The sequence below is a fragment of the Sphingomonas sp. NFR15 genome (genome assembly GCF_900103265.1).
Lineage (GTDB): Bacteria > Pseudomonadota > Alphaproteobacteria > Sphingomonadales > Sphingomonadaceae > Sphingomonas > Sphingomonas pollutisoli.
Genome location: NZ_FMWX01000004.1, coordinates 171,333 through 282,444, shown reverse-complemented (window position 1 = coordinate 282,444; position 111,112 = coordinate 171,333). Strand labels below are relative to the sequence as shown.

109 protein-coding genes, 1 tRNA gene and 1 riboswitch (2 of these 111 only partly in view) are annotated in these 111,112 nt (G+C 68.3%); of the genes, 68 read left to right on the top strand and 42 right to left on the bottom strand.

Features of this window, described 5'->3' with window-relative positions; translation table 11 throughout:
- Positions 1–811: the 5' portion of a tRNA (N(6)-L-threonylcarbamoyladenosine(37)-C(2))-methylthiotransferase MtaB gene (gene mtaB / locus BLS81_RS12075; protein WP_176787147.1), read on the bottom strand. The gene continues 584 nt to the left of window position 1, outside the view; 811 of the gene's 1,395 nt are visible here — the first part of the coding sequence; the start codon lies at positions 809–811; its stop codon lies off the left edge, out of view.
- A gap of 285 nt (positions 812–1,096) precedes the next feature.
- Here mtaB and ffh point away from each other — a divergent pair, with 285 nt between their 5' ends.
- The 16 genes from ffh to BLS81_RS11995 all read left to right on the top strand — a co-directional run bounded on the left by ffh (position 1,097) and on the right by BLS81_RS11995 (position 14,858).
- Positions 1,097–2,611: a signal recognition particle protein gene (gene ffh / locus BLS81_RS12070; RefSeq protein ID WP_093224162.1), complete on the top strand. Its 1,515-nt coding sequence runs from the start codon at positions 1,097–1,099 to the stop codon at positions 2,609–2,611.
- 114 nt (positions 2,612–2,725) lie between these two features.
- Complete coding sequence (rpsP, locus tag BLS81_RS12065; RefSeq protein WP_093224160.1) at positions 2,726–3,142, top strand: 30S ribosomal protein S16; 417 nt, start codon at positions 2,726–2,728, stop codon at positions 3,140–3,142.
- Positions 3,142–3,618 carry a ribosome maturation factor RimM gene (rimM, locus tag BLS81_RS12060; RefSeq protein ID WP_093224159.1) on the top strand — a complete coding sequence of 159 codons (477 nt, stop codon included), beginning with the start codon at positions 3,142–3,144 and terminating at the stop codon, positions 3,616–3,618. Before rpsP ends, rimM begins: the two co-directional genes overlap by 1 nt.
- A 32-nt stretch (positions 3,619–3,650) precedes the next feature.
- Positions 3,651–3,914: an AbrB/MazE/SpoVT family DNA-binding domain-containing protein gene (locus tag BLS81_RS12055; protein WP_093224157.1), complete on the top strand. Its 264-nt coding sequence runs from the start codon at positions 3,651–3,653 to the stop codon at positions 3,912–3,914.
- Positions 3,914–4,291: a type II toxin-antitoxin system VapC family toxin gene (locus tag BLS81_RS12050; RefSeq protein ID WP_338061598.1), complete on the top strand. Its 378-nt coding sequence runs from the start codon at positions 3,914–3,916 to the stop codon at positions 4,289–4,291. The genes BLS81_RS12055 and BLS81_RS12050 overlap by 1 nt, the downstream gene beginning before the upstream one ends.
- Positions 4,288–5,019: a tRNA (guanosine(37)-N1)-methyltransferase TrmD gene (gene trmD / locus BLS81_RS12045; protein WP_093224154.1), complete on the top strand. Its 732-nt coding sequence runs from the start codon at positions 4,288–4,290 to the stop codon at positions 5,017–5,019. The genes BLS81_RS12050 and trmD overlap by 4 nt, the downstream gene beginning before the upstream one ends.
- 1 nt (position 5,020) lies before the next feature.
- On the top strand, positions 5,021–5,413 hold the full coding sequence (gene rplS / locus BLS81_RS12040; RefSeq protein ID WP_093224153.1) for a 50S ribosomal protein L19: 393 nt from the start codon (positions 5,021–5,023) through the stop codon (positions 5,411–5,413).
- Between the two features lie 213 nt (positions 5,414–5,626).
- Entirely contained in the window at positions 5,627–6,973 is a 1,347-nt protein-coding gene (locus BLS81_RS12035; RefSeq protein ID WP_256326211.1) for a DUF418 domain-containing protein, read from the top strand.
- A 45-nt stretch (positions 6,974–7,018) separates the two neighbouring features.
- Complete coding sequence (locus BLS81_RS12030; protein WP_093224150.1) at positions 7,019–9,256, top strand: S9 family peptidase; 2,238 nt, start codon at positions 7,019–7,021, stop codon at positions 9,254–9,256.
- Positions 9,257–9,260: 4 nt separating this feature from the next.
- Positions 9,261–9,977, top strand: coding sequence for an MgtC/SapB family protein (locus BLS81_RS12025; RefSeq protein WP_093224148.1), 717 nt, complete (start codon positions 9,261–9,263; stop codon positions 9,975–9,977).
- Positions 9,978–10,038: 61 nt separating this feature from the next.
- Positions 10,039–11,067, top strand: coding sequence for an aspartate-semialdehyde dehydrogenase (locus tag BLS81_RS12020; RefSeq protein ID WP_093224147.1), 1,029 nt, complete (start codon positions 10,039–10,041; stop codon positions 11,065–11,067).
- Positions 11,068–11,105: 38 nt separating this feature from the next.
- Positions 11,106–11,369, top strand: a complete 264-nt coding sequence (locus BLS81_RS12015) for a FitA-like ribbon-helix-helix domain-containing protein (RefSeq protein WP_093224145.1) — start codon at positions 11,106–11,108, stop codon at positions 11,367–11,369.
- Entirely contained in the window at positions 11,366–11,782 is a 417-nt protein-coding gene (locus BLS81_RS12010) for a type II toxin-antitoxin system VapC family toxin (RefSeq protein ID WP_093224144.1), read from the top strand. Before BLS81_RS12015 ends, BLS81_RS12010 begins: the two co-directional genes overlap by 4 nt.
- Positions 11,779–12,228, top strand: coding sequence for a GFA family protein (locus BLS81_RS12005; protein ID WP_093224142.1), 450 nt, complete (start codon positions 11,779–11,781; stop codon positions 12,226–12,228). The genes BLS81_RS12010 and BLS81_RS12005 overlap by 4 nt, the downstream gene beginning before the upstream one ends.
- On the top strand, positions 12,209–12,970 hold the full coding sequence (locus BLS81_RS12000) for an alpha/beta fold hydrolase (RefSeq protein WP_093224141.1): 762 nt from the start codon (positions 12,209–12,211) through the stop codon (positions 12,968–12,970). The genes BLS81_RS12005 and BLS81_RS12000 overlap by 20 nt, the downstream gene beginning before the upstream one ends.
- 58 nt (positions 12,971–13,028) lie before the next feature.
- Positions 13,029–14,858, top strand: coding sequence for a M2 family metallopeptidase (locus tag BLS81_RS11995; protein WP_093224140.1), 1,830 nt, complete (start codon positions 13,029–13,031; stop codon positions 14,856–14,858).
- Positions 14,859–14,888: 30 nt separating this feature from the next.
- Here the strand turns inward: BLS81_RS11995 and BLS81_RS11990 are convergent, their stop codons facing one another.
- The 7 genes from BLS81_RS11990 to BLS81_RS11960 form a co-directional block, all read right to left on the bottom strand.
- Positions 14,889–15,299: a GFA family protein gene (locus BLS81_RS11990; RefSeq protein WP_093224287.1), complete on the bottom strand. Its 411-nt coding sequence runs from the start codon at positions 15,297–15,299 to the stop codon at positions 14,889–14,891.
- Between the two features lie 58 nt (positions 15,300–15,357).
- The gene (locus tag BLS81_RS11985; protein WP_093224285.1) at positions 15,358–15,996 is read right to left on the bottom strand and encodes a DUF6975 family protein; all 639 of its coding nucleotides are present in this window, start codon (positions 15,994–15,996) and stop codon (positions 15,358–15,360) included.
- Between the two features lie 125 nt (positions 15,997–16,121).
- Positions 16,122–16,991, bottom strand: a complete 870-nt coding sequence (locus tag BLS81_RS11980; RefSeq protein WP_093224139.1) for a PAS domain-containing protein — start codon at positions 16,989–16,991, stop codon at positions 16,122–16,124.
- A gap of 94 nt (positions 16,992–17,085) precedes the next feature.
- The gene (rpoD, locus tag BLS81_RS11975) at positions 17,086–19,116 is read right to left on the bottom strand and encodes an RNA polymerase sigma factor RpoD (protein ID WP_093224137.1); all 2,031 of its coding nucleotides are present in this window, start codon (positions 19,114–19,116) and stop codon (positions 17,086–17,088) included.
- Entirely contained in the window at positions 19,116–20,993 is a 1,878-nt protein-coding gene (dnaG, locus tag BLS81_RS11970) for a DNA primase (protein WP_093224136.1), read from the bottom strand. The genes rpoD and dnaG overlap by 1 nt, the downstream gene beginning before the upstream one ends.
- A 139-nt stretch (positions 20,994–21,132) precedes the next feature.
- Complete coding sequence (locus tag BLS81_RS11965) at positions 21,133–21,477, bottom strand: GIY-YIG nuclease family protein (RefSeq protein ID WP_093224134.1); 345 nt, start codon at positions 21,475–21,477, stop codon at positions 21,133–21,135.
- A gap of 113 nt (positions 21,478–21,590) precedes the next feature.
- Positions 21,591–22,043: a GatB/YqeY domain-containing protein gene (locus BLS81_RS11960; RefSeq protein ID WP_093224133.1), complete on the bottom strand. Its 453-nt coding sequence runs from the start codon at positions 22,041–22,043 to the stop codon at positions 21,591–21,593.
- A gap of 134 nt (positions 22,044–22,177) precedes the next feature.
- Here BLS81_RS11960 and carA point away from each other — a divergent pair, with 134 nt between their 5' ends.
- The 4 genes from carA (at position 22,178) to greA (ending at position 27,588) form a co-directional block, all read left to right on the top strand.
- Complete coding sequence (gene carA / locus BLS81_RS11955) at positions 22,178–23,341, top strand: glutamine-hydrolyzing carbamoyl-phosphate synthase small subunit (RefSeq protein WP_093224283.1); 1,164 nt, start codon at positions 22,178–22,180, stop codon at positions 23,339–23,341.
- Positions 23,338–23,697, top strand: a complete 360-nt coding sequence (locus BLS81_RS11950) for a ribonuclease E inhibitor RraB (RefSeq protein WP_093224131.1) — start codon at positions 23,338–23,340, stop codon at positions 23,695–23,697. The genes carA and BLS81_RS11950 overlap by 4 nt, the downstream gene beginning before the upstream one ends.
- Complete coding sequence (carB, locus tag BLS81_RS11945; protein ID WP_093224130.1) at positions 23,697–27,017, top strand: carbamoyl-phosphate synthase large subunit; 3,321 nt, start codon at positions 23,697–23,699, stop codon at positions 27,015–27,017. The genes BLS81_RS11950 and carB overlap by 1 nt, the downstream gene beginning before the upstream one ends.
- A 94-nt stretch (positions 27,018–27,111) precedes the next feature.
- The gene (greA, locus tag BLS81_RS11940; RefSeq protein ID WP_093224128.1) at positions 27,112–27,588 is read left to right on the top strand and encodes a transcription elongation factor GreA; all 477 of its coding nucleotides are present in this window, start codon (positions 27,112–27,114) and stop codon (positions 27,586–27,588) included.
- A gap of 240 nt (positions 27,589–27,828) precedes the next feature.
- Here greA and BLS81_RS11935 read toward each other — a convergent pair whose 3' ends face one another.
- The 5 genes from BLS81_RS11935 to BLS81_RS11915 all read right to left on the bottom strand — a co-directional run bounded on the left by BLS81_RS11935 (position 27,829) and on the right by BLS81_RS11915 (position 32,886).
- Positions 27,829–28,059 (bottom strand): DUF4170 domain-containing protein, encoded by a 231-nt coding sequence (locus BLS81_RS11935; RefSeq protein WP_093224127.1) that lies wholly within the window; start codon positions 28,057–28,059, stop codon positions 27,829–27,831.
- 110 nt (positions 28,060–28,169) lie between these two features.
- Positions 28,170–29,489: a dicarboxylate/amino acid:cation symporter gene (locus BLS81_RS11930; protein ID WP_093224125.1), complete on the bottom strand. Its 1,320-nt coding sequence runs from the start codon at positions 29,487–29,489 to the stop codon at positions 28,170–28,172.
- Complete coding sequence (locus BLS81_RS11925) at positions 29,486–30,259, bottom strand: gamma-glutamyl-gamma-aminobutyrate hydrolase family protein (protein ID WP_256326210.1); 774 nt, start codon at positions 30,257–30,259, stop codon at positions 29,486–29,488. Before BLS81_RS11925 ends, BLS81_RS11930 begins: the two co-directional genes overlap by 4 nt.
- Entirely contained in the window at positions 30,256–31,218 is a 963-nt protein-coding gene (gene epsC / locus BLS81_RS11920; protein ID WP_093224279.1) for a serine O-acetyltransferase EpsC, read from the bottom strand. Before epsC ends, BLS81_RS11925 begins: the two co-directional genes overlap by 4 nt.
- Before the next feature lie 318 nt (positions 31,219–31,536).
- Positions 31,537–32,886 carry an FAD/NAD(P)-binding protein gene (locus tag BLS81_RS11915; RefSeq protein WP_093224124.1) on the bottom strand — a complete coding sequence of 450 codons (1,350 nt, stop codon included), beginning with the start codon at positions 32,884–32,886 and terminating at the stop codon, positions 31,537–31,539.
- A 182-nt stretch (positions 32,887–33,068) separates the two neighbouring features.
- Between BLS81_RS11915 and BLS81_RS11910 the strand changes: the two genes are divergently transcribed.
- Genes BLS81_RS11910 through BLS81_RS11900 form a run of 3 tightly spaced genes read left to right on the top strand, consistent with a single transcriptional unit; the run spans position 33,069 to position 36,260 of the window.
- Positions 33,069–34,139 (top strand): ABC transporter substrate-binding protein, encoded by a 1,071-nt coding sequence (locus BLS81_RS11910; RefSeq protein WP_256326209.1) that lies wholly within the window; start codon positions 33,069–33,071, stop codon positions 34,137–34,139.
- Position 34,140: 1 nt separating this feature from the next.
- A complete protein-coding gene (locus BLS81_RS11905; RefSeq protein ID WP_093224122.1) occupies positions 34,141–35,310 on the top strand; it encodes an acyl-CoA dehydrogenase family protein in 1,170 nt (389 codons plus the stop codon).
- Positions 35,307–36,260, top strand: a complete 954-nt coding sequence (locus BLS81_RS11900; RefSeq protein ID WP_093224121.1) for an NAD(P)-dependent oxidoreductase — start codon at positions 35,307–35,309, stop codon at positions 36,258–36,260. The genes BLS81_RS11905 and BLS81_RS11900 overlap by 4 nt, the downstream gene beginning before the upstream one ends.
- Positions 36,261–36,320: 60 nt before the next feature.
- Here BLS81_RS11900 and BLS81_RS11895 read toward each other — a convergent pair whose 3' ends face one another.
- Together BLS81_RS11895 and BLS81_RS11890 are read right to left on the bottom strand one after the other, a co-directional pair.
- A complete protein-coding gene (locus BLS81_RS11895) occupies positions 36,321–36,983 on the bottom strand; it encodes a peroxiredoxin-like family protein (RefSeq protein WP_093224119.1) in 663 nt (220 codons plus the stop codon).
- 107 nt (positions 36,984–37,090) lie between these two features.
- A complete protein-coding gene (locus BLS81_RS11890) occupies positions 37,091–37,930 on the bottom strand; it encodes a LysR substrate-binding domain-containing protein (RefSeq protein WP_093224118.1) in 840 nt (279 codons plus the stop codon).
- 259 nt (positions 37,931–38,189) lie between these two features.
- Here BLS81_RS11890 and BLS81_RS11885 point away from each other — a divergent pair, with 259 nt between their 5' ends.
- From BLS81_RS11885 to BLS81_RS11855, 7 genes are all read left to right on the top strand, one after another.
- Positions 38,190–39,005 (top strand): ABC transporter permease, encoded by an 816-nt coding sequence (locus BLS81_RS11885; RefSeq protein ID WP_093224116.1) that lies wholly within the window; start codon positions 38,190–38,192, stop codon positions 39,003–39,005.
- Positions 39,005–39,787 carry an ABC transporter ATP-binding protein gene (locus BLS81_RS11880; RefSeq protein WP_093224115.1) on the top strand — a complete coding sequence of 261 codons (783 nt, stop codon included), beginning with the start codon at positions 39,005–39,007 and terminating at the stop codon, positions 39,785–39,787. Before BLS81_RS11885 ends, BLS81_RS11880 begins: the two co-directional genes overlap by 1 nt.
- Positions 39,784–40,392, top strand: a complete 609-nt coding sequence (locus tag BLS81_RS11875) for a cysteine dioxygenase family protein (RefSeq protein WP_093224113.1) — start codon at positions 39,784–39,786, stop codon at positions 40,390–40,392. The genes BLS81_RS11880 and BLS81_RS11875 overlap by 4 nt, the downstream gene beginning before the upstream one ends.
- Positions 40,389–41,624 carry a rhodanese-like domain-containing protein gene (locus BLS81_RS11870; RefSeq protein WP_093224111.1) on the top strand — a complete coding sequence of 412 codons (1,236 nt, stop codon included), beginning with the start codon at positions 40,389–40,391 and terminating at the stop codon, positions 41,622–41,624. Before BLS81_RS11875 ends, BLS81_RS11870 begins: the two co-directional genes overlap by 4 nt.
- A gap of 23 nt (positions 41,625–41,647) precedes the next feature.
- Entirely contained in the window at positions 41,648–42,736 is a 1,089-nt protein-coding gene (locus tag BLS81_RS11865; RefSeq protein ID WP_093224109.1) for an LLM class flavin-dependent oxidoreductase, read from the top strand.
- 130 nt (positions 42,737–42,866) lie between these two features.
- Positions 42,867–43,805: an ABC transporter substrate-binding protein gene (locus BLS81_RS11860; protein WP_093224276.1), complete on the top strand. Its 939-nt coding sequence runs from the start codon at positions 42,867–42,869 to the stop codon at positions 43,803–43,805.
- A gap of 18 nt (positions 43,806–43,823) precedes the next feature.
- Positions 43,824–44,606: a class II aldolase/adducin family protein gene (locus tag BLS81_RS11855; protein ID WP_093224107.1), complete on the top strand. Its 783-nt coding sequence runs from the start codon at positions 43,824–43,826 to the stop codon at positions 44,604–44,606.
- Positions 44,607–44,755: 149 nt separating this feature from the next.
- Here BLS81_RS11855 and BLS81_RS11850 read toward each other — a convergent pair whose 3' ends face one another.
- From BLS81_RS11850 to BLS81_RS21105, 4 genes are read right to left on the bottom strand one after another with little or no spacing between them, the layout of a single operon-like run.
- Positions 44,756–45,982, bottom strand: a complete 1,227-nt coding sequence (locus tag BLS81_RS11850; protein ID WP_093224105.1) for a dihydroorotase — start codon at positions 45,980–45,982, stop codon at positions 44,756–44,758.
- The gene (locus tag BLS81_RS11845) at positions 45,979–46,965 is read right to left on the bottom strand and encodes an aspartate carbamoyltransferase catalytic subunit (RefSeq protein ID WP_093224103.1); all 987 of its coding nucleotides are present in this window, start codon (positions 46,963–46,965) and stop codon (positions 45,979–45,981) included. Before BLS81_RS11845 ends, BLS81_RS11850 begins: the two co-directional genes overlap by 4 nt.
- 48 nt (positions 46,966–47,013) lie before the next feature.
- The gene (locus BLS81_RS11840) at positions 47,014–47,829 is read right to left on the bottom strand and encodes a sigma-70 family RNA polymerase sigma factor (protein WP_371128281.1); all 816 of its coding nucleotides are present in this window, start codon (positions 47,827–47,829) and stop codon (positions 47,014–47,016) included.
- Positions 47,830–47,864: 35 nt separating this feature from the next.
- The gene (locus BLS81_RS21105) at positions 47,865–48,320 is read right to left on the bottom strand and encodes a carboxymuconolactone decarboxylase family protein (RefSeq protein WP_093224099.1); all 456 of its coding nucleotides are present in this window, start codon (positions 48,318–48,320) and stop codon (positions 47,865–47,867) included.
- Positions 48,321–48,569: 249 nt separating this feature from the next.
- On the opposite strand from BLS81_RS21105, the gene ahcY reads away from it, so the two are divergent.
- The 11 genes from ahcY to uvrC all read left to right on the top strand — a co-directional run bounded on the left by ahcY (position 48,570) and on the right by uvrC (position 67,302).
- On the top strand, positions 48,570–49,988 hold the full coding sequence (gene ahcY / locus BLS81_RS11830; RefSeq protein ID WP_093224097.1) for an adenosylhomocysteinase: 1,419 nt from the start codon (positions 48,570–48,572) through the stop codon (positions 49,986–49,988).
- Between the two features lie 307 nt (positions 49,989–50,295).
- Positions 50,296–53,238, top strand: coding sequence for a TonB-dependent receptor domain-containing protein (locus BLS81_RS11825; protein WP_256326207.1), 2,943 nt, complete (start codon positions 50,296–50,298; stop codon positions 53,236–53,238).
- 181 nt (positions 53,239–53,419) lie between these two features.
- Complete coding sequence (locus BLS81_RS11820) at positions 53,420–55,768, top strand: sensor histidine kinase (RefSeq protein WP_093224093.1); 2,349 nt, start codon at positions 53,420–53,422, stop codon at positions 55,766–55,768.
- On the top strand, positions 55,765–56,211 hold the full coding sequence (gene tsaE, locus BLS81_RS11815; RefSeq protein ID WP_093224091.1) for a tRNA (adenosine(37)-N6)-threonylcarbamoyltransferase complex ATPase subunit type 1 TsaE: 447 nt from the start codon (positions 55,765–55,767) through the stop codon (positions 56,209–56,211). Before BLS81_RS11820 ends, tsaE begins: the two co-directional genes overlap by 4 nt.
- Positions 56,208–57,176, top strand: coding sequence for an aminoglycoside phosphotransferase family protein (locus tag BLS81_RS11810; protein ID WP_176787154.1), 969 nt, complete (start codon positions 56,208–56,210; stop codon positions 57,174–57,176). The genes tsaE and BLS81_RS11810 overlap by 4 nt, the downstream gene beginning before the upstream one ends.
- Complete coding sequence (locus BLS81_RS11805) at positions 57,173–57,934, top strand: nucleotidyltransferase family protein (RefSeq protein WP_093224087.1); 762 nt, start codon at positions 57,173–57,175, stop codon at positions 57,932–57,934. Before BLS81_RS11810 ends, BLS81_RS11805 begins: the two co-directional genes overlap by 4 nt.
- 90 nt (positions 57,935–58,024) lie before the next feature.
- Entirely contained in the window at positions 58,025–61,003 is a 2,979-nt protein-coding gene (gene addB, locus BLS81_RS11800) for a double-strand break repair protein AddB (RefSeq protein ID WP_093224085.1), read from the top strand.
- Positions 60,987–64,439, top strand: a complete 3,453-nt coding sequence (addA, locus tag BLS81_RS11795; protein WP_093224083.1) for a double-strand break repair helicase AddA — start codon at positions 60,987–60,989, stop codon at positions 64,437–64,439. The genes addB and addA overlap by 17 nt, the downstream gene beginning before the upstream one ends.
- Positions 64,440–64,503: 64 nt before the next feature.
- Positions 64,504–64,827 (top strand): thioredoxin TrxA, encoded by a 324-nt coding sequence (gene trxA, locus BLS81_RS11790; RefSeq protein WP_093224081.1) that lies wholly within the window; start codon positions 64,504–64,506, stop codon positions 64,825–64,827.
- Positions 64,828–64,945: 118 nt separating this feature from the next.
- Positions 64,946–65,242, top strand: coding sequence for a hypothetical protein (locus BLS81_RS11785; RefSeq protein ID WP_093224079.1), 297 nt, complete (start codon positions 64,946–64,948; stop codon positions 65,240–65,242).
- A gap of 143 nt (positions 65,243–65,385) precedes the next feature.
- The gene (gene uvrC / locus BLS81_RS11780) at positions 65,386–67,302 is read left to right on the top strand and encodes an excinuclease ABC subunit UvrC (protein WP_093224077.1); all 1,917 of its coding nucleotides are present in this window, start codon (positions 65,386–65,388) and stop codon (positions 67,300–67,302) included.
- A 91-nt stretch (positions 67,303–67,393) separates the two neighbouring features.
- On the opposite strand, the gene BLS81_RS11775 is transcribed toward uvrC, so the two are convergent.
- On the bottom strand, positions 67,394–68,503 hold the full coding sequence (locus tag BLS81_RS11775) for an NADH:flavin oxidoreductase/NADH oxidase (protein WP_093224075.1): 1,110 nt from the start codon (positions 68,501–68,503) through the stop codon (positions 67,394–67,396).
- A gap of 60 nt (positions 68,504–68,563) precedes the next feature.
- On the bottom strand, positions 68,564–68,866 hold the full coding sequence (locus BLS81_RS11770) for a UBP-type zinc finger domain-containing protein (RefSeq protein WP_093224073.1): 303 nt from the start codon (positions 68,864–68,866) through the stop codon (positions 68,564–68,566).
- Between the two features lie 86 nt (positions 68,867–68,952).
- Between BLS81_RS11770 and BLS81_RS11765 the strand changes: the two genes are divergently transcribed.
- The 8 genes from BLS81_RS11765 (at position 68,953) to BLS81_RS11730 (ending at position 75,823) form a co-directional block, all read left to right on the top strand.
- Positions 68,953–69,609 carry an FABP family protein gene (locus tag BLS81_RS11765; protein ID WP_093224275.1) on the top strand — a complete coding sequence of 219 codons (657 nt, stop codon included), beginning with the start codon at positions 68,953–68,955 and terminating at the stop codon, positions 69,607–69,609.
- The gene (locus BLS81_RS11760) at positions 69,606–70,196 is read left to right on the top strand and encodes an NADPH-dependent FMN reductase (protein WP_093224071.1); all 591 of its coding nucleotides are present in this window, start codon (positions 69,606–69,608) and stop codon (positions 70,194–70,196) included. The genes BLS81_RS11765 and BLS81_RS11760 overlap by 4 nt, the downstream gene beginning before the upstream one ends.
- 49 nt (positions 70,197–70,245) lie before the next feature.
- Entirely contained in the window at positions 70,246–70,731 is a 486-nt protein-coding gene (locus tag BLS81_RS11755; protein ID WP_093224069.1) for a GAF domain-containing protein, read from the top strand.
- Positions 70,732–70,853: 122 nt separating this feature from the next.
- Positions 70,854–71,825, top strand: a complete 972-nt coding sequence (locus BLS81_RS20960) for an RcnB family protein (protein ID WP_256326206.1) — start codon at positions 70,854–70,856, stop codon at positions 71,823–71,825.
- A 58-nt stretch (positions 71,826–71,883) separates the two neighbouring features.
- The gene (gene recO / locus BLS81_RS11745) at positions 71,884–72,615 is read left to right on the top strand and encodes a DNA repair protein RecO (RefSeq protein ID WP_093224067.1); all 732 of its coding nucleotides are present in this window, start codon (positions 71,884–71,886) and stop codon (positions 72,613–72,615) included.
- Between the two features lie 77 nt (positions 72,616–72,692).
- The gene (leuB, locus tag BLS81_RS11740) at positions 72,693–73,745 is read left to right on the top strand and encodes a 3-isopropylmalate dehydrogenase (RefSeq protein ID WP_093224065.1); all 1,053 of its coding nucleotides are present in this window, start codon (positions 72,693–72,695) and stop codon (positions 73,743–73,745) included.
- Positions 73,742–74,845, top strand: a complete 1,104-nt coding sequence (locus BLS81_RS11735) for a glycosyltransferase family 2 protein (protein ID WP_093224063.1) — start codon at positions 73,742–73,744, stop codon at positions 74,843–74,845. Before leuB ends, BLS81_RS11735 begins: the two co-directional genes overlap by 4 nt.
- Positions 74,846–74,860: 15 nt before the next feature.
- On the top strand, positions 74,861–75,823 hold the full coding sequence (locus BLS81_RS11730) for a 2-hydroxyacid dehydrogenase (RefSeq protein ID WP_093224061.1): 963 nt from the start codon (positions 74,861–74,863) through the stop codon (positions 75,821–75,823).
- 101 nt (positions 75,824–75,924) lie between these two features.
- Here the strand turns inward: BLS81_RS11730 and BLS81_RS11725 are convergent, their stop codons facing one another.
- Positions 75,925–77,166: a phospholipid carrier-dependent glycosyltransferase gene (locus BLS81_RS11725; RefSeq protein ID WP_256326205.1), complete on the bottom strand. Its 1,242-nt coding sequence runs from the start codon at positions 77,164–77,166 to the stop codon at positions 75,925–75,927.
- Between the two features lie 222 nt (positions 77,167–77,388).
- On the opposite strand from BLS81_RS11725, the gene BLS81_RS11720 reads away from it, so the two are divergent.
- From BLS81_RS11720 to BLS81_RS11700, 5 genes are all read left to right on the top strand, one after another.
- A complete protein-coding gene (locus BLS81_RS11720) occupies positions 77,389–78,597 on the top strand; it encodes a trans-sulfuration enzyme family protein (RefSeq protein WP_093224057.1) in 1,209 nt (402 codons plus the stop codon).
- Between the two features lie 11 nt (positions 78,598–78,608).
- Positions 78,609–79,007 (top strand): Co2+/Mg2+ efflux protein ApaG, encoded by a 399-nt coding sequence (apaG, locus tag BLS81_RS11715; protein WP_093224272.1) that lies wholly within the window; start codon positions 78,609–78,611, stop codon positions 79,005–79,007.
- A gap of 118 nt (positions 79,008–79,125) precedes the next feature.
- Positions 79,126–79,917: a LysR family transcriptional regulator gene (locus tag BLS81_RS11710; RefSeq protein ID WP_093224055.1), complete on the top strand. Its 792-nt coding sequence runs from the start codon at positions 79,126–79,128 to the stop codon at positions 79,915–79,917.
- Complete coding sequence (locus BLS81_RS11705; protein WP_093224053.1) at positions 79,914–80,441, top strand: GNAT family N-acetyltransferase; 528 nt, start codon at positions 79,914–79,916, stop codon at positions 80,439–80,441. The genes BLS81_RS11710 and BLS81_RS11705 overlap by 4 nt, the downstream gene beginning before the upstream one ends.
- On the top strand, positions 80,438–80,698 hold the full coding sequence (locus BLS81_RS11700; RefSeq protein ID WP_093224051.1) for a hypothetical protein: 261 nt from the start codon (positions 80,438–80,440) through the stop codon (positions 80,696–80,698). The genes BLS81_RS11705 and BLS81_RS11700 overlap by 4 nt, the downstream gene beginning before the upstream one ends.
- 3 nt (positions 80,699–80,701) lie before the next feature.
- Here the strand turns inward: BLS81_RS11700 and tyrS are convergent, their stop codons facing one another.
- Genes tyrS through BLS81_RS11685 form a run of 3 tightly spaced genes read right to left on the bottom strand, consistent with a single transcriptional unit; the run spans position 80,702 to position 84,297 of the window.
- Positions 80,702–81,931, bottom strand: coding sequence for a tyrosine--tRNA ligase (gene tyrS / locus BLS81_RS11695; protein WP_093224050.1), 1,230 nt, complete (start codon positions 81,929–81,931; stop codon positions 80,702–80,704).
- Positions 81,932–81,944: 13 nt separating this feature from the next.
- A complete protein-coding gene (locus tag BLS81_RS11690; RefSeq protein WP_371128277.1) occupies positions 81,945–83,453 on the bottom strand; it encodes a class I adenylate-forming enzyme family protein in 1,509 nt (502 codons plus the stop codon).
- Between the two features lie 4 nt (positions 83,454–83,457).
- Complete coding sequence (locus BLS81_RS11685; protein ID WP_093224048.1) at positions 83,458–84,297, bottom strand: HpcH/HpaI aldolase/citrate lyase family protein; 840 nt, start codon at positions 84,295–84,297, stop codon at positions 83,458–83,460.
- Between BLS81_RS11685 and BLS81_RS11680 the strand changes: the two genes are divergently transcribed.
- The 6 genes from BLS81_RS11680 (at position 84,296) to BLS81_RS11655 (ending at position 89,951) form a co-directional block, all read left to right on the top strand.
- Positions 84,296–84,778, top strand: a complete 483-nt coding sequence (locus BLS81_RS11680) for a ribonuclease HI (RefSeq protein ID WP_338061599.1) — start codon at positions 84,296–84,298, stop codon at positions 84,776–84,778. The genes BLS81_RS11685 and BLS81_RS11680 overlap by 2 nt on opposite strands.
- A 95-nt stretch (positions 84,779–84,873) precedes the next feature.
- Entirely contained in the window at positions 84,874–85,326 is a 453-nt protein-coding gene (locus tag BLS81_RS11675) for a MarR family winged helix-turn-helix transcriptional regulator (protein ID WP_176787145.1), read from the top strand.
- Positions 85,323–87,368 carry an FUSC family protein gene (locus BLS81_RS11670; protein WP_093224044.1) on the top strand — a complete coding sequence of 682 codons (2,046 nt, stop codon included), beginning with the start codon at positions 85,323–85,325 and terminating at the stop codon, positions 87,366–87,368. Before BLS81_RS11675 ends, BLS81_RS11670 begins: the two co-directional genes overlap by 4 nt.
- Complete coding sequence (locus tag BLS81_RS11665; protein WP_093224043.1) at positions 87,365–87,580, top strand: DUF1656 domain-containing protein; 216 nt, start codon at positions 87,365–87,367, stop codon at positions 87,578–87,580. The genes BLS81_RS11670 and BLS81_RS11665 overlap by 4 nt, the downstream gene beginning before the upstream one ends.
- 68 nt (positions 87,581–87,648) lie before the next feature.
- Positions 87,649–88,521 carry an efflux RND transporter periplasmic adaptor subunit gene (locus BLS81_RS11660; RefSeq protein ID WP_093224267.1) on the top strand — a complete coding sequence of 291 codons (873 nt, stop codon included), beginning with the start codon at positions 87,649–87,651 and terminating at the stop codon, positions 88,519–88,521.
- Positions 88,518–89,951: an efflux transporter outer membrane subunit gene (locus BLS81_RS11655; RefSeq protein ID WP_176787144.1), complete on the top strand. Its 1,434-nt coding sequence runs from the start codon at positions 88,518–88,520 to the stop codon at positions 89,949–89,951. The genes BLS81_RS11660 and BLS81_RS11655 overlap by 4 nt, the downstream gene beginning before the upstream one ends.
- Positions 89,952–90,019: 68 nt before the next feature.
- Here the strand turns inward: BLS81_RS11655 and metA are convergent, their stop codons facing one another.
- Positions 90,020–90,937, bottom strand: coding sequence for a homoserine O-succinyltransferase (gene metA / locus BLS81_RS11650; RefSeq protein WP_093224041.1), 918 nt, complete (start codon positions 90,935–90,937; stop codon positions 90,020–90,022).
- 40 nt (positions 90,938–90,977) lie between these two features.
- Positions 90,978–91,084: riboswitch (SAM-I-IV-variant riboswitch) on the bottom strand.
- 59 nt (positions 91,085–91,143) lie between these two features.
- Between metA and trxC the strand changes: the two genes are divergently transcribed.
- Positions 91,144–91,578 (top strand): thioredoxin TrxC, encoded by a 435-nt coding sequence (trxC, locus tag BLS81_RS11645; protein ID WP_093224039.1) that lies wholly within the window; start codon positions 91,144–91,146, stop codon positions 91,576–91,578.
- Positions 91,579–91,715: 137 nt separating this feature from the next.
- Here trxC and BLS81_RS11640 read toward each other — a convergent pair whose 3' ends face one another.
- Positions 91,716–92,318, bottom strand: coding sequence for a DUF938 domain-containing protein (locus BLS81_RS11640; RefSeq protein ID WP_093224037.1), 603 nt, complete (start codon positions 92,316–92,318; stop codon positions 91,716–91,718).
- 4 nt (positions 92,319–92,322) lie between these two features.
- Positions 92,323–93,498: a glycosyltransferase family 4 protein gene (locus tag BLS81_RS11635; protein WP_093224035.1), complete on the bottom strand. Its 1,176-nt coding sequence runs from the start codon at positions 93,496–93,498 to the stop codon at positions 92,323–92,325.
- Positions 93,499–93,607: 109 nt separating this feature from the next.
- Here BLS81_RS11635 and BLS81_RS11630 point away from each other — a divergent pair, with 109 nt between their 5' ends.
- Positions 93,608–94,321, top strand: a complete 714-nt coding sequence (locus BLS81_RS11630; protein ID WP_093224033.1) for a glutathione S-transferase N-terminal domain-containing protein — start codon at positions 93,608–93,610, stop codon at positions 94,319–94,321.
- Between the two features lie 8 nt (positions 94,322–94,329).
- On the opposite strand, the gene BLS81_RS11625 is transcribed toward BLS81_RS11630, so the two are convergent.
- From BLS81_RS11625 to BLS81_RS11605, 5 genes are all read right to left on the bottom strand, one after another.
- Positions 94,330–94,836 (bottom strand): GNAT family N-acetyltransferase, encoded by a 507-nt coding sequence (locus BLS81_RS11625; protein WP_093224264.1) that lies wholly within the window; start codon positions 94,834–94,836, stop codon positions 94,330–94,332.
- A gap of 47 nt (positions 94,837–94,883) precedes the next feature.
- On the bottom strand, positions 94,884–95,558 hold the full coding sequence (gene pyrF, locus BLS81_RS11620; protein WP_093224031.1) for an orotidine-5'-phosphate decarboxylase: 675 nt from the start codon (positions 95,556–95,558) through the stop codon (positions 94,884–94,886).
- Positions 95,555–95,884 (bottom strand): lipopolysaccharide assembly protein LapA domain-containing protein, encoded by a 330-nt coding sequence (locus BLS81_RS11615; protein ID WP_093224029.1) that lies wholly within the window; start codon positions 95,882–95,884, stop codon positions 95,555–95,557. The genes pyrF and BLS81_RS11615 overlap by 4 nt, the downstream gene beginning before the upstream one ends.
- Positions 95,885–95,933: 49 nt before the next feature.
- Positions 95,934–96,629 carry an endonuclease/exonuclease/phosphatase family protein gene (locus BLS81_RS11610; protein ID WP_093224027.1) on the bottom strand — a complete coding sequence of 232 codons (696 nt, stop codon included), beginning with the start codon at positions 96,627–96,629 and terminating at the stop codon, positions 95,934–95,936.
- A 116-nt stretch (positions 96,630–96,745) separates the two neighbouring features.
- On the bottom strand, positions 96,746–97,612 hold the full coding sequence (locus BLS81_RS11605) for a LysR substrate-binding domain-containing protein (protein WP_093224025.1): 867 nt from the start codon (positions 97,610–97,612) through the stop codon (positions 96,746–96,748).
- 177 nt (positions 97,613–97,789) lie between these two features.
- Between BLS81_RS11605 and BLS81_RS11600 the strand changes: the two genes are divergently transcribed.
- Positions 97,790–98,794 carry a bile acid:sodium symporter family protein gene (locus BLS81_RS11600; protein ID WP_093224024.1) on the top strand — a complete coding sequence of 335 codons (1,005 nt, stop codon included), beginning with the start codon at positions 97,790–97,792 and terminating at the stop codon, positions 98,792–98,794.
- Positions 98,795–98,803: 9 nt separating this feature from the next.
- On the opposite strand, the gene BLS81_RS11595 is transcribed toward BLS81_RS11600, so the two are convergent.
- From BLS81_RS11595 to BLS81_RS11565, 7 genes are all read right to left on the bottom strand, one after another.
- The gene (locus tag BLS81_RS11595) at positions 98,804–99,025 is read right to left on the bottom strand and encodes a hypothetical protein (protein WP_093224023.1); all 222 of its coding nucleotides are present in this window, start codon (positions 99,023–99,025) and stop codon (positions 98,804–98,806) included.
- Between the two features lie 65 nt (positions 99,026–99,090).
- Positions 99,091–100,344: an N-succinylarginine dihydrolase gene (locus BLS81_RS11590; RefSeq protein WP_093224022.1), complete on the bottom strand. Its 1,254-nt coding sequence runs from the start codon at positions 100,342–100,344 to the stop codon at positions 99,091–99,093.
- Positions 100,344–101,360 carry an arginine N-succinyltransferase gene (locus BLS81_RS11585; protein WP_093224021.1) on the bottom strand — a complete coding sequence of 339 codons (1,017 nt, stop codon included), beginning with the start codon at positions 101,358–101,360 and terminating at the stop codon, positions 100,344–100,346. Before BLS81_RS11585 ends, BLS81_RS11590 begins: the two co-directional genes overlap by 1 nt.
- Positions 101,357–102,565: a hydrolase gene (locus tag BLS81_RS11580; RefSeq protein WP_093224019.1), complete on the bottom strand. Its 1,209-nt coding sequence runs from the start codon at positions 102,563–102,565 to the stop codon at positions 101,357–101,359. The genes BLS81_RS11585 and BLS81_RS11580 overlap by 4 nt, the downstream gene beginning before the upstream one ends.
- Before the next feature lie 163 nt (positions 102,566–102,728).
- Entirely contained in the window at positions 102,729–103,649 is a 921-nt protein-coding gene (locus BLS81_RS11575) for a DUF481 domain-containing protein (protein ID WP_093224018.1), read from the bottom strand.
- Between the two features lie 70 nt (positions 103,650–103,719).
- Positions 103,720–104,199, bottom strand: coding sequence for an RNA pyrophosphohydrolase (locus BLS81_RS11570; RefSeq protein WP_093224016.1), 480 nt, complete (start codon positions 104,197–104,199; stop codon positions 103,720–103,722).
- A 3-nt stretch (positions 104,200–104,202) separates the two neighbouring features.
- Positions 104,203–105,180: an alpha/beta hydrolase gene (locus BLS81_RS11565; protein ID WP_093224014.1), complete on the bottom strand. Its 978-nt coding sequence runs from the start codon at positions 105,178–105,180 to the stop codon at positions 104,203–104,205.
- 65 nt (positions 105,181–105,245) lie between these two features.
- On the opposite strand from BLS81_RS11565, the gene BLS81_RS11560 reads away from it, so the two are divergent.
- The 4 genes from BLS81_RS11560 (at position 105,246) to BLS81_RS11545 (ending at position 108,859) form a co-directional block, all read left to right on the top strand.
- A complete protein-coding gene (locus BLS81_RS11560; protein WP_093224012.1) occupies positions 105,246–106,154 on the top strand; it encodes a histone deacetylase family protein in 909 nt (302 codons plus the stop codon).
- Between the two features lie 149 nt (positions 106,155–106,303).
- Positions 106,304–108,232, top strand: coding sequence for a potassium transporter Kup (locus tag BLS81_RS11555; protein WP_256326217.1), 1,929 nt, complete (start codon positions 106,304–106,306; stop codon positions 108,230–108,232).
- Positions 108,229–108,738, top strand: coding sequence for a 2'-5' RNA ligase family protein (locus tag BLS81_RS11550; protein ID WP_093224008.1), 510 nt, complete (start codon positions 108,229–108,231; stop codon positions 108,736–108,738). The genes BLS81_RS11555 and BLS81_RS11550 overlap by 4 nt, the downstream gene beginning before the upstream one ends.
- Before the next feature lie 44 nt (positions 108,739–108,782).
- Positions 108,783–108,859: transfer RNA gene (locus tag BLS81_RS11545), tRNA-Met, on the top strand.
- Between the two features lie 7 nt (positions 108,860–108,866).
- On the opposite strand, the gene fdhD is transcribed toward BLS81_RS11545, so the two are convergent.
- Both fdhD and BLS81_RS11535 read right to left on the bottom strand, forming a co-directional pair.
- Positions 108,867–109,661, bottom strand: coding sequence for a formate dehydrogenase accessory sulfurtransferase FdhD (fdhD, locus tag BLS81_RS11540; protein ID WP_093224007.1), 795 nt, complete (start codon positions 109,659–109,661; stop codon positions 108,867–108,869).
- Entirely contained in the window at positions 109,658–110,209 is a 552-nt protein-coding gene (locus tag BLS81_RS11535) for a molybdenum cofactor guanylyltransferase (protein WP_093224263.1), read from the bottom strand. Before BLS81_RS11535 ends, fdhD begins: the two co-directional genes overlap by 4 nt.
- 259 nt (positions 110,210–110,468) lie before the next feature.
- Here BLS81_RS11535 and trxB point away from each other — a divergent pair, with 259 nt between their 5' ends.
- Positions 110,469–111,112 carry the 5' portion of a thioredoxin-disulfide reductase gene (gene trxB, locus BLS81_RS11530; protein ID WP_093224005.1) on the top strand. 322 nt of this gene lie beyond the right edge of the window, so the window shows 644 of its 966 coding nt (coding positions 1–644); its start codon is at positions 110,469–110,471; its stop codon lies off the right edge, out of view.

Sequence of the window (111,112 nt, the reverse complement as noted above, 5' to 3'; positions counted from 1 at the left end):
GGCGCTCGACCAGCGCCACCGCCTGCGCGCGGCTGTGGCGGCGCTTCATCCGCTTGAGGATCATGTCGTCGCCGGCCTGGAACGACAGGTGGACGTGCGGCATGACGCGCGGGTGCCCGGCGATCAGATCGAACAGTCGGTCGTCGATCTCGACCGAATCGAGCGAGGACAGCCGCAGCCGTTCGAGCCGGGGCACATACGCGAGGATGCGCTCGACGAGCAGGCCGAGGCTCGGCGCGCCGGGCAGATCGGGGCCGTAGCTGGTGAGATCGACCCCGGTCAGCACCACCTCGCGATAGCCCGCATCGACCAGCGCCGCGATCCGGTCGATCACGCCGCCCGCCGGCACCGAGCGGCTGTTGCCGCGTCCGAAGGGAATCGCGCAGAAGGTGCAGCGGTGGTCGCAGCCGTTCTGCACCTCGACAAAGGCGCGGGCGTGCGCGGCGAAGGCGCTCGCCAGATGCGGGGCGGTATCACGCACCCGCATGATGTCGCCGACCAGCACGGGCGCGGTCGCTTGCCACGCCGAGGCGTGTAGCTTCTCGGCATTGCCGATCACGCGATCGACCTCGGGCATCGCCGCGAAGCCCGCCGGATCAATCTGCGCGGCGCAGCCGGTGACGACGATCTCCGCTGTCGGGCGGTCGCGCCGCGCGCGGCGGATCGCGGCGCGGGTCTCGGTCACCGCGCTGTTGGTGACCGCGCAACTGTTGACGACGACGGTGTCGCGTCCGGCGAGCAGCGCACGGATCGTCTCGCTCTCGGCGATGTTGAGCCGGCAGCCCAGGCTGACGATGTGGGGGTCAGCCACGACAGGGCCGGCGCGGTCGATCATGCGCGGTGATCTAGGGACGGGCGCGACCATTGTCCATTCTGCGCTGGCCGGCGTTCGACCGCAGCACCCTGCGCCGCGCAGGGCATGAGCGCGGCGCTTGCGATGGCGGTGCAAAACCGCTATTGCCGCCCTTGATCGCGTCCCCAAAGGGATTCGTGAAAGGCTCGCCCTGCGGGGCTACGCCGGCCGACGAGGTTTCGTCCGCCGGCGTCTTTTGCGTTTTCCCATAGGGCGGCGGCGTTCGAAGTGGAAGGTTTGACGATGTTCGAGAGCCTCAGCGACCGTCTTGGCGGTGTGTTCGATCGGTTGCGCGGCCGCGGGTCGCTGACCGAGGCGGACGTGCGCGCGGCGATGCGCGAGGTGCGCGTCGCGCTGCTCGAAGCCGACGTCGCGCTGCCGGTGGCGCGCGAATTCGTCGACAAGGCGACCGAGCAGGCGATCGGCCAGCAGGTGTTGCGCTCGGTCACGCCGGGTCAGCAGGTCGTCAAGATCGTCAACGACGCGCTGGTCGCGATGTTGGGTGGCGATGGCGATGGTAGCGCCGCCGAACTCGATCTCGGCGTGGCGCCGCCCGCCGTCATCATGATGGTCGGCCTGCAAGGCTCTGGCAAGACGACGACCACCGCCAAGATCGCGCGGCGGCTGTCCGGCGGGCAGGGCGGGCGCGAGCGCAAGAAGGTGTTGATGGCGTCGCTCGACGTCAATCGCCCGAATGCGCAGGAACAGCTTGCGACGCTGGGCACGCAGACCGAGGTGGCGACGCTGCCGATCGTGCCCGGCCAGCAGCCGGTCGATATCGCGCGACGCGCGCTCCAGGCGGCGAAGCTGCAGGGCTATGACGTGCTGATGCTCGACACGGCGGGCCGCCTCCACGTCGACCAGGCGCTGATGGACGAGATGCGCGCGGTCGCCGACGTCGCGAAGCCGGCGGAAATCCTGCTCGTCGTCGATGCGCTGACCGGGCAGGACGCGGTCAACGTCGCGACCAGCTTCTCGGCCCAGGTGCCGCTGACCGGCGTGGTGCTGACCCGCATGGACGGCGATGCGCGCGGTGGCGCGGCGCTGTCGATGCGCGCGGTCACCGGCAAACCGATCAAGTTCGCCGGTACCGGCGAGAAGATGGATGCGCTCGAAGCCTTCCATCCGAGCCGGGTCGCGGGGCGTATCCTCGGCATGGGCGACGTGGTCAGCCTGGTCGAACGCGCCGCCGAGACGATCCAGCAGGAAGATGCCGAGAAGATCGCGGCGCGGCTCGCCAAGGGTCAGTTCGATCTCAACGATCTGCGCGCGCAGCTCCAGCAGATGCGCAAGATGGGTGGGCTCGGCGCGCTCGCAGGGATGCTGCCGGGGCTCAAGAAGGCGCAGAACGCGGTCCAGCAGGTCGGCGGCGAAAAGGTGCTGATCCACATGGACGCGATGATCGGCTCGATGACTCCCAAGGAGCGCGCCAAGCCCGAGCTGCTCAACGCCAAGCGCAAGATCCGCATCGCCAAGGGCAGCGGCACGACCGTGCAGGACGTCAACAAGCTGCTCAAGATGCACCAGGAAATGGCCGGCGCCATGAAGAAGATCCGCAAGATGGGCGGGTTGAAGGGCATGGCGGCGATGTTCGGCAAGGGGGGCATGGGCGGTGGCGGCATGGGTGGCCTCGGCGGGGCCGGCATGCCCGACATTGGCAGCCTGATCGGCGGCAATTCGGGCGGTCTGCCCGGGCTTGGCGGCGGGCAGGCCAAGCTGCCGCCGGGGTTCGAGAATTTGATGAACAAGAAGAAGTAGGGTTCGTCGCCCCGGCGGAGGCCGGGGCCGCTGCGTGGAGACACGTAGCGCCCACCACCATAGCGGCCCCGGCCTCCGCCGGGGCGACGGAAATCAAGAAGGAAGTAGTTCAAGATGGCACTCAGCATTCGTCTGTCGCGTGGCGGTTCCAAGAAGCGTCCCTATTACCGCATCGTCGTGGCGGACGCGCGCTCGCCGCGCGACGGCCGGTTCATCGAGAAGATCGGCACGTACAATCCGCTGCTCGCCAAGGATGACGAGAAGCGCATCATCCTCGACGCCGAGCGCGCGAAGCACTGGCTCGGCAACGGCGCGCAGCCGACCGACCGTGTCGCCCGCTTCCTTGATGCGGCCGGCGTGAAGGAGCGCGCTGCGCGCAACAACCCGAACAAGGGCAAGCCCGGCGAGAAGGCGACCGAGCGCGCCGAGGAACGCGCCACCAAGCTCGCCGAAGCCGAGGAGGCCGCCAAGGCCGCCGCGGCTGCGCCCGCCGAAGAGGCTGCCGCTGAAGAGGCTTCGGCCGAAGCATAATGTCGGCGGATCGCCCCGTTACGCTTGCCGTCATCATCGGCGCGCATGGCGTGACGGGGGAGGTGCGGCTCAAGGTCTTCACCGAGGATCTGGCGCGCTACACGGTGCTGAATGGCGGCGCGCTGACGTTGAAGTCGGCGCGCCCCGGCAGCAACGGCACGATCGCGCGCTTCGCCGAAGTGACCGATCGCAACGCCGCCGAAGCGCTGCGCGGTACCGAACTGACGGTGCCGCGTTCGGCGCTGCCACCGCTCGAACCCGGCGAATATTATCATTCCGACCTGATCGGGCTCACCGCGGTATCGACCGAGGGTGAGCCGCTTGGGCGTGTCGTGCTGATCGAGGATTTCGGGGCGGGCGACGTGATCGAGATCGAACGCGAGAGCGGCCAGCGCTTCATGGTGCCGATGACCACCGACGCGGTGCCCGAATGGGACGGCGAGCGGGTGGTCGTTGACGGGGCATTCGTGGTTTAGTATATACTATTCGTATATACGGAGTGACGGCCATGAGCGAGGAATATAAAGCCAAGGTGTTCAAGTCGGGCAATTCGCTGGCCCTGCGGCTGCCCAAGGCGCTTGGCCTTGAGGAAGGCGCCGAAATGCGCGTCCGCGAGGAACATGGCCGGTTCAGCTTCGAGCCGGTCGATGCGCCCAAGCGAAAGATCGACCTGACCGGAATTGCCGGGTCGATGCCGTGGCTCAAGCCGCTGCCGCGTGAGGATTTCGACGATTCGCCGCGCGATTGGCACCTGCTTGGTCGCGATAGCTGATGTATCTCGTCGATACGAATACGATCATCTATCTCGTCGGTGGCAACTATCCAGCGCTGACCCGGCGGGTCGAAGCGACGGCGATCGGCGACATACGAATGTCGGCGATCGTCTTCGCCGAGCTAGCGCTAGGCAGCGAAAATGGTCTGGCGCCATCGATCGATATGCTTGAACGGCTGATCGAGCAGATACCACTCATGCCGTTCGACGAGGCCGCGGCGCGAGCTTACGCTAAGATGCCTTTCCGGCGTGGTCGCTTCGATCGCCTGTTGGCTGGACATGCCCTCAGCCTTGGCGCGACCGTCATCACGCGGAACCTGTCTGACTTCGCCGACATTCCGGGCTTGCGCGTCGAGGACTGGACGCGCGCGGCATGACCTTCGCCGCCACCATCCTCACGCTCTACCCGGATATGTTCCCCGGCCCGCTCGGCCTGTCGCTGGCCGGGCGAGCGCTCGCGGAGGGGCGGTGGAGCCTCGATGCGCGCAACATCCGCGATTTCGCGACCGACAAGCATCGCACCGTCGATGATACGCCAGCCGGGGGCGGGGCGGGTATGGTGCTGCGCGCCGATGTGCTCGCCGCCGCGATCGACAGCGTCGCCACCGGCGCGCCGCTGGTTGCGATGACGCCGCGCGGGGCGCCGCTAACGCAGGCCCGCGTGCGCGCGCTCGCGAGTGGCCCTGGCGTCACGATCCTGTGCGGGCGGTTCGAGGGGTTCGACGAGCGGATCTTCGAAGGGCGCGGCATCGAGGAGGTGTCGATCGGCGACTATATCCTCTCGGGCGGCGAGATGGGGGCGCTCGTCCTTCTCGACGCTTGCATTCGGCTGCTTCCCGGCGTAATGGGCGCGCCTTCCAGCGGGGATGACGAGAGCTTCGAAAGCGGCCTTCTCGAATATCCGCACTATACCCGACCTGTTGACTGGGAAGGGCGCACGATCCCCGAAGTGCTGCGATCGGGGGATCATGCGAGGATCGCGGCATGGCGAAAGCACATGGCCGAGACCGAGACACGGCTAAGGAGGCCGGACCTTTGGGAGCGCCACGAGGGCGCTCGGGTCAAGCCTCCCTCTGGCGCGCGGCGACAGACGAAGGACGCATGAGATGAATCTCATCCAGACGATCGAAGCCGAGAACATCGCCAAGTTCCTGGCGAACAAGACCATCCCCGATTTCCGCCCCGGCGACACGCTGAAGGTCGGCGTGAAGGTCGTCGAAGGCGACCGCACCCGCGTGCAGAACTATGAGGGCGTGTGCATCGCGCGCTCGAACAAGGGCATGGGTTCCAACTTCACCGTGCGCAAGATCAGCTTCGGCGAGGGCGTCGAGCGCGTCTTCCCGCTGTATTCGCCCAACATCGACAGCATCGAAGTCGTCCGCAAGGGCGCGGTGCGTCGTGCCAAGCTGTATTACCTGCGTGGCCGCACCGGCAAGTCGGCGCGTATCGCCGAGCGCCGCGACAACCGTCCGGCCAAGGGCACCGTCGCCGCCGAATAAGCCGCGACGACCAGCGTTTGGAAAGGGCGCGGGGGAGACGGCTCCCGCGCCCTTTTTGCTGCGTGTCTTCGAAACCCTTCGCGTCGAGCGGAACCGAGACACAATTTCGGATGCGCGCGGCCTGTCCCTCGACTTCGCTCGGGACGAACGGTAGGGGTGTGTTGCCTTCGCAAGGCACGGGCTGGTTGGAACCTTGCCGAGGAGAACGCCAGGGTGAACGACGTACCGATGACCACGGCGACCGAGCCGGATGGTGCGCCGCGCATCGCCGTGCTCGACATCCTGCGCGGCGTGGCGATCCTCGGCATCCTGTTCATGAACATCAACGACATGGGACAGTCGCTGTTCGCGTCGTTCGACGACGTGCGGCATCTCGGCTGGAGCGCGAGCGATCAGGTGGCGTGGTGGCTGCGCGAGGTGTTCGCCAACGGCACCGCGCGCTGCATGCTGGAGATGCTGTTCGGGGCCGGCATGGTGATCCTCACCGGCCGCGCGGCCGAAGCGGCGGGGCATCTTCAGGTGCTGGGGCGCTATTATGTGCGCAACCTGATCCTGCTCGGCTTCGGGCTCGTCCACATCTTCATCCTGCTGTGGCCGGGCGACATCCTCCACACGTACGGCATCGCCGCGCTGATCGCGTTCCTGTTCGCGCGGCTGCCGGGCAGGTGGCTGGTCGTGATCGGCCTCAACCTCGCCGCGTTCACGCTCGTCAGCGGCGCGAGCGACTATCAGCGGATCGCGCAGCGGCAGGCCACGCTCGCGCAGGTGGCGGTGAAGCAGCGTGAGCGGCTTCCGCTCGACGCGGCGGACCGGGCGGCGATCGCCGCGCAGAAGACGCACGAGGCCACCAAGGCCAAGCGCGATCGCGAGCTCGCCGCGCGCGTCGCCGCGGAGGACGTGGCACGCAGCGGCACCGCGCTCACCTGGGCGCGGGCGCAGTGGAATACGATCGGCGTGATCGAGGGCTATGGGCTGGAAGCGCTGTTCGTGTGGGAAGCCGCCTCGACGATGCTGGTCGGCGCGGGGCTGTTCAAGCTCGGGCTGCTCCAGGGCGGGCGCTCGCGGCGCTTTTATGTCGGGATGGCGGTGATCGGCTATGCGATCGGCGTCACGCTGCGCTGCGTGACGGTGTGGCAGGCGATGCGCTTCGATGACGCGCCCAAGCTCGACTGGGCAACCTCCGAACTGGCGCGGCTCGCGGTCACGCTCGGGCATATCGCGCTCATCAACCTGCTGGCGACGAGCGCGCGCGGCGCGCGGCTGCTGCGGCCGTTCGTCGCGGCGGGGCGGACGGCGCTGACGCTGTATATCGCGCAGACGCTGATTTGCCTGTGGCTGCTGTTCCCGCCGTTCGCGCTCGCGCTGTATGGAAAGCTCACCTGGGGGCCGCTGATGGTGACGGCGTTCGCGATCGACGCGGCGCTGCTCTGGGCGGCGAACCGATATGTTCGCCACTTCGATATCGCGCCGGTCGAATGGGCGTGGCGCTCGCTGATCGAGGGGCGGCGGCTGCCCTGGCGCAAACCCGCCCCTTTACGTGCCGGGCGCGCGCCGCGATAAGGCCGCACCCGCCTGCCGTCCGTGCCGGCGACGACGATCTGTGAGATGCGGAGATGGTGTTTGCGAAAAGGCGCGTTGCTCGCTGCGGTGGTGTTGTGTTCGGCACCGGTTCCCCTCATGGCGGCTGAGCCGGCGCAGCAGGCGCTGACGCTCGACCGCGTCTTCGCCAGCCCCGATCTCGCCGGGCCGCAGCCGCGCGCGCTGCGGCTCTCGCCCGACGGTACGTTGCTGACCTCGCTGCGTCCGCGCGCTGACGAGAAGGACCGGCTCGACCTGTGGGCGCGCGACACGCGCACCGGCGAGGAGCGGATGCTGGTCGATTCGCGCAAGATCGGCACTGGCGCCGAACTGTCCGAGGCCGAGAAGATGCAGCGTGAGCGCGCGCGGATCGGCGGATCGAAAGGGATCGTCGCCTATGATTGGGCACCCGACGGCAAGGCGATCCTCGTGCCGATCGACGGGGATCTGTTCCTCGCCGGATTGGACGGGACGGTGCGGCAACTGACCAGCCAGCCCGGCGGGCAGCTCAACCCGACCGTATCCCCGCGCAGCGGCTATATCGGCTTCGTGCGCGACCAGAACCTGTTCGTCCAGCCGCTCGGCGGCGGGGTGGCGCGTGCGGTGACTCAAGGTGGCGGCGGCACGGTCCACTGGGGCGAGGCCGAGTTCGTCGCGCAGGAGGAAATGCACCGCTTCACCGGCTATTGGTGGTCGCCCGACGAGACGCGGATCGCGGTCGAGCGGTTCGACGAGGCGCCCGTCGGCGTGGTCACCCGCGCCGCGATCGGCGCGGACGGCACCAAGGTCTATGACCAGCGCTATCCGGCGGCGGGCACGCCCAACGCGCTCGTCGATCTCTACGTGGTCGGGTTGGACGGCAAGCAGGTCAAGGTCGATCTCGGCACCAATCGCGACATCTACCTCGCGCGCGCCGATTGGACGCCCGACGGCAAGGCCTTGCTCGTCCAGCGCCAGAGCCGTGACCAGAAGACACTCGACATGCTTAGCGTCGATCCGGCGACCGGCAAGGCGCAGGTGCTGTTCACCGAAAAGTCCGGCACGCGGAGCTGGCTCAACCTCAGCGACGCGTATCGCGTGCTCGGCGATGGCAGCCTAGTCTGGGCGTCCGAACGCAGCGGCTACCGCCATCTCTATCGCTACGCACACGGCAAATGGACGCAGCTTACCAAGGGCGATTGGGTCGTGCAGGCGTTGATCGGGGTGGACGAGAAAGCGGGGCGGATCACCTTCGTCGCCAACAAGGACGGGCCGCTCGAACAGCATGTCTATGCACTCGATTTCAAGCACGGCAATGCCATCACCCGGCTGACCGAAGCCGGCTGGTGGAACACAGCGACGATGGACGGCGATGCGAGCCGGCTGATCGTCACCCGCTCGAACCCCGATCAGCCGCCGCAAACCTATCTCGCGGATAGCGGGGGCAAGCGGCTGGCGTGGATCAACGAGAATGCCGTGGTGCCGGGGCATCCTTATTACCCGTATCGCGCCGCGCATCGCAGCACCCAGTTCGGCACGATCAAGGCCGATGACGGCACGCCGCTCTATTACGAGATGATCGCGCCGGCGCTCGAACCCGGAAAGAAATACCCGGTGTTCTTCCAGCATTATGGCGGCCCCGGCACCGGCCAGCAGGTGACGCGCGCGTGGGGCGGGGCGCTGCCGCAATATCTCGTGCAGCACGGCTATGTGTTCTTCCAGATCGACAATCGCGGATCGTACAATCGCGGCAAGGCGTTCGAGGATGCGATCTACCGCGCGATGGGCACGGTCGAGGTGGCGGATCAGTTGGCGGGCGCGAAGTTCGTCAAGAGCCAGCCGTTCGTCGATCCCGCCAAGGTCGCGATCTACGGCTGGTCCTATGGCGGCTATATGACGCTCAAGATGCTGGAGGCGAACCAGGGCGTCTATGCCGCCGGCGTCTCGGGCGCACCGGTGACCAAGTGGGAACTCTACGACACCCATTATACCGAGCGTTACATGGGCGATCCGGGCAAGGATGCCGCCGCGTACACGGCGTCCGACGCGATCGGCGATGCCGCCAGGATCGCCGATCCGCTGCTGCTGATCCACGGCATGGCCGACGACAATGTCGTGTTCGAGAATTCGACCGCGTTCGCCGCCGAGATGCAGAAGCAGAACCGCGCGTTCGAGATGATGTTCTACCCCGGCCAGACCCACCGTGTGGGTGGGCCGGGGATCAGTGCGCATCTGTGGGGGACGATCCTCAATTTCCTCGATCGCACCGTGAAGTCCAAGCCGTAACGCGATGCGCTTCCTGACGACCTTCCACCTGCTGCCGTTCCTCGACACGGTCGTCAGTTACGTCGTCGCCTTCGTGCTCGGCACGCTGATCGGCGCCGAGCGGCAGTATCGGCAACGCACGGCGGGGTTGCGCACCAACGCGCTCGTCGCGCTGGGGTCGGCGGCGTTCGTCGATCTGGGCGAGCGGCTCGGCGGCGACGTCGAGTCGATCCGGGTGATCGCTTATGTCGTGTCGGGGATCGGCTTCCTCGGCGCGGGCGTCATCATGAAGGAGGGGATGAACGTCCGCGGGCTCAACACCGCGGCGACTTTGTGGTGTTCGGCGGCGGTCGGTGCGATCGCCGGCAGCGACCTGATTGCGGAGGCGGCGCTGCTGGCCTTCATGGTAATCCTCGTCAACACCGTGCTGCGGCCGCTGGTCGATGCGATCAACCGCGTGCCGATCGAGGGGCGCAGCGTGGAGGCGACCTATTCGGTCACCATCACCACGGAGGCCGAGGCGGCCGGGCCGATGGGCGACTTGTTGACTGAGCATCTTGAAAGCGCGCAACTGCCGGTCGCCGAACTCGACGTGGTGCCGCGCGGCGAGGACCGGGTGGAGATCGTCGCCAAGCTGGTCAGCACCAATGTCGACGCCAAGGAACTCGATGCGCTGACCGATCATCTCGCTGCGGTCCACGGGATCACGCATGCGACCTGGCAGGCGCGCACGCACGATTAGCAAAGTCGATGGACGCACCCGCGCAATGACGCTACGGGCACGGCCCGAATTGGAGAATATCATGGGTTATCGGATCGTCGTCGCGGGTGCCACGGGCAATGTCGGGCGCGAAATGCTGAACATTCTGGCTGAGCGCGAATTTCCGGCGGACGAGATCGCCGTGCTCGCCTCCTCGCGCAGCCAGGGCGACGAGGTCGATTTCGGCGAGAGCGGCAAGAAGCTCAAGATCCAGAACATCGACCATTTCGATCCGACCGGCTGGGACATGGCGCTGTTCGCGATCGGTTCCGACGCGACCAAGATCCACGCGCCGCGCTTTGCGGCGGCGGGCTGTACGGTGATCGACAATTCGTCGCTCTACCGGATGGACCCGGACGTGCCGCTGATCGTGCCCGAGGTGAACCCGGATGCGATCAACGGCTATCGCGCCAAGAACATCATCGCCAACCCGAATTGCTCGACCGCGCAGATGGTGGTGGCGCTCAAGCCGTTGCATGACGCCGCCGGCATCAAGCGGGTCGTCGTCGCGACCTATCAGTCGGTGTCGGGCGCGGGCAAGGCGGGTATGGACGAGCTGTTCGAGCAGAGCCGCAACATCTTCGTCGGCGACCCGGCCGAGCCCAAGAAGTTCACCAAGCAGATCGCCTTCAACGTGATCCCGCATATCGACAGCTTCCTCGATGACGGATCGACCAAGGAAGAGTGGAAGATGGTGGTCGAGACCAAGAAGATCCTCGACACCCGGATCAAGGTGCATGCGACGTGCGTGCGCGTGCCGGTGTTCGTCGGCCATTCGGAAGCGATCAACATCGAGTTCGAACGCGAGATTTCGGCCGAAGAGGCGCAGAACATCCTGCGGGAAGCGCCGGGCATCATGCTCGTCGACAAGCGCGAGGACGGCGGATACGTCACCCCGGTCGAATGCGTGGGCGAATATGCGACCTTCATCAGCCGCGTGCGCGAAGACCCGACCGTCGAGAACGGGCTGTCCTTGTGGTGCGTCAGCGACAATCTCCGCAAGGGCGCGGCGCTGAACGCGGTGCAGATCGCCGAGTTGCTCGGGCGGCGGCATCTGCAGAAGGCGGATTGAGTGTTGTGACGATGATAGCAACATGCTATCATCGTCACATGGGACAGGTTCTGATCCGCAATCTCGACGACGGCTTGCTGGAGGATTTCCGGCGCGCAGCGAAGGACGGTGGGCGGTCGCTCGAAGCCGAGCTCCGCGACGCGCTTCAGCGTAGTCGGCCGGCGCGGAAGCGGCTGTCCAAGGAGGAACTGGTGGCGCTGTCGCACCGTATGCGCGCCTCCACTCCGCCCGGCGTAGGCTCCATCGACAGCACCGATATTATCCGCGAGGCGCGGGATAGCGGTTACGGCCGATCAGGATGACCGCGATCGTGCTCGATGCAAGCGTCGCCGTGAAGCTGGTCAGTGAAGAGCCGGAGAGCGACGCGGCGTTGGATCGGGTGGGTGCGGCAACACGGATTATCGCGCCGGACTGGATGCTGCTCGAGGTCACGCACGCGCTTTGGAAGAAAGCACATCAGTCACGCGCGGACGAGGCGGTGGCGAACGCTGGCGTCCAGGCGCTCAAGCAGATCGTCGATACGTTCTTTCCGGCAGAAGACCTGCTGCCGACAGCATTGTCTTTGTCCTTCGCGTTACAGCATCCCGTGTATGACTGCCTGTATCTCGCACTAGCGCAAGCCGAAGGCGCGATGGTCGTGACGGCTGATGAGAAGTTCGCGCGTGCGGCCATCCAGCATGGGCAAGGCAGCCACACTGAACTGCTGGTGTCATGACCGAAACCCTCACCGGCGGCTGCCAGTGTGGCCGCATCCGCTACGCCGTCACGGTCCAAGACGACGACGCCTATCTGTGCCACTGCCGGATGTGCCAGCGCGCGACCGGGGGCGTTTCGATCGCGTTCAAGGGCGTGCGGATTGCCGATCTCGAATGGACGACGCGGCCGCCCGAGCGGTTCCGCTCCTCGCCGATCGCCGAGCGCGGGTTTTGCCGGGAGTGCGGCACGCCGCTGACATTCGAGTTCCTCAAGCCCGGCGAGACGACGGACCTGACCGTGGGCAGCTTCGACGACCCCGGACGGTTCGTGCCGCGCCACCATTTCGGCGTCGAGAGCCTGCACGAAGCGTGGATCGACACGCACGCCCTGCCGCGGATAAGGAGCGAGGATAATCCCTCGACCTCAGACCGCTGGATGGACGCCATTGGCAAGCTCCCCGATTGAACCGCAGTTTTTCGACAGTTTCGACGGCACCCGGATCGCCTGGCGCGAGACCGGCGACGGGCGGCCGCTCGTCCTGATCCATGGCTATTTCTCCGACGCCTTCACCAACTGGATTCGTTACGGCCATGCCGCGCTGATCGCGGCGCGCGGCTTTCGGGTCATCATGCCCGATCTGCGCGCGCACGGCAGCAGCGCCAAGCCGCACGATGCCGCCAGCTATCCGCCCGACGTGCTGATGCGCGACGGCTTCGCGCTGATCGAGCATCTTGGGCTCACCGATTATGATCTGGGCGGTTATTCGCTCGGCGCGCGCACCACGGTGCGGATGCTGGCGGGCGGCGCGACGCCGCGCCGCGCGGTGCTGTCGGGGATGGGCTATCAGGGCATCGTCCATACCGCCGGGCGCGGGCGGCACTTCCGCCATGTGCTCACCAACCTCGGCACGTTCGAGCGCGGCAGCAACGAATGGCTGACCGAGGCTTTCCTCAAGACCACCAAGGGCGATCCGCAGGCGCTGCTCCGCATCCTCGACACGTTCGTCGATACGCCGGCGGACGCCGTGGCCGCGATCACCACGCCGACGCTGGTGCTGAGCGGCGTCGACGACCATGACAATGGCTCGGGCGCCGAGCTGGCCGGCGCGCTGGCCAACGGCACCTTCCGCGACATGCCGGGCAACCATATGAGCGCGGTGACGAAGCCCGAATTGGGTCAGGAAATCGCCGACTTTCTCGCCGCTTGACCTGGTCGCCGCGGCGGCACACCTTGCCGCCACAAGAAAAGATACAAGGGGACATTCCATGATCCGCACCGGCATTTCCACCGTCGCGCTGGCACTCGCGCTCGCGGCGGCCCCGGCGCTCGCGCAGACCGCCGCGCCAACCGGCGCCAAACCGACGCCTGCCCAGGCCGATGCCTTCGTCGCCGACGCGGAGAAGGTTCTCGGCGATTTCTCGGTGCCCGCGCAGCAGGCGACCTGGATCAACGAGACCTATATCACCGACGATACCGACGCGATCGCCGCGCGTTTTGGCGCCGAGAGCACCGAATTGCAGGTGAAATACGCGCTCGGCGCGGCGCGGTTCGCGAAGCTGCCCGGCCTGTCCTATGACACCAAGCGCAAGCTCGACCTGTTGCGCGGCGGGCTGACGCTGCCCGCACCGACCACGCCGGGCGCGGCGAACGAACTCGCGACGATCGTCACGCGCATGTCCTCCGAATATGGCAAGGGCAAGGGCACGCTCGATGGCAAGCCGATCAACGGCAGCGATATCGAGGCGGCGATGGGCACCACGCGCGACCCGGCCAAGCTCAAGGAGATGTGGGTAAGCTGGCACAATCAGGTCGGCGCGCCGATGCGCAAGGATTATGCGCGGCAGGTGGTGATCGCCAACCAGGGCGCCAAGCAGCTCGGCTTCGCCGATACCGGCGCGCTATGGCGTGCCGGCTACGACATGCCGCCCGATCAGTTCGCGGCGCTCACCGATACGCTGTGGAAGCAGGTCGAGCCGCTGTATCTGGCGCTGCACACCTATGTCCGCTGGAAGCTCAACGAGAAGTATGGCGACGCCGTGCAGCCCAAGACCGGGCCGATCCGCGCCGATCTGCTCGGCAATATGTGGGCGCAGGAATGGGGCAACATCTACGACGTGGTCGCGCCCAAGGGCGCGGGCGATCTCGGCTATGACGTCGGCGATCTGCTCAAGGCCAGGAATTACGACCCGATCAAGATGTTCAAGACGGGTGAGGGGTTCTACACCTCGCTCGGGTTCCGGCCGCTGCCCGAGAGCTTCTGGAAACGCTCGCAGATCGTCAAACCCGCCGACCGGGAGGTGATCTGCCACGCCTCGGCGTGGGACATCGACAACAAGGACGACCTGCGCATCAAGATGTGCACCAAGGTCAATTCGGACGATTTCGTCACCATCCATCATGAGATGGGGCATAATTTCTACCAGCGCGCCTATAACACCAAGCCGTTCCTCTATGAAAATGGCGCGAACGACGGATTCCACGAGGCGATCGGCGATTTCATCGCGCTGTCGATCACGCCCGACTATCTGGTCAAGATCGGCCTGCTCGACCCCGCCAAGGTGCCGAGCGCGGACAAGGACATCGGGCTGTTGCTGCGGCAGGCGATGGACAAGGTCGCGTTCCTGCCGTTCGGGCTGTTGATCGACAAATGGCGCTGGGGCGTTTTCTCGGGCGCGATCCCTGAGAGCCAGTATGAGAAGGGCTGGAACGACCTGCGGCTCAAATATCAGGGCGTCGTGCCGCCGGTCGCGCGCGACGAGACGAAGTTCGATCCGGGCGCGAAATTCCACGTGCCGGCGAGCGTGCCCTACACGCGCTATTTCCTCGCGCGGCTGCTCCAGTTCCAGTTCTACGAAGCGGCGTGCAAGCAGGCCGGGTGGACCGGGCCGCTGCACCGCTGCTCGTTCTACGGCAACAAGGCGGTCGGCGCGAAGCTCGACACGATGCTGGCGATGGGCCAGTCCAAGCCGTGGCCCGATGCGTTGCAGGCGTTCACCGGCAGCCGTGAGATGTCGGGGCAGGCGATGGTCGATTATTTCGCGCCGCTCAAAGTCTGGCTCGATGCGCAGAACACGGGCAAGCCGAGCGGCTGGTGACGGGCGGCCCGGCGCGGGCGGGGCGCGGCCTCACCCGACGGGCGGCGGCTGCCCTTCCACTTGCGGCAGCGCCGGATCGAAATGTGCCCATGCCGGCGCTTCGCGCGTCCAGATCGTCGCGCCGGGTGCGATCAGGCCGGGATCGTCGAGCGAGCCGGCGCGCACGAAGATCAGGTGCGGGCGGGCCTCGGCGGTGCTGAATAGTGGTGTGCCGCACTCCGCGCAGAAGCCGCGATGGAGGACGTTGCCGCTGTCGGCGGTGTCGGTGCGCCAGCGCGGCGCGCCGGTGATCGTCACGCCTTCGCTGGGGAAGGCGACGTTGACGGTGCCGCTCCCCGCGCCGAGATACTGGCACAGCCGGCACCAGCAGGTGCGCGCCGCGATCGGTTCGCCCGGAATATCATAGCGTATCGCGCCGCACAGGCATCCGCCGCTGGTCATCGCATCCCCCATAGGTCGGCCCGAGGATAAGGGCGTCGCGCGCGTTCGCGCAAGCCGCTCAACCGTGATGGTCGCGGGCGCTGGCGCGGGCTTCGAGCAGGCTCCAGAGCCCGCGATGCTGCGCGAAGACCTGTTGCGCGCCGAACGCGATGGCGCGCCGGATCGCGGGCGAATCGCCGACCGTCGCGACGAACGCGGCGAGATCGGTGCGGTCGGGCAGTTCCGACGGGGGCACCGCGACGCCGAAGCGCGCGGCGGCGGCGTCGAGCACGGTGCGGATCGCCTCCCAGTCGAGCACCAACGCGACCGCCGCACCGAGCGCGCAACCCTTCCGGTCGGAGCGGGCGAGCATGTCGAAGGCGTGGCGCTGGCTGGCGAAAGCGGCATCGGCCTGCGCCTGGCCGGGCGTGGAGGGCAGGGGGCCGACGGCGGCGGTGAGATGTGCGAGATAGGCGCGTTCGTTGGTGAAGGCGGTGGTGACCCGCGCGAACCAGTCGGCTGTGGCTTCGTCGCGAGCGAGCGCGGTGTCCTCGAACAGATAACGCCCGTGGATCGTGCAGACCGCGTGGACGGCGTCCGCCACATCTCGCCGGGCGGCGGCGGGTGCGGCGAGCGCGGCGACGCGCGGATGCGCCGCGCTGCCATCGGTCGCCGCGAGGGCGGCGAGCATGTGCCAGGCGTCATCGGCTGGATTCATCGATGGTGCCTCGATCGCCATGAAGTCGGCGTGTCTCTTTTCGAAAATGTCACTGGTGTGTCCGGTATGAGGCCACGATTTATACGAAGCGCGTAAAGACGTGGTGTAGATCGGCTTAACGGTGTTCACCCGGGCGGCACGACGAGCAGCGCGGTGATGCCGTTGATCGCCGCGCCAGCGCGGCGCGGGGCGAGACCGATCCGCGCGCGGCGCGCGGCGCCCTGGCCGGACGGCAGCATCGCGGTGATCTGAAGGCGCGCCGCCGAGGTGAAGACCCGGTCGAGTGTGTCGCGCACCGCCTGCTGCGACGCGGGCGCGAACAAGGCGGCGAAGGCGGTGCCGGCGAGTGCCTCGGCGGGTTGGCCGCACAGGCTGGCGAGCGCGGGAGACGCCGATTCGAGGTGGCCGCGCGTGTCGATCCGCGCGGCGGCGACGTTGCCGGTCGCGGTGATCGCGGCGGCGAGCGCATCGGCATCAGCACGCGGATCGCTGGGATCGCGCGCGATCAGCATCAGCCCGCCGGGCCAGGCGTCGATCAGCAGGTTGAGCCGGTGGCCGGAATTGAGCCGCATCGGCAGATCGAGCGCGACCGGCGCCGCCGTGCGCAGCGCGCGTTCGGCGGATATGGCGAGGCGTGATCGGGCGCTTTCCGTGACGAGCCCGGCGAGCGTGGCGCCCGGTTCGGCCAGCGCGCCGAAGGCGTTCCGTGCGGCGATGCTCGCGCCGACGATCCGTTGCCCGGTATCGGCGAGGAGCACGCGATCGTCGATCCGGTCGAGCACGGCGGCGAGATCGGGGCTCAATCCGCTCTGCCCGGCCGGATGCGTCGCGCACAGCGCGTCCATGATCTCGACCGAGGTGAGCACCAGCCGCGCGCGGCCGCGATGCAGGATGTACACCGGGGCGTGCGCGGCGCGACCCTGCCAATAGCCGAACCGGCGGACGAGATCCGATGCGGTCGCGACTTGATGCGGGGGCATGGCCGGTTTGGACATGGCCTCCGCTTAACCGATCACGCGCGCCTGACGACGCCTCCGCACCGGAACGGAGCAAGTTGGCCGCGCCGGTTAACCGACGCGGCCCACGACATCACTGATCGAGGAAGGACCGCATCTTGCGCGAGCGGCTCGGGTGCTTGAGCTTGCGCAGCGCCTTCGCCTCGATCTGGCGGATGCGCTCGCGCGTCACCGAGAATTGCTGGCCGACTTCTTCCAGCGTGTGATCGGTGTTCATGCCGATGCCGAAGCGCATGCGCAGCACGCGTTCCTCGCGCGGGGTGAGGCTCGCCAGCACGCGCGTGACGGTCTCCTTGAGGTTGGCCTGGATCGCGGCATCGACGGGGATGATCGCGTTCTTGTCCTCGATGAAGTCGCCGAGATGCGAATCCTCCTCGTCGCCGATCGGCGTTTCGAGGCTGATCGGCTCCTTGGCGATCTTCATCACCTTGCGAACCTTTTCGAGCGGCATCGAGAGCCGCTCGGCCATTTCCTCGGGCGTGGGCTCGCGACCCTGCTCGTGGAGGAACTGGCGGCTGGTGCGCACCAGCTTGTTGATCGTTTCGATCATATGCACCGGGATGCGGATCGTGCGCGCCTGATCGGCGATCGAGCGCGTGATCGCCTGACGAATCCACCAGGTCGCATAGGTGCTGAACTTGTAGCCGCGGCGATATTCGAACTTATCGACCGCCTTCATCAGCCCGATATTGCCCTCCTGGATGAGATCCAGGAACTGAAGCCCGCGATTGGTGTATTTCTTGGCGATCGAGATGACGAGCCGCAGGTTCGCCTCGACCATCTCCTTCTTGGCGATGCGCGCCTCGCGTTCGCCCTTCTGCACCATGTTGACGATGCGGCGGAACTCGCCGAGCGCCATGCCGGTCTGCTGGCTGATCTCGGCGATTTCCAGACGAATCCGGTCGGCCGAGTCGCTCTCGTTGGCGACGAAATTGGCCCACTTCTTGTCCACTTTGGCCGCGCTCGACGGGAACGCTTCGTCGAGTTCGTGGCCGATGTAGCGATCGAGGAAGTCCTTGCGGCTGACCTTGTGACGCTCGGCGAGGCGCAGCATCTGCCCGCCCAGCGCGGTCAGGCGCCGGTTGAACGAATAGAGCTGATCGACGAGATATTCGATCTTGGCGTTGTGGAACTGGACGCTCTCGACCTCGGCGGTGAGTTCCTCGCGCAGCTTCTGATACTTGCGCTCGTCCGCCGCCGACAGCTCGCCGCCCGCGCCCATCTGGTCGAGGCGCTGCTGCTGCATCTTCGAGAATTTCTTGTAGATCGCCGTGATGTTGGCGAACCGCTCGAGCGCGATCGGCTTGAGCTGCTCCTCCATCTGGGCGAGGCTGAGGGTATTGTCCTCCTCCTCATCGTCCGACGCGCGCGGCGTGCGCCGCTCGGTCATCGAATCCTCGTCCTCGTCGGCGGACGCCTCCTCGGGCTCGTCCTCTTCCTTGAACGACGGGCCTGCAGTCTTTTCCGAAATCTCAGCATCCTCGCCCGTATCGTCGTCGGAGAGACTTTCGGGGGCGGGATCCTTGGAGAGCATCGCGTCGAGATCGAGGATCTCGCGGAGCTGCATCGTGCCTTCGTTGAGCGCGGTCGACCAGTCGATGATCGCGTTGAAGGTGATCGGGCTTTCGCACAGGCCGAGGATCATCGTGTCGCGACCGGCCTCGATCCGCTTGGCGATGGCGATCTCGCCCTCGCGGCTGAGCAGCTCGACCGCGCCCATCTCGCGCAGATACATCCGCACCGGATCATCGGTGCGATCGACGACTTCCTTTTTCTTGACGTCGAGATTGGGCGCGCTCTCCTCCGCGACGTCGGCCGGCTCGGCCTCGTCCTCGGGCTGCTCCTCGGCATCGCCCTCTTCGCCCTGCTCGTCATTCTCGACGATGTTGATGCCCATCTCGCTCAGCGCCGAGGAGATGTCCTCGATCTGATCGGACGACATCTCGCCCTGGGGCAGCGCCTCGTTGAGCTGATCGTAGGTGATGTAGCCGCGCTTCTTCGCGCGTGCGATCACCTTCTTGATGTTCGCATCGTTGAGGTCAATCAGCGGCGCGTCGCCACCCTCGTTGGTGTCCGAAACGTCCGCCATATCGGTCTTCGCCATTAACTGCCCTCGGATTTAAAAGCTCTGGCGTCTTCGTTCGCTTGCACGAGATTTGCAAGCCGCGTATCCAGAGCATGTCTTTCTTTTACCAGCGACACCTGCCGTTCGAACGCCTCGTCCGAATAGCGTGACTGCATCGCCGCTGTCGCCTCGCTCAAAGCCGCATCGATCTCGGGGCGCGCGACCAGGATTGCGATCGCCTCGTCGAGATCGGCGCGCGCCCGGATCGGGTCGGCATGCTTTTCGGTGAACGAGCATTGCAACTGGTCGGCCCTGAGCAACTCGCTGGCGATTTGATCGAAACCGGAAGACGCCAATATGGTGAGCAGGCGGTCACTATCAAGCGCCTGATCCTCGACCGCGAGATCGACCACCGCCTCGAACAGCCGCCCGAGCGCGCCATCGGCGAGCCGCAGCGAGCCGAGCACCTCCATATGCCGCGCGATCTCGGCCGGATGACGGATCAGCCCGGCGAGCACCGCCTTGGCGAGAATCCGGTCGATGCCGGTCGCGCGCACCGCCTTGGTCTGCTCGACCACGGGCGCGATCGGCGGTTTCCACGGCTGCCCGGCGCGCCGGCCCCCGCCGCCGGGCGCGCGCGGCACGAACGGGGCGCGTTGCGGGCGGAACAGTTCGTCGAAACGGCGGCGGAAGTCGGCGAGATATTCGTGCTTCACGTCGCTGTCGGCGATGCTGTTGGCAAGCTCGGTGAAGCGCGCCTTGAGACCGGCGCGCTGCTCGGGCGTGGTGGTCGGTTCGGCGGCGAGTTCATGCGACCACAGCCGATCGACAAGCGGCTGCGTGTCGCGGAGCAGCGCCTCGAACGCGGCCGGCCCCTTGGCGCGGACCAGATCGTCGGGGTCTTGCCCCTGCGGCAGCGTGACGAAGGCGAGGCTGCGCCCCGGCGTGAGCAGCGGCAGCGCGCGGTGCGCGGCGCGGATCGCGGCCTTCTGCCCGGCGCCGTCGCCATCGAAGCACAGGATCGGCACGTCGCTCATCCGCCACAGCCGTTCGAGCTGCGCCTCGGTGAGCGCGGTGCCGAGCGGCGCGACCGCCTCGCCGAAGCCGGCCTGAGCGAGCGCGATCACGTCCATATAGCCTTCGACCACCAGCACGCGCCCGGCTTTCCGCGCGGCGGGGGCGGCCTTGTCGAGGTTGTAGAGCGTGCGGCCCTTGTCGAAGAGCGGGGTTTCGGGCGAGTTGAGATACTTGGGCTCGCCGTCGCCGATGATGCGCCCGCCGAACGCGATCGCGCGCCCGCGCTGATCGCGGATCGGGATCATCAGCCGGCCGCGGAAACGGTCGTAGGGTTCCTTGCCGTCGACCGAGATCAGCAGCCCGGCCTCGACCAGCATCGGATCGCCATAGTCTTTCAGCGCGGCCTTGAGTTTTCCGCGCGAATCGGGCGCGAAGCCGAGGCCGAAGTCACGCGCGGTCTCGGGGCGGATGCCGCGCTTCTCCAGCACGCCGCGCGCCTCGGCGCCGGCGAGGCCGTGGAGTTGCTCGGTGAACCAGGCGGCGGCTTCGTCACAGGCTTCGTGCAGGCCCTTGGCGGCCTCGGCGCGTTGGGCGGCGCGCGCGTCCATCGCGGGCAGTTCCATGCCGGCGGCCTGGGCGAGTTCCTTGACCGCATCCATGAAGGGCAGGCCGCGCTGATCGGTCAGCCAGCGGATCGCGTCGCCATGTGCCGAACAGCCGAAGCAATGGTAGAAGCCCTTGTCGTCGTTGACGTAGAAGCTCGGCGTCTTCTCGTTATGGAACGGGCAGCACGCGCGAAATTCGCGCCCGGCCTTCTGGAGCTTGGTCGTACGGCCGATCAGCGCCGACAGAAGCGTGCGCGAGCGCAGCTCGTCGAGAAAGGCGGGGGAAAGACTCACCGCGCGATTCTATATCGCAGATCCGGGCGGGGGTTTGCAAGGATTAACTCCCCTCCCGCTCGCGGGAGGGGCGTGAGGTTTGGGGCAGCGGATGTGCTTCGGGCACGTCCTTCGACAAGCTCAGGACGAGCGGCGGAGTTCAATCCGGTTTGTCAGACCTCTCACGATCAAACTCCGTTCGTGCTGAGCTTGTCGAAGCACGTGTTCCACGCGACGCCGCCAGTTGCGAGACACGCGTCCAGTCGCCAGCGATCAGCGCCTCTTTCTTGGCGCGGGACCAGCCTTTGATCTGGCGCTCGGCCTCCAGCGCCTCGATACGGCTCGGGAAATCCTGGCTCCAGACGAGCGTTACCGGCCGGCGGCGGGCGGTGTAATCGCCGCCGCGGCCGGCCTCGTGTACGCCGATCCTCGCCTCCAGCGCATCGGTGTGGCCGGCGTAGAAGCTGCCGTCGGCGCAGCGCAGGAGGTAGGCCCAGAACGCCATTTGTCGATGCTGGCAGACGCGTGTCCGCCCGTCGAGAGGGGCGCGTTTGGGGCACGTGCTTCGACAGGCTCAGCACGAACGGAAGCAAGGGTGCGCTCGGCAGCGGGCGGCGCTTAACTCAGCGCCGCCTTCACCAGGCCGCTCGCCTTGCTCATGTCGAGCGTCTGGGCGTGCCGGGCCTTCAGTTCGGCCATCACGCGGCCCATGTCCTTCATGCCGCTCGCGCCGAGCTCGGCCTTGATCGCCTCGATCGCCGCCACAGTCTCGGCTTCGCTCATCTGCTGGGGGAGGAAGCGTTCGATCACCGCGATTTCGGCGCTTTCCGCGTCGGCGAGTTCGGGGCGGCCGCCCTTCGCGAACATCTCGATCGATTCGCGGCGCTGCTTGACCATCTTCTGCAGCACCTCGACGACGAGCGCGTCGTCGCTGTCCGGGGCCTTGCCGGTGCGCGCCTCGATATCGCGGTTCTTGATCGCCGACTGGATGAGGCGGAGGGTGGCGGTGTCGGCTTTCTCGCCCGCTTTCATGGCGGTGACGAGCGCGGCCTTGATGTCGTCGCGTATCATTCTCATGTCCTTAATCGCAAACCCGCCGCTTAGCCCAAGCGGCGCGGCGATAACAGATTGACGCTGCCGCCTGCGGGTTCTAGCTGCCGCGCCTTAGCGACATCGCCAACCCAATGAAGGAGTGCCCGCCGATCATGGCCGACGCCAAACCTATTTCCGCGCCCGAAGGCGCCACTGGCGTGCTGGTTCTCGCATCGGGCGACGTTGTGTGGGGGCGTGGTTTCGGGGTCGAGGGCGCGGCGGTGGGCGAGGTGTGTTTCCACACCGCGATGACCGGCTATCAGGAGATCATGACCGACCCGTCGTTCGCCGGGCAGATCATCACCTTCACCTTCCCGCACATCGGCAATGTCGGCGCCAATCCCGACGATATCGAGGCGGACGAACCGCATGCGCTCGGCATGATCGTGCGCGAGGACGTGACCGAGCCGTCCAACTTCCGCAGTGTCGAGCGGCTCGACGCGTGGATGCGGCGGCACAACCGCATCGGCCTCGCCGGCATCGACACGCGCGCGCTGACCAAGCGCATCCGTGCGGGTGGCGCGCCCAACGGCGTGATCGCGCATGATGCCGAGGGCAAGTTCGACATTCCCGCGCTGCTCGCGCAGGCGCAAGGCTGGCCGGGGCTGGAGGGCATGGACCTCGCCATCGACGTGACGCGTGAGACTCATGGCGTGTGGGAGGGCGGCATCTGGCGGCTCGGCTTCGGCTATGACGAGCGCGCGGGCGCGGGCGAGCGCCCGCATGTCGTGGCGATCGATTACGGGTCGAAGCGCAACATCTTCCGCAACCTCGTCGCCGCCGGCGCCAAAGTGTCGGTGGTGCCCGCGACCGCGACCTACGAGGAGGTGATGGCGCTTCGCCCCGACGGCATCTTCCTGTCGAACGGCCCCGGCGACCCCGCTGCGACCGGCGAATACGCCGTGCCGGTGATCCGGCAATTGCTGGAGACCGGCAAGCCGCTGTTCGGCATCTGCTTGGGCCACCAGTTGCTCGCGCTCGCGGTGGGGGCCGAGACCAGCAAGATGTTCCAGGGGCATCGCGGCGCCAACCATCCGGTCCAGCGGCTGAGCGACGGTGTCGTCGAGATCACCAGCATGAACCACGGTTTCGCGGTGCTGAGCGAGAGCCTGCCCGAGAATGCGCGCGCGACCCATGTGTCGCTGTTCGATGGATCGAACGCGGGGCTGGAACTGGTCGATCGCCCGGCCTTCTCGGTGCAATATCACCCCGAGGCGTCGCCGGGTCCGCAGGACAGCCTGTACCTGTTCGCCAAGTTCGTGGACCTGCTCAAGTGACGCTGCCCGAGGTTGATCCCGCACGGCTCGATGCGGAGTGGGCGGCGGACAAGGATGTGCTCGCCAGCCTCGCCGCCAATGGCGACCGCGCCGAGATCGTGCGGCTGGTCGATGTGAGCTTTCGCGGCGATGAGGACGCGCTGGAGCGGCTGGAGGACGATGCCGAGACGCTCGGCTTCCGCTTCATCGAGCGTGAGGAGGATGAGGACGGCGAGCTGAGCAGCTTCCTCGGCATCGAGCAGACCGTCGAGCCCGAGGCCATTCGCGCGCTGACGCTCAAATGCCTCCAGATCGAACTGATCTACGACGTGGAATATGACGGCTGGGGTTGCACCGCCGAGACCGGAAAAAACTAATGCCAAAACGCACCGACATCTCCTCCATCCTCGTCATCGGCGCGGGGCCGATCGTGATCGGCCAGGCCTGCGAGTTCGATTATTCGGGCGTGCAGGCGATCAAGGCGCTGCGCGAGGAAGGCTATCGCATCGTCCTGGTCAATTCGAACCCGGCGACGATCATGACCGATCCCGATCTCGCCGACGCGACCTATGTCGAGCCGATCACGCCGGCGATCGTCGCCAAGATCATCGAGAAGGAGCGGCCCGACGCCGTCCTGCCGACGATGGGCGGGCAGACCGCGCTCAACACCGCGCTGGCGCTCTATAACGACGGCACGCTCGAGAAGTTCGGCGTGCAGATGATCGGCGCCGACGCCGCCGCGATCGACAAGGCCGAGGACCGGCTCAAGTTCCGCGACGCGATGGACAAGATCGGGCTCGAATCCGCGCGCTCGGCGATCGCGCATACCGTCGAGGAGGCGCTGGCCGGACTGGAAAAGACCGGGCTGCCCGCGATCATCCGCCCGAGCTTCACGCTCGGCGGCACCGGCGGCGGTGTTGCGTACAACCGCGAGGAGTTCCTGACCATCGTCCGCTCGGGGCTCGACGCCTCGCCGACCACCGAGGTGCTGATCGAGGAATCGCTGCTCGGTTGGAAGGAATATGAGATGGAGGTCGTGCGCGACCGCCACGACAATTGCATCATCATCTGCTCGATCGAGAATGTCGATCCGATGGGGGTGCATACCGGCGATTCGATCACCGTCGCGCCCGCGCTGACGCTGACCGACAAGGAATATCAGATCATGCGCAACGCGAGCATCGCGGTGCTGCGCGAGATCGGCGTGGAGACGGGCGGCTCGAACGTGCAGTTCGCGGTCAACCCCAAGGACGGCCGGCTCGTCGTGATCGAGATGAACCCGCGCGTGTCGCGCTCGTCGGCGCTCGCGTCGAAGGCGACCGGCTTCCCGATCGCCAAGGTCGCCGCCAAGCTGGCGGTCGGCTATACGCTCGACGAGATCACCAACGACATCACCGGCGCGACTCCGGCGAGCTTCGAGCCGACGATCGATTATGTCGTCACCAAGATCCCGCGCTTCGCGTTCGAGAAGTTCAAAGGCTCCGAGGCGGTGCTGTCGACCGCGATGAAGTCGGTTGGCGAGGTGATGGCGATCGGCCGCAACATCCATGAATCGCTCCAGAAGGCGCTGCGCGGGCTGGAGACGGGGCTCAGCGGCTTCAACATGGTCGAGCGGCTGTCGGGCGCGCCGCGCGCCGAGATCGAGGCGGCGCTCGCCACCGCGACGCCCGACCGGCTGCTGGTCGCCGCGCAGGCGCTGCGCGAAGGCTTCAGCGTCGCCGAGGTGCATGCGATCGCGAAGTACGACCCGTGGTTCCTGGAGCGGATCGCCGAGATCGTCCATGCCGAGGAAGCGGTGTGCCATGACGGGCTGCCGCGCGACGCGGCGGGCATGCGCAAGCTCAAGGCGATGGGCTTCTCCGACAAGCGGCTCGCCTATCTCGCGCTCAAGTCGGCCAATCTGCGTGGCAACGAGCGCGGCATCGCGCGCGGCACCGGGCTGATCCACGAGGCGGTGAAGGCGATGACCGGCGGCGTCACCGAGGCGGAGGTGCGCGCCGCGCGCCACAAGCTCGGCGTGCGTCCCGTGTTCAAGCGGATCGACACCTGCGCGGCCGAGTTCGACGCCAAGACGCCCTATATGTACTCGACCTACGAGGCGCCGAGCTTCGGCGAGCCCGAGTGCGAGAGCAATCCGACCGACCGCAAGAAGGTCGTCATCCTCGGCGGCGGCCCCAACCGGATCGGGCAGGGGATCGAGTTCGATTATTGCTGCTGCCATGCCTGCTTCGCGCTGGCGGACGCGGGCTATGAGACGATCATGGTCAACTGCAACCCGGAGACGGTTTCGACCGACTATGACACGTCCGACCGGCTCTATTTCGAGCCGCTGACCGCCGAGGACGTGCTCGAAATCCTCCACGTCGAACAGCAGAACGGCACGCTCGCGGGTGTTATCGTCCAGTTCGGTGGGCAGACCCCGCTCAATCTCGCGCAGGCGCTGCAGGATGCGGGCATTCCGATCCTCGGAACCTCGCCCGACGCAATCGATCTCGCCGAGGACCGCGAGCGGTTCGCCGCGATGATAAACAGGCTCGGCCTGCGCCAGCCCGCCAACGGCATCGCGCGCAGCCGTGACGAGGCGGTCGCGGTGGCGGAGCGGATCGGCTATCCGGTGCTGATGCGCCCGAGCTACGTGCTCGGCGGCCGCGCGATGGAGATCGTCGATTCGCTGGTGCAGCTCGACGACTATATCCAGACCGCCGTGCAGGTGTCGGGATCATCGCCGGTGCTGATCGACCAATATTTGCGCGATGCGATCGAGGTCGATGTCGATGCGATCTCCGACGGCACCGATGTCGTGGTGGCGGGCGTGCTCCAGCATATCGAGGAAGCGGGCGTCCATTCGGGCGACAGCGCCTGCTCGATCCCGCCGTATAGCCTCGGCGCCGATGTGATCGCCGAGATCGAGCGGCAGACGCGCGAGCTTGCCAAGGCGCTGTCGGTGGTCGGGCTGATGAACATCCAGTTCGCGGTGAAGGACGGCCTCGTCTATCTGATCGAGGTCAATCCGCGCGCCAGCCGCACGGTGCCGTTCGTCGCCAAGGCGATCGGCGCGCCGATCGCCAAGATCGCCGCACGCGTGATGGCAGGCGAGAAGCTGACCGACCTGCCCAAGATCGACCGCGCGATCCGCTATTATGCGGTCAAGGAAGCGGTGTTCCCGTTCGCGCGCTTCCCCGGTGTCGATCCGGTGCTGTCGCCCGAGATGAAATCGACCGGCGAGGTGATGGGGATCGACCCCGATTTCGCGATCGCCTTCGCCAAGGCGCAGCTCGGCGCGGGGACGGTGCTGCCCAAATCGGGCACGTTGTTCGTCAGCGTGAAGGATAGCGACAAGCCGGTCATCCTGCCGGCGACGCGGCAACTCGCCGATCACGGCTTCGTGATCGTCGCCACCGGCGGCACCGCCGATTTCCTCGAGCGCAACGGCGTTCCGGTCGAACGCGTCAACAAAGTGGCGCAGGGCCGGCCGCATATCGTCGACCGGATCAAGGACGGCGGGATCGACATAATCTTCAACACCACCGAGGGCTGGCAGAGCCTGAAGGACTCGCAGCCGATCCGCGCGGCGGCGCTCAGCCAGAAGATTCCGTACTTCACCACGGCCTCGGCCGGGGTGGAGGCGGCACGGGCGATCGCGGCGCTGGCGACGCAAAACCTTGAAGTACGGCCCCTGCAATCCTATTATTCCTGATCGCACGACTACTCCCCGACAGTTGAACACGGTGCGGGTCGGCCCGGAAGGGCCGGCTTGGGGACAGATTTTCGGGACGAAGGATTTTCAAGGGATGGCCACCGTCGACAAGATGCCGATGCTGCAGGAGGGCCATGATGCGCTCACCGCGCACCTGAAACAGCTCAAGGCCGAGCGCCCCCTGATCGTCGATGCCATCGAGGAAGCGCGCGCGCACGGCGACCTTTCGGAGAATGCCGAATATCACGCCGCCAAGGAGCGGCAGGGCCAGATCGAGGCATCGATCTCCGACATCGAAGACAAGCTGAGCCGCGCGCAGGTGATCGACCCGCGCGATCTCTCCGGCGACAAGGTGGTGTTCGGCGCCACGGTTACGCTGCTCGACGAGGACGACAAGCCGGTGACGTATCAGATCGTCGGCCAGACCGAGGCGGATGCCAAGGGCGGGCGGATCTCGTACAATTCGCCGCTCGGCCGCGCACTGATCGGCCGCAAGGTCGATGATGAGGTCGAGGTGACGGTACCCTCGGGCGACCGGTATTACGTGGTCTCGAAGATCGAGTTTATCTAAGCGGCGGCGACGGGATCAGCGAAGCTGATCCCAAGCTTAAGCCGCGCCCGGCCGGCGGCGCTCCAGCGCCGACCGACGACGCGGGATTTATTCCCGCGTCGCGCTGTTTCGCGCGCGCGTTCATCAAAACACGACATGGTCGCCCCGGCGCAGGCCGGGCCGTTGTGTTTGGGGCACCCGGCCAGCCAAGTTACACAGCGGCCCCGGCCTGCGCCGGGGCGACGAACGCCCGTCTGCGCCTCAGACGGCGGGCGGCGCCGTCAAATCCGGCTCGAGAAGCCGGTGCATGTGGACGATGACATACTTCATCTCGGCATCGTCGACGGTGCGCTGCGCGGCGGCGCGCCACGCTTTTTCGGCGCTGGCATAATTGGGGAAGATGCCGACGATATCGAGCGATGCCGTATCGTTGAAGTCGAGCGTCTGCGGATCGCTGACGCGGCCGCCGAAGACGAGGTGGAGTTTGCTCATGACCGGTCTTTCCGTGGGGGTGGGAACGGCATCCTCTTAGGAGGACGGCGCGTGGAATCCAACCTGCCGCACCGCACCCAAGCCATAATCGTGGCCAGCGGCCGAGCGTGTCAGGCGGTGGCGAACCGCCCGTCGGATGCGTCGGCGGACGTGTCGGGCAGGTCCGCCGCGACCAGCCCGGCACGCTTGGCGACGATCAGCGGGATCAGTACCTGGCCCGCGACATTGACAGCGGTGCGGCCCATGTCGAGGATCGGGTCGATCGCGAGCAGCAGCCCCGCGCCTTCGAGCGGCAGGCCGAGCGTTGACAGCGTCAGCGTGAGCATCACCAGCGCGCCGGTCAGCCCCGCCGTCGCCGCTGAGCCGAGCACCGAGACGAGCGCGATCAGCACGTAATCGACCGGCCCGAGCGTCAGCCCGAAATATTGCGCGACGAAGATCGCGGCGATCGCGGGATAGATCGCCGCGCAGCCATCCATCTTGGTGGTCGCCGCGAACGGCACCGCGAAGGCGGCGTAGCTGCGCGGCACGCCGAGCCGCTCGGCGGCCTGTTCGGTGACCGGCAGCGTGGCGATCGACGAGCGCGAGACGAAGCCGAGCTGGATCGCCGGCCACGCGCCCGCGAAGAAACGCGCCGGCGAGATGCCATTGACGAGCATCAGCAGCGGATAGACGACGAGCAGCACCAGCGCGAGGCCGAGATAGACCGAACCGGCGAACGCGCCGAGCGCCGAAAGCGACGTCCAGCCGTAGTGGACGATCGCATTGCTGAGCAGCGCGGCGGTGCCGATCGGGGTCAGCCGCACCACCCAGCGCAGCAGGCGGCCGAAGATCGTCAAGGCCGATGCGTTGAACGCGAGGAACGGCGCGCCGGCTTCGCCCACGCGCACCGCCGCCGCGCCGACCGCGACCGCGACGACGATCAGTTGCAGCACGTTGAACGATAGCGCCGTCTTGACCGCTTCACCTTTGATCGTGGTCGCGGCGCTCAAACCCAGCACGTTGGCGGGGATCAGCCCGCGCAGGAAATCAAGCCAGCTTCCGGTCGTGTCGGGCCGCACCGCCGCGGCGCGTTCGACCCCGGCGTGAAGCCCCGGCTGGATCGTCACCCCGAGCGTGATGCCGATCGTGACCGCGATCGCGGCGGTGATAGCGAACCAGACCAGTGTCGATGTCACCAGCCGCGCGGCATTGTCGAGCGAGCGCAGCGCGGCGATCGATGCGACGATCGCGGTGAACACCAGCGGCGCGACCAGCGCCTTGAGCAATTGCACGAAGCTTTCGCCGATGATGCGCAGCGCCTCCGCCAGCGGCCCGGGCGCGTCGGGCGTCGCATAGCCGCGCGCGACCACGCCGAGTGCGATGCCTACGGCCATGCCGAGCGCGACCTGTGCGCCGAAGGGGAAGGAGAGGCGGCGGGCCTCGGTCATGATATCGTCCTTACATTGATGGCGAGCGCCGTGCCGATCCGGTCGAAGAACGCGCGGCTCGCGCGGCTGGTGCCGATGTCCCATTCGGGGTGCCATTGCACCGCGAGCACGTCGGCGCCGCAGGGGCGGGCGGAAAAGGCTTCGATCAGCCCGTCCTCGGCGGCGGTGGCCTCGACGGTGAGGCCGTGGCCGAGCCGGTCGATGCCCTGGTGATGCACCGAATTGACCGTTTCGGCGGCGAGCCCCGCCTGATCGCGCAACATCCCGCCGGGGGCGAGCGTGAGATCGTGGCGATGGTCGAAATGGCGTTCGTACTGCGTGCCGTCGGCGAGGCCGCAATGATGCACGTCGTCGAGCGCATCAGTGAGGGTGCCCCCGAACAGCACGTTCAGTTCCTGCAAACCCCGGCAGATGCCGAACACCGGGCGTGCGCCCTCGATCATGTGCGCGGCGAGGCGGAGCGCGACCTCGTCGCGCTGCTCGTCGACCGGCCCATTATCCTCGCGGACGGCGCCGTAGCGCGTGGCGGCGACGTTCGAACGCGACCCGGTCAGCAAGAGCCGGTCGACCAGCGCGAGCGCGTCGCACGCGTCCGACACCGCCGGAATCAGCACCACCGCCGCGCCCGCGTAATCGGCGAGCGGCTGGACGAAGCGCGTCGCCACCGCCTGCACCGGGCGCTGCGAGAATTCGTTGCAGCAGAGCACGCCGATCACCGGGCGCCGCGCGCAACCCGATTGGCGCGGCCAGGGATTGGACCAAGCGCTCAAGGATTGCGCCCGGAGAGTGCCGCGCGGAGCGCATCGGCGGTGTCGCGATCGGCCACGCGCGCGGCGGGCTGGGTCACCACGCTGCCGGGCGGCACGTCCTCGAGCAGCCAGACGTTGCCGCCGATCGTCGCGCCGCGCCCGATCGTCACGCGGCCGAGGATCGTGGTGCCGGCGTAGATCGTCACGTCATCCTCGAGCACGGGGTGGCGCGCATAGCGTTCGCGCGGCGTGACATGCGTCAGCCCGAGCGGGCTGCGCGCGCCGAGCGTGACATGCTGGTAGAGCTTGGCGCGCGCGCCGATGATCGCGGTTTCGCCGATCACGACGCCGGTGCCGTGATCGATGAAGAAGCTCGGCCCGATCGTCGCGCCGGGATGGATGTCGATGCCGGTGCGGCTGTTGGCGATCTCCGAGATGATCCGCGCGACGATCGGTGCGCCGAGCGCGTGGAGTTCGTGGGCGATGCGGTGGTAGCGCACCGCGATCGCGCCGGGATAGCAAATCAGGATCTCATCGACGCTGCGCGCGGCGGGATCGCCGAGGAACGCCGCCTCGACATCGGCATCGACCAGCCGGCGGATGTCCCCCAGGGTGGCGGCGAACAGGCGGGTGATGAGCTCGGGCTGTTCGGGATCGAACGGCGTCGCGGTCTCGTCCTGCCAATAGGCGAGTTCCTTGGCGATCTCGCCGCGCAACATATCGAGGGCGAGCGCGAGCCGATCGGCGACGAACGCGTCCTCCTGCGAGTCCGGCCCGGCGAAATCGCCGATCCGGCGCGGGTAGAGCGCGCCCGAGAGATGCTCGATCGCGCCGGCGAGCCGCGCCGACGACGGGAACAGCGGCACCGGCGTGCGCCCGCCGCGCAGATCGGTACGATAGTCGATCCGCGCCGCGCGCAGCGCCGCGACCGCATCGTCGAGCGCCGCCGGCTCCGGCCATGATGTCGCTTCGATACCCACTGACGTCCGCGCCTCTTCGATCTTCGTCGCGGCGAATGTCCACGTGCGTGCTGGGATTTTCAACACGGCGGTTGGTTGGGCGGGCGAAAGTTTTGCTTCTGCCCAGGTTTGTCCCGGGCTCACCGCCGTTCGTCCCGAGCGAAGTCGAGGGACGGTGGCTCGCAGTGCCTCGACTGCGCTCGGCACGAACGGTTGGTGTGGGCTCTTGCTGTTACCCAGCCGCACTTCGCCCCCGTTCGTCCCGAGCGCAGTCTAGGGGCGGACCGAGGCGCCGGCGCCTCGACTTCGCTCGGCACGAACGGGAGGCGGTGCGCCGGACTACAGCCCTTCGCCGCCGACCCACTGTGCGTTGGCGAGGCGGCGGGCGACCGACCAGCTTTGGACGCGGATGTCGGGGACGGCGACGATCTCCCAGAAGGCGCCGCGTGTCATCGGGCCGAGCGCGTACAGCCAGGCGTTGCTGGTGCCGTCGGCGGCGATGGTGCGGCTTTGCGCGTCGACGTCGATGCCGATGCGTAGTGCGTCGGGGCGCAGCGTGCCGCGCGCGACGAGATTGCGGAGCAGCGGCTCCTCGGCGCGCAGCAGGTCGCCCTGCGGGCCGGTGCAGTTTATCATCCGCGCCACGCGCACCGTCTCGGGCGCGGCGCTCGCGCGCGGGCGCCAGGTGACGGTGAGGCCATCATCGTCGGCGGCGGTCGCGACGATCTTGCCCGCGACGACGCTGAGCGTGCCGCTTTCGCGCAGATCGGCCAGCGCCTCGGCGACCGCGGGGGCGAGCCGGTGGCGGTGAACGTCCCACCACGGCCGCAGGTGGCGGAGGAAGCGCGCGCGTTCGTGGTCGCTCGCCGCGCGCCACATATCCTGGGTGAAGCGGCGCAACTCGTCGATCGCGGCGCGCCAGCCGATCGCGCGGGCGCGTGCCCGCACGCGGCGCAGCAGCGCGGACCCGGTCTCGCGCGGGCGCTCGTCGAGCGGATCGGGCGGGGGCGCGGCGGCGGCGTGCGGATGCGGCAGCAACCCGCGCCGCGACATGGCGACGATGCGCCCGCCGAACCCCCGCGCGCGCAGCGCGAGCACGACATCGACCATCGTCAGCCCGGTGCCGAGCGCGAGCACGGTGTCATCCTCGCCCAGCCCGTCGAGCGCGCCCGGCGCCCAGGGATCGGGCGCATACACACGTTCGGGCAGGCCGGCGGTGCCCGGCTGGGTATGTGGCGGGAGATTGCCGATCGCGAGCATCGCGGTATCCACGTCGATCCGGCGGCCATCGTCGAGGACGACGTGCGTGGTGCCGCCGTCGCGGATCACATCGACCGCGTCGCCGCGGATGATCTCCAGCCGGCCTTCGGCGGCGTGGCGCGCGGCATCGAGCAGTTCGCGCAGATAGTCGCCGTAGCGGAGCCGGGGGACGAACGGGTTGGGATCGCCGCCCGGCGCCTGCGCCGCGACCCAGCGGTGGAATTGGCCCGGGTCGTCGGGAAAGGCGCTCATGTTGGCGGCGCGCACGTTGAGCAGATGCGCCGGGTGTGCCGCGCCATAGGCGAGCCCCTCGCCGGCGAGCGGCTGTCGCTCGATCAGCACCAGCCGCGACTCGCAATGGCGGAGCAGGTTGATGGCGGCGAGCGTGCCCGAGAAACCGCCGCCGATGATCGCGATGCTCTTCGCCATGCCCACCTTATGCCAAACCGAATCGTCGTTCCGACCTCTATCGCAGATCGGCGACGGGCGGGCGATCCGTGTTATCTCCACGGATTTGATGGGATTTATGGGCGTGCGGGGCGGCCGACCCGAATTCGGGTTGAGCGAGGCTCATAAGGGCCAAGGATTACTTGTTTGATGGCGCCGCCGGGGTGCCGATAGCGTCGCCCGCATCCCCTGTCACGAGAGGTGCCGTCATTTCCTTCCAGCCAGATTCCGCCGCGCCGCGCGGCATCGCGATCGATCGCCGCACGCTGCTGCGCGGGGCGATTCTGACGGCGGGCGCGCTGGTCGTCACCGGCTGCCATGCCGGCACCGCGAACGCCGAGCCGACGCTGCGGCTGGCGGTGATCGGGCGCGGCGAAGGCGATGCGCGGCTGCTGTTCAAATCCGCCGGGATCCGCCCCGAGGGCTTCCGGCTCGAGTATAGCGAGTTTCAGTCGGGCCAGCAGGTGGTGGAGGCGTTCAACGGCGGCTCGCTCGATTTCGGCGGGATGAGCGAGATTCCGCCGGTCTTCGCCGCCGCGTCCAACATCCACAGCTTCCGCCAGATCGCGGTCCAGCATGGCGACGTCAACAATCAGGTGGTGCTGGTGCCCAAGGGGGCTCGCATCCGCTCGCTCGCCGATCTCAAGGGCAAGCGCGTCGCCTATGTGCGGGCGACGACGAGCCAATATTTCCTCATCAAGATGCTCGAGTCGGTAGGCCTGAGCTGGGCCGACATCACCCCGGTCGCGGTCGGCGTGTCGGACGGGGCGGCGGCGTTCTCGCGCGGATCGGTCGATGCTTGGGCGATCTACGGCTTCCCGATCCAGCGCGCGATCGCGACCGAGGGCGCGCGCATCCTCAAGACCGCGCTCGGCTTCCTCTCGGGCAATTACATCGTCTCGGCGCATGTCGATGCGCTCGCCGATCCGGCCAGGGTCAAGATCATCGGCGAATATCTGACGCTGCTGCGCCGCGCGTACGCATGGGCCGCCACGCATCAGGACCAATGGGCCGGCATCATCGCCGAGGATATCGGCGTGCCAGTGGCCTATGTGCGCGACCAGTTCGCGCGCCGGAGCGCGGTTTACGAATTGCGCCCGGTCACCGAGGCGGCGATCGCCTCGCAGGAGGAGGTCGCGCGCGTCTTCGCCAAGGCGGGGCAGGTGCAGGGCAAGGTCGATGTCCGCGCGCTGTGGGACGACCGCTTCAATCCCATCATCGAAAAGGCATTGTAGAATGGCCAGCGTCCTCGCCGCCGAGCCCGCGACGATCCCGTCGCCAGAGCGGCTCGACCACATCACCGCCACGCTCGCCGAGACCGCCGGCGCGGTCGACCGCGCGGCGGTGTTCCCGCGCGAGAATTTTGATTTTCTCGCGCGTGAAGGGCTGATCGGGCTGACCGTGCCGCGCGCGCTCGGCGGCGGCGGGGCGGGGCTGGCGGAGGCGCTGACGGTGCTCGGCGCGGTCGCGAAGGGCGAGCCTTCGACCGCGCTGATCCTGTTCATGACCTATGGCTATCACGCCGCCCCCGCGAAGACGCGCGCGTGGCCGGCGGGTCTCTACGAACGGCTGGCGCGCGAGGCGGTCGCCGGGCGCGGGCTGATCGGCGGCTTGCGCGTCGAACCCGAACTGGGCACGCCGGTGCGGGGCGGGCTGCCCAAGACGATCGCGCGCCGCACCGCTGATGGCTGGACGATCACCGGCGAGAAGATCTATTCGACCGGCTCGACCGGGCTGGACTGGTTCGCGGTCTGGGCGAGGACCGACGAGGAGAGCCCGCGCGTCGGCAACTTTCTCGTTCGCTCGGATTCGCCCAATATCACGATCGTGCCGGTGTGGGATCATCTCGGCATGCGCGCGACGGTGAGCCATGAGGTGCGCTTCGCCGATACGCCCGTGCCGCTCGCGCATGCGGTCGATCCGCGGCGGCCGGAGGACTGGGCGCCGATCCCCGGCGACATCACGCAGGCGGCGTGGAACGCGCTGTCGATCTCGACGATCTACGACGGCGTCGCGCGCGCGGCGCGGGACTGGCTGGTGCGCTATCTGAACGACCGCGTGCCGAGCAACCTCGGCGCGAGCCTCGCGACGCTGCCGCGTTTCCAGGAGAAGGTCGGCGAGATCGAAGGGCTGTTGCAGATCAACCGCACGCTGATCGAGACCGCCGCCGCCAGCGTCGACGCGGGCGCGGCGATCACCGCTAACGCGCTCAACATCGTCAAATGGGCGGCGACCGGCAACGCGATCCGCGCGGTCGAGATCGGGCTCGAGCTGACCGGCAATCCGGGGCTGACCCGCAACAATCCGCTCGAACGCCATTATCGCGACGTGCTGTGCAGCCGCATCCACTCGCCGCAGAACGACACGATCCTGACCGCGGCGGGCCGCGCGGCGCTGGCGCTATGACCGCGCCGCTCGTCATCGCCAGCCAGATGGAGGCCGATTTCAACGCCGGCCTCGCCGCGCATCCGCTCGCCCCGCGCGTCATCGCCGTGCCCGAGGATGAGCCGTGGGAGGCGGCGCGCGAGGCCGATATCCTGCTGGTGCGGCCCTCGCCGGCGTGGCGCGGCCACCAGCACCGCGCGCGCCCGGCGGCGTGGCCGGGGCGGCTGCGCTGGGTGTATAGCGCGTCGGCGGGGATCGATTTCTATCCGCCCTGGTTGCTCGACGCGCCGCTCGTCACCTGCGGGCGCGGTGTCGCCTCGGACGAGATCGCCGATTATGTGATCGCCGCGATCTATGCGCACGCCAAGAACCTCGACGCGGTGACGGTTCATGCGCGCGCCGACTGGCGGCCGGCGATGCTCGGGCGGGTCGGCGGCAGCACGATCGGGATCGTCGGGCTCGGCGCGATCGGCGGCGCGGTGGCGCGGCGTGCGATCGCGCTCGGCGCGCGCGTGGTGGCGGTGCGGCGCGGTAGCGGGCCGGCTGAGGTTGCTGGCGTGGCCTTGCTCGACAGCGTGGAAAGCGTCGTCGCCGAGTCCGATCATATCGTCATCGCGGTGCCGGCGACGCTAGCGACGCGCGGGCTGTTCGACGCGCGGATGTTCGCGCGCGCGAAGCCGGGCGCGCACCTCATCAACGTCGCGCGCGGATCGGTGATCGATCAGGAGGCGCTGGTCGCCGCGCTCGATTCGGGGCGGCTCGATTTCGCGACGCTGGACGTGACCGAACCCGAGCCGCTGCCCGATGGCCATGCGCTCTACACGCATCCGCGCGTGCGGCTGACGCCGCATGTGTCGTCCAACTATCTGCTGGTCCGCCACCGGCTGAGCGAGAAGGTCGCCGACGATCTCGACCGCTTCGCGCGCGGGGAGGCGCCAAGCGATATCGTCGATCCGGTACGGGGATATTGAGGCCGACCGGCGTGTTGAAATCGCCGTTCGTGCTGCGCCAAGCTCAGCACGAACGGTGGATTAGGCAGCCGCCGCTATGCCCGCCTCCGGTAACGCCGCCAGGATCGCCTCGGGTTCGGGCCGATCCATCCAGTCCGGGCTGACCGCGATGAAGCGCACCTGCGCGGCGCGATCGAGGATCAGGACGGTCGGTTGCGGGAGCACCCAGGTGCCGGTGCCGGTGATCGCGCCGATCCAGCTCTGGCCGGGGGCGATCGCCGGTGTGTCTTCGGGCGCGAAGGTGATGCCGAGCCAGTCGCCGAGCGTGTTGTTCGGATCGGAGGCGAGCGTGAGGCTCAACCCGTGCCGCGCGCGCAGCGCCGGATCGACCGGCGCCTGCGGGCTGACCGCGACCAGCGGGATACCGGCGCGCGACAGCACGGGCGAGAGGCTGCGGTCGTAGCGGGGCAGCGCGACGTTGCAGGCCGGGCAGCCGCCGAACCGATAGAAGATCAGCACCGCCGGCCCGTGCGCGATCAGATCGTCGCGGCGGATCGCGGTGCCGTCCTCGGCGGTCAGCGTGAAATCGTCGACCAGTTCGCCGACCTGCGCGTGATGGCGCGGATCATAGTCCCGGACCAGCGCCGCCCGCGTCGCGGCGTTCGCACGGAGTTGCTCGGGTGCCCAGTCGCGCTCACGCTCGGCCTGCAATGCGGCATAGGCCGCCTTCAAGGTTTCGCTCATCGGTCGTGCCTCCTCATTGCCCGAAGCCTAGCGAGCCCAGCGCGCGCGCGGCCAACGAGAAGCCGCGCGCGACCGATGAGGATTCCCAATATTTTCCGTTCCTGCGGTTATCCCAGCGCCAGCACGGTCTCGCGCGCGAGATCGGCGAGGCGCTGGGTGGCGCCGTCGAGCGTTTCGGCGGTCTGGAGGATACAGGCGACGCGCGGCAGATCGGGGAGGGGGAGCGGCGCGACCGGCGCGACGTCGCGCAGGAACAGATGCGTGCGGCAGGTGAGGCCAAGCCCCGCCGACACCGCCGAGCGCAGCGTGGTGAGGTTGGGGGTCTCGACGGTGATCCGATACGGGCGGCCAGCCTCTTCCAGCGCGCGGATCGCGGCTTCGCGGAAGCGGCACGGCGGCTCCAGCACCGCGAGCGGGATGACGTTGCGCCGCGCCAGATCGGCGTCGCCGTACCAGCTCATCGGCGCGGTGGTGATCGCGGTCGGATCGCCGCCCGCCGCGAAGCCGAGCACGATATCGAGCTGGCGGCGTTCGAGCAGCCCCTGCAGTTCGGCGGTGCCGGCCACGCGCGCGTAGATCTGCGCGTCGGGGTGCAGTTCGGAGAAGCGCGCGAGCAGCCCGGTGAGCAGACTTTCGGCGAAATCCTGCACCATCCCGACCCGCGCCGGACCGGCGAACCGACCGGTGTTGATCGCCGCGATCGCCTCGTCGTGCAGATCGAGCACGCGCCGCGCATAATCGAGCATCATGTCGCCCGCCGGGGTGAGCGTCAGCCGCCGCCCCTCGCGCACGAACAGCGCCTGTTGCAGCAACTCCTCGAGCCGCTTGATCTGGAGGCTGAGCGCCGATTGCGTGACGAACACCTGTTCCGAGGCGTTGAGCATCGAGCCCGAATCCACGATCGCCACGAAGCTGCGCAGCAAGGTCGTCGGCAGGTTGACGGGCATGGGTGTCCTTCATCGGTGATCGGCGGCTCGCCGCGCCGAGTATCCATCAGGAACGAACCCCTACCAATGTACTATGCATTGAGCGGTGCAAACTTATTCTTTGCCCGGCGCCAGAGTGCTGTGAAGCGATATAAGTGATTGTAAAAACCAGGTTCGTAGGATGTATGAGCGATGCTTATACGTACCCTCGGTAAACTCGATTGAACCACTAGGCATTCTGCTGTTGCCTCGGGCCTCCAGACCTTTGGGACGGCCAGACATGACCGCTTATGCCCTGAGTGCCCCGCGCCGGCACGCTTTATCGTTCAGATTTCCGGCCCGGCTGCTCGGGCGCTGGCTCTCGCCGCTCGTGCTGCTGCTGCTGTGGGAACTCGGCTCGCGCACTGGGCTGATCCCCGAACGCACGCTCGCCGCGCCGTCCGCCGTGCTCGGTGCGCTGTTCGCGATGATCGCCTCGGGCGAGTTGCCGAGCAACCTGCTGGTGTCGTTCGGGCGCGCGGCGATCGGGCTGTCGATCGGGATCGGCGTCGGGGTCGTGCTCGCGCTGGTCGCCGGGCTGTCGCGATCGGGGGAGATCACGGTCGATCCGCTCATGCAGATCAAGCGCACCATCCCGGTGGTAGCGCTGTCGCCGCTGTTCATCGTGTGGTTCGGCATTGGCGAGACCACCAAGATCGCGCTGATCGCCTTCGCCACGGTGTTCCCGGTCTATCTCAACCTGTACAGCGGCATCCGCGCGGTCGATCCGCGGCTGATCGACGCGGCGCGCAGCTTCGGCCTCAGCCGGATCGAATTGATCCAGCACGTCATCTTGCCCGCGGCTTTGCCTTCGCTGCTGGTGGGGCTGCGCTTCTCGCTGTCGGTGGCGATCATCGTGCTGGTCATCGCCGAGCAGATCAACGCCTCGGCCGGGCTTGGCTATCTCATCAACAACGCGCGCGATTTCATGCGCACCGACATCATCGTCGTCTGCCTGATGGTCTACGCGCTGCTCGGCCTGGGCGCCGACTGGATCGTGCGCGCCGTCGAAACCCGCGCCCTGGCATGGCGCCCCAGCATCGTGGAGCAAAACTGATGGACGTCGCCCGAGGCTTCCTGCTCGCCAAGACGGCGGATGCGCCGGCCCCCGCCGTGCGGCTGCGCAACTTCACCCGGCGCTTCGGCGCCAACACGATCATCGATTGTCTCGACCTGGAGATCGCACCGGGCGAGTTCATCGCGCTCCTCGGCCGGTCGGGGTCGGGCAAGACCACGCTGTTGCGCACGCTCGCCGGCATGGACGAGGTGCGCGGACAGGACGTGTCGGTGCCCTCGGCGCGGGCGGTGGTGTTCCAGGACGCGCGGCTGCTGCCGTGGAAGACCGTGTGGCGCAACGTCGCGCTGGGGCTGAAGGGCGGCACGATCCGCGAACGCGCCGAACGCGCGCTGCACGAGGTCGGGCTCGGCCACCGGCTCGACGCCTGGCCGCTGACGCTGTCGGGTGGCGAGGCGCAGCGCGTCGCGCTGGCGCGCGCGCTGGTCCGCGAGCCGCAGTTGCTGTTGCTCGACGAGCCGTTCGCCGCGCTCGATGCGCTCACCCGCATCCGCATGCACGATCTGGTGCTGTCGCTGTGGCGCGCGCACCGCCCGGCGGTGCTGCTGGTGACGCATGACGTCGATGAGGCGATCGCGCTCGCCGATCGCGTGCTGGTGCTCGACGGCGGCCGCATCGTCGCCGAGGAACGGATCACCGCCGAGCGCGGCGACCGGACCGGACTCGCGCGGAGCCTGCGGGACACGTTGCTCGGGCATCTCGGCGTCGAGCGCGGGCCGGTGGCGGAGGAGGGCGTCGTCCATCTCGCCCGCGTGCGCGCGTGAACGCGATCAGCCCGATCACGGCGGCGTCCGATACCGCGCCGCTACGCGATTTCGTGACCCGGCTCGCCGAGCTGATCGACATCAGCCGCCACCAGCATGAGGTGCTCGCGACCGGATCGGCGCTGCTCGCGCGGCTGATCGCGCGCGACGACTGGCTGCCCGCTGCGTTCGCGGTGCCGAGCCCCGAGCGCTACCAGCAATATCTGCTCCACTGCGACAGCCGCGAACGCTTCAGCGTGGTCAGCTTCGTCTGGGGGCCGGGGCAGGCAACGCCGGTCCACGACCACCGCGTCTGGGGGCTGGTCGGCGTGCTGCGCGGCGCCGAGCGGGTGCAACGCTATGTTCGCCTTGAGGACGGCGCGGTCGTGCCGGCGGGTGACGCGGTTCTGCTCGAGGCCGGCAAGGTCGAGGCGGTCGGCCCCGACATCGGCGATATCCACCGCGTCGCCAACGGCCGCGACGACGGCCCCTCGGTCAGCATCCACGTCTATGGCGGCAACATCGGCGTGGTCGAACGCGCCACCTATGCCACCGACGGCACCCCCAAACGCTTCATCTCGGGATACGCCAACACCGTACTCCCCAACATCTGGGATCGTTCATGACCAATATCACCCCGCAGGACATCCGCCGCGCGCTGCTCGCCGGCGACGAGATCGCGCTGATCGACGTGCGCGAGGAAGCGGCATTCGCGCTCGGCCATCCACTGTTCGCGGCGCAGATCCCGCTACGGCGGATCGCGGTGGAGGCGCGCTGGCGCATCCCCCGTCTCGATACCTTGGTGGTCGTGTATGATGATGGCGAGGGGCTGGCCGCCGACGCCGTCACCGCGTTCCAGGCGCTCGGCTTCACCGACGTGCGGCGGCTCGAAGGCGGGCTCGCCGGGTGGCGCGAGGCCGGCTACGAACTGTTCGAGGACGTCAACAGCTATTCCAAGGCGTTCGGCGAGCTCGTCGAGCACAACCGCCATACCCCCTCGCTTCCCGCCGAGGAGGTGCAGGCGCTCATCACCGAGAAGGCCGACATCGCGATCCTCGATGCGCGCCGTTACGACGAATATCACACGATGAGCATCCCCGGCGGCCAGAGTTCGCCCGGCGCCGAGCTGGTGCTGCGCGCGCGCGCCGCCGCGCCCGACCCCGACACGACGATCATCGTCAATTGCGCGGGGCGGACGCGTAGCATCATCGGCGCGCAATCTCTCATCAACGCGAAACTGCCCAACAAGGTGTTCGCGCTGCGCAACGGCACGATCGGCTGGACGCTCGCCGGCCAGTCGCTCGAGACCGGCCAGGCGCGGACCGCCCCCGAGCCCGCTGGCGAAAGCGCCGAGGAGGCCCGTGCCACCGCGCGCAGCGTCGCGTACCGCGCCGGCGTCAAGCGGCTGACCTGGGCCGATCTGGAAGTGCTCAAGGCCGACACCACGCGCACGCTCTACCTGTACGACGTGCGCCAGCCCGATGTCTTCGCCAACGGGCATCTGCCGGGTTTCCGCAACGCGCAGGGCGGGCAGCTCGTGCAGGAGACCGACCATTACGCGCCGGTGCGCGGCGCGCGCATCGTGCTCTCCGACGATCTCGGCCCGCGCGCCGACATGACCGCGTCGTGGCTGGCGCAGCTCGGCTGGGACGTGTTCGTGCTCGACGCCGACTTCACCGGTACGCTCGAAACCGGCACCGACGGGGCGCCGGAGCCGCGCGGGCCGGAGGGCCGCTACAAGCGCCCCTATGAGGGCACCGACAACAAGCAGGCGGCGATGCAGGCCTATCTCGACTGGGAATATGGCCTCGTCGCGCAGCTCCAGAACGACGGCACGCACGGCTTCTACGTCATCTGACATTTCTCCAGAGGAGACATTCCATGAGCGTAAAGTTCATCGGTTACATCGGGTTCAACAACGGCTCCGAAACGCAGGAAGCGGTGCGCAGCCGCGTGCTCGACAAGGACTATGTCGAGGCGGCGGCGAAAGCGCAGGAGGCGGGCGGGTTCGATCGCGTGCTGATCCCGTTCGGCTCGAACAGCCCGGAAAGCCAGATCGTCGCCGCGCATGCCGCCGCGATCACCACCACGCTCGGCTTCCTGGTCGCGCACCGGCCGGGTTTCACGCAGCCGACCGTGGCCGCGCGCCAGCTCGCCACGCTCGACCAGCTTTCGGGCGGGCGGGTCGCGGTCCACATCATCACTGGCGGCGCCGATGAGGAGATGGCGCGCGACGGCGATACTGGCACGCACAAGGCCGAGCGCTACACGCGCACCGACGAATATCTGACCGTCCTGCGCAACGAATGGACGGCGGCCAAGCCGTTCGACCATTCGGGCCGCTTCTACGAAGTGCGGCAGGCGTTCAGCGCGATCAAGCCCGACAATCTGCCGGTGTTCTTCGGCGGATCCTCGGACGAGGCGATCGAGGTCGCGGGCCGCCACGCCGACGTTTACGCACTCTGGGGTGAGACGCTCGAGCAGGTCGGTGAGACGGTGCGCCGGGTGCGCGCATCGGCGGCGCGCTATGGCCGCCGTCCCGGCTTCTCGCTATCGCTGCGCCCGGTGATCGCCGATACCGAGGAAGCGGCGTGGAAGAAGGCCGACGCCATCGTCGAACAGGTCCGCGCCAACCGCGAAGCGGCGGGCCTGCCGATCAGCGGCCACCGTCCGCCCAACGCGGGATCGCTGCGGCTGCTCGACACCGCAAGCGCGACCCGCCGCGACACGCGGTTGTGGACGGGAGTCGCGCAACTGACCGGGGCGGCGGGAAACAGCACCGGGCTGGTCGGCACGCCCGAACAGGTCGCGGACGGCATGCTCGAATATTGGGACATCGGCATCGACCATTTCCTGATTCGCGGCTTCGATCCGCTCGGCGACGCGATCGATTATGGGCGCGAGCTGTTGCCGCTGGTGCGCCGCAAGGTCGCCGAGCGCGAGAAGCTCAGCCTGGCGCTTGCGGGCTAAGATGGCTTTCAACACCGGCCCTCTCCATTCGTTCGTGCTGAGCTTGTCGAAGCACGTGCGCCAAACGCGCCGAACCCCGCTTGGCACGCCCTTCGACAAGCTCAGGGCGAACGGTGGTGGGGTGTTCGCGATGTTACTCGCACTGTTCACGCTGGCGGCATGTAGCGGCAGTCCCGACACCGCCGTCCTGCGCGTCGCCAACCAGAAGGGCTCGACGCGCGCGATGATGGAGGCGGCGGGCGTGCTCAAGGATGCGCCGTATCGCATTGAATGGTCCGAATTCCCGGCCGCCCAGCCGCTGATGGAGGCAGTCGGAGGGGGGGCGGCCGACCTTGGGCTGGCCGGCGACGCGCCGTTCATCTTCGCCTATCAGAGCGGCGCGCCGGTGAAGGCGGTGGGGGCGCTGGCGACCGCCGGCAACCCGCGCGACGCGCTCGGCGTGATCGTGCGGAAGGGGTCGCCGATCCGCTCGGTCGGCGATCTGGTCGGCAAGACCGTGACGACCACGCGCGGTTCGATCGGGCATCACATCCTGCTCCAAGCGCTCGAACGCGCGAAGATCCCGGCCGATCACGTCAAGGTGACGTTCCTTGCGCCCGCCGACGCAAAGGCCGCGTTCGACAATGGTACGGTCGACGCCTGGGCGATCTGGCCGCCCTATATCAGCGTCGCGATCAAGGAAGGTGCGCGGACCGTCGTCGATGCGCGCGATTACGAATTGCCGGTCAGCTTCGAGGTTGCGCATGCCGCCGCGATCGCGCCCAAGGCGGCGTTGATGCGTGATTTCCTTCAGCGCGAGGCCAAGGCGCTTGATTGGGCGCGCGCGCATCCCGATGCGTTCGCGCAGGTGCTCGCGCGCGAGACCGGGCTGCCGCTCGACATTGCGCGCGCGAGCTTCGATCGCAACAACCGCATCTCGGTGCCGATCGACGGCGGCATCGTCGAACATGAGCGCGTCATCGCCAAACGGTTCGAGGCTGCCGGTCTCATCACGGCCAAGCGCCCGATCGGCGAGGCGTTCGATACCAATGTCGGCAAGGGGCTGTTCCAGTCGCTCGCCGCCAATTGATCCACAAGGAGGTTCATCATGGCAACGGCTTTCCAGGAAACGCGCACGCGCTGGAGCGAAGCGGAATGGCGCACGCGAGTCGATCTCGCCGCTTTCTACCGGCTCGCGGCGATCAACGGCTGGGATGATCTGATCTTCACCCATATCTCCGCGCGGGTGCCGGGGCCGGAGCATCATTTCCTCATCAACCCTTACGGCCCGGGGTTCGACGAGATCACCGCGTCGAGCCTCGTCAAGATCGACCTCGACGGCAATCTGATCGAGCCGAACGACTATGGCATCAACTATGCGGGCTACGTCATTCACTCCGCGATCCACGGCGCGCGCGAGGATGCCTTGTTCATCGCGCATTTCCACAGCCCCGACGGGATGGCGGTGTCGGCGCATGCCGAGGGGCTGCTGCCGCTCAATCAGCGCGCGCTCGCGATCATCCCGCGGCTGAGCTATCACGATTATGAAGGTGTCGCGCTCAACCTCGACGAGCGCGAGCGGCTGGTCGCCGATCTCGGCGAGACCAAGCTGATGGTGTTGCGCAACCACGGCACGCTCGCGCTCGGCGCGTCACCGGGCGAGGCGTGGACCAACATCCATCAGTTGGAGACCGCCTGCACCGCGCAGGTCCGCACGCTCAGCATCGGCCGCGACCATGTGCTGATCGCGCCGCAAGCCGCGCAGGACGAGGTGCGGCGCCAGATGGCGCGCCCGCGCAACCCGCTCCAGGGCGAACGCTCGACCGCCGAACTGGTCTGGGCGGCGTCGTTGCGCAAGGCAGAGCGGCTGTCGCCGGGCTTCGACGCTTGAAGTCTCCCCGTTCGTGCCGAGTAGAGATCGAGTAGGCGAAGCCGTATCGAGAGCTCGTATCGAAGCACAGGTCACCTATGCCTCGATACGCGACCTCGATACGCCCTGCGGGCTACTCGGCCGCCACTCGGCACGAACGGAGATTGAGCTCAGACCAGCGTCGCGCCGCCCTTGAACAGCCGTAGCACCTTGCCCTGAACGGGCAGCCCGTCGAACGGGGTGTTGCCCGCCTTGGCGACCAGCCGGTCCGACTCGATCTGCCACGGCGCATGTTCGTCGAGCAGCAGCACGTCGGCGGGGGCGCCGGGGGTGAGCATGCCCGTCGGCACGCCGAGCAGCTTGGCAGGATTGAGCGCGAGCAGCGCGAACAGCCGGTCGATCGTCACCAGTTCGTCGCGCACCAGCCCGAGCGCGAGCGCGAGCAAGGTCTCCGCGCCGGCCATACCGGCGTCCGAATCGGCGAAGGGCAGGCGCTTGGCCTCGGGGCCGCGCGGTTCGTGGCCCGAGCACAGCACGTCGATCGTGCCGTCTTGCACCGCCGCCAGCGCCGCCCGGCGGTCGCTCTCGGCGCGCAAGGGGGGCGAGAGGCGCGCGAAGGTGCGGAAATCGCTCATCGCGATGTCGGAGAGGAACAGGTGGGCGGGGGTGATTCCGCAGGTTACGCGCACGCCGCGCCGCTTGGCGGCGCGGACGAGATCGAACCCGGCGGCGGTGGTCACCTGGCGAATGTGGAGCGCCGCGCCGGTATCCTCGGCCAGCATCAGGTCGCGTGCGATCGCGAGGGGCTCGGCGATGGCGGGCGCGGCGGGCAGGCCCATCCGCGTCGCGGTCTCGCCCGCCGTCGCGACCGCCGCGCCGGCGACGCCGGCATCCTCGGCGTGCGCGATCACCGTCAGGCCGAGGTCGCCGGCATAAGCGAGCACCTTGCGCATGACGCCCGAGTCGGCGATCCAGCGCGCGCCGGTGCCGACCGCGCGCGCGCCCGCCTCACGGTTGATCGCCATTTCGGCGAGATCCTTGCCGGCGAGGCCGCGCGTCGCGGCGGCGATCGGGTGAATCCACAGATCGGGCCGGCCGATCAGCGCGGCGCGCTGGACCAGGCCGGGGTTGTCGAGCACCGGCGACTGATCGGGCATCAGCCCGACGCGCACGATCCCACCCGCATGGAACGCCGGCAGATCGATCGCGAACACGCCGAGATCGACGATCGCGGGGGCGAGCAGCTTGCCCTTGCAATCGATCCGCTCGGCGCCCTCGGGCACTTCGAACAGACCGGTCGCGGCGATGCGGTCGCCCGCGACCAGCACACCACCCTTGCTGACGCCCGCGACCGGGCAGACGAGCGTGGCGTTGAGCAGTGCTAAAGTGCGGTTCATGCCCAGCCCTCCACGCCGCGCGCACGCCGCGTCAACACATCAAGGCAGGCCATGCGCACCGCCACCCCCATTTCGACCTGTTCGGTGATAGCTGATTGCCCGGGATGGTCGGCCACCGCCGAATCGATCTCGACGCCACGGTTCATCGGCCCCGGATGCATCACCAGCGCCTCCGGTACGCGTGCCAGCCGCGCGGGGGTGAGGCCGTAGCGCAAATGGAACTCGCTGTTCGACGGGATGAACCCGCCCGACATGCGCTCGTTCTGAAGGCGAAGCATCATCACCACGTCCGCGCCCGCCAGCGCTTCATCGAAATCGGTGAAGGCGGTGACGCCCATCTTCTCGATATCGACCGGCATCAGCGTCGAGGGCGCGCAGACCCGCACGCGCGCGGCGAGCGCGGTCAGCGCGAGGATGTTCGATCGCGCGACGCGGCTGTGCAGGATGTCGCCGCAAATCACCACGGTCTGCCCGGCGATATGCCCGCGCCGCCGCCGGATCGTCAGCGCGTCGAGCAGCGCCTGAGTCGGATGCTCGTGCTGCCCGTCACCGGCGTTGAGCACCGGGCAATCAACCTTGCCCGCGATCAGCCGCACCGCGCCCGAGGACATATGGCGGATGACGATCACATCGGCGCGCATCGCGTTGAGCGTCATCGCGGTGTCGATCAGCGTCTCGCCCTTCTTCACGCTCGACTGCGCGGCATGCATGTTGACCACGTCGGCACCGAGCCGCTTGCCGGCGATCTCGAAGCTCAGCAACGTGCGCGTGCTGTTCTCGAAAAAGGCGTTGATCTGGGTGAGACCTTCCAGCCGCTTGTCGCTTTTGGTGCGATTGCGGTTGGTTTCGACCCAGTGTTCCGCCTCGTCGAGCAGGAACATGATCTCGTGCGGCTGAAGGCCGTCGATGCCGGTGAGGTGCCGATGCGGGAAGACGGCGCTTCCGGCGATCTGCGAAGCGGGGCGATGATCGGAGGGTGACATTAAAGCTGTCGCCTAGCCGGGGCGGGGCAGGGGCGCAAGCGGTGTGCGTCAAGCGTCGAGATGCGCGAGATGGCGGAGCTTGTCGGGGTTGCGCATCACGTAGATCGCCTTGACGCGCCCATGCTCGATCAGCAGCGCGGTGGTCTGCAAGATGCCGTCGGCTTCGCGCGTGACGAAGCCGGGCAGGCCGTTGACCAGGGTGTAACGCAGCAACTCGGCCGAGCGGCCGCGCGCGAGCTTCGCCAGCGCCGCGTGGGTGCGGGTGATCTCGTCGGCGCCATGAAGGACTCGCGCCACCGCCGGGCGTTTGCCGCCGCCGTCCGAATACATCGCCACATCGTCGGCGAGCAGTGCGCCGAGCGCACCGATCTCGCCGCCGCGCGCCGCCGCGAAGAAGGCGCGCGCGATCTCGAGCCCGTGCGCGCGCTCGACCGGGTAGCGCGGCCGTTCGCTGCGGACGTGCGCGCGTGCCCGCGCGGCGAGTTGCCGGCAGGCGGCGGCGTCGCGGCCGAGCGCGCCGGCGATATCCTCGAAGCTTTCGCCGAACACGTCGTGGAGCAGGAAGGCGGCGCGTTCTAGCGGCGACAGCCGTTCGAGCGCGAGCATCAGCGGCAGCGTCACATCGTCCTCGGGCGCATCCTCGACGATCGGCTCGGGCAGCCATTGGCCGACATAGTCTTCGCGCCGTGCCCGCGCCGATTTGAGGTGATCGAGGCACAGCCGCGTCACCGTGCGGCGCAGGAAGGCGGCGGGCACGGCGACGTCGCCGCGATCGGCCGCCGTCCAGCGTAGCCAGGCGTCCTGCACCACATCCTCGGCATCGGCGACCGAGCCGAGCATGCGGTAGGCGACGCGCAGCAGCATCGGCCGCTGCGCGTCGAACGCGGCGGCGCTGGCGCTCACGCTTTCCAGCCGTAGCTCGGATCGAACATGTCGAAGCCGATCGCGATCCGGTTCCAGGCGTTGATGACGGTGATCGCCATTGTCAGCTTCACCTGTTCCTCCTTGCTGAACTGCGCGGCGAGCGCGGCATAGACATGGTCGGGCGCGCGCTCGGTGGCAATCTGCGTCAGATGATCGGTCCAGTCGAGCGCGGCGCGCTCCCGATCCGTGAACACCGGCGCGTCGTGCCATGCCGCGATCAGCGCGATGCGCTGCTCGGTCTCGCCGGCCTGACGCGCTTCATAGGTGTGCATGTTGAGGCAGTTGGCGCAGCCGTTGATCTGCGAGGCGCGGATCTTGACCAGTTCGAGCAACGGCTTTTCGAGGCCGCTTTCGGCGACCTGGACGGAGAAGGCGAACCACGCCTTCATCAACTCGGGGGCGGCGGCGAGATAGTTCACGCGGGTGGTCATCGTCAGGCTCCTTCGGGGTTGTGCTGACCTGACGAGGCAGCGTGCGTGGATGTGACATGGCGCGCGAACTTTTCAGTTCCCCCGCGGAAGCGGGGGTCCAGAACCACGGACAACACCGCCTGCGGCTCTGGACCCCCGCTTTCGCGGGGGAACCGAACAGGGCATATAAAGACATCTTTATATTTGATCCGCAGCCGATCCCGCGCTAGAGCGCGCCCCATCCAACCGCGTAAACCGGAGATTTCTCACGTGGCCACCGTACTCGACCGCAAGAACGACTATGTCGTCGCCGACATCAGCCTCGCCGATTACGGCCGCGCCGAAATCAACATCGCCGAGACCGAAATGCCCGGCCTGATGGCGCTGCGCAGCGAGTTCGGCGCGTCGCAGCCGCTGAAAGGCGCGCGCATCACCGGTTCGCTGCACATGACGATCCAGACCGCCGTGCTGATCGAGACGCTGACCGCGCTGGGCGCCGACGTTCGCTGGGCGACCTGCAACATCTTCTCGACGCAGGACCATGCCGCCGCCGCGATCGCCGCGACCGGCGTGCCGGTGTTCGCGATCAAGGGCGAGAGCCTCGCGGACTATTGGGACTATGTCGGTTCGATCTTCGACTGGGACGTCGATGGCAACGGCCAGACCTGCAACATGATCCTCGACGATGGCGGCGACGCGACGATGTTCGCGCTGTGGGGCGCCAAGCTCGAAGCCGGCCAGACCATGCCCGAGCCGGAGAATGAGGAAGAGGTCGAGATGCAGCGCGCGCTGAAGGCGTTCATCGCCAAGAAGCCCGGCTACCTCACCGAGACCGTCAAGAACATCAAGGGCGTGTCGGAAGAGACCACCACCGGCGTCCACCGCCTCTACGCGATCTCGAAGAAGGGCGAGCTGCCGTTCCCGGCGATCAACGTGAACGACAGCGTCACCAAGTCGAAGTTCGACAACCTCTACGGCTGCAAGGAATCGCTCGTCGACGCGATCCGTCGCGGCACGGACGTGATGCTCGCCGGCAAGGTCGCCACGGTCGCCGGCTTCGGTGACGTCGGCAAGGGTTCGGCGCAGTCGCTGCGCAACGGCGGCGCGCGCGTGCTCGTCACCGAAGTCGACCCGATCTGCGCGCTGCAGGCGGCGATGGAAGGCTTCGAGGTCGTGACGATGGAAGAGGCGGTCACCCGCTCGGACATCTTCGTCACCGCCACCGGCAATGCCGACGTCATCACCGCCGATCACATGAAGGCGATGAAGAACATGGCGATCGTCTGCAACATCGGCCATTTCGATAGCGAGATTCAGATTTCGGCACTGTCGAACTACAAGTGGACCGAGGTGAAGCCGCAGGTCGATCTCGTCGAGTTTCCCGATGGCAAGCAGATCATCGTGCTGTCGAAGGGCCGCCTCGTGAACCTCGGCAACGCGACCGGCCACCCGTCGTTCGTGATGTCGGCGAGCTTCACCAACCAGACGCTCGCGCAGATCGAGCTGTTCACCAAGGCCGAGAACTACAAGAACGACGTGTACGTCCTGCCCAAGCACCTCGACGAGAAAGTCGCGGCGCTGCACCTCGAAAAGCTCGGCGTGAAGATGACCAAGCTCAGCCAGAAGCAGGCCGATTATATCGGCGTGCCGGTCGAGGGGCCGTTCAAGCCGGATCATTACCGGTACTGATCGGAACGCATTGAAGCGTTCTAGGGGCGCCCCCGCTTGCCGGCGGGGGCGCCCTTTTTGTTGCAACATTACAACAGAATGACACAATCTTTTCCGACGGGTTGCATCGCGTTCGTGAATGGATTGTCATGATGATCGGGAGGGGGCTTCCGGGGTTCATTAACAGGGGTTTCCAATGCCGGCGTTCCTTTTCCGTCGTGATCGTCTCGCTTTAAGCGTTTCGGCCATCGCTCTGACGCTTGCGGGGGCCTCCGGCCCAGCGTTCGCGCAAACCTCCTCCGAGCCTGTCCCGGCTGTGGGCACAGATGTGAACCCGCGTGTCGCGGCGCCGGCCGACGAAGCGCCTACCGATATCGTCGTGACCGGATCGCGCATCGCGCGGCCGACGCTCGACTCGCCGATCCCCGTGACAACGCTGACCGCCGCCGATGTGACCCGCACGGGATCGATCGTGCTCGGCGACGTTCTCAACACGATGCCGTCGCTGCGTTCGACCTACAGCCAGTCGAACTCGACGCAGTATATCGGGACGTCGGGCGTCAACTTCCTCGATCTGCGCGGCCTCGGCGTGGTTCGTACGCTCGTGCTCGTCAACGGCCGACGGCATATCACGTCGTCGGCGGGTGACTTCCTCGTGGACGTCAACACCATCCCGACGGACCTGGTGGATCGCATCGACATCGTGACGGGCGGCAGTTCAGCCGTTTACGGCTCGGATGCGATGGCCGGCGTCGTCAACTTCGTGCTCAAGCGGAACTTCGACGGCGCTTCGCTCAACGCCCAGACCGGGATCAGTTCACGCGGCGGACGCGGTACGCAGCGGCTGTCGGGCACGTTCGGCAAGAATTTCGCGGATGGCCGGGGCAACATCGCCGTCAACCTCGAATACAACAATTCGGATATGGTGACATATGCCGACCGCGACGATCTGACCGGCGCTTTCTCGGGTCGCAACCAGTTCCAGTTGGTCGATAATCCGGGTCTGGACAACACCATCCCGGACCGGCGTTTCCTGACCGGCGTGCGCAGCTACGGCTATGACAATGGCGGCAATTTCATCGCCTATAACGGCTCCGGCGTACGCTCGTGCGGCGGCGGCGCGCCTGCCGGCTGCCTTCCGAACGGATATCCGCGCATCTACGGGTTCAATCCCAATGGCTCGCTGTACGAATATAATTACGGCACGGACTTCCGGCCGGCGGGGTCGAACAACAACCAGGGCGGCAGCGGCGCGACGCTCAACGATCGCGGCACGCTCGATCCTTCGCTGAAGCGCTATGTCGCCAATGTGCTTGGGCATTTCGATGTGTCGGAGGGGTTCAAGCCGTTCTTCGAGGCGAAGTTCGTCCGCGTCGAAGCGTTCAGCCAGGGTCAGCCAACCTTCGGGCAGGGCGGCGAGCAGGGCGGTCCGGACGCTGATCCCAGCACCTATCTCGGTTCGGGCGTGCCGATCTTCTTCGACAACGCCTATCTGCAACCCGGTGCCGCCGCGACGATCCGCGCGGCGCTGCCGGCCGGGTCCGAGTTTTTCCGGCTCAATCGCAACAATAACGACCTGGGCACGCGTGATGAATTCGATCGTCGCGACACCTACCGCATCGTCGCCGGCTTCGAGGGGACGTTCAACACCGACTGGAAATACGACGTCTCGGTCAATTACGGCGAGTTCCACAGCAACTCGCGGTTCTACAACAACCGCATCGAATCCCGCTTCCAGAAGGCGGCGGACGCGGTGCGCAACGGCGCGGGGCAGATCGTCTGCCGCGTCAATCAGGTCACGGTCACCGACGCGGCTTGCGTCCCGATCAACCTGTTCGGGAATGGCGCGCCGAGCCAGGCAGCGCTGAACTACATCAACACGACCTCGACCAGTCGTGCGAAGGCGACCGAATTCGATGTCAACGCCAACCTCGTCGGCGACAGTTCGCAACTGTTCGAGCTGCCCGGCGGCCCGGTGCGGTTCGCGATCGGCGGCGAATATCGTCGTGAGACGGCGTTCCAGGCCTATGACGATGTCATCAAGGGCGGCGACACGTTCTTCAACGCCATCGCCGACTTCAACCCGCCGTCGTTCGAGGTGAAGGAGGCTTATGGCGAACTCGAACTGCCGCTGCTCAAGGATCTGCCGTTCGTTCACGAACTGACCATCAACGGCGCGGGCCGGGTCGCGGACTATAAGGGATCGACGGGAACGGTCTTCGCCTACAATGCGGGCGCGATCTATGCGCCGATTCGTGACGTGAAATTCCGGGTGAACTATTCGAAGTCGGTCCGCGCGCCGTCGCTTGGTGATCTCTATTCGTCCAACTCGCAGAACTTCGATCTGCTCAACGATCCCTGCGACGCGAACTTCATCAACAAGGGCAAGGCGACCCGTGCGGCGAACTGCGCGGCGGCAGGCGTGCCGGCGAACTTCGTCAATGACGTGGCACGCGCGGGCAGCACCGAGTATCTGTCGGGAGGCAACCCCAATCTGACGGCGGAAGAGTCGCGGAGCTGGACCGTCGGCGCGATCTTCCAGCCGCGCTACGTGCCGGGCCTGTCGTTGACCGTCGATTGGTATGATGTGAAGATCAGCAACGTCATCAACCCGGTGGACGCGCAGACCATCCTCGACGCATGTTATGATGGCCCGTCGCTCGACAACCAGTTCTGCAAACTCATCAACCCGCGCCAGGCCAATGGCCTATTCGCGCGGCCCGCGTTGCTGCAGAGCGTCGTCAACTTCGCGGCGCTGGACGCACGCGGCATCGACGTGGATCTTGCGTACAACCGCAGTTTCGGCGGTTCGAACAAGGTCGCGCTCCGCTTCGTCGGGACGTATGTCGATACGCGGACCGATTATCCGTACCTCGACAATACCAGCCAGCCGGACCGGGTGAAGGGTGAGCTTGGCGATCCCATCTACAAGTTCACCTTCTCGGCGGACTACAAGCATAGCAACTTCACGCTCGGCTATCAGCTTCGCTATATCGGTCGTCAGTCGATCACGGATTGGGAATCGCAACACGAGACCTACGGGGTTGCGCCGCTCGATCCCTATTATGCCGATGTCGAATATTATCCTTCGGTGTTCTATCACGCGATCCGTGCGACCGTGGATGTCAACAAGACGTTCCGCTTCTACGGTGGCGTCGACAATCTGACCGACAAGAAGCCGCCTTACGGCATTCTCGGCACCAGTCTTGGTCAAAGCGTTTACGACAACATCGGTCGGTTCATGTATATCGGCGCCTCGGTCAAGCTCTGAGGCGAGGCGCTTCGCACGCTGGCCCGTCAAGGAAAGGCCCGGCCGTCGCCGGGCCTTTTTGGTGTGAGACCGGCGATCTCACGTCGGCGCGAATGCCGCGAAGCTCTTCCATTCGCCTCGCGCCGCTATATGGAATGCTGATGCGATGTCCGCGTCGACCTTTTGACAAGTCATCGCGGTGATGAGCACCGCGCAGCCCCTGATGGCGGGCGCGATCGTCGCGCTTGTGCTGATGGGGGCGATCTATGCCCTGTATCGCGGGTTGCTGGCGCAGCGGAACGCGGCGGCGGCGGTGGCGGAGAACGGCTCGCTCACAGCGCTTCTCCAAGCCTCCCCCGCGCTGGCGGTGATCGTGCGTGCGGACGGGCGGGTCGATGCGCCCGAGCAATTCGGTGACTGGCTGGGCCTAACCGCGCCGCCGCGCTATCTCGCCGATCTCGCGGGGGAGGCTGGCGGATTGTCGGCGCGTGATGCCGATGCGCTCGCCGCCGAGATCGCGGCGACGCAAAAATCGGGGCGTCCGTTCAGCCGCTCGGTGCGGGCGATCGGCGCGTCGCGTACGCTGATGATCCGTGGCGCCAAGGCGGCGAGCGAGCTTCGCGCGCCCGGCGGCGTGGTGCTCTGGGTGTTCGATGCGACCGAGACGCTCGCCGAGATCGAGCGGCTGAGCGACGAGGTCGCCGCCGCGCACCGCGCGTTCGACGTGCTCACCGGGCTGATCCAGGCCGCGCCGATGCCGATGTGGTATCGCGGCGCGGACATGCGGCTGGCGATGGTCAACAGCCATTATGCCGACGCGGTCGATGCCGCCGACCCGGAGGACGCGGTGGCGCGCGGTCTGGAACTGCTCGAAGGCGGCGGGCGGGGCGGCCCGCTCGCGGGGGCGGTCGCGGCGCGTGACACCAACCGGTTGCAGGTCAAGGCGATGCCCGCGACCATCAAGGGCGAGCGGCGGATGCTGCGCGTCTATGACGTGCCGATGCCCGATGGCGGGGTCGCGGGCTTCGCGGTCGATATCGAGGATCTCGAACAGGCGCGCGCGGCGATCAAGCGGCTCGGCGAGACCGAACGCGCGACGCTCGACCGGCTTTCGGCCGGGGTCGCGCAATTCGGCGCGGACCGCGCGCTGACCTTCTTCAACCAGCCGTTCCAGCGCATCTTCGGCATCGAAAGCGAGTGGCTCGCCGACTCGCCCGAGTTCGATCGCGTGCTGGAACATATGCGCGAACGCAACCGCCTGCCCGAAGTGCGGGATTTTCCCGGCTGGAAGGCGGAGCGGCGCGGCTGGTTCGTCGCGACCGGCGGGGTGATCGAGGAGCAATGGCATCTGCCCGGCGGCGTGCATCTGCGTGTCGTCGCGCAGCCGCTGCCCGATGGCGGGCTGCTGCTGATCTTCGAGGACCGCACCGAACAGGTCCAGCTCGCGAGCGGGCTCGACACGCTGCTGCGGGTGCGCACCGCGACGTTCGAGAATCTGTTCGAGGCGCTCGGCGTGTTCGCCGCCGATGGCCGGCTGCAATTGTGGAACAACAAGTTCCGCATGTTGTGGGATCTCGACGAGGCGTTCCTGGCGACGCATCCGCGCGTCGATGCGCTCGCCGAGAAGGCCGCGCCGAGGCTCGCCAATCCCGACCGCGCGGCGCTGATCGGAGACCTGGTGCGCGCCGCCACGGTCGAGCGGCAGCAGCGCGGCGGGCAGGTGCGCTTCGCCGACGGGCGCTATTTCGAGTTCGCCGCGGTGCCGCTGCCCGACGGCAACGGCCTGTTCACGATGCTCGACACCACCGACCGGCGGCGCATCGAGACGGCGCTTCGCGACCGCAACGAGGCGCTGGAGGCGGCCGACCGGGTCAAGACCTCGTTCGTCGCCAATATGAGCTACGAACTGCGCACCCCGCTCACCTCGATCAGCGGCTTCGCCGAGATGCTGAGCGCGGGCTATGGCGGCAAGCTCAACGACACGGCCGCGAGCTATGTCGATGCGATCCTCGAATCGGTGCAGCGGCTCGGCGCGCTGGTCGACGACGTGCTCGATCTCACGCAGAGCGACGAGCCCGAGCCGGCGGCCGTCCGCGAGGAGGTGGATCTGGTACCGCTCGCGCGTGGTGCCGCGCGCGCGGTCGCGCCGTTGGCCGATCGGCGCAAGCTGGAGTTCGTGGTCGAGGTGATGCCCTCCGCCGGGATCGTGCGCGGCGATAGCAGGCGCATTCGCCAGGTGATCGAGCATCTGCTCCGCCACGCCGTCGCCGGGACGCCGCCGGGTGGCCGCATCCTGCTCCACGTCGACGGCGATTCGAGCGCGGCGCGGATCGTCGTCTCGGACGACGGCGCGGGGATGAGCCCGCAGGACGTGGCGCGCGCGTTCGACCGGTTCGCGCAGCCCGGCGTGACCCGCGACGGCGAGCGCGCGCTGGGGCTGGGATTGCCGCTCGCCAAGCAGTTCGTCGAGGCGCATGGCGGGACGATCGAACTGTTATCGGAGCCGGGCGCCGGCACCGCGATCACCGTGCTGTTGCCGCGAAACCGATGACGATCGCGCTCCCCGACGAAGCGGCGAGCGCGGCGTTCGGCGCGCGCCTCGCCGCGCTGGTGCGCCCCGGCGACGTCATCACGCTGACCGGTTCGCTCGGCGCGGGCAAGACCAGCATCGCGCGCGGGCTGCTCGCCGCGCTCGGCCTCGAGGGCGAGGCGCCGTCGCCGAGCTTCGCGATCGTCCAGCCCTATGCGCCGCCGGAAACCGCCCTGCCGGTGCTGCACGTCGATCTCTACCGCATCGAAGACCCCGAGGAGATCGCGGAATTGGGGCTCGACGAGGCGGCGGCGGATTCATTGCTGATCGTCGAATGGCCCGATCGCGCGCCCGGCGCATGGCCCGAGGCGCTGGCGCTCGCGATCGAATTCACCCCCGATGGCGGCCGCCGCTTGACAGCGCAGGTGCCGGCGGCATGGAAGGCGCGATGGCCCTTTCCATGATTCCGCCCGCGCAAGCGCGCGATTTCCTCAGCGCGCTTGGCTGGGGCGATGCCGAGATCCTGCCGCTCGCGGGCGACGCTTCGTTCCGCCGCTATTTCCGCGTCGTCGCGCCCGATCGCCGTGCCGTGCTGATGGACGCGCCGCCGCCGCAGGAAGATCCGCGCCCGTTCATCGCCATCGCGAGCTGGCTCGCCGAGCGCGGCTTTCGCGCGCCCGCGATCCTCGGCAGCGATCTGGCGCATGGTCTCGTGCTGATCGAGGATTTCGGCGACGACCGGCTGCGCGAGACCGCCGATGCCGAGCCGGCGCGCGAGGCGGCGCTCTACGCCGCGGCGATCGACATCCTGGTCGCGCTGCACAAGCACGCGGCGGGGGACGTGCCGCCCTATGATCGCGCCGTGCTCCACCGTGAGGTCGATCTTCTCCCCGAATGGTATTGCCCGGCGGTCGGCATCGCGGTGGACCATGCCGGCTATACCGCCGCCTGGGACGCCGTGTTCGAAGCGGCGCTCGACGGCCCCCGCGTGACGGTGCTGCGCGATTATCACGCCGAGAATCTGATGCTGCTCGAAGACGGCAGCCTCGGCCTGCTCGATTTCCAGGACGCGCTCGCCGGCCACCCGGCCTATGATCTGGTCTCGCTGCTCCAGGACGCGCGGCGCGACGTGCCGGTGGAGATCGAGACCGCGATGCTCGCGCGCTACCATGCCGAAACCGGCGCGGGCGACGCGTTCGACACCGCCTATCGCGTGCTCGGCGCGCAGCGCAACGCCAAGATCATCGGCATCTTCACGCGGTTGTGGCGACGCGACGGCAAGCCGCGCTACGCGGCGCTGTGCCCGCGCGTGTGGGGCTATCTCGAACGCGATCTGGCGCATCCCGATCTCGCGCCCGTTGCGGCGTGGTTCGATGCCAATATTCCGCCCGCGCTGCGCGGCGATCCGATGCAGGTGGCACAGGCATGACCGCCAAGAAGACGCTCGCGCTGCGGCCCGTCCCGGATGCGCACGTGCCCGAGACCGCGATGGTGATGGCGGCGGGGCTGGGCAAGCGGATGCGCCCACTCACCGCGACGCGGCCCAAGCCGCTGATCGAAGTCGCGGGGAAGCCGCTGATCGACCATGCGCTCGACCGGCTGCGCTCGGCCGGCGTCAAGCGCGCGATCGTCAACGTGCATTACCTCGCCGACGCGCTCGAGGCGCATCTGCGCAACCGGGTGAAGGGCATCGAGATCGTCGTGTCGGACGAGCGCGGCCGGTTGATGGAGACGGGCGGGGGCATCGTCCAGGCGCGCGCGCTGATCGGCGACGCGCCGTTCGTGGTGGTCAACAGCGACAATCTGTGGATCGACGGCCCGACCGATGCGATCCGCCTGCTCGCGGCGCAGTGGGACGACGCGCGGATGGACGCGCTGCTGCTGATGGTGCCGCTGGCGCGCGCCAACAACCATGTCGGGATGGGGGACTTCCGGCTGGCGGCGGACGGCCGCATCACCGGATGGCGCACGCCCGGCAAGCCCGCGCCGTTCGTCTATACCGGCGTGCAGATCCTGTCGCCGCGCGTGATCCGCGACTGGCCCGAGGGGCCGTTCTCGACGCGGCTGTTCTGGGAGCGCGCGATCGACGCCGGGCGCGCTTATGGCATGGTCCACCAGGGGCTGTGGTTCGACGTCGGTTCGCCCGGCGCAATCGGCAAGACCGAGGCGATCCTCGCCGATGGCTGACGCCGATCGGCTGCTCTCCCCTCCGTTCGTCCCTCGACGTCGTTCGGGACGAACGGAGGGGCGGTCGATATCCCACGGGCAAACGGCCGCATGACCGGCGCTCTCAAGCCGCAGCTCTACACGATCCCGGCGCATCGCGCGTTTGCCGATTCGCTCGCCGCCGGGTTGATCCGGCGCTTCGGTGGCGACCCGCTCGGGCTCGCGCGCGGGCTGGTGCTGCTTCCCAACAATCGCGCCAAACGCGCGGTTACCGATGCGTTCGTGCGCGCGAGCGGCGGCGGGCTGCTGTTGCCGCGCCTCGTGGCGCTCGGCGACCCCGCGCTCGACGAGGCGGCGGGCGCGGCGCTCGATCCGGCGGACGAGGCTGATCCGGTTCCGCCCGCGGTGGCGCCGCTGCAGCGCCGGCTGATCCTCGCGCGGCTGGTCGCGGACGCCCGCGAGCGCGCGGGCCAGCCGATCGACGCGGCGGAAGCGGTGCGGCTGGCGGGCGATCTCGCGCGGACGCTCGACCAATTGCTCGTCGAGGAGGTGCCGCCGCGTCGGCTGCGGGAGATCGACCTCGGCGAAGCGCTTTCGGCGCATTGGCACCGCGCGCTCGACCTGTTCACGCTAGTGTTCGATCGTTGGCCCGCCGAACTGGCGCGGCTCGGTTGCATCGATCTGGCCGACCGGCGGGCGCGGCTGCTGCGGCGGCTCGCGGCGCGCTGGAAGGACGCGCCGCCGGGCGGGTTCGTCTGTGCGGCGGGCATCACCGACACCGCGCCCGCCGTCGCCGGGCTGCTGCGCCGGGTGGCGATGCTGGAGCGCGGCATGGTCGTGTTCGCCGATCTTGCCACGGGTATGGACGAGGCCGAATGGCAGGCGCTCGGGCCGCACGCGCCCGACCCGGTCACCGGCATCACCCGGCGCTCGATCGAGACGCATCCGCAATTCCACCTCAAGCTGCTGCTTGACCGGATGGGGTTCAACCGCGCCGAAGTGGCGATTTGGCGCGACGGCAGCGAATTCGACGCGACCGCGGCGCGCGGCAAGGCGATCGCCAGCGCGCTCGCGCCGGCCGATTTCACCGGCAAATGGACCGATCTACCCGCCGCCGAGCGTCGGCTCGCGGGTATCGAGGCCGCCGAACTCGCGACCCCGGCCGAAGAGGCGCAGGCGATCGCGCTCGCGCTGCGGCAGGCGCTGGAGACGCCCGAACGCACGGCGGCGCTGGTCACGCCCGATCGCGCGCTCGCGCGGCGGGTGGCGGTTCACTGCCAGCGCTGGAACATCGAGATTGACGATACCGCCGGGCGGCCGCTGTCGATTCGGGCGTCGGGAACGGTGCTGCTCGCGCTGGCCGATGCCGCCGCGCAGCGCTTCGCCCCACTTGCGCTGCTGACCTTGCTCAAGCATCCGCTGGTGCGTGCGGGGGAGGGGCGGCGCGGCTGGCTGGAGGGCGCGCGCAAGCTCGACCGGGTGCTGCGCGGGCCGCGTCCGGCGGCGGGCCTGGCCGGGATCGACGCGCATCTCGCCGATCCGCCCGAACGCGAGCGCGCACGCCGCGCCGCCGCGGCTGTCTGGTGGCCGGAGGCGCGCGCGTTGCTCGCCTCGCTCGAAGCGGTGTTCGAGGCGGGGCCGCAGCCGCTCGGCACGCTCGTCGCGGCGCTGCGAGAAACGGCGCAGGCGTTGTGCGGCGATGCGGTGTGGAGCGGCGCGGCCGGCCGCGCTGCGTCCGACTTCCTCGCCGATCTCGAGGCGCGCGCCGATGAAGGGCCGAGGCTGGTCGATCCCGAGGCGCTCGCCGCGTTGCTGCGCACGGTGATGGACGAGATCGCGGTGCGGCCCGCGCAAGGCGGCCATCCGCGGCTGGCGATCTACGGCCTGATCGAAGCGCGCCTCCAGACCGCCGATCTGATGATCCTCGGTGGCCTCAACGAAGGCGTGTGGCCGGGGCAGCCCGCACCCGATCCGTGGCTCGCGCCGCGCATTCGCATCGCGCTCGGGTTGCCGGGGCAGGAGCGCGCGGTCGGGATGGCGGCGCATGATTTCGCGAGCGCGCTGGGGGCGCCGAACGCGCTCATCACCCGCGCGCGCCGCGACGCGACCCAGCCGGCGATCGCCTCGCGGTTCTGGTTGCGCTTGCAGGCGCTCGCCGGCGAGACGTGGGCGCGGGGCAGGGCGCTGCCGCTCGAACGCTGGACTCGCGCGCTCGACGATCCGGGCGCGCACGAACCCGCCGATCAGCCGGCGCCGTCGCCCGACGCGGCGCTGCGACCGAAGCGGATCGCGGTCACCGATGTCGATCGGCTCAAGGCCGATCCGTTTGCTTTCTATGCCCGCCAGATTCTCCGCCTCGCCCCGCTCGACCCGGTCGATGCCGATCCGAGTGCGGCCTGGCGCGGCACCGCCGTTCACGCGATCCTGGAGGAATGGGCGCGCGAGGACGCCTGCCATCCCGACAAGCTCCACGATCGCGCGCGCGCGATGCTCGCGGACGAGCGCACCCACCCGATGATGCGCGCTTTGTGGCAGCCGCGGCTGATGCAGGCGATCGACTGGATCGCGCGCACGATCGAGACACAGGCCGAGGAAGGCCGCACCGTGGTCGCGGTCGAACGCAAGGGCAGTATCGACTTCGCCGGGGTGACGCTCAACGGCACGTTCGACCGGCTCGATCGCCTCGTCGACGGCAGCCTCGTCGTGATCGATTACAAGACGGGGACGCCGCCATCGCCCGCCGCGGTGCGCGCCGGGTTCAGCCTGCAACTCGGGCTGCTCGGGCTGATCGCGGAGCGCGGCGGGTTCGAGGGGATCACGGGCCAGGCACGCGGCTTCGAATATTGGTCGCTTAGCAAGCGCAACGACCAGTTCGGCTATGTCACCTCGCCGGTCGATCCGGCGGGCAAGGCCGAGAAAGTGCTTCCCGAGGAGTTCACCACGCTCGCCGCGCATCATTTCAGCGAGGCGGTCGGCCGTTGGCTGACCGCCGGCGAGCCGTTCACCGCGAAGCTCCACCCCGAGTTCGCGCCCTATAGCGAGTATGACCAGTTGATGCGCCGCGACGAATGGTATGGCCGTGAGCGTTAGCGGCACCACCTCGCTACCGCCGCTCAAGCACGATCAGGCGCGTGCCAGTGCGCCCGACGGCCATGTCTGGCTGTCCGCCTCGGCGGGGACCGGCAAGACGCAGGTGCTGACCGCGCGCGTGTATCGGCTGCTGCTGCGGGGCGTCGATCCTTCCGCGATCCTGTGCCTCACCTTTACCAAGGCGGGCGCGGCGGAGATGGCGGGGCGGATCGGCGCGCGGCTGGCGGCGTGGGTGCGGATGCCCGAGCCGCAACTCGTCGCCGATCTCGATGCGCTTGGGGAGGATGCCACGCCCGAACTGCGCGAGCGTGCGCGCACCTTGTTCGCCAAGGTGCTCGATGCGCGCGGCGGCGGCATTCGCATCCAGACGATCCACGGTTTTTGCCAGAGTTTGCTCGCCGCCTTCCCGGTCGAGGCGGGGCTGGCGCCCGGTTTCCGCCCGATCGAGGCGCGCGAGGAAGCGGTGCTCGCGCGCGAGGCGCTGGCGGAACTGCTCGTCGATGCTGATCGCGAGGGGCGCACGCGACCGATCGAGGCGGTCGGCGCGCTCAGCGTGCGGCTGGGTGAGGGCGAGGCCGAGAAGTTCCTGATCGCCTGCGCGCGTGCGCCCAAGGCAATGGCAGCGTTGCCGAGGGGCGGCGAGGGCGTGCGCGCGTTCGTGCGCCGCCAGCTCGATCTGCCGATGGGTGAGATCGAGGCGGCGATCGTGGCCGCGTGCGACGACCGCGTTGTCGATCATGAAGCGATTGATCTGGTTGGTGGCATGAACAGCGGCTGGGCCACGAAGAGCGGGCTTGGGCGCGCTGATGTCGTTTCGATGTGGTTGGAACGCTCGCCCGTCGAACGCGCCGCGACGCTGGCCGATCTTCACCTCGTTTGGGCGAAGGCCGATGGTGATCTGCGGTCGTTCAAGAAAGGGCAGGCGCCGCAGGATCCGGAGTATGCCGCGACGGCCACGGCGCTGTGCGCGTGGAGTTCAGCGCTGCTCGCAATGCGTCACCGCGCCGCGTACGCCGATCTGCTCGCCGATGCGCTCGATGTCGGGCGCGACTATGCCGCCGCGTATGCGCGCGCGAAGCGGCGGCTCGGCGCGGTCGATTTCGACGATCTCATCGCCGCGACGATCGACCTGCTCGGCCAGCCCGGCATCGGCGAGTGGGTGCGCTTCAAGCTCGACCGCGAGACCTCGCACATCCTGATCGACGAGGCGCAGGATACCAACCCCGAGCAATGGGCGATCATCGGCGCGCTCGCCGACGAATTCTTCGCGGGCGAGGGCGCGCATGGCGGCGAGACCCGCACTTTGTTCACGGTCGGCGATTTCAAACAGGCGATCTTCGGGTTTCAGGGCACCGACCCTGCCTTCTTCGCGGCGGCGGAGGATCGGTTCGGTCGCCTCGCGCGCGGCGCCTGGGATGCCGAGGCGGACCTGCGCAAGCTCGGCGACCGGACGTTCGCGGCGGCATGGAACCGGCTGTCGCTGACGCAATCGTTCCGCTCGACTCGGCCGGTGCTGGAATTCGTCGATGCGACGATGGCGGTGCTGCCCGAACCGGGATTGGGCGCCGTCGCGGTGCTCGAACGCCATGCGAGCGAAGTGCCCGGCCCCGGCACCGTCACGCTCTGGCCGCTGATCGTCGCGGGCGGCAGCGAGGCGGATGAGGAAGGCTGGATCGCCGATTCGACGCGCGAACTCGCCCGGCGGATCGCGCGCACGATCAAGGGCTGGATCGGCACGCTCATGCTGGAGAGCAAGGGGCGCGTGCTCGAACCGCAAGACGTGATGATCCTCGTCAAGCGGCGCGGCGATCTCGCCTCGTTGATCGTCGCGCGGCTCTATGCCGAGGGCGTGCCGGTCGCGGGTGTCGATCGGTTGCGGCTGAATGCGCCGCTCAGTGTGCAGGATCTGCTCGCCGCGATCCGCTTCGTGCTCCAGCCCGAGGATGACCTGTCGCTGGCGTCGATGCTGGTCTCGCCGCTGATCGGCTGGACCCAGGAGCGGTTGATGGCCGCCGCACCGCGCGGATCTGGCAGTCTGTGGCGGCACCTCGAACGCACGATCGGCGACGATCTCGGGCCGTTGCGGCGGATGCTCGACCGCGCCGATATCGCCACGCCGTACCAGTTCCTCGAAGAACTGCTGTCGGGGCCGCTCGGCGGGCGGCGCGCGCTGCTGCTGCGGCTCGGGCAAGAGGCGCGCGATCCGATCGAGGAATTGCTCACCGCCGCGCTCCAGTTCGAGACTCAGGGGACGCCCTCGCTGCAACGCTTCCTCGACTGGTTCGATCGCGGCGAGGTCGAGATCAAGCGCGACCCCTCCGCGCCGCTCGATGCGGTGCGGGTGATGACCGCGCATGGCGCCAAGGGATTGCAGGCGCCGCTGGTGATCCTCGCCGATGCGGCGGTCGATCCGACCAAGTCGCCGCGCACCACGCTCAAATGGCCGGTGGATGAGATCGATGCCACGCTCCCCATCTTCCGCCCGCGCAAGGAGGAGGCCGGCCCGCTCGCCGCGATCGCCGACGCGACCGCGCGGCGCGAACTGGAGGAACATTGGCGGCTGTTCTACGTCGCCGCGACTCGCGCCGAGGAGCGGCTGGTGATCGCCGGCTCGCTCGGCCCGCTCGCCAAGGGCGAGCCGCCGCCGGCGAGCTGGTACGCCGCCGCCGATCGGGCGATGACCGAACTCGGCGTGGACCGTGCGGCCGATGGCACGCGCAGCTTCACCGGCAGCGCCGATCTGAAGCCGGTCAAACGCCGCGACAAAGCCGCGCCACCCGCCGAGGCGCCCGCGCCGGTGCCGGAGTGGGCGCACCAGCCCGCGCCGCAGGAGACTCGCCCGCCGCGTCCGCTCGCGCCGTCGTCGCTCGGCGACGACGCGGTCGCCGATCCGCCGCCGACTCCGGCGCTGCGCGACGCCGCCGAGCGCGGCCGGCTGATCCACGCGCTGTTCGAGCGCCTGCCGGCGATCGCGCCAGAGGCACGCGCCGCCGCCGCCGACCGTTGGCTTGCCGGGTCGGGCGGGGTCGGTGATCCGAGCGCACGCGCGGAGATCGCCGCGACGGTGCTGGCGATCCTCGACGACGCGCGCTTCGCCGCGCTGTTCGGCCCCGATGCGCTGGCCGAGGCGCCGATCGCGGCGGTGGTGGGGGATGGCGTGGTCGTGTCGGGCACGGTCGATCGGCTGCTGGTCACGCCGGAGCGGATCACCGTCGTCGATTTCAAGACCGGCCGCCGCGCGCCCGCGTCGCTGGACGAGCTGCCATCCTATCACCTCCGGCAGATGGCCGCCTATGTGGCGGCGCTGGGCGTGATCTTTCCGGGCCGGGTGATCGAGGCGGGGTTGCTCTACACGGGCGGGCCGGCGCTGTTCGCGCTGCCGCCCGCGCTGCTCGCGGCGCACAAGCCGGGCTTTGCGGCCGCGCAGCAAAGCTAGCCAGACGCGGCTTGAGCCGGGCCGGCGGGCGCCCTACGTTATCGACCGTACAAGGAGACACCAGATGGCCACCAAGCAGATCACCGATTCCAGCTTCGATACCGATGTCCTCAAGGCCGATGGCCCCGTGCTCGTCGATTTCTGGGCGGAATGGTGCGGGCCGTGCAAGATGATCGGGCCGAGCCTCGAAGAGATTTCCGAGGAACTCGGCGAGCAGGTGACGATCACCAAGCTCAACATCGACGAGAATCCCGACGCGCCGGGCAAATACGGCGTGCGCGGCATCCCGACGATGATCCTGTTCAAGAACGGCGTTCCTGCCGCGACCAAGGTCGGCGCGGAGCGGAAGGGCCGCCTCAAGGCCTGGCTTGAAGGCGAACTGGCCTAAGCTTCGCCGCCGCCGGGCGGGTCGCGGACCCGCCCGGCGGCGCTGCATTTGGAACGACACAATCCGCGGCTAATCTCTGCAGACCGGCGATTCGCCGCCGACCGTGAAGAGGTACTCCATGAAGTTCGCCGCCCTTCTGCTCGCCGTCGTCGCCGTGCCTGCGTCTGCGCAGGCGCCAGCCCCCGTGCCCGCGGCGCCCGCCACGAAGTTCACGCTCGACACGCCGGTCGAGACGATCGCCGCCGATCCCGCCGGCAAGGCCGTGCTCAACGCCGACATTCCGGGGCTGCTCGTCCACCCGATGTACGAGAGCTTCAAGAGCATGGGTCTGCTCGAGCTTCAGGGCATGTCCGAAGGCAAGCTGACCGACGCGATGCTCGCCAAGACCAAGACGGATCTCGCCGCGATCAAGTAACTTTTTCCGTTCGTGTCGAGCGAAGTCGAGACAGCGAGCGTAACGCTCGCGGCATGACCCTCGACTTCGCTCGGGACGAACGGGCATGTGGATCAAGCAGGAGGCTGGTTTCCACCGGGCGGCGCGCCTAGATCAGCGGCACCATGTCCGTGCCCAATGCCCCCGATCGCTTCAACGAAGAGAAATCCACCTTCGCCGTCCGCGGCTCCGACGCTCCCGATCTCGAGGCGGGCGTCGCCGCGATTCGCAATGTGTTGAAAACGCTGCCGGTCCGCCCCGGCGTGTACCGGATGCAGGATGCGCGCGGCGACGTGCTGTATGTCGGCAAGGCCAAGGCGCTCAAGAACCGCGTTACCAATTACACGCAGATCGACCGGCTCTCGAAGCGGTTGCAGCGCATGGTCGCGCAGACGCGGTCGATGACGATCGTCACCACCAACAACGAGGCCGAGGCGCTGCTGCTCGAAGCGCAGCTCATCAAGCGCTATCGGCCCGCCTACAACGTGCTGCTGCGCGACGACAAATCCTTCCCGTTCATCCTGTTGCGCGCCGACCACGATTTTCCGCGCATTCAGAAGCATCGCGGCGCGCGCAAGATCAAGGGCGACTATTACGGCCCGTTCGCCAGCGCCGGATCGGTCAACACCACGCTCAACGCGCTCCAGAAGCTGTTCCTGCTGCGCTCCTGCACCGACAGTTTCTTCAAGACGCGCGACCGGCCGTGCCTGCTCTACCAGATCAAGCGCTGCTCGGCACCGTGCGTCGGCCGCATCGCGCACGAGCCGTATCTGGAGCTGGTCGCCGACGCCAAGGCGTTCCTCGCCGGCAAATCGACCGAGGTTCAGGCCAAGCTCGGCCGGCAGATGGAAGCGGCCGCCGAGGCGATGGATTTCGAACTCGCCGCGATCCTGCGTGATCGGCTGCGCGCGCTCACCTTCATCCAGGGCAGCCAGGCGATCAACGCGGAAGGCGTGGGCGACGCCGACATCTTCGCGATGGCGTGCAAGCAGGGCGTGATCGGCATCCAGGCGTTCTTCATTCGCGGCGGGCAGAATTGGGGTCACCGCAGCTTCTTCCCCGCACACACCGCCGACGTGCCCGAGGACGAGGTGCTGACCAGCTTCCTCACGCAGTTCTACGAGGAAGTGCCGCCCGCCAAGACCGTGTTCGTCGATCGTGAGCTGCCCGAGGCGGGGTTGCTTGCCGAGGTGATGACCGCGCAAGCCGGGCGCAAGGTCGATCTGTCGGTGCCGCAGCGTGGCACGCGGCGGCGGCTGCTCGACCAAGCCAAGCGCAACGCCGAGGAAGCGCTCGACCGCCGCCTCGCCGAGAGCACGACGCAGGCCAAGCTGCTGCGCGAGGTCGCCGACTTGTTCGGGCTGGGCGAGCCGCCCGACCGGATCGAGATCTACGACAACAGCCATATTCAGGGCACGGCCGCGCTCGGCGCGATGGTGGTCGCCGGGCCGGAGGGGTTCCGCAAGAACCAATATCGCAAGTTCAACATCAAGCAGGCGGCGACCAACGACGATTTCGCGATGATGCGCGAAGTGTTCCAGCGCCGCTTCGCCCGCGCTCAGAGCGAAGACCCCGATCGCGACGCCGGCGATTGGCCCGATCTGGTGCTGATCGACGGCGGGCGCGGCCAGCTCAATGCCGCGAAGGAGGTGCTGGAGGAGATGGGGATCGAGGACGTCTGCCTCGTCGGCATCGCCAAGGGGCCACATCACGGCCGCGACGGGCGCGAGGTGTTCCACCTGCTCGACGGGCGCGAGTTCCAATTGCCCGTCAACGCGCCGGTGCTGTTCTACCTCCAGCGCCTGCGCGACGAAGTCCACCGCTTCGTGATCGGCGCGCACCGCGACAAGCGCAGCAAGGCGATCGGCGCTAGTCCCTTGGATGAGGTGCCCGGCATCGGCCCCGCGCGCAAGAAGGCGCTGCTGATGCACTTCGGCACGGCCAGGGCGGTGCGGGGGGCGAGTCTGGAGGATCTGCGCAAGGCACCGGGGGTGTCTCAGGCGGTGGCGCAGCAGGTGTACGATTTCTTCCACGCGAAGTGAGGAGAGCTGCTTCCGGGCGCATCGTTCGCCCTGAGCTTGTCGAAGGGCGTGTCCGAAACACGTGCTTCGACAGGCTCAGTACGAACGGTCGTCAGGTGCGCCCCTTCAACAAGTCCCGATACTGCCGAGGCTGCGAGCGCAGATACTGGTTCGGTGCCGTCACCGTCGCGCCAAGCGCCGCCGCTGCGTGCCACGGCCAGCGCGGATCGTAGAGGATGCCGCGGGCAAGTGCGATCAGGTCGGCGTCGCCGGTGGCGACGATCGCCTCGGCCTGTTCGGGTTCGGTGATGAGGCCGACCGCGACCACCGGCATCGCCACCGCCTGTTTCACCGCGCGGGCGAGCGGCACCTGATAGTTCGGTCCGACCGGGATCGCCTGACGCGGGTCGAGCCCGCCGCTCGAGACGTGGATCGCCGCGCAGCCACGCGCCTCCAGCGCCTGTGCGAAGGCGATGGTCTGCTCGGCGTCCCAGCCGCCCGCCACCCAGTCGCTGCCCGAGACGCGCATCGTCACCGGCTTGTGCGCGGGGAAAGCATCGCGCACCGCGTCGAACACTTCGAGCGGGAAGCGCAGGCGGTTTTCGAGGCTGCCGCCGTAATCGTCGTCGCGCTGGTTGGAGAGCGGCGAGAGGAACTGGTGGAGCAGGTAGCCGTGCGCGCCGTGGAGTTGGATCGCGTCGATGCCGATCCGGGCCGCGCGCTTCGCCGCCGCCGCGAACGCGTCGCGCAGCCGTTTGAGGTCGCCGTGGTCGAGCGAGATCGGCGGATTGTCGCCCGGTGCGAAGGGCAGCGGGGAGGGGGCGTAGGTCTGCCAGCCATTCTCCGTGCCGGGCGGAATCTGCTTGCCGCCGAGCCAGGGCAGGTCGGTCGAGGCCTTGCGGCCCGCGTGCGAGAGTTGCAGCGCGATCGGCATGTCCGAATGGCGGCGCACGCTTTCGAGCGTGCGGGCCATCGCCGCCTCGGTCGCTTCGCCCCACAGGCCGACGTCTCCGTAGGAGATGCGCCCTTCGGGCACCACCGCGGTGGCCTCGATCGTCAGCAGCGCCGCACCCGACAGCGCGAGCTGGCCGAGATGGATGACGTGCCAGTCGTTCATGCAGCCGCCCACCGCCGAATATTGGCACATCGGCGCGATGACGATGCGGTTGGCGAGCGTGAGGCCGCCGAGCGTGAAGGGTTCGAAGAGTTTGGGGCCGCTCATCAGAGCCTCGTTCGCAGGAGGGACGTTACCGTTCGGAAATGGTCGTTACCGGCGGGGCGTTCAATAATATCTCGGTATGGGGCCGCGCTGCGGCGTCTGATCGGGCAGGTCGATCTCGATCTCGTCGACATAGCACCAGCCCCAGCCCTCGGGCGGGTCATAGCCCTCGATGATCGGATGGTGGGTGGCGTGATAATGCGCGGTGGCGTGGCGGTTGGGCGACTGGTCGCAGCAGCCGACATGCCCGCATGCGCGGCACAGCCGCAGATGCACCCACCAGTCACCGGTCTTGAGACATTCCTCGCACCCCTTGGCGCTGGGCGTCACCTGGTTGATCGTGGCGCTATGCTGGCAACTCGTCATGCTGGCCTCCTGAATGGCGCTTTGGCTTTGCGTGCGCGGATGATGCAGGGCAGTACCCAAACCGCTCAAGCGCAGAAAGGGTGGCGATGCCGAATTTCCCAGAAGATGTCTTCACCGAACCGACCGACGTCGATCCCGACACGCTCGCCAATCTCGGTCCGCTGCGGCGGCTCGCGGGCGGGTGGCAGGCGCGCAAGGGCGTGGATGTGAACCCCAAGGCCGATGGCCCCGAACGGCGCGTGTTCATCGAGACGATCCAGTTCGACCCGATCGACCCGCAGGCGAACGGTCCGCAACTGCTCTACGGGCTGCGCTATCACATCCACATCACCACCGAGGAAGAGGATATCACCTTCCACGATCAGGTCGGCTACTGGCTGTGGGAGCCGAAGACCGGCGTGGTGATGCAGACGCTCGCGATTCCCCGCGGGCAGGTCGCGCTCGCAGCGGGGCAGGCCAAGTCCGAAGATGACCGGATCGTCGTCAGGGCCGAACGCGGGCAGAGCGAATATGGCATCTGCTCGACCGCGTTCCTCGAATATGCGTTCCGCACCGACAGCTACCAGATCGAGGTGGTGTTCAACCCTGACGGGACGTGGAGCTACACGACCGACACCGTGCTCAAGGTCCACGGCCAGGACGCGCCATTCGCGCACCGCGACCAGAACACGCTCACGCGGATCAGCGATCCCAAGCCCAATCCGTGGAAGGCGATCCTCGACGCGAAGGCGGCCAAGGCGTGAGCGACCGTATTCTGATCCTCTACGGATCGTACCGCGCCGATCGGCAGGGTATCAAGCTCGCGCGCTTTCTGGTCGAGGGGTTCGAGGCGCGCGGGGCGGATGTCGAGTTGATCGACGCCAAGGCGATCGACCTGCCGATGCTCGACCGGATGTACAAGGAATATCGGCCCGGCACCGCCCCGGCCAAGCTGGAGGCGCTGGCGGGCAAGATCCGCGCGGCGGATGCGTTCGTGTTCGTGACCGGCGAGTATAATTGGGGTATCCAGCCGGGCCTCAAGAACCTGACCGATCATTTCCTGGAGGAATGGTATTGGCGCCCCGCCGCGATCGCCAGCTATTCGGCGGGACGTTTCTCTGGCGTGCGAGCGGGCACTGCATGGCACGGCATCCTCGCCGAAATGGGCATGGTGGTGATCTCCAGCACGCTCGCGGTCGGCGGCATCGGCGGCGCTTTCGATGCCGAGGGCGTGCCGCAGGGCGAGGGGGGCGCCGCCGCCGCGCGCGCCTTCCCGCGCTTCGCCGACGATCTGGCGTGGTGGACCGAGGCGGCGCGCGCACAGCGGGCGCGGCGCGACCCGCCATATTGATGCGGCGCGCATCACCCCCGACATACGCCGCCCAACCCGGAGCCTGAGCATGTACGCCTTTGACATAGACGCCGCCTCCAAGACCGACCTGTACCGCGATCTCGCCGCCGCGCTCGACGCGCTGACCGCCGACGAGGTCGATCCGATCGCCAACATGGCGAACATGGCGGCGCTGCTGTGGGAATATCTGCCCGATCTCAACTGGGCAGGCTTCTATCGGCTGGTGGGCGGCGAACTCGTGCTCGGGCCGTTTCAGGGCAAGGTCGCGTGCATCCGCATCCCGATCGGCAAGGGCGTGTGCGGCACGGCGGCGGCGACGCTGGAGACGCAGTTGGTCGAGGATGTCCACGCCTTTCCTGGCCATATCGCGTGCGACGCGGCGAGCCGATCGGAACTGGTCGTGCCGATCGTGTATCAGGGCAGCCTGCTCGGCGTGCTCGATCTCGACAGCCCGCTGCCCGCGCGCTTCGACGCGGGCGATGCCGCCGGCTGTGCGGCTTTGGTACGGTTGATCGCGCCACGTCTGGTCGGCTGATCCATTTCGGCACGGTGCAGGCGACCCGATCGCTGGTGAAAGCGGCACCCATTTGGTAGCCCGACCGTTCATCAGTCGAAACGGTGCGCGGGGTGCGGCGCCCGAACGGGAGTGTTTTGACCATGCGATATCAGACCATCGCCGCCTTGGCCCTGATCGGCGCGGCGCTTGAGGCGCCCGCGAGCGCGCAGCATGGCGGCGGCGCCCCGCACGGCGGCTATCCGGGCGGGATGGGCGGCCATCCCGCGCCGTCCGCGCCCTCCGCCCCCGCGACGCCGCAGCAGCCGCATTGGAATGGTGGCGGTCAGCAAGGCTGGAATGGCGGCGGGCGACCCGGCTGGAACGGCAACGGCGGCCAGCCACATTGGAACGGCGGGGGCCAGCAGGGCTGGAACGGAGGGCGGCCCGGCTGGAATGGCAATGGTGGCCAACATTGGAATGGCGGGCGCCCCGGCGGCTGGAACGGTCGCCCCGGCGGCGGGCGTTGGGGGGCGCGGGTCAACGGCCGCTGGTCGGGCGGGTGGAACGCACCGGGCGGGTGGAATGCCTATCGTCACCCATCGCGCGGCTGGCGCCTGCCGCGCTATTGGTTCGCGCCGAGCTTCTACATCAGCGACTATGGCCTCTACGGGCTCGCCCCGCCGCCGTACGGCTATACGTGGAGCCGCTATTATGACGATGCGGTGCTTATCGACGGTTCGGGCCGCGTGCGCGATTACGTCAGCGGTCTCGACTGGGACCAGTATGACGACGGCTATGATGCGGGCTATGACGACGGCTATCCGGGCGATGGCGGCTATGGGGCGTCCTACCCCGCGCCGCCGCCCGGGCCGCCCTACGACGCGCCCGCCTATATGGCGCCGGGCGGCAGCGGGGTGACGACCTATACCACCGGCGGCGGCTATGCGGCGAACGGCTATTATTATCCGCCCGCCACGACGACCACCGTCACCATCCAGCAGGCGCCTTCGGTGACGACCACCACCACCGAATATGTCGAGACCGTCAAGACGCGCTACGTCGCGCGCAAGGCGTGGCGGCCCAAGCGCAAGTGGCGCCCCAAACCGCGCGTCGATTGCCTCTGCGGGAGCTGATCGCGCGCGCCGCCGCCCGGCGTTTCCGCCCGGCGGCGGTTTGGCGTAATGTGGCGCGATGCAGTTCCGCGCCGAAGCCATCGTCCTCGCCGTTCGCCAGCATGGCGAGCATGGCGCGATCGTGCGTGCGCTGACCGCCGAGCATGGTCTCCAGCCCGGCTATGTGCGCGGCGGGCGCTCGCGGCGGCTGCGCCCGATCCTGCAACCCGCCAACAGCGTGCTCGGCGCGTGGCGTGCGCGCACGCCCGACCAGCTCGCGCAGCTTTCGGTCGAGCTGATCGAGAGCCGCGCGGCCTCGCACGCCGAGCCGCTGCCCGCCGCCGCGCTCGAATGGGTGACCGCACTCACGGCGAGCGCGCTGCCCGAGGCGCAGCCCTATCCGCGCCTCCATGCCGCGCTGAGCGGCGTGATCGGCGCGATCGCGGCGGCGCCGGCCGCGCGCGGCTGGGCGCTGGCGCTGGCGCGCTACGAATTGCTGCTGTTGGCCGAACTCGGGTTCGGGCTCGATCTCGGCGTGTGCGTGGTGACCGGCGCGCGCGGCGATCTCGCCTTCGTCAGCCCCAAAAGCGGCGCCGCGGTGAGCCGTGGCGCCGCGTTCGGCTATGAGGACAAGCTCTTCCCGCTGCCGCCCGCGCTGCTCACCGGCGGCGAGGCCGATTGGCCCGATATCCTCGCCGCGTTGCGCATCACCGGGCATTTCCTCGCGCGCGATATCCTCGCCGGGCAGGTGGCCGGCCCCGCCGATGCGCGCGCACGGCTGGTCGAGCGGCTCAAAAGGGCGGTTGCGTAGGCCGCGCTGCGGCGGCAAAGGCGGCAGCGCTGCGGTGATGACGCAGCGATGACTGGCGCGATGCGAACGGGGGCGATGTGACGACGATTGCGATTTTGGCCGGCGACGGCATCGGCCCCGAAGTGACCGCACAGGCCCGCCGCGTGCTCGAAGCGCTCGATCTCGATCTGATGTTCGAGGAAGCGCCGGTCGGCGGCGCCGCCTATTTCGCGGCCGGCCATCCGCTGCCGCCCGAGACGCTCGACGTGGCGAAGCGCGCCGACGCGATCCTGTTCGGCGCGGTCGGCGATCCGCGCTGCGACGCGCTCGAACGCAGGTTCCGGCCCGAACAGGCGATCCTGGGGCTGCGCGCCGCGCTCGGCCTGTTCGCCAATTTGCGTCCGGCGACATTGTTTCCTGGGCTGGAAGACGCCTCGGCGCTCCGGCCCGAGGTCGCGCGGGGGATCGACATGGTGATCCTGCGCGAACTCAACGGCGATGTGTATTTCGGCGAGAAGGGTTATCGCACCGCCGCCAACGGCACCCGCGAAGGCTATGACGTGATGTCGTACAACGAGGCCGAGGTGCGCCGCATCGCGGTGGTCGGCTTCGAAATGGCGAAGCGGCGCAAGAACAAGCTCTGTTCGGTCGACAAGGCCAACGTGCTCGAGACCTCGCAGCTATGGCGCGACGTGGTGGTCGAATTGTCCGCCGATTATCCCGAAGTCGCGCTGACGCATATGTATGTCGATAACGCCGCCATGCAGCTCGTGCGGAACCCCGGCCAGTTCGACGTGATCGTCACCGGCAATTTGTTCGGCGACATCCTCTCCGATCAGGCGAGCATGTGCGCGGGGTCGATCGGCATGCTCCCCTCCGCCTCGCTGAGCGCGTGGAGCGGCGCCAACGGCCTGTACGAGCCGATCCACGGCTCCGCGCCCGACATCGCCGGGCAGGGCAAGGCCAATCCGTGCGCCGCGATCCTGTCGGCGGCGATGCTCCTGCGCCATTCGCTGAACCACGAGGCGGCGGCGGCGCGGGTCGAGGCGGCGGTGTCGGCGGCGCTGGTCGGTGGCGCGCGCACGCCCGACCTCGGCGGCACGATGACGACGAGCGCGATGGGAGACGCGGTGCTCGCCGCACTGGCGTGAGCCGACCACTCGACGTCGCGATCGTCATCCCGACCTTCAACGAGGTCGGCAACGTCGCCGTGCTCGTCGCGCGGCTCGACGCGGCGCTCGCTGGGCGCGGTTGGGAAGCGATCTTCGTCGATGACGACAGCCCGGATGGCACCGCCGATGCGGCGCGCGCGATCGCCCGGCGGGACAGCCGCGTCCGCGTGATCCAGCGGATCGGCCGGCGCGGGCTTTCCTCGGCGTGTATCGAGGGGATGTGCGCGACGGCGGCGCCGCTGGTGGCGGTGATCGACGGCGATCTCCAGCATGACGAGACGATCCTGCCGGCGATGGCGGATGCGCTCGACGCCGACCCGAGCCTCGACGTGGCGATCGCCTCGCGCTTCGTGGATGGCGGCGGCACCGGCGACTGGGATCGCGACCGTGTCGCGAAATCCGCTTTCGCGACAAAGCTTTCGCGACGGGTGCTCAAGGCCGATCTCACTGATCCAATGAGCGGCTTCTTCATGATCCGCACGCAGATCGTGCGTGATCTCGCGCCCCATCTCGCCGCGATCGGCTTCAAGATCCTGCTCGACATCATGACCGGCGCGCCACGCCCGCTCAAATTCGTCGAGCTGCCCTATACGTTCCGGATGCGCAGCGCGGGCGAGAGCAAGCTCGACCATGTCGTCGCGCTCGAATTCCTGATCGCGCTCTATGATCGCATGTTCGGGCGGATCGTGCCGGTGCGCTTCGCGATGTTCTCGGCGATCGGCGCGCTTGGGGTGGGCGTGCATATGGGGGTGCTCACCCCCATCCTGCTGATCTGGGGCGATGGCGCGTTCCTGCTCGGGCAAGTGATTGCCGCGGTGGCGGCGATGACGGTTAACTTTTTCCTCAACAATGCGCTCACGTATCGCGATCGCCGGCTCAAGGGCTGGCGGCAGTTGCTCGACGGCTGGGTGTCGTTCTGCGTGGTGTGCGGGGTTGGGCTCGTCGCCAATGTCGGCGTCGCCGGCTTCCTGCACGAAGCGCGCGACGGCACCTGGGCGACCGCGGCGCTGGTCGGCGTGTTGATCGGCGCGGTGTGGAATTATGCGCTATCCTCGCGGTTCACGTGGGGACGCTATTAATGGATCGGAGACACGATGCAGCCTGAAATCCTGATCGGCGCGCCGATGCCGCCCGCCGTGATCGCTGCGCTGGAGGCGGTGTTCACCGTCCACAAGCTTTGGGAGATCGCCGACAAGGACGGCTTCTTCGCCGATGCCGGCATGCGCGTGCGCGGCATGGCCGCGAGCACGCTGGCCGGCCGCATCGACGGCGCGAAGATGGACCGGCTGCCGGCGCTCGAGATCATCGCGAGCTTCGGGGTCGGCTATGACAATGTCGATGCGGCGGCGGCGGCCGAGCGCGGCATTATCGTCACCAACACGCCCGGCGTGCTCGACGATGAGGTCGCCGACCTCACGATCGGGTTGCTGCTCGCGACGCTGCGCCAGCTTCCCCAGGCGGATCGCTTCGTACGCGAAGGCAAATGGCCGCAGGGTGCGTTCCCGCTCTCGGCGACCTTGCGCGGGCGGCGGATCGGCATTCTCGGACTCGGTGCGATCGGCACCGCGATCGCGCATCGGCTGGAGGCGTTCGGGGTCGAGATCGCGTATCATACGCGATCGCCGAAGGCCGGTGTAAGGTACACATATCATGACACTCTGGTCGGTCTGGCGGCGGCGTGTGACGTGCTGATCGCGATCGTGCCGGGCACCGCGAGCACGCATCATGTCGTCGATGCCGAGGTGCTGGCGGCGCTCGGGCCGGAGGGGGTGTTCATCAACGTCGCGCGCGGCAGCGTCGTCGATCAGCCGGCGCTGATCGCCGCACTGGAAGCGGGCACGATCCTCGCCGCCGGGTTGGACGTGTATGCGGACGAGCCGAACGTGCCGGAGGCGTTGATCGCTTTGCCCAACGTCGTGCTGCTCCCGCACCTCGGCTCCGCTTCGGTGCATACGCGCGCGGCGATGGGGCAACTCGTCGTGGACAATCTGAAGGCATGGTTCGCGGACCACAAGCCGCTCACGCCGGTCGCCGAGACGCGGCATCTGGTGCGGTAACACCCATCTCCGTCCGTCCTGAGCTTGTCGAAGGACGTGCCAGAAGCGGTGCGTTTGGGATACGTGCTTCGACTTCGCTCAGCACGAACGGAGGTGGGACTTCAGGGCCAGGTCGGAAACCACATCCAGCGGTGGAAACTCTGCGGCCCGGCAAGCGGCGCTGCGGAGAGGATCGGGTAGAAGAATGCGAACAGCCCGAGCGCGACCAACACCGCGCTTTCGTCCCACCGCGCGAACCGGCCGCTGCACACGCGCTGCAACGCTGCGGCGATCGCGATCGGCAGGAACACGCTTGGCAGATAGTAATAATAGAAGAAGCCGAGCGATTTCGGGATGATGATCCACGGCAGATAGGCGCCGGCCCACAAGGCTGCCGCGCCAAGCAATCGCAGCGAGCGCTCGCGCCACCCTAGATATCCACACGCCGCGACCGCCACGAGCCCGCCCCATAGCACCGCCGGATTGCCGATCATCAGCACGCCGCGCGTCGCACCGTCGACATATTCGTAGAGATACCAGATCGGCCGGATCATCAGCGGCCAGCTCCACCACTGCGACTGATACGGGTGGCTGGGCAGCACCTGCGTCTGCTGCGCGTACATATTGCCCTGGAACCACAGCAGCCGGTCGAGGCTGAGCGGCATGTCGTGATAATAGAACGCCGGGGTGAAGGTGGCGAAATAGATCGCGACCGAGACGATGCCGAGCGTCATCAACGCGGGGATCGCCGCGAGGCCCGGCCAATAAAGATGCCCGCCGGCGTTGAGCGCCCACCAGACCGAGCGGTCGGCGCGGCGCGCCTCGGACAGCCGGATCGTCAGGAAAGCCGCGCCGGCATAAGCGACGAACGGCACCGCGGTCCATTTCGCGCCAACCGCGAGCCCGAGCAGCACGCTTCCCGCCACCCAACGCGGCCAGGCGCTCGCCGCCGTGTGCGCGCGCATCGACCACAGCAGCATCGCGGTCGCCAGCACGACGAACATCGCCATGAAGCCGTCGAGCATCGCGATCCGCGCCTCGACGAAGATCGTGAAATTGAGCAGCGCGAACGCCGCGCCGAGCGCCGCGGTGCGGGTACGCCCAAACATCAGCCAAAGGATCCAGAACACGCCCAGCACGGTCGCGGTGCCCGCCACCGTCGAAAACGCCCGCCATCCGAAGGGATTGTCGCCGAACAGCGCGATGCCGGCGGCGATGATCTCCTTGCCGACGAGCGGATGCTCGGTGTTGGCGGGCGCGGCGAGCGTCAGCAGTTTGCGCGCGGCGGGGACGTAATGCACCTCGTCGAACATCACCGTGTGCGGGATCGTCAGACGGTAGCTGAACAGCGCCTGCGCGAGCACGCCGATTAGCGCGGCGACTCGTCCCGAATGCCCCCAGCCTTGGTCCCCCGCGGAGGCGGGGGGCCAGGGCCGCGAACGCGGCACTGCTTGGCTCTGGACCCCCGCCTTCGCGGGGGAACGGGATTCATCGGTCGCTGGCATCCGGGCGGCTATTCCCGCTTCGACCCCCGGTTTCAAGCGAGCCATTGACGCGGAGGGACCGCGAGCGGCAAAGCGTGCGGCATGAAACGCCGCACCGGACAAGACCAGAGCATCACCCGCCAATGGCGCCCCGCAACGCAGGCCGTGCGTGGCGGCACCGCGCGCAGCGAATTCGGCGAAACCTCCGAGGCGATCTTCCTCACCTCGGGCTACAGCTATGATTGCGCGGGCGACGCTGCCGCGCGCTTTGCCGGCGAGCAGGTCGGCATGACCTATTCGCGGCTCCAGAACCCGACCGTCGAGATGCTTGAAAGCCGCATCGCGCTGCTCGAAGGCGCCGAGGCGTGCCGGACGATGACAACCGGCATGGCGGCGATGACCGCAGTGCTGCTGTGCCAGTTGCAGCAGGGCGATCATCTCGTCGGTGGCCGCGCCGCGTTCGGGTCGTGCCGCTGGCTGACCGACACGCTGCTCCCGAAGTTCGGCATCGAGACCACCGTCGTCGATGCGCGCGACCCGCAGCAGTGGATCGACGCGGCACGCCCCAACACCAAGGTGTTCTTCTTCGAGACGCCCGCCAACCCGACGATGGACGTGGTCGATCTCAAGGCGGTGTGCGCCATCGCGCGTGAACGCGGCATCACCACGGTGGTCGATAATGCCTTCGCGACGCCCGCGCTCCAGCGGCCGATGGAATGGGGCGCCGACGTCACCGCTTATTCCGCGACCAAGATGATGGACGGGCAGGGGCGCGTGCTCGCCGGGGCGGTGTGCGGGACGAGCCAGTTCATCAACGACGTGCTGCTGCCGTTCACGCGCAACACCGGGCCGACGCTCAGCGCGTTCAACGCCTGGGTGGTGCTCAAGGGGCTGGAAACGCTCGACCTGCGCATCCGCCGCCAGAGCGAGAACAGCCTCAAGGTCGGCGCGTTCCTCGAAACGCGGGTGCCGCGCATCCTCCACCCCGGCCTCGCCAGCCACCCGCAGCATAATCTCGCGATGGCGCAGATGGACGCGTGCGGGCCGATCTTCGCGTTCGAGGTCGATGGCGGGCGTCAGCAGGCGCACGGGCTGCTCGACGCGCTTACGCTCGTCGATATCTCGAACAACATCGGCGATTCGCGGTCGCTGATGACGCATCCAGCCTCGACCACGCATTATGGCGTCGCCGAGGACAAGCGGATCGAGATGGGCGTGACCGAGAACCTGCTCCGCCTCAACGTCGGCCTCGAAGATCCGCAGGACGTGATCGAGGATCTCGACCAGGCGCTCAGCAAGGTCGGGTTATGACCGGCGATGCGATGAAATCGCTGTTCCCCTACGTCGCCGAGACTCGCGGCGTGGTGGTGCGCGTCTCGGTCAGCTATTTGGCCGAACAATCCGAGCCGGCGCGCGGGCGCTGGTTCTGGGCTTATCACATCCGCATCGAGAATGAGGGCGACCAGACAGTCCAGTTGCTGACCCGCCACTGGGTCATCACCGACGCGCGCGGCGCCCGCCATTCGGTCGAAGGCGAGGGCGTGATCGGCGAACAGCCGATGATCGCGCCGGGCGCGAGCTTCGACTACGTCTCCGGCTGCCCGCTCGCGACGCCGAGCGGCGGGATGCAGGGGACGTATCACATGGTCGGCGCCGACGGCGAAGCGTTCGATGTCGCGATCCCCAAGTTCGCGCTGCTCGCGCCGGCGGTGGGGGCGTGATGGCCGAGCCGGGAAAGATAAACTCCGTTCGTGCTGAGCTTGTCGAAGCACGTGTCCAGAACACGCCCTTCGACAAGCTCAGGGCGAGCGGTGATTTTGCTTTTCGTCCGCCTCTAAAATGAAACGCACCCATCTCCCCCTCAACGGCCTGCGCGTGCTCGATGCCGCCGCGCGGCACCTGTCGTTCACCCGCGCCGCCGACGAGCTGGCGGTGACGCCCGCCGCAGTCGGCCAGCAGATCCGCGCGCTCGAGGACACGCTCGGCGTGGTGCTGTTTCGTCGCACCACGCGCGGGCTTGAGCTTACCCCCGAGGGCGAAGCTGGCCTTGAGGCGCTGCGCACCGGCTTCCTGCAATTCGAAGAGGCGGTGCGGGCGATGCAGGCCGGGCAGACATCCAAGTCGCTGACCATCGCCGCGCCGCGCGACTTCACCGAGAAATGGCTGATGCCGCGCCTCGCCGAGATCGCGCGCGCCGATGGCGAACTGCGCTTCGCGATCGTGTCGGCCGACGAGACGATCGACTTCACCGAAGCCAATCTCGATCTCGCGATCCGCTGGGGCGATGGTCCGGGCGAGCATGAAGGCGAGGCGCTCGAATCCGAGGGCATGGTCACGGTCGAGCGGCCGGGTGGCGGGGTCGACACGCGGATTTCGTGGCCGGGCTGCCTCAACGACGATGCGGTTTCGCTGGTCCGCGTCGGCGACGCCGGCCTCGCGATCGATGCGGCGGCCGAGGGGCTGGGCCGCGCGACCGTGCCCGAACTGCTCGCCGCCGCCGACATCGCGGCCGGGCGCTTGGTGGTAACGGGCGGCCCCAAGCCCTATGCCAAGGGCTATTGGCTGATCGCCCCCTTGCCGCAGTGGCGGCAGAAGAAGGTTCGCGCTTTGGTCGAGGCGCTGACCGCATGAGCGACGTTTTCACGAGCGCGCGGCTCGTGATGCGCCCGCAACGCGTGGACGACGCCGAGGCGCTGCATCTGGCCTATCGCGACGTGGAGTTGATGCGCTTCTGGTCGAGCGGGCCGCACGCGAGCGTCGCCGAGACGCGCGCGTATCTTGCCGCGCGCGGCGGCCCGTCGCCGTGGCGCGGCTGGGTGATGACGCTGGCGGGCGACGACACCGCGATCGGCACGCTCGCCGCCGGCGAGAAGCGGCCGGGCGTGGTCGAGATCGGCTATCTGCTCGCGCGCGCGCACTGGGGGCAGGGCTATGCGCGCGAGGGCGTCTCGCGCTTGCTCGATCTGTTGTTCCGCGAAGAGGGCGCGCGGCGCGTGTTCGCCGATACCGATCCGGAGAATGACGCGTCGAACCGGCTGCTGCGGTCGCTCGGCTTTACTTTGGAGGGCGTACTGCGCGGCGAATGGGAGACGCACATCGGCGTGCGCGACACCAACCTCTGGGGCCTGCTCTTGCCCGAATGGCTGGACCGATGACGCCGCCCGACCTCACCGATCCGGAACAGCGCGCGGCCTATGCCCGCGAGTTGCGGGCGATCGCTCGGCCGGTGCGGCTGATGGGCGTCGCGCTCGCGGTCGCGGGCGCGTTGCTCGCCGCGCTCCAGCGCACGCGCTACCCGGCGATCCCGACGATCCTGCCGCTGGTGCTGATCGCGCTCGGCGCGCTGCACATGCTCGCGGCCGTGGCGGTACGGCTGAAATACCACCAGCGGCGCATGAACGGCGACCTATAGAGATCAGCGGGCGGCGACCAGCAGCCCGTGATGCTTCTTCCCGGCGGCAATCCGAACCGGCTCGGCACCGACCGTCACCACCAGCGCCTCGTCGCTCACCTTGTCGTCGCCGACGCGGGCGCCACCGCCCTTGATGAGCCGCTTCGCCTCGCCCTTCGACGCGACGAGGCCGAGGCCGACCAGCGCGTCGAGGATGCCGATGCTGCCGTCCACCGCAAGCGTCGGCAACGAATCTCCGGCAGCGCCTTCCTCGAAGGTGCGGCGCGCGGTCTCGGCGGCTTCGGCGGCGGCGGCTTCGCCCCGGCACAGCGCGGTGGCGGCGTCGGCGAGCACCTTCTTGGCGTCGTTGATGCCGGCGCCTTCGAGCGCTTCCAGCCGAGTGATCTCGTCGAGCGGCAGATCGGTGAACAGCCGCAGGAAGCGCCCGACGTCGCGGTCGTCGGTGTTGCGCCAGAACTGCCAGTAATCATAGGCCGAGAGCTGCTCTTCGTTGAGCCACACCGCGCCCGACATGGTCTTGCCCATCTTGCCGCCATCGGCGGTGGTGATGAGCGGCGTGGTCAGCCCATAGACCGTCTCGCCCCCCACGCGCCGGGTCAGTTCGATGCCGTTGACGATGTTGCCCCACTGGTCCGATCCGCCCATCTGCAGCCGGCACCCGGCGCGGCGCGCCAGTTCGAGGAAATCATAACCCTGCAAGATCATATAGTTGAATTCGAGGAAGCTCAGCGACTGCTCGCGATCGAGCCGCAGCTTGACCGAATCGAAGCTCAGCATCCGGTTGACCGAGAAATGCTGGCCGATCTCGCGCAGGAACGGGATATATTCGAGCTTGTCGAGCCAGTCGGCGTTGTCGACCATCACCGCGTCGGTCGGGCCGTCGCCGAAGGTCAGGAACCGTTCGAACACGCGCTTGATCGAGGCGACGTTGGCGGCGATCGTCTCGTCGGTGAGCAGCTTGCGTGCCTCGTCCTTGAACGAGGGGTCGCCGATCTTGCCGGTGCCGCCGCCCATCAGCACGATCGGCTTGTGCCCGGCCTGCTGGAGCCGGCGCAGCATCATGATCTGGACGAGGCTGCCGACGTGGAGCGAGGGTGCGGTGGGATCGAAGCCGATATAGCCGGGCACGATCTGCTTGGCCGCGAGCGCATCAAGGCCGTGCGCGTCGGTGAGCTGGTGGATGTAGCCGCGGCTGGACAGCAGGCGGAGCAGATCGGAGCTGTATTCGGTCATGGTGCCGCGCCGCTTACAGGCTCGAAGCGGTCCTGAGTAGAGGGGATGCGCGCACCTCGCGCCGAAGCAGCTTGCCGAGGTCGTTATACGGAAGCGCGTCGAGCACGGCGATCCGCTCCGGCACGTGCGAGGAGTGCAGCCGCGCCTTGACCAGCGCCTGCATCTCGGCGGCCTGCGGGGCCGGGTGGCCGGGGCGCAGCACCAGCGCCGCGCCGATGCTCTCGCCCCATTCGGGCGAAGGCAGGCCAACCGCGCACGCCTCCGCGACGGCGGGGTGGGTGAGCAGGACCGCCTCGATCTCGCCCGGCGAGATATTCTCGCCGCCGCGTACGATCACGTCGTCGGCGCGGCCGGCGAGGAACAGATAGCCATCGCTGTCGCGCCAGCCGAGGTCGCGCGTGGCGAACCAGCCGTCGGCATCGCGCGCGTCGCGGTCGTGATATTCGCCCGAGACCTGGACGCCGCGCGCATGGACTTCGCCGCGCTGCCCGGCGGCGAGTGCACGCCCGGCCCCGTCACGAACCTCGATTTCGATGCCGGGCAGCGGCCGCCCCGCCGAGCGCAGCCGCGCGCGCATCGCCGGATCGGCGCTCGCCAGCGCCGCACGATGATCCTCGGGGGTGAGCGACGTGATCGTCGCGCACGTCTCGGTGAGGCCATAGGCGTTGGTGAAGCGCACGTCGGGAAAGCACGCGAGCGCGCGTTCGAGCAACGCCGGTGGCATCGGCCCCGCCCCGTAGGAGAGCGCGGTCAGCGTGGGCAGGGGCGCCAACGCTGGGTCGTCGATCCGGTCGAGGATGCGCGCAAGCATCGTCGGGACGACGAAGGCGTAGCTCGGCCTCTCCATTTCGGCGAGCCGCAGCCATGCCGCCGCGTCGAACGCGGGGAGCAGCAGCAAGCGGCGGCGCGCGTGAATCGCGGTCAGCACCGCGACGACGTTTGCGACATGGTATGGCGGCACGCTCACCAGCGAGCCTTCCGGCGGGCTCGCCTTCGCCGGGGTCGCGGTGGCGGCGATATAGGCTTGCAAATGGGCATGCCGCAGCAGCGCCGCCTTGGGCGCGCCGGTCGTGCCACTGGTGAAGATCTGCACGGCGACGCCTTGGTGATCGCCATTGATCGTCACGGGCGGGGCGGCCTGCGCCGCCGCGACGAAGGCGGCCGGAGTGGACACGATCGCGCCCGCCGCTTGGCCGAGCTGCGCCGCCCGGTCGTTGCCCGCGATCAGCCAGGCGGGCGCGATCCTGTCGAGCAACGCGGCGATATCGGCGTCGGCGCGGCGATAGTTGAGCGGAGTGAACGGCACACCGGCCAGAGCGGCGCCGAACAGCGCGATCGCGCCCGCCTCGCCATTGCCGTCGAGCAGCGCGACCGACCGAGCCCCACTCTCTCGGAGCAGCGTCGCCGCGCCCCGCGCCGCGCGCCACAAGCCCGCATAGCTCCAGCGCCGGCGCTCGCAGACCAGCGCCGTGCGCGCGCCATCCTCCTCGGCGGCGCGGCGCAGCATCTCGGCGATCGTCACGCGGTCAGCGCCGTGCGATCGCGTCGGCGAGCGCGATCAGGCGATTGGCATCATCGACATGGAGTTGCTCGACCATCGCCCCATCGATCCGTGCCACGCCAAGGCCCTGTGCGCGCGCCTCCTCCCAAGCCGCCACCATCGCGCGGGCGCGGGCGACCTCCTGGGGCGAGGGGCCGAACACGCGGTTGGCGATGCCGATCGAATTGGGATGGACGAGCGATTTCCCGTCGAAGCCGAGTTCGACGCCTTGCCGGCACGCCGCCTCGAACCCGGCGAGATCGTCGAGATCGAGATGCACGCCGTCGATCACCGCCAGCCCATACGCTCGCGCCGCCAGCACCATCAGCGACAGCGCGGTGAGCAGCGGGGTACGCGCGGGCGTATGCCGTGCGCGCAAATCCTTGGTGAGATCGTTGGTGCCCGCGACGAAGCCCGCCAGCCGATCGGACGCGCCCGCGATCTCGGCGGCGCGGAGCACGCCGAGCGGCGTCTCGACCATGCACCAGACCGGATGCGGATTTCGCGCCGCCGCGTCGGCCACGGTGGCGGCTGACTCGACCTTGGGCAGCAGCACGCCGTCGAGCGGCAGGGCGCACGCCAGCGCGAAATCCTCGGCGCAATCGGGCGCGCTCACCCGCAGGATCAACTCGCGATGCCCATAGCCGCCCGCGCGCACCGCATCGGCGATCCCCTCTCTCGCGCGCGCCTTGTTCTGCGGCGCGACCGCATCCTCGAGATCGAAGAGGATCGCGTCGCACTCGAGCGTCTTCGCCTTTTCGAGCGCGCGCGGCTTGTCGCCGGGAACGTAGAGCATCGAGCGGCGCGGTCGGATCGGCGTGGTCATGGCCGATCTCGTGCCGATCGCGCGCGCGCTTGGCAAGCGTCGCGGGCTGGGCAAGCGGCCGCGCGACCGGTACGCTGCCGTTCGCGACAAGGGGCGAGTGATGGCGAAAGCGGAGCGGCTCCGAATCTTCTTCGACGGCGGATGCCGGCCCAACCCCGGCCGGATGGAGATCGCCGTGGTGGCGCGCGGGCAGGCGCTGATCGAGCGTGATATCGGTGACGGATCGAGCATGGACGCCGAATGGCTCGCGCTGTTGCGGGCGGTGGGGGTGGCGCGGTCGCTCGGGCTGGACGAGGCGGTGTTGCTCGGCGATTCGGCGCCCGTGGTGGCGCAGGCCAATGCCGCGCTCGCCGGCGATGCGCGCCGATCCGCGCATGCCGACGCGTTACGAGCCGCCGCGACCGGGCTGACGCTGCGCGTCCGGCACATCAAACGTACGCAGAATCTGGCGGGCATCGCGCTCGCGCGGCTGCCGCGATGATCGCGCCAATCTGCGATGGGGACGGCGCGCCGCATCGCGGATATATTTCGGGCCGGCTCTTGCGAAATCCTCAAGAGGAAATAATTAGCATCCTAATGATTAGCCCGAGAACCACTCATGAGGCGCAGATTGCCGGACGGCTGCTGCCGCTCGCCCGCATCTGGCGCAAGCTGGCGGACGAGGCGTTGGAGGCGCAGGGCCTCTCGGCGGCGACCGCATGGGTGCTGACCCACCTCGGCCGAATCGGCCCCGACGTGCGGCTCACCGATCTCGCCGAGGCGACGGAGATCGCCGCGCCCTCGCTGGTGCGGTTGCTCGACCAGCTCGTCGAGCAGGGCCTCGTCACGCGCACGCCCGACGATCATGACCGCCGCAGCAAGCGGCTCGCGCTCACCGACCGCGCCCGCCCGATCGTCGAGGAGAGCGAACGCTCGCTCGCGGCGCTGCGCCGTCGGATATTGGGGAGCTTCGATGACGAAACGCTCGCCACCACCGCCGCCGTGCTCGACCGCATGAGCGGCGCCGCCGCCGCGGCGAGCGCGAAATGAACGACCGCTACGGCTTCGACGTCGCGCTGTTCTCGCTCAAGAGCTTCATCGCGGCGATGCTGGCATATTACATCGCGCTCAGGATCGGCCTCACGCGCCCGTATTGGGCGGTCAGCACCTCCTACATCGTCGCGCAGCCGCTCGCCGGCGCGGTCATTTCCAAGGCGGTGTTCCGGCTGATGGGGACGGTGCTCGGCGCCACCGCCGCCGTGGTGCTGGTGCCCAACCTCGTCAACGCGCCCGAGCTGCTCTCGCTCGCGCTCGCATTGTGGCTCGGGCTGTGCCTGTTCATCTCGTTGCAGGACCGCACGCCGCGCAGCTACGTGTTCCTGCTGGCGGGCTATACCGCCTCGATCATCGGTTTTCCGAGCGTCGCCGCGCCGGGGCAGGTCTTCCAGACCTCGGTGTTGCGCGTCGAGGAGATATCGCTCGGTATCCTGTGCGGCAGCCTGGTCCACGCGCTCGTCTTTCCGCAAAGCGTGGCGGGGCGGCTGCTAGTCCGCGTCGATGCGATCATCGCGGATGTCGAGCGCTGGTCGCGCGACGCGCTCACCGGCGCGCCGACCGAGACGGTGCTGCGCGAACGGCGGCGGCTCGCGCTCGACGTCAACGAACTCCACCAGCTTTCCACCCATTTGCCGTTCGACACCGCGCGTTTCCTGCCGCGCGTCCGCACCGTGCGCGCGTTGCAGGACCAGCTTTCGCTGCTGCTGCCGCTCGCCAGCGCGGTCGAGGACCGGATCGTCGAGCTGGAGGCGCATGGCGGCGTGCCCGATCGGCTCGCCGGGCTGATCGACCGCGCGTGCGCGTGGCTCGCCGCGCCCGCCACCTCGTTCGTCGAGCGCGGCGTGTTCGTCGAGGCGCTGGTCGCCGAGATTCGCGCGGAGGAGCCACCGGTCACCGCGCCGCTCGCCTGGCGTGACGCGCTGATCCTCAGCCTCGCCTCGCGGCTCGCCGATCTCGTCCAGTCGCACCGCGCGGTCCGCGATCTGCGCGACCAGATCCGCTCGCCGAGCCGCGCCGCCGTCACACCCGTCGTCCGCGAGGCGCTCCGCAGCGCCTCGAAGCGGACCTTCCACCGCGACCGCCCGGCGGCCTTGCGCGCCGCGCTCGGCACGGTCGCCACGATGGTGATCGGCTGCGCGTTCTGGATCTATTCGGGCTGGCCGGACGGCGCGGGCGCGGTGCTGATCGCGGGCGTGTGCTGCGCGCTGTTCGGCAACAGCGATAATCCCGCGCCGGCGATCCGCACCTTCCTGTGGGGCTCGATCATCGGCGTGGTGGTCGCCGGCATCTATCTGTTCGGAATCCTGCCGGGGGTGACCGACTATGTCACCGTCGCGGCGGTGCTCGCGCCGATGTTCCTGATGCTGGGGGCGTTCCTCGCGATACCGAAATATACGTTGATCTCGCTGGGCGTCGTGCTCGGCCTCGCCAATCTGATCGGCCTCAACGCCAATTACGTCGGCGATTTCACGGCGTTCGCCAATGGCGCGGTCGCGCAGCTCGTCGGCACCGCCTTCGCGGTCGTCACGGTCGGTTTGTTCCAGACGGTCGGTGCCGAGCGGAGCAGCGCGCGGCTGATCCACGCCGGATGGCGCGACCTCGCACGGCGCAGCCTGCTGCCCGGCGAGCCGGACGAGATCGGCTGGGTGAGCAAGATGCTCGACCGCATCGGACTGCTCGCCCCGCGCCTCGTCGCGCGCGGGCAAGACCCGGGGCGGCCGCTGTTCGACGTGCTGGTCGATCTGCGCGTCGGCATCTCGGTGGCGGGGCTGCGGCGGGTCAAGCTCGCCGCGGACGACTTCGGGCGGAGCATCGTCGATCCCGTGCTGACGCGGGTGAGCGAACATTATCGCGCGCGCTCGCTCGACCGGCCGACCACGCACGATCCCGATCTGCTCGCCGCGATCGACACCGCGATGACCGCCTTCGCCGCCGATCCGAAGCCCGACGAGCGTCGCGACGCGCTGCTCGCGCTCACCAGCCTGCGGCGCAACCTGTTTCCGACGGCACCCGGCTATGCGGAGGCGGCGGCATGACCGGTGAGGTGAGCCTGTTCGGCGTCTATGTGCCCGGCCTGTTGCTGCTCGCGGTCGTGGCGGCGGTGCTGGCGGCGTTGGTCTCGCGCATGTTCTCGTTGATCGGTCTGTACCGCGTCTTCGCCTATCGCCCCTTGGTCGATGTGGCGATCTACATCATCATCCTCGGCGGGCTGGTGCTCGCCTTCGCGCCTCCGGGAGTTGCGCTGTGAATCGTTGGAGTCGTTATCTCGCCCTCACCGGCCGCTTCACGGCGACGCTGGTGCTGGTTCTCGTCGCGATGCTCGTCGCGTTCTGGCTGTGGCGACGGTACGAGGTCGATCCGTGGACACGCGACGGCCGCGTCCGTGCCGACGTGGTGCGGGTGACCCCCGACGTCGGCGGGTTGGTGACGACCGTGGCGGTGCACGACAACCAGATCGTGCATACCGGCGACCTGCTGTTCGTGGTGGACCGGCCGCGTTACGCGCTCGCGCTCGAACAGGCGCAGGCGGCGATCGCGAGCGCGCGGGCGACGCTCGCACAGAACCGGCGCGAGGCGGCGCGTGATCTGGCGCTCGGCGATCTCGTCGCGGCGGAGGCGCATGAGCAGAACGTCGCCCGTGTCGCCACCGCGCAGGCCGCGCTCGCGCAGGCCGAGGCGCAGGCCGATACCGCGCGGCTCAACCTCGCCCGCACGCAGGTCCGCGCCAGCGTCAACGGCACGATCACCAACCTCGATCTGCATCCGGGCGACTATGTCGCCGCCGGTCAGCAGGCGCTGGCGCTCGTCGATGCCGATTCACTGCGGATCGAAGCGTATTTCGAGGAGACCAAGCTCGGCAACGTCCGGCCCGGCGCGGTCGCCAAGGTGCGGCTGATGGGTGATCCGCGCGTGCTGACCGGGCATGTCGAGAGCATCGCCGCCGGCATCAGCGACAGCGAGCGTACCAACACGGGCAATCTGTTGCCCAATGTCAACGCGACCTTCTCCTGGGTGCGGCTCGCGCAGCGTATTCCGGTGCGGGTCAAGATCGACCATGCGCCCGCCGACCTGCGGCTGATTTCCGGGCGCACCGCGACGGTGACGCTGGAGCCGCCCGCGCCCCAGCCGATCTTCGCGCGGCCGCGCCCGACGCCGACGCCGAGCGCGACCTCGGGCGCGACGCGATGAGCCGGCGGGTTCTTTCGACCGCCGTGCTGGCGGCGGTGCTGTCGGCCTGTACCGCCGGGCCGGATTATCACCTGCCCGAAGGCGCCGCCGCGCGGTCTCCATCCGCCAACGGCGCGTTCCTCGGCGCTAAGGACAAGGCGTTCGCGGCGGTGCCGCTGCCCGATCACTGGTGGCGGCTCTACGACGACGCGGTGCTCGACAGCCTCGTCACCGAAGGGCTCGCCGCCAACACCGATCTGCGCGCCGCCGATGCCAATCTGCGCGCCGCCAGCGCGATCGTGCGCGAGGCCGAGTCCGAACGTACTCTCCAGACCGGGCTTTCCGGCGGTGCCGCGCTGTCGCGGCCGAGCGGCACCGGCGCAGACCTGCCGGGCCGGGTCGGCTATGATCTTGGCGGCAGCCTGTCCTATCCGCTCGATCTCGCCGGCCGCATTCGCCGCTCGATCGAGGCGGCGCAGGCCGATGCCGAGGCGAGCGCGGCGGCGCGCGACGAGGTTCGCGTCACCGTCGCGGCCGCGGTGACGCGCGCCTACGCCGCCACCTGCACCGCCAACGTCCGTATCGCCGCCGTCAACCGCGTGATCGGCATTCAGCAGCAGACCTTCACCGCGACGCGGCGGCTCCAGCAGGGCGGGCGCTATACCGCGTTCGACGTGACGCGCGCGCAGACCGCGGTCGAGCAGAGCCAGGCGCAATTGCCGGCGCTGGTCGCGGCGCGGCAGGCGTCGCTGTTCGAACTCGCCGCCTTGCTCGGCCGCGCGCCCGCCGATTATCCGCGCGCGGTGGAAAGCTGCCGCAAGCTGCCGCTCGTCCGCAGCGTCGTGCCGGTGGGGGATGGTGCCGCGCTGATCCGCCGGCGCCCCGATATCCGCCGTGCCGAACGGTCGCTCGCGGCGGCGACCGCGCAGATCGGGGTCGCCACGGCGAACCTCTATCCGCAGGTAAGCCTTGGCGGGTCGGCGGGGTTCACCGGGCCGCTGTCGCCGCTCGGCGTGGGCAGCGCGTTCCATCTTTCGCTCGGCCCGCTGATAAGCTGGACCTTCCCCAACCGCACGCTGGTCCGCGCGCAGATCGCGGTGGCGGGCGCGCAGGCGGACGCGGCGCTCGCGAACTTCGACGGCACCGTGCTGGAGGGGCTGCGGCAGACCGAAACCGCGCTATCCGCTTATGCGCGCACGCGCGATCAGGTCGCCGACCTCACCCTCGCGCGCGACAGCGCCGCGCGCGCCGTGTCGCAGGCCGATCGGCTCACCCGGTTCGGGCGGGGCACGTTCCTCGACACGCTGAGCGCGCAGGCGACGCTGGCGAACGCCGAAGCCTCGCTGGCGAGCGCGCAGGCGGCGCTGGTCGATGCCGAGGTGAGCCTGTTCCTCGCGCTGGGCGGCGGCTGGACGCCGGACACGGCGGCACCCGTCTCCACCGAGAAATAGACCGGCCGGGTGAGGAGCGGCGGGCGCCTCGACTTCGCTCGGGATAAACGGTTGGGGCGCGCGGGCGGTTACGCCGCCTGCGCCACGGGGCTGATCGCGGCCAGTTCGAACGGCGTGGTCTGGTAAATCTCGTTGATCCAGTTGCCGAACAGCAGATGCGCGTGGCTGCGCCACGTGTTCGCGGGCGCGCGCGTCGGGTCGTCATCGGGGAAATAATGCGCGGGCACCGCCCCCTGATCGCGCGCATATTCGTCCGCGAGCGTGTTGGTGTCATATTCGAGGTGGTTGAACATATAGAGGCGCCGCCACGCCGGATCTTCGAGCAGACACGGCCCGGTCTCCGCGCTCTCGGCGAGGATGCGCAGCGCGGGCGCGCGCAGCACGTCTTCGCGCCGCACCTCGGTCCAGCGCGACACCGGCACCGCGAAATCGTCCGAGAAGCCGCGCAGATAGGGGGAGGCGGGGGCGAGATTGCGGTGCGGGAACACGCCGCTCGCCTTCGCCGGCAGCGGATGCTTGCCGATGCCGTGGAAGTAATAGGCCGCCGCCTGCGCCGCCCAGCAGATCGTCAGGCAGCTATGGACGTGACTTTGGGTCCAATCGAAAATCTGGCGCATTTCGCCCCAGTAGCGCACGTCCTCGAACGGCAGCTTCTCGACAGGCGCGCCGGTGATGATGAAGCCGTCGAACCGCTCGTCGCGCACATCGGACCAGGGGCGATAGAACGCGGCCATGTGATCCGCCGAGGTATTGCGCGCGACATGGTCGGTCATCCGCACAAGCGTCAGTTCGATCTGGAGCGGCGAGGCGCCGATCAGCCGGGCGAGCTGCGTTTCGGTGCTGATCTTGTTCGGCATCAGATTGAGCAGACCGATCCTGAGCGGGCGGATGTCCTGCCGCGCGGCATCGGCCTCGCGCATCACGGTGATGCCTTCGGCCTCGAGCGTGCGGGTGGCGGGCAAATCGTCGGGGATCTTGATCGGCACGGGCGTTCGGTCCTTTGACGGAGCGGACGCTGGTCTGTGGCTGGGTCCGTTTGGTTGCCGGATCGGCCACATCCTTCCTCGCGGAAGTGCCACCTTGCCCGGAAGGCAGGTTGGCGTCGGGCGTCGCCCCAACTCTTGATGTGGCGACGACTTTACGAAATCGCGTGGTGCTTGGCAATCCACCTATGAGACTTACATTTACGCTTATGAGCGAAAGCAAGATCGTCATCTGCCCCGCCTGCGCGAGCGCCAATCGCGTGCCTGTCGAAAAGCTGGGGCTGGGGGGCACATGCGGCCGCTGCCACGCGCCCTTGTTCCAGGCCGCGCCGCTCACGCTGACCGCCGCCAATTTCGATGCGCACGCCGGCCGGGGCGACCTGCCGCTGCTGGTCGATTTCTGGGCGGAATGGTGCGGCCCCTGCCGCCAGATGGCACCGGCGTTCGCCGCCGCCGCGCGCGAACTGGAGCCGAGGATGCGGCTCGGCAAGCTCGATACCGAGGCGGAAAGCGCGATCGCGGCGCGCTACGCGATCCGCTCCATCCCGACGATGATCCTGTTCAAGGGTGGCCGCGAGGTGGCGCGCCAATCCGGCGCGATGCCGGCGAGCGCGATTGTGGGGTGGGCGCGCGGGCTGATCTAGTCTGACCTGACGCTTCCTCCCAAACCGTTCGTGTCGAGCGTAGTCGAGACACGGAGCGCCACGCTTGGGGCGCGTCCCTCGACTTCGCTCGGGACGAACGGGGAGGGAGGGCGCGCCGAACGAGATTAGCGCCTAGGTCACCGCCGTGTGAACACCACCGACAGGTTGTTCGCGGGCATGTCCACCACATGGTCGAGGCTCAGCCCGAGCGTGTCGCCGGCGGCCGCCACGCTGTCGAGATCGCGGATGCCCCAAGCAGGATCGCGCGCCTTCAGATCGGCGTCGAACGCGATGTTGCTTGGCGCCATCGGCTCGCCGCCGCGCCGGTATGGCCCGTATAGGAACAGCGGCCCGCCCGGCGGCAGCAAGCGTGCCGCGCCGGCGAGCAGCCCGAGCGTCGCCGCCCAGGGGCTGATGTGCACCATGTTGATCGCCAGCACCGCATCCGCCGCCGTGACCGGCCAGTCGTGCGCGGACGCATCCACGTCGAGCGGCGGCAGGACGTTTGCTGGTGCCTCCGCTGCCAGCCAGGCGGCGATCGAGCCGCGAGCAGCCTCCGAAGGATCGCTCGGCTGCCACGTCAGTATCGGCAGCGCCCGTGCGAAATGCACGATATGCTCACCCGATCCGCTCGCGATCTCCAGCACGGTGCCCGTTGCGGGCAGAACCGACCGCAGCACCGCGAGGATCGGGTCTCGGTTGCGGAGCGCGGCGGGGCTGCTCAGGCGGGCATCGGTCATTCGGTCAACAATGTTCCAGCACGGGTTCGGCCGCGCGCGTCCGCTCGATCACGCGCAGATAGGTGTCGAGCACGACCTGGTTGATCCGCTCCCATTTATACCCGGCTGCCTCGGCCACCCCAGCGCGCCCGGCACCGAGCCGAAACGCCTCGTCCTCGCAGAAGCGCTGGAGCGCGTCGGCATAGCCTTCGATGTCGGTCGGCGGGACGATCAGCCCGGTCACGCCTTCTTCGAGCAGCCCGACCGCGCCGCTCGCGCGCGCGGCCACCACCGGCACGCCCGCCGCCATCGCCTCGAGCGTGACGTTGCCGAAGGTCTCTGTCACGCTCGGGTTGAAGAACACGTCCATCGAGGCGACCGCGCGGCCGAGATCGTCGCCGGTCACGTACCCGGCGAACACCGCATCGGGGATTTCCTTGGCGAACCAGTCGCGCGCCGGACCTTCGCCGACCACGAGCGTCCGGTGCGGCACGCCGCGCGCGTCGAGCGCGTGCATCGCCTTGGCGAACACGTCGAGCCCCTTTTCCTTCACCAGCCGGCCGAGAAAGCCGACCGCGATCTCGTCGTCGCCGATCCCGAGCGAGCGCCGCCATTCGAGGCTGCGCCGCGACGGGTTGAAACGATCGTGGTTCACCCCGCGCGACCAGCGCGTCACCGGCGTGGTCACGCCCCATTCGCGCAGGATCTCGCCCATCATCTGGCTCGGCGCGAGCACCTCATCGACGCTCTGGTAGAATTTGCGCTGCAGCTTGACGATCAGCGGCGCGACGAAGCCGATGCCGTAATATTTGACATAGGTCTCGAACCGCGTGTGGTACGAAGCGACCACCGGGATGCCCTTCTCACGCGCGTAGCGGACCGCCGAATGGTTGAGGAAATCCGGCGCCGAGACGTGGACGAGATTGGGCGCGAACGCATCCAGATCGGCGCGAACCCGCGCGTCGATCGCCAGCCCGAGCTTGTACTCGGCGCGGCCGCCGGGCATCTTGACCGAACGCGTGCCGACGAGATCGCCGACGGGAGGGAAGGCCGGCTTGCGGCTGACCGGCGAATAGACGCGCACCGCCGCGCCCTGTTTGAGCAAATAGCCGACGAGCAGGTTCAGCGTCTGATTGGCGCCGTCCCTGGTGTAATTATAATTGCCGCTGAAAAGCGCAACGCGGAGGTCTGTCGCCTGCATCGGGGCGCCATAGCGGTGCGGTCACCACTTGGGAACAGACCGTTTCGCATGTGCGCGCTGTGGCGGCGTGCCGATTGCCCTATATGGGCGGGAACAAGGAGGTTCGCCGATGTCCAACCCAACTCCGCTCGCCGATTTCCCGATCACCGCGCGCTGGCCCGCGCAGCATCCCGACCGACTGCAACTCTATTCGTTGCCCACGCCCAACGGCGTGAAGGTCGCGATCATGCTGGAGGAAACGCAATTGCCCTACGAGGCGCACGCGATCGACTTCGGCGCGGACGAGCAGCATTCGGCGGCGTTCGAATCGCTCAATCCGAACGGCAAGATCCCCGCGATCCTCGATCCCGACGGCCCCGGCGGCACGCCGCTCGCGCTGTTCGAAAGCGGCGCCATTCTGCTGTATCTGGCGGAGAAGACTGGCAAGTTCCTCCCCGCCGATCCGGCGCGACGCTATCAGACGATCCAGTGGCTGATGTTCCAGATGGGCGGGGTCGGCCCGATGTTCGGGCAGGTCGGCTATTTCGTGAAGTTCGCCGGCAAGGACATCGAGGACAAACGTCCGCGCGACCGCTACGTGGCCGAAGCGAAGCGGCTGCTCGGCGTGATGGACCGGGTGCTCGACGGGCGCGATTGGTTCATGGGCGACGATTATACGATCGCCGACATCGCGACGCTCGGCTGGGTGCGCGGGCTGGTCAACTTCTACGAAGCGGGCGATCTCGTCGGGTTCGACCGGTTCGCCAACGTCAAGGCATGGCTGGATCGCGGGTTGGCGCGGCCGGCGGTGCAGCGCGGGCTGACGATTCCGGCGCGACCGTAGCCGCCCGCCTATAGCGGCTTGGCGAGGACCGTCATGAACAGCGGCGGCTGCACCGCGATCGGGAAGTCGCGGCGCTCGCCGGTTCGCGCATAGCCGCGACGTTCGTAATAGGCGATCAGCTCGGTGCGGTTCTCGATCACGGTCATCTCGATCCGGTGCGCGCCGAAGGTGTCGCGCGCGGTGGTCTCGGCGGCGGCGATCAGCCGCCGGCCGAGGCCGGCCGCTTGCCGCAGCGGTTCGATGCACAGCAGCCCGAGATAGGCGGTGGCGCCGCCGTGGTCGCTCACCTGCACGCAGCCGATCGGCTCCCCGCCATCCACCGCGACGAGCAGCCGGGCGGCGGGATCGGCGACGATCGCCGCCAGCGCCGCGCGGTCTATACGCGCGCCGTCGAGCAGATCGGCCTCGTGCGTCCAGCCGGCGCGCGCCGCATCGCCCCGATAGGCGCGCTCGATGACCGGATGGAGGTTCGGCAGATCGGCGGGCACAGCGGTGCGGATGACGGGATCAGGCATCGTCGAATCGAACACGGCTCAGTTCGGCCGGCTGCGGCGCCGCGCGGTCACAGTGTCGCGCCGATCGCGCGTGCCGCCGCATCGGGGTCGCTCGCGCCGGTGATCGGGCGGCCGATCACCAGGATGGATGCGCCGGCATCGATCGCGGCGCGCGGCGTTACCACGCGCTTCTGGTCGCCAATGTCGCCGTCCGCCGGGCGCACGCCCGGCACGACGAAGAAGCCCTTCGACCAAAGCTTGTGCGCGGCCGCGACCTCCTCACCCGAACAGACGATGCCATCGACGCCTGATTCCCGGGCGAGTTCGGTGAGCCGCAGCACCTGTTCGCGCGGGGCGTTCGCGCAGCCGATCGCCCTCAGATCGTTCGCGTCGAGGCTGGTCAGGGTCGTCACCGCGACGACTTTGGTGCCGAGCGGCGCGGCGGCCTTGGCGTCTTCCAGCATCGCCCGCCCGCCCGAGGCATGCACGGTGAGGATCGCTGGATCGAGTCCGCGCAGCGCCTGGATCGCCTTGGCGACGGTGTTGGGGATGTCGTGCAGCTTGAGATCGAGGAAGATCGGCAGGCCGAGTTCGTGCATCTCGGTGACGCCGTGCCGGCCGTTCGCCATGAAGAATTCGAGGCCGAGCTTGATGCCGCCGACATGATGGCGGACCCGCTGCGCGATCGCGCGGGCGCGCGCCATGTCGGGCGTGTCGAGCGCGACGAAGATACGGTTGGTCATATGCGGGTTTCCGGCTCGGCGGTGATCGCGAGCGGCGCCGTCTCGACCGCGGTGCCGGGGGCGGGCGCGGCGATTACCTCGCGCAGCGTGGCGATCGTGCGTTCGGCGGTGGCGAGGCGCGCGCGCATCCGCCAGCGCGCCGCGTGGTACACGCCGAGCATCGGCACCAGACCGACGAGGAAGGTGATGAGCAGCAGCAGCGGCAGGTTGATCTCGGCGATCAGCCCGCCCCACAGGTTGACCGGCACCGTCGTCCAGTTGTTGCGCGTGAACATCGCCGCGACGAACGCGAGGAGGCACCAGAACAGTGTCTTGAGGAACTGCATGCGTAACGGTTAACCCGCTTTGACGCGCGGCGCCAGTCCGCCCGCGCGATCAGGCCGGTTCGAGCAGCGCCCAGATCGGCAGATGGTCCGATGCGCGCCGCGCGGTCGCGCTGGAATGGACGCCGCACTCGACGACGCGCAGCGCACGCGACGCCATGATCCGGTCGAGCCGCCCGACCGGGCGGCGGGCGTGGAAGCTCGGGCCGGTCGGTGCACTCGGATAATGCGCGCAGAAATCGCGGAGGCAGCCGCCGTTCGGCGTCCATTCGTTGAGATCGCCCATCAACACCGCCGGCAGCGGATGCGTGCTGGATTCGACGTGCGCGATGATCGTGTGCGCCTGGCGCCTGCGCCACAGCCCGGACAGATCGAGGTGCATTCCCACCACGCGGATCGCGGTGCCGCCGATGCGCAGATCGGCGGAAACCGCACCGCGCGGTTCCAGCGCGGGGAGGTGGATCGTCTCATGGTCGATCACCTGCGCGCCCTTGCGGACGAGGATGGCGTTGCCGTGCCACCCCATGCTCGCGGTGTTGCGACCGAACGGCACCGCATGCCACGCGCCATGCTCCTCTAGCAGATGCTGCGGGATGACGCGTGCCTTGGTGCCGAAGCGGCGGTCGCATTCCTGGAGCGCGATGATATCGGCATCGACCTCGCACAGCACATCGAGGATGCGGCGCGGATCGCGCAGGCGATCGAGGCCGATGCCCTTGTGCATGTTGTAGCTGGCGACTTTGATCATGGGGCCGGTCAACGCTCTCGATTGGCGATTGGTGCCACCCTAACCTTTCGAGCCGAGCGCCGTCGAGGCGGCTGCGCGTTGGGCCTGTCGCTCGACCGTCCGACGAACGGCGGGGTTCAGGCGTGTGCCGCGCGCTCGACGCCCGCCCAGTGCAGCATCGCCGCGATCAGCGCATCGGCGACCGGGTTGCCGGCGCCGGGGCCGATCACGACGAATTCGATCTCGGGCAGCACCGGCAGGCTCGGATGCGGCGCGACGACGGCGAGTTGCGCGGGGCTCAGCCGTGCCGAATGCGGCATCAGGCCGATGCCCGCGCGCGCGGCGGCGCTGAGGCCGGTCAGGCTCGCGCTGGTGAAGGCGATCCGCCAGCTTCGCCCGGCACGTTCGAGCGTTTCGATCGCCAGCGCGCGCGTCACACTCGGCGGCGGATAGAGCAGCAGCGGCAGGGGCGCGACCGGATCGAGCCGGAAATCGGGGTGCGCGACCCAGCGGATCGGCTCGCGCCACGCGGTCGTGCCGCGCCGGTCCCCGGTCCTGCGCTTGACGAAGATCACGTCGAGCAGCCCGGCATCGAACGCGTCGTAGAGATCGTGGCTCAGGCCGGCACGCAGTTCGAGATCGACATCGGGATGGCGCCGCACGAACGCCGCGAGCACGTCGGGAAGCGCGGACAGCACGAAATCCTCCGACGCGCCGAGCCGTAGCCGCCCACGCAGGGGGCGATCGGACAGACTGGCTTCGAGCAGTGCGTGGGCATCGAGCACGCGCCGGGCATGATCGAACAGCATCTCGCCATCGACGGTCAGCGCGACGCGATGCGTGTCGCGATCGATGAGCCGGCGGCCGGTGAGCGTTTCGAGCCGCCCGATCTGCTGGCTGACCGTCGATTGCCGCAGCCCGAGCGCCTTGGCGGCGCGCGTGAAGCTGCGCCCGTCGGCGACGGCGAGGAAGGTAGCGAGGAGGTCCGGCGCGATCATGGTCATGCATATACGTGATGAGTGTTATCGGGGCTATCGGGATTGCGCATGACGGGTGTCAGGTTACATCGCATCTACACACACCGTTCGCACGGGGCGAAGTCGAGGTGCCGCCGCGAACGTGGCGCGTAGGGCATGTCCCTCGACTTCGTTCGGGACGAACGGCTTCGAGGAGCCCACGTCATGTCCGCGATATTCCGCCGTATCGACCGCTACCTGCTGCTGCTGATCGCGACCGTCGTTCTCGCCGCGGTTCTGCCCGCGCGCGGCGATTCCGCCGTCTGGGTCGATCGCGGGGTGAATGTCGCGGTCGCCGCGCTGTTCCTGTTCTATGGCGCGCGGCTCAAGCCCGAGGCGATCTGGGCCGGCATGTCGCACTGGCGGTTGCAGGCGCTGATCTTTGCCAGCACCTACGTCCTGTTCCCGCTGATCGGCGTGGCGGTGACGTTCGCGCTGCGCGGCGTGCTGTCGGCCGATGTGCGGGCGGGGCTGTTGTTCCTGTGTCTGCTGCCCTCGACGGTGCAGTCGTCGATCGCCTTCACGTCGATCGCGCGCGGCAACGTGCCGGGCGCTCTGTGCGCCGCGTCGCTGTCGAACATGCTGGGTGTCGTGATAACGCCGATCCTGGTTTCGCAATTGCTGCCGGTGGCGAGCGGCGGCTTCTCGCTGAAGGCGCTGGAGGATATCGCGGTGCAGATCCTGCTGCCCTTCGTGGTCGGGCAGGCGCTGCGGCCGTGGATCGGCGCGTGGCTGCTGCGCCACCCGGTGCTGACGATGGTGGTCGATCGCGGATCGGTGCTGGTCGTCGTCTATGCCGCGTTCAGCGCCGGGATGGTCGCTGGCATCTGGCACCAGCTTTCCCCCGCGAGCATCGCGGGCGTGCTGGCGGTCGATCTGTTCATCCTCGCGCTGGTGCTGGCCATCACGACCATCGCCAGCCGCCGGCTCGGCTTCTCGGTGGAGGACGAGATCGCGATCGTGTTCTGCGGCTCCAAAAAGAGCATGGCCGGCGGCATACCGATGGCGGCGATCCTGTTTCCGGGCCATGCCGTCGGGCTGATCGTGCTGCCGCTGATGCTGTTCCACCAGGCGCAATTGTTCGTCTGCGCGACGCTCGCGCGGCGGTATGCCGGGCGCGGCGCGGCGACGACGCGTACAGCCGAACCGGTGCCCGTCGCCGCCGCGTGAGGACGCGCCTCAACTCCAGTCGCTGCGCTCGACCGAATCGAGGATTCGCGCCCCGGCCATGAAGACGGCGATCGGGCAGGCCGCGAACAGCATCCAGCCGCCGACGCTGCCGTGATATTGCTGGACATAATGCGCGCCACGTTCGGTCGCACCCATGGCGAGGCCATAGATGACCAGAAACGCCTCGAACTTGGTCTTGATGACGAACAGCCGGGAGAACTTGCGCCACATGGCCAAAGGTTAAGCAAACCGTGGGCCAGGGGCGGAAATCCGCGGTTCCGGGTTAACGCGCCGGCCTATGTGTCAAGCAATTCGACAAGGTCGAGCGCTTCGAGCAGCCGGCCGCGTGCGTTTTCGATTGTCGAGATCAATGCCGGATCGCCGATCGCATCGGTCGCGATCTCCTCGGGCCAGTGCGCGGCGACGACTGCGGCGATGCGGTCGAGCTTGTCCGCATCGACGAGGAAGCGCGGGTCGATCGTCGCGGGATCGGCGACGACGCGCAGCCGCAGACAGGCGGGGCCGCCGCCGTTCGCCATCGACTGCCGCACGTCGACCACCTCGACCCGGCGGATCGGCCCGTTGCCGGCGAGCATCGCTTGCAGATACGCCCAGACCGACGCGGTCTCGCGCACTTCCTGCGGCACGATCAGCGTCATGGCGCCATCGGGCGGGGTCACGAGCTGCGCGTTGAACAAATAGGACGCGATGGCATCGGCGAGGCTGACCTGCGCCGCCGGCACCTCGACGATCTCGACCTCGGGCAGCAACCGCCGCAGATCGGCATAGAAGCCATCGCGATCGGCGAAGGCGTGTTCGTGCGCGAACAGCACGCGCTCGTTGGCGACCGCGACGACATCGTTGTGGAACGCGCCCGCCGCGATCGCGGCTTCGGATTGCTGGACGAACAGCGTGCGTTCGGGCGCGAGCCGGTGCGCGCGCGCGATCGCCGCGCTCGCCTCGCGGTGCTGCCGCGCGGGGAAGGGGCCGCCTGCGACGCCATAGACGAACACCTCGACGCCCGGCGCGCCGTGCGTCGCGCACAGCCGCATATGGTTCGCCGCGCCCTCATCGCCGAACGGTGGCGGCACCGGGCCATGCACCACGAAGGCGGGATCGGCGAAAGCGAGACGGAGCTGCGCGAGCGTGCCGGGCCATTCGTGGCTGCGGTGCGGCATCGTCACCAGATTGGCGACCGAGAGATGGCAGCGCGCGTCAGCGGTGTCGGGCGCGGGCGAGACCGTCGCCGCATTGGCCGCCCACATGGCGGAGGCCGAGAGCGCCTGCGCGCGCAGGTGGGGCGGGGCGGTTGTAAAATCCACCGACAGGCTCCGAAGCCAGCGATGATCGGGGCGGGCGAGCGGCACGAACATGCCTTGCCTCAGCCCGAGCGCGAGGTTGGCCCGCATCTTGGCGATCCCCTCCAGCGCGGCCTTGCGCGGGTGGGCGGTGCGGCCCGCGTTGGTGGTGGCGGCGAGGTTGCCCGGGCTCAGCCCGGCGAAATTATGGCTCGGGCCGATCAGGCCATCGAAGTTGATTTCGGTGAGCATCAGTAGCGCGCCACCCAGGCGAGATCGTCGCCCTCGCTCAGCCCGAGCGCGGTGGCGCAGGCGCGGTCGATCACCACGCCATCTCCGGCCGCACGCAGCTTGCCATAGGCGCAGCGGAAATCCCCGAGCCGGCCGCGGGCGACCAGCACCGGCTCGCCGCCGTCGCCATCGATCGCGACGAGCCGGGCGGGGCGGACGTTGGCGATCGTCCGCACCTTGTCGGTCGGGGCGGTCATCGTCGGACCGCCATCGAAGATGTCGATATATTTGTCGAAGGCAAACCCCTCGATCTCCAGCATCCGCATCGCGGCGCGCCCGGACGGGTGCGGCAAGCCGATCGCGGCGCGCGCGTTCTCGGGCAGCATCGCGATGTAGATCGGGTGTTTGGGGAACAGATCGGCGATGAACTGATGACCGTGGATCGCGTTGAACTGGTCCGCATCCTGAAAATTCATCCCGAAGAACCGCCCGGCGAGGCCATCCCAGAACGGCGACCCGCCCGCCTCGTCGATCACCCCGCGCAGCTCCGCGAGGATGCGATCGGCGAAGCGCGCGCGGTGCTGCGCGATGAACATGTAGCGGCTGCGCGCGAGCAGCATGCCAAGCCCGCCCGCGCGCTCGCCCGGATGGAGGAACAGCCCGCCGACCTCGCTGCACCCCTCCAGATCGGTGGTGAGGCTGAGCTGGTCGGCGCGGAAGGTGCGGCCGAGTTCCTTGCTGTGCTGCGTGAGCGTGCCGATGCGGTAACTGTAGAAGGGGTAATGCTGCCCGACATGGGTGAAGATCTGGCAGGTGCCGCGCACCTCGCCAGTCCGCGTGTCCTCGAGCACGAGCACGAACAGTTCGTCCGCGAGCGTATCGTCGGTCTTGGCGAAGGCGGCGTGGCTCTTGTCGAGCTTGGCCTTGAGCGAGGGGCGGTCGGGCGGCAGATTGGTGAAGCCGCCGCCGGTCAGCTTCGCCATCTCGTACAGCGGCTGGAGATCCTCGTCGCGCGCGGCGCGGATGCGAAACGTCACAAGCCCCCCTTTTCGGCAATACGCAAGATGGTGAGTGCCGACAGTGCGGCGCGTTCGGCAAGACTTTCAGGGATAAGGAATTCATCCGCCGAGTGGATCGCGCCGCCGCGCACCCCCATCGTGTCGACGACGGGAACGCCGCACGCGGCGATGTTGTTGCCGTCGCACACGCCGCCGGTGTCGCGCCAGCCGATATCGAGGCCGAGATCGGCGCCCGCCTGTTTGACCACGCCGAACAGTCTCGCGGCACCCGCGTCGATCGGTTTGGGCGGGCGATTAAAGCCGCCGTGGACCTCGACCGTAACGTCATGCGCGGCGGTGACGTGCGTGACGGTCGCGTCGATCCACGCCCGCGCGCGGGCGATCTCGGCGGCGTCGGCGGGGCGGAAATTGACGCGCAGGATGGCGAGATCGGGCACGACGTTGTTCGGCCCGCCACCCTCGATCCGCGCCGGGTTGACCGACAGGCGCGGCGAGCGCGCCTCGGCGAGCCGCAGCGCGATGTCGGCGGCGGCGAGAATGGCGTTGCGGCCGTCATCGGGGTTGCGCCCGGCGTGCGCGCTCCTGCCGCGCACCAGAATCGAGAAATTGCCGGTCCCGCCGCGCGCACCCGCGAGCGTGCCGTCGGGAAGCGCGGGTTCGTAGGTGAGCGCGGCCGCCTTGCCGCTAGCGGCACGCGCGATCAGCGCCGCCGAGGAGAAGGAGCCGGTCTCCTCGTCCGAGCCGATCACCACCTCATAGCCGATGCGATCGGCGAGTGGACCGGCTTCGACGGCGGTCAACGCCGCGAGCATCACCGCGAGGCCACCCTTCATGTCGGCTACGCCGGGGCCGTTGAGGCTGCCGTCGTCCTGCCAACGCATATCCTGAAACGGGTGATCGGCGGGGAAGACCGTATCCATATGGCCGGTCAGCAGAATTTGGACCGGCGCGTGCGGGCGAACCGTCAGGTGCAGATGCCGGCCGTGGTCGAGCGCGGCGAGCGTGCCGTCGGCGAGCAAGGTTTCGGCGGGCGCGGGGTCGGCGAGCGTGAGGTCGCCGGGAAGGCCGGCGAACGCGTCGGCGAGGCGCGCGGCCATCGTCGCCAGCCCGGCGAGGTTGCGCGTGCCCGAATTGACTGCCGCCCACGCTTGCGTGAGCGCGAGCATCGGCGTGCGTTCTACCTGTTCGATCGCGTCGCGTTCGCTGGTGGAAAGGCTCTCCATCGCCAGAGCCTAGCGCGGGATCGGCCGTTACTCCACCCGCTGCGGTTCGCGTGCAGCCGATCCGTCACCCCAGCGCACGCTGCGGTCGCTTTGCGGCGGGCGTTCCGCGCTCCACCTGGAGATCCCAGCTTGCGCTGGGATGACGGTTCGGGAGAAGGCGGCGCTAGAAATTATACACGATCGACGCGGTGCTCGACGTGTCGGTGCTGACCCGTCCGATCGGCGGCGCGCTTTCATATTGGACGGCGTAGGAGAGTTTCGCGGAAAGCGGACCGAACAGCTTGGCGTTGATCGCCGAAGTGCTGCTGACGGTGCTGTTGATCCGCTGGAAATACACCGACGCGGCCTGCGTCACCGAGATCGCGCGGTTGAGCTTCAGCGCGAAATCCATCGATCCGCGCGCCGCGAAACTGTTTTCCTGCGTCGCATCGGTGAAGGAGGTGCGGCGATAGGCCGGGCCGACTTCGAGATCGAGCTTGACGCCCGGCCCCCGGATCACGCCGAACCCCGCCCCGACCGAACCCGCGTAGCGGTTGTAATAGCCGAGGAAGCGATCGCTCTCGTAGCTGCCGGTGCCGTAGATATAGCCCCGCTCCGAGAATTTATAGTTCGGCTCATAAGCGGCGAGATAATGCTCGCGGCTGATGAGTCCGCTGCTCTGCTTGTAATCGACCGCGAGCGTGACCGTGTGCTTCCACTGCAATGTCTCGCGGCTGAGCTTCACCGCCGCGCTGACGCCGACATCGTTGGTGTTGCCGGTGGTGGCATAGCCGCCGAGCGTCGCGCTGCCTTTCCACAGATCGAGCGGGCCGGCCTCGACGATCGTCTCGACGCGCTTGGCCTCGCGCGCCTTGCGCCAGCCGTCCACCGACGCCTTGATCGTCCGCGCCGAATCGGGGGCGGCGTTGGAGGCGTATTTGGCGATGATGTTGATGTCGTTCTCGTTGCCGGAGGCGATCGCCGCGTCGAGCATCGCCTTGAGCTGCGGCGGCAGTGGCGCGTCATTCTTGGCCGGCGCCGCGGCGGCCGGCGCGGGCGCCGGGTCCACGACCGGCGCGGCGACCAGGATCAACGAAAATACCATGACATTACCATAGCATCGGCGCGGATCGTGACGACATCCGTCTGCCGCCGTGGCGGGGCCGCTGACCGCATCAACCGAGGTGGTCGCGGAACAGCGCCAGGATATCCTCGTACAGCGCCTTCTTGAACGGCACGATCAGCGCGGGGAGTTCGGCCGGTTCGATCCAGCGCCAGGCGATGAATTCCTCATGCTCGGTGGCGATGTCGATCTCGCTGTCGTCGCCGACGAAGCGGTAGAGGAACCAGCGCTGGCGCTGGCCGCGCCAACGGCCCTTCCATACCTTGCCGACGAGATCGGGCGGCAGATCGTAGGTGAGCTCCTTGGGCGCGACCGCGATCAGCTCGACGCGATCGGCGGCGATCCCGGTCTCCTCGCGAAGCTCGCGCAGCGCGGCGGCTTCCGCATCCTCGCCCGGATCGATCCCGCCCTGCGGCATCTGCCACGCCTCGATGCTGGTGTCCTTGCGCTGACCGACGAAGACGCGGCCGTCGCGGTTCAGGATCATCAGCCCCGCGCAGGGACGGTAGGGCAGCATGGTGGGATCGGTCATCGCTCAACGCGCCTCGGAGGTCGGAGCGAACGACGTTAGCCGCGCGGCCACACTTTCCGCAATCATCGTCTTCGCAACTGCGAAGGCGCCGGCGCAGTCCGCGACCGCCGAGGGGATCGCCTGACGCAAGGTGATGAAGCCGTGCACGGTGCCATATGCCTCGCGGAAGGTCACCGGCACGCCGGCCCGCGCGAGCGCGGCGGCATAGGCCCGGCCCTGATCGCGGATCGGGTCGAGGCTGGCGGTCAGCACCATGGCGGGCGGCATGTCCGCGAGGGCCGCGAGCAGCGGCGAGGCGCGCGCGTGGGTGAAATCGGCCTGATACGCATCGGCGAACCACTGCAGGCCGTCGCGGTCGAGCAGATACCCGCTCTCGAACGCGGCGAGGCTCGGGTATGGCTGCGAACCATCGGTGGCCGGATAGAATAGCAGGTGCGCGAGCACCGGCAGCGGTGCCGGCGCGTCGCGCAGCGCCATCGCGGCGATGATCGCGAGGTTGCCGCCAGCGCTGTCGCCCGCCAGCACGAGCCCGGTCGCGACGCGCGGCAGCGCAGCCGGCGCGCTCGCCACCCAGCGCGCCGCCGCCTCGCAATCGTCGGGCGCGGCGGGCCAGCGATGCTCGGGCGCGAGCCGGTAGTCGATCGCCAGCACCGGCAGATCGAGCGCGCGCGCCATCTCGGCGCAGAAGCTGGCATGCGTGTCGAGATCGCCGATGACGAAGCCGCCGCCGTGGAAGAACAGCACCAGCGGTCCCGGATCGCGCGTCGCGCGCGGATCGAACAGCCGCGCCGGCAGCTCGCCGGCGGGACCGGGAAGGGTGAGGTCGAGCATCGTGCCGAGCGCGCCGATCGGCAGATCGGCGATGTCCTTGATCGAGCGCAGCATCATGCGGGCGCGGGTGGCATCGACTTCGTGCATGCGCGGGCCGGGCGCGGCGTTGAGGAAGGCGAGGAACCCGCGCACGTCGGGGCGAATGTACATCTCGGCCAAGCACGTCTCCTCACCACCGCTTTGCGGCGCGCGGCCGCCGACCTTACCTAAGCGCGGTGATCCCGATCGTCCATCATCCCGCCTATGTGTCCACAGCGCATGCGAACAGCCCGACCCAGCTCAGCAAGAACGGGCTGCTGCGCGATCTGCTGCGCGCCGAAGGCGCGCGCCTCGCCTGGTTCGAGCCCGAGCCGATGCCGCGCGCGTGGCTCGATGCGGTGCATGACCCGGAGTATGTCGCCGAGGTGCTGGCGGCGCGCGTGCCGGCGGAGAAGGAGCGCCGCATCGGCTTCCCGGTGACGGCGGCCGTGGCGGACCGGTCGCGGCATGTCGTCGGCGGCACATGGCTGGCCGGGCGGCTCGCGCTCGAACACGGCTATGCGGCGAACACCGCGGGCGGCAGCCATCACGCGCTCGCGGGCACGGGATCGGGCTATTGCGTGCTCAACGATCTGGCGGTGGCGGCGGTCCGGCTGGTCGAGGAGGGCGCGGTCGAGCGGTTGCTGGTGGTCGATTGCGACGTGCATCAGGGCGATGGCACCGCCTCGCTCTGCGCCGGGCGCACCGGCATCGCGACCTATTCGATCCATGCCGAGAAGAATTTCCCGGCGCGCAAGGCGCGCTCGACGCTCGACGTGGCGCTGCCCGACAAGACCGGAGACGCCGCGTATCTGCGGGCGCTGGAGGAAACGCTCGCGCCGTTGCTCGACAGCGTGCGGCCGCAACTCATCCTGTATCAGGCCGGGGTCGATCCGTTCGGCGGCGATCGACTCGGCCGGCTCGCGCTCACTCAGGGCGGTCTGATCGCGCGCGAAATCTTGGTCGCGCGGCTCGCCATTCAGCGCGGCATCCCGCTCGCGAGCACGGTCGGCGGCGGCTATGGCGCCGATACCGCCGCGATCGCGGCGCGCCATGCCACCGCGATTCTCACGCTGGGCGGCGCTTATGCGGCGCGGGCGTCTTGAACCGGGCCAGCGCGCGCCCCACATGGCAGATTGCTAACGACCCGAGCGCCATGCTACGGGCCTGCCGCTGTGGATCACAGGGGCGCTATCGGTCTGCATATGTCATATATCATTGATTTCCGGGCAAGAACTGCCTTCCAGTGAGCAACATCGTCACCAGCGCGGCTGAGCCCGCGCCTGCCGGAGCCGATCTCGCGACGCCCGGTGGCCATTCTCATGGCGGCGAAGCGCTGCCCAAGCTCGCGCTCGGCGCGATCGGCGTGGTGTTCGGCGACATCGGCACCAGCCCGCTCTACGCGTTTCGCGAAACCTTCGCCGGGCACCACAAGCTCGAGGTCGATGCCTTCCACATCATGGGCGTGGTCAGCCTGATCTTCTGGTCGATGCTGCTCGTGGTGACGATCCAGTACGTCACGATCATCATGCGCGCCGACAACAAGGGCGAGGGCGGCAGCCTCGCGCTGCTCGCGCTGATCTCGGGGCGGGTCAAGCAGATCCGCTGGTCGCGCGGCATCGTCCTGCTCGGGGTGTTCGCGACGGCGCTGTTCTACGGCGACAGCATGATAACGCCGGCGGTCACCGTGCTGGGCGCGGTGGAAGGTCTCGCGGTCGCGCAGCCGAGCCTTTCGCATCTCGTGCTGCCGCTGTCGGCACTCATCATCATCGGTCTGTTCGTCATCCAGAGCAAGGGCACCGCGAAGATCGGGCTGTTCTTCGGACCCGTGATGCTGCTGTATTTCGTGGTGATCGCCGCGCTCGGCGTGATGAGCATGGTCAAGACGCCAGGCATATTGTGGGCGCTGTCGCCGCATTACGCTGCCTTGTTCTTCTACCACGATCCGCTGCGCGCCTTCCTCGCGCTCGGCTCGGTCGTGCTCGCGGTGACGGGCGCTGAGGCGCTCTATGCCGACATGGGGCATTTCGGACGCAAGCCGATCCGCGTGTCGTGGATGTTCTTCGTGCTGCCGGCGCTGATGCTCAACTATATGGGGCAGGGCGCTTTGCTGTTCCGCGACGGCGTGCCCGCGCTGGAAAGCCCGTTCTACAAACTCGCGCCAGCCGGCTGGGAACTGCCGCTCGTGCTGATCGCGACGGCGGCGGCGATGATCGCCAGCCAGGCGGTGATCTCGGGCGCGTTCTCGGTGACTCAGCAGGCGATCCAGCTTGGCTTCATGCCGCGGCTGCGGATCGAGCATACCAACGCGGCGACCGCGGGGCAGATCTACATCCCGCTGATCAACTGGCTGTTGCTGGCGATGGTGCTGCTGCTGGTGGCGTTCTTCCGCAGTTCGTCCAACCTCACCGCCGCGTATGGCATCGCGGTGACCGGAGCGATGCTGATCGACACCTGTCTGCTGGTAGTGGTGCTGCGCCGGCTGTGGAACTGGCCGCTGATCGCGGCGGTGCCGCTGCTCGGCGTGTTCTTCCTCGTCGACGGCGCGTATTTCACCGCGAACCTGACCAAGATCGTCTCGGGCGGCTGGTTCCCGCTGCTCGCGGGCTTCATCATCTTCACGATCCTGACCACCTGGTCGAAGGGGCGGCAGTTGATGATCGCGCGGATGCGCGAGGGCGCGATGCCGATCAAGGTGTTCATCCAGTCCGCCGCGACGGCCGCGACTCGCGTGCCCGGCACGGCGGTGTTCATGACCTCGACCCCCGAGGGCGTGCCGCACGCGCTGCTCCACAACCTCAAGCACAACAAGGTGCTGCACGAGCGGATCATCCTGCTGACGGTCAAGATCGTCGATGAGCCCTATGTCGCGGAGGGACAGCGCTGCCACCTCGAGGATCTGACGCACGGCTTCCACCGCATGATCCTGAAATACGGGTTCATCGAGGAGCCCGACGTGCCGGTCGCGCTCGCCAACGTGCATCGCTGCGGCGCCGAGTTCCGGATGATGGACACGAGCTTCTTCCTCGCCCGGCAGACGCTGCTGCCCTCGTCGCGGCCGGGGATGATGATCTGGCGCGAGAAGCTGTTCGCGTGGATGCTGCGCAACGCCGAAAGCGCGATGGAATTCTTCCGCCTGCCGACCAACCGTGTCGTCGAGCTCGGCAGCCAGCTCGAGATTTGATCGAACCCGCACCCATCATCGTGACCGCACTGTTCGGCAAAACCGACGCGGCGGTGTTCGATGGCTTGCGCCAGCGCCACTTCCCGCCCGAGCGCAACCACCTCGCGGCGCATCTGACGATGTTCCACCATCTGCCGCCGTCGATCAGCGCCGAGCTGAAGCAGCGGTTGTCGGCGGCGACGCGCGGGGTGGCGCCGCCCGATGCGCGGATCGCCGGGCTAATGTCGCTCGGCGGCGGCGTGGCGTTTCGAATCGAAAGCGCGTCACTGGAGGACATTCGCGAGTCGCTCGCCGATGCGTTCGCCCCGTTGCTGACACCGCAGGATCGCGCCGGCTGGCGGCCGCACGTCACCATTCAGAACAAGGTGTCCTCGACAGAGGCGAAGGCGCTGCTCGCCGCGCTGGAGACGGATTTTCGCCCGCGCTCGGTCGTGATCGCCGGGCTGGCGAGCTGGTATTATCGCGGCGGCCCCTGGGAGCCGCTGTCGCGCCATATGTTCGCTTGACCGCGCCGTTTCCGGACCATATAGGCGCCGCTCTCGAATGGCAGGGCGAAGTAGCTCAGCTGGTTAGAGCACGGGAATCATAATCCTGGGGTCGGGGGTTCAAGTCCCTCCTTCGCTACCATTCGAGATCAAAGCCGCGCCGCGAAGGCGTGGTGCGGATCGTTGAGCACCAGCACCGAATCGTTGCGAGCCAGCGCCACCAGGCTGAGGCCGTGCGCGCGGGCGTGATCGACCGCGAGCGCGGTCGGGGCGGATATGCCCACCAGCAGCGGCGCGCCCGCGACCAGCGCCTTGTCGACCATCTCGAAGCTGATGCGCGACGTGACCAGCACGAACCCATCCGCGAGGCGGCCGGGCGCGCACGCGCCGATCAGCTTGTCGAGCGCGTTGTGCCGCCCGACATCCTCCCGCGCCGCGACGATCGCGCCGGCCGTATCGCACAGGGCGGCGGCATGCAGCGCCCCGGTCGCGGCGGTGAGCGGCTGGTGCGCGCGAATCGCGTCCAGCGCGAGGAACACGGCGGTTGCGCTGGTGTGCGGCGCGGGTGCACGCCGCGCCACCGGGCGGACGACTTGCTCAAGCCCGGACACGCCGCACAGCCCACAAGCTGTGTCGCTGGTGCGGTGACGGACCCGGTCGTGGATGCGTCCGGCGCACCGCTCGGCGACGGTCGCGCGAACGATCCAGCCCGCCGGCGTTTCGAACGAGTCGAGATCGAGGATGTCGGCGAGGGCGTCGATCAGCCGTTCGGTCAGCAGGAAGCCGGTCGCGAGATCGGCGAGCGCGGCCGGAGTCGCCATCAGCACGGCATAGCCGATCCCGTTGACCTCGATCGCCACCGCCGTCTCGATTGCGATCGTGCGCTCTCCGGCATGCGCGCCCTCGCGGGTGAGGACGAGGGTCGGTTCGACGCGAGTCGTCATGTCGGCAGATCCCCGGGCGTGTTGACGTTGAAGAGCGGCGCTGGCGCGGGCACCGCAGTCGCACCGATCGCGTCGGCGAAGCGGCGGATCGACAGCGCGGCGCTCTTCGTGCCGGCGACGTGCCCGTCGAGCCGCGCCGCGAGGGTGTCGGTGGCATCGGCGGGCCAGCAGCCGAGGATCGGCGCGTTGCTGCAATACGCCGGGGCACGGGCGATCAGATCGGCGATCAGCGCTGGAGGCACGCGCGGCATGTCGCAGCCGATCGTGAGGACGTCCGCGTATCCGGCCGCCTGCGCGTGATGCAGGGCGGCCGCGATGCCGCCGAGCGGGCCTAGCCCCGGCAGCGGTCGGTCCGGGAGGGGCGGCAAGTCGCCCCATGCGCGGCCACAGATCACGACCTCCGGTGTGAAGGGGCGGAGCGCGGCAAGCGCGTGCGCGATCAGCGGCTGGCCGTCGAGCAGCGCGAGCGCCTTGTCACTGCCGAACCGGCTCGACGCGCCGCCGGCGATGATCGCACCGAGGATCGTACAAGAGGGTATGCGCTGCATCCTGCGTTCGTTCACGAGCCTCTTACCGTTCGCACGGAGTTTGTCGAAGTGCGTATGACGCGCGACGCGCGGCCACGTGCTTCGACAAGCTCAGCACGAACGGAGTGCGAACGCTTGTGATAGCATCGTGCGTGCGCCGCAAAGCAAAAGTGCGGCGGCTGTGGTTTGAACCCGAACCCCGCCATGCCGATATTGCCATCGTGGCCGCTTGCCCCATAAAGCGCGCCCGAGACGCCTGTCGCCCAAGCTGGAAGCCCTTATGACCACGCATACCACCCGCATGTTGATCCTCGGTTCCGGGCCGGCGGGCCTTACCGCCGCCATCTACGGGGCGCGGGCGGGGCTCAAGCCGATCCTCGTGCAGGGTATTCAGCCGGGCGGCCAGCTCATGACCACCACCGATGTGGAGAACTACCCCGGCTTCGCTGACGTGATCCAGGGGCCATGGCTGATGGAGCAGATGCAGAAGCAGGCCGAGCATGTCGGCACCCAGCTCATGTACGACACGATCGTCGAGGTCGATGTCTCGAAGCGTCCGTTCCGGCTGATCGGCGACGGCGGCGACGTGTATGAGGGCGACACGCTCGTGATCGCGACCGGCGCGCAGGCCAAGTGGCTGGGCCTCGACAGCGAGGAGGCGTTGAAGGGCAAGGGCGTCAGCGCCTGCGCGACCTGCGACGGCTTCTTCTATCGCGGCAAGAAGGTCGCGGTGATCGGCGGCGGCAACACCGCCGTCGAAGAGGCTTTGTACCTCACCAACCATTCGCCCGACGTGACGATCATCCACCGCCGCGACCATTTCCGCGCCGAGAAGATCCTGCAGGAGCGGCTGTTCGCGCACAAGAACGTTACCGTGCTGTGGAACAAGGAAGTCGCCGAATTCGTCGATGGCGGCGGTACGGC

Excerpts from the sequence above, each read along its gene's own strand:
- ffh (WP_093224162.1), top strand. The coding sequence starts at position 1,097 with ATGTTCGAGAGCCTCAGCGACCGTCTTGGCGGTGTGTTCGATCGGTTG.
- rpsP (WP_093224160.1), top strand. The coding sequence starts at position 2,726 with ATGGCACTCAGCATTCGTCTGTCGCGTGGCGGTTCCAAGAAGCGTCCC.
- rimM (WP_093224159.1), top strand. The coding sequence starts at position 3,142 with ATGTCGGCGGATCGCCCCGTTACGCTTGCCGTCATCATCGGCGCGCAT.
- BLS81_RS12055 (WP_093224157.1), top strand. The coding sequence starts at position 3,651 with ATGAGCGAGGAATATAAAGCCAAGGTGTTCAAGTCGGGCAATTCGCTG.
- BLS81_RS12050 (WP_338061598.1), top strand. The coding sequence starts at position 3,914 with ATGTATCTCGTCGATACGAATACGATCATCTATCTCGTCGGTGGCAAC.
- trmD (WP_093224154.1), top strand. The coding sequence starts at position 4,288 with ATGACCTTCGCCGCCACCATCCTCACGCTCTACCCGGATATGTTCCCC.
- rplS (WP_093224153.1), top strand. The coding sequence starts at position 5,021 with ATGAATCTCATCCAGACGATCGAAGCCGAGAACATCGCCAAGTTCCTG.
- BLS81_RS12030 (WP_093224150.1), top strand. The coding sequence starts at position 7,019 with ATGCGGAGATGGTGTTTGCGAAAAGGCGCGTTGCTCGCTGCGGTGGTG.
- BLS81_RS12025 (WP_093224148.1), top strand. The coding sequence starts at position 9,261 with ATGCGCTTCCTGACGACCTTCCACCTGCTGCCGTTCCTCGACACGGTC.
- BLS81_RS12020 (WP_093224147.1), top strand. The coding sequence starts at position 10,039 with ATGGGTTATCGGATCGTCGTCGCGGGTGCCACGGGCAATGTCGGGCGC.
- BLS81_RS12015 (WP_093224145.1), top strand. The coding sequence starts at position 11,106 with ATGGGACAGGTTCTGATCCGCAATCTCGACGACGGCTTGCTGGAGGAT.
- BLS81_RS12010 (WP_093224144.1), top strand. The coding sequence starts at position 11,366 with ATGACCGCGATCGTGCTCGATGCAAGCGTCGCCGTGAAGCTGGTCAGT.
- BLS81_RS12005 (WP_093224142.1), top strand. The coding sequence starts at position 11,779 with ATGACCGAAACCCTCACCGGCGGCTGCCAGTGTGGCCGCATCCGCTAC.
- BLS81_RS11995 (WP_093224140.1), top strand. The coding sequence starts at position 13,029 with ATGATCCGCACCGGCATTTCCACCGTCGCGCTGGCACTCGCGCTCGCG.
- BLS81_RS11990 (WP_093224287.1), bottom strand. The coding sequence starts at position 15,299 with ATGACCAGCGGCGGATGCCTGTGCGGCGCGATACGCTATGATATTCCG.
- BLS81_RS11985 (WP_093224285.1), bottom strand. The coding sequence starts at position 15,996 with ATGAATCCAGCCGATGACGCCTGGCACATGCTCGCCGCCCTCGCGGCG.
- BLS81_RS11980 (WP_093224139.1), bottom strand. The coding sequence starts at position 16,991 with ATGTCCAAACCGGCCATGCCCCCGCATCAAGTCGCGACCGCATCGGAT.
- rpoD (WP_093224137.1), bottom strand. The coding sequence starts at position 19,116 with ATGGCGAAGACCGATATGGCGGACGTTTCGGACACCAACGAGGGTGGC.
- BLS81_RS11965 (WP_093224134.1), bottom strand. The coding sequence starts at position 21,477 with ATGGCGTTCTGGGCCTACCTCCTGCGCTGCGCCGACGGCAGCTTCTAC.
- BLS81_RS11960 (WP_093224133.1), bottom strand. The coding sequence starts at position 22,043 with ATGATACGCGACGACATCAAGGCCGCGCTCGTCACCGCCATGAAAGCG.
- carA (WP_093224283.1), top strand. The coding sequence starts at position 22,178 with ATGGCCGACGCCAAACCTATTTCCGCGCCCGAAGGCGCCACTGGCGTG.
- carB (WP_093224130.1), top strand. The coding sequence starts at position 23,697 with ATGCCAAAACGCACCGACATCTCCTCCATCCTCGTCATCGGCGCGGGG.
- greA (WP_093224128.1), top strand. The coding sequence starts at position 27,112 with ATGGCCACCGTCGACAAGATGCCGATGCTGCAGGAGGGCCATGATGCG.
- BLS81_RS11935 (WP_093224127.1), bottom strand. The coding sequence starts at position 28,059 with ATGAGCAAACTCCACCTCGTCTTCGGCGGCCGCGTCAGCGATCCGCAG.
- BLS81_RS11930 (WP_093224125.1), bottom strand. The coding sequence starts at position 29,489 with ATGACCGAGGCCCGCCGCCTCTCCTTCCCCTTCGGCGCACAGGTCGCG.
- BLS81_RS11915 (WP_093224124.1), bottom strand. The coding sequence starts at position 32,886 with ATGGCGAAGAGCATCGCGATCATCGGCGGCGGTTTCTCGGGCACGCTC.
- BLS81_RS11905 (WP_093224122.1), top strand. The coding sequence starts at position 34,141 with ATGGCCAGCGTCCTCGCCGCCGAGCCCGCGACGATCCCGTCGCCAGAG.
- BLS81_RS11900 (WP_093224121.1), top strand. The coding sequence starts at position 35,307 with ATGACCGCGCCGCTCGTCATCGCCAGCCAGATGGAGGCCGATTTCAAC.
- BLS81_RS11895 (WP_093224119.1), bottom strand. The coding sequence starts at position 36,983 with ATGAGCGAAACCTTGAAGGCGGCCTATGCCGCATTGCAGGCCGAGCGT.
- BLS81_RS11890 (WP_093224118.1), bottom strand. The coding sequence starts at position 37,930 with ATGCCCGTCAACCTGCCGACGACCTTGCTGCGCAGCTTCGTGGCGATC.
- BLS81_RS11885 (WP_093224116.1), top strand. The coding sequence starts at position 38,190 with ATGACCGCTTATGCCCTGAGTGCCCCGCGCCGGCACGCTTTATCGTTC.
- BLS81_RS11880 (WP_093224115.1), top strand. The coding sequence starts at position 39,005 with ATGGACGTCGCCCGAGGCTTCCTGCTCGCCAAGACGGCGGATGCGCCG.
- BLS81_RS11870 (WP_093224111.1), top strand. The coding sequence starts at position 40,389 with ATGACCAATATCACCCCGCAGGACATCCGCCGCGCGCTGCTCGCCGGC.
- BLS81_RS11865 (WP_093224109.1), top strand. The coding sequence starts at position 41,648 with ATGAGCGTAAAGTTCATCGGTTACATCGGGTTCAACAACGGCTCCGAA.
- BLS81_RS11860 (WP_093224276.1), top strand. The coding sequence starts at position 42,867 with ATGTTACTCGCACTGTTCACGCTGGCGGCATGTAGCGGCAGTCCCGAC.
- BLS81_RS11855 (WP_093224107.1), top strand. The coding sequence starts at position 43,824 with ATGGCAACGGCTTTCCAGGAAACGCGCACGCGCTGGAGCGAAGCGGAA.
- BLS81_RS11850 (WP_093224105.1), bottom strand. The coding sequence starts at position 45,982 with ATGAACCGCACTTTAGCACTGCTCAACGCCACGCTCGTCTGCCCGGTC.
- BLS81_RS11845 (WP_093224103.1), bottom strand. The coding sequence starts at position 46,965 with ATGTCACCCTCCGATCATCGCCCCGCTTCGCAGATCGCCGGAAGCGCC.
- BLS81_RS11840 (WP_371128281.1), bottom strand. The coding sequence starts at position 47,829 with ATGCTGCTGCGCGTCGCCTACCGCATGCTCGGCTCGGTCGCCGATGCC.
- BLS81_RS21105 (WP_093224099.1), bottom strand. The coding sequence starts at position 48,320 with ATGACCACCCGCGTGAACTATCTCGCCGCCGCCCCCGAGTTGATGAAG.
- BLS81_RS11820 (WP_093224093.1), top strand. The coding sequence starts at position 53,420 with ATGAGCACCGCGCAGCCCCTGATGGCGGGCGCGATCGTCGCGCTTGTG.
- tsaE (WP_093224091.1), top strand. The coding sequence starts at position 55,765 with ATGACGATCGCGCTCCCCGACGAAGCGGCGAGCGCGGCGTTCGGCGCG.
- BLS81_RS11810 (WP_176787154.1), top strand. The coding sequence starts at position 56,208 with ATGATTCCGCCCGCGCAAGCGCGCGATTTCCTCAGCGCGCTTGGCTGG.
- BLS81_RS11805 (WP_093224087.1), top strand. The coding sequence starts at position 57,173 with ATGACCGCCAAGAAGACGCTCGCGCTGCGGCCCGTCCCGGATGCGCAC.
- addB (WP_093224085.1), top strand. The coding sequence starts at position 58,025 with ATGACCGGCGCTCTCAAGCCGCAGCTCTACACGATCCCGGCGCATCGC.
- addA (WP_093224083.1), top strand. The coding sequence starts at position 60,987 with ATGGCCGTGAGCGTTAGCGGCACCACCTCGCTACCGCCGCTCAAGCAC.
- trxA (WP_093224081.1), top strand. The coding sequence starts at position 64,504 with ATGGCCACCAAGCAGATCACCGATTCCAGCTTCGATACCGATGTCCTC.
- BLS81_RS11785 (WP_093224079.1), top strand. The coding sequence starts at position 64,946 with ATGAAGTTCGCCGCCCTTCTGCTCGCCGTCGTCGCCGTGCCTGCGTCT.
- uvrC (WP_093224077.1), top strand. The coding sequence starts at position 65,386 with ATGTCCGTGCCCAATGCCCCCGATCGCTTCAACGAAGAGAAATCCACC.
- BLS81_RS11775 (WP_093224075.1), bottom strand. The coding sequence starts at position 68,503 with ATGAGCGGCCCCAAACTCTTCGAACCCTTCACGCTCGGCGGCCTCACG.
- BLS81_RS11770 (WP_093224073.1), bottom strand. The coding sequence starts at position 68,866 with ATGACGAGTTGCCAGCATAGCGCCACGATCAACCAGGTGACGCCCAGC.
- BLS81_RS11765 (WP_093224275.1), top strand. The coding sequence starts at position 68,953 with ATGCCGAATTTCCCAGAAGATGTCTTCACCGAACCGACCGACGTCGAT.
- BLS81_RS11755 (WP_093224069.1), top strand. The coding sequence starts at position 70,246 with ATGTACGCCTTTGACATAGACGCCGCCTCCAAGACCGACCTGTACCGC.
- BLS81_RS20960 (WP_256326206.1), top strand. The coding sequence starts at position 70,854 with ATGCGATATCAGACCATCGCCGCCTTGGCCCTGATCGGCGCGGCGCTT.
- recO (WP_093224067.1), top strand. The coding sequence starts at position 71,884 with ATGCAGTTCCGCGCCGAAGCCATCGTCCTCGCCGTTCGCCAGCATGGC.
- BLS81_RS11730 (WP_093224061.1), top strand. The coding sequence starts at position 74,861 with ATGCAGCCTGAAATCCTGATCGGCGCGCCGATGCCGCCCGCCGTGATC.
- BLS81_RS11720 (WP_093224057.1), top strand. The coding sequence starts at position 77,389 with ATGAAACGCCGCACCGGACAAGACCAGAGCATCACCCGCCAATGGCGC.
- apaG (WP_093224272.1), top strand. The coding sequence starts at position 78,609 with ATGAAATCGCTGTTCCCCTACGTCGCCGAGACTCGCGGCGTGGTGGTG.
- BLS81_RS11710 (WP_093224055.1), top strand. The coding sequence starts at position 79,126 with ATGAAACGCACCCATCTCCCCCTCAACGGCCTGCGCGTGCTCGATGCC.
- BLS81_RS11705 (WP_093224053.1), top strand. The coding sequence starts at position 79,914 with ATGAGCGACGTTTTCACGAGCGCGCGGCTCGTGATGCGCCCGCAACGC.
- BLS81_RS11700 (WP_093224051.1), top strand. The coding sequence starts at position 80,438 with ATGACGCCGCCCGACCTCACCGATCCGGAACAGCGCGCGGCCTATGCC.
- tyrS (WP_093224050.1), bottom strand. The coding sequence starts at position 81,931 with ATGACCGAATACAGCTCCGATCTGCTCCGCCTGCTGTCCAGCCGCGGC.
- BLS81_RS11680 (WP_338061599.1), top strand. The coding sequence starts at position 84,296 with ATGGCCGATCTCGTGCCGATCGCGCGCGCGCTTGGCAAGCGTCGCGGG.
- BLS81_RS11685 (WP_093224048.1), bottom strand. The coding sequence starts at position 84,297 with ATGACCACGCCGATCCGACCGCGCCGCTCGATGCTCTACGTTCCCGGC.
- BLS81_RS11675 (WP_176787145.1), top strand. The coding sequence starts at position 84,874 with ATGATTAGCCCGAGAACCACTCATGAGGCGCAGATTGCCGGACGGCTG.
- BLS81_RS11670 (WP_093224044.1), top strand. The coding sequence starts at position 85,323 with ATGAACGACCGCTACGGCTTCGACGTCGCGCTGTTCTCGCTCAAGAGC.
- BLS81_RS11665 (WP_093224043.1), top strand. The coding sequence starts at position 87,365 with ATGACCGGTGAGGTGAGCCTGTTCGGCGTCTATGTGCCCGGCCTGTTG.
- BLS81_RS11660 (WP_093224267.1), top strand. The coding sequence starts at position 87,649 with ATGCTCGTCGCGTTCTGGCTGTGGCGACGGTACGAGGTCGATCCGTGG.
- BLS81_RS11655 (WP_176787144.1), top strand. The coding sequence starts at position 88,518 with ATGAGCCGGCGGGTTCTTTCGACCGCCGTGCTGGCGGCGGTGCTGTCG.
- trxC (WP_093224039.1), top strand. The coding sequence starts at position 91,144 with ATGAGCGAAAGCAAGATCGTCATCTGCCCCGCCTGCGCGAGCGCCAAT.
- BLS81_RS11640 (WP_093224037.1), bottom strand. The coding sequence starts at position 92,318 with ATGACCGATGCCCGCCTGAGCAGCCCCGCCGCGCTCCGCAACCGAGAC.
- BLS81_RS11635 (WP_093224035.1), bottom strand. The coding sequence starts at position 93,498 with ATGCAGGCGACAGACCTCCGCGTTGCGCTTTTCAGCGGCAATTATAAT.
- BLS81_RS11630 (WP_093224033.1), top strand. The coding sequence starts at position 93,608 with ATGTCCAACCCAACTCCGCTCGCCGATTTCCCGATCACCGCGCGCTGG.
- BLS81_RS11625 (WP_093224264.1), bottom strand. The coding sequence starts at position 94,836 with ATGCCTGATCCCGTCATCCGCACCGCTGTGCCCGCCGATCTGCCGAAC.
- pyrF (WP_093224031.1), bottom strand. The coding sequence starts at position 95,558 with ATGACCAACCGTATCTTCGTCGCGCTCGACACGCCCGACATGGCGCGC.
- BLS81_RS11615 (WP_093224029.1), bottom strand. The coding sequence starts at position 95,884 with ATGCAGTTCCTCAAGACACTGTTCTGGTGCCTCCTCGCGTTCGTCGCG.
- BLS81_RS11610 (WP_093224027.1), bottom strand. The coding sequence starts at position 96,629 with ATGATCAAAGTCGCCAGCTACAACATGCACAAGGGCATCGGCCTCGAT.
- BLS81_RS11605 (WP_093224025.1), bottom strand. The coding sequence starts at position 97,612 with ATGACCATGATCGCGCCGGACCTCCTCGCTACCTTCCTCGCCGTCGCC.
- BLS81_RS11600 (WP_093224024.1), top strand. The coding sequence starts at position 97,790 with ATGTCCGCGATATTCCGCCGTATCGACCGCTACCTGCTGCTGCTGATC.
- BLS81_RS11595 (WP_093224023.1), bottom strand. The coding sequence starts at position 99,025 with ATGTGGCGCAAGTTCTCCCGGCTGTTCGTCATCAAGACCAAGTTCGAG.
- BLS81_RS11590 (WP_093224022.1), bottom strand. The coding sequence starts at position 100,344 with ATGCTCACCGAAATCAACTTCGATGGCCTGATCGGCCCGAGCCATAAT.
- BLS81_RS11580 (WP_093224019.1), bottom strand. The coding sequence starts at position 102,565 with ATGGAGAGCCTTTCCACCAGCGAACGCGACGCGATCGAACAGGTAGAA.
- BLS81_RS11575 (WP_093224018.1), bottom strand. The coding sequence starts at position 103,649 with ATGGTATTTTCGTTGATCCTGGTCGCCGCGCCGGTCGTGGACCCGGCG.
- BLS81_RS11570 (WP_093224016.1), bottom strand. The coding sequence starts at position 104,199 with ATGACCGATCCCACCATGCTGCCCTACCGTCCCTGCGCGGGGCTGATG.
- BLS81_RS11565 (WP_093224014.1), bottom strand. The coding sequence starts at position 105,180 with ATGTACATTCGCCCCGACGTGCGCGGGTTCCTCGCCTTCCTCAACGCC.
- fdhD (WP_093224007.1), bottom strand. The coding sequence starts at position 109,661 with ATGACGACTCGCGTCGAACCGACCCTCGTCCTCACCCGCGAGGGCGCG.
- BLS81_RS11535 (WP_093224263.1), bottom strand. The coding sequence starts at position 110,209 with ATGCAGCGCATACCCTCTTGTACGATCCTCGGTGCGATCATCGCCGGC.